The organism is Salibaculum griseiflavum (assembly GCF_003129565.1).
Classification (GTDB): Bacteria; Pseudomonadota; Alphaproteobacteria; order Rhodobacterales; family Rhodobacteraceae; genus Salibaculum; species Salibaculum griseiflavum.
Genome location: NZ_QETF01000002.1, coordinates 1 through 114,642 on the forward strand (window position 1 = coordinate 1; position 114,642 = coordinate 114,642).

The 114,642-nt window shown below is 64.3% G+C and carries 103 protein-coding genes and 1 tRNA gene (1 of these 104 only partly in view); 51 read left to right on the plus strand and 53 right to left on the minus strand.

The window, feature by feature from the left end:
* Positions 1-145 precede the first annotated feature (145 nt).
* The 3 genes from DFK10_RS01895 (at position 146) to DFK10_RS01905 (ending at position 3,122) form a co-directional block, all read left to right on the plus strand.
* The gene (locus tag DFK10_RS01895; RefSeq protein WP_217810034.1) at positions 146-376 is read left to right on the plus strand and encodes a hypothetical protein; all 231 of its coding nucleotides are present in this window, start codon (positions 146-148) and stop codon (positions 374-376) included.
* A 58-nt stretch (positions 377-434) separates the two neighbouring features.
* Positions 435-1,073, plus strand: a complete 639-nt coding sequence (locus DFK10_RS01900; RefSeq protein ID WP_217810035.1) for a prolyl hydroxylase family protein — start codon at positions 435-437, stop codon at positions 1,071-1,073.
* Between the two features lie 222 nt (positions 1,074-1,295).
* Positions 1,296-3,122, plus strand: a complete 1,827-nt coding sequence (locus DFK10_RS01905; RefSeq protein ID WP_235866739.1) for an extracellular solute-binding protein — start codon at positions 1,296-1,298, stop codon at positions 3,120-3,122.
* A gap of 72 nt (positions 3,123-3,194) precedes the next feature.
* On the opposite strand, the gene DFK10_RS01910 is transcribed toward DFK10_RS01905, so the two are convergent.
* Complete coding sequence (locus DFK10_RS01910; RefSeq protein ID WP_109386047.1) at positions 3,195-3,818, minus strand: helix-turn-helix domain-containing protein; 624 nt, start codon at positions 3,816-3,818, stop codon at positions 3,195-3,197.
* A 65-nt stretch (positions 3,819-3,883) separates the two neighbouring features.
* On the opposite strand from DFK10_RS01910, the gene DFK10_RS01915 reads away from it, so the two are divergent.
* From DFK10_RS01915 to DFK10_RS01930, 4 genes are read left to right on the plus strand one after another with little or no spacing between them, the layout of a single operon-like run.
* Positions 3,884-5,371: a class I adenylate-forming enzyme family protein gene (locus DFK10_RS01915; protein WP_109386049.1), complete on the plus strand. Its 1,488-nt coding sequence runs from the start codon at positions 3,884-3,886 to the stop codon at positions 5,369-5,371.
* Positions 5,358-6,002 (plus strand): DsbA family oxidoreductase, encoded by a 645-nt coding sequence (locus DFK10_RS01920; protein WP_109386051.1) that lies wholly within the window; start codon positions 5,358-5,360, stop codon positions 6,000-6,002. Before DFK10_RS01915 ends, DFK10_RS01920 begins: the two co-directional genes overlap by 14 nt.
* Complete coding sequence (locus DFK10_RS01925) at positions 6,002-6,361, plus strand: potassium channel family protein (RefSeq protein WP_109386053.1); 360 nt, start codon at positions 6,002-6,004, stop codon at positions 6,359-6,361. Before DFK10_RS01920 ends, DFK10_RS01925 begins: the two co-directional genes overlap by 1 nt.
* Positions 6,358-7,590 carry a multidrug effflux MFS transporter gene (locus tag DFK10_RS01930; RefSeq protein WP_109386055.1) on the plus strand — a complete coding sequence of 411 codons (1,233 nt, stop codon included), beginning with the start codon at positions 6,358-6,360 and terminating at the stop codon, positions 7,588-7,590. The genes DFK10_RS01925 and DFK10_RS01930 overlap by 4 nt, the downstream gene beginning before the upstream one ends.
* Positions 7,591-7,597: 7 nt before the next feature.
* Here the strand turns inward: DFK10_RS01930 and mfd are convergent, their stop codons facing one another.
* Positions 7,598-11,068 (minus strand): transcription-repair coupling factor, encoded by a 3,471-nt coding sequence (mfd, locus tag DFK10_RS01935; RefSeq protein ID WP_109386057.1) that lies wholly within the window; start codon positions 11,066-11,068, stop codon positions 7,598-7,600.
* A 38-nt stretch (positions 11,069-11,106) separates the two neighbouring features.
* Complete coding sequence (locus DFK10_RS01940; protein WP_109386059.1) at positions 11,107-11,631, minus strand: component of SufBCD complex; 525 nt, start codon at positions 11,629-11,631, stop codon at positions 11,107-11,109.
* Between the two features lie 115 nt (positions 11,632-11,746).
* Here DFK10_RS01940 and hemB point away from each other — a divergent pair, with 115 nt between their 5' ends.
* Positions 11,747-12,745: a porphobilinogen synthase gene (gene hemB / locus DFK10_RS01945; RefSeq protein ID WP_109386061.1), complete on the plus strand. Its 999-nt coding sequence runs from the start codon at positions 11,747-11,749 to the stop codon at positions 12,743-12,745.
* 102 nt (positions 12,746-12,847) lie between these two features.
* The gene (locus DFK10_RS01950) at positions 12,848-13,405 is read left to right on the plus strand and encodes a lipid-binding SYLF domain-containing protein (RefSeq protein ID WP_109386063.1); all 558 of its coding nucleotides are present in this window, start codon (positions 12,848-12,850) and stop codon (positions 13,403-13,405) included.
* A gap of 10 nt (positions 13,406-13,415) precedes the next feature.
* Here the strand turns inward: DFK10_RS01950 and DFK10_RS01955 are convergent, their stop codons facing one another.
* Both DFK10_RS01955 and DFK10_RS01960 read right to left on the minus strand, forming a co-directional pair.
* The gene (locus tag DFK10_RS01955; RefSeq protein WP_109386065.1) at positions 13,416-13,928 is read right to left on the minus strand and encodes a hypothetical protein; all 513 of its coding nucleotides are present in this window, start codon (positions 13,926-13,928) and stop codon (positions 13,416-13,418) included.
* A gap of 60 nt (positions 13,929-13,988) precedes the next feature.
* Positions 13,989-16,394 (minus strand): GcvT family protein, encoded by a 2,406-nt coding sequence (locus DFK10_RS01960; protein WP_109386067.1) that lies wholly within the window; start codon positions 16,392-16,394, stop codon positions 13,989-13,991.
* Between the two features lie 134 nt (positions 16,395-16,528).
* Here DFK10_RS01960 and DFK10_RS01965 point away from each other — a divergent pair, with 134 nt between their 5' ends.
* Together DFK10_RS01965 and DFK10_RS01970 are read left to right on the plus strand one after the other, a co-directional pair.
* Positions 16,529-18,937, plus strand: coding sequence for a GcvT family protein (locus tag DFK10_RS01965; RefSeq protein ID WP_109386069.1), 2,409 nt, complete (start codon positions 16,529-16,531; stop codon positions 18,935-18,937).
* Entirely contained in the window at positions 18,934-19,521 is a 588-nt protein-coding gene (locus DFK10_RS01970; RefSeq protein WP_235866740.1) for a nucleotidyltransferase family protein, read from the plus strand. Before DFK10_RS01965 ends, DFK10_RS01970 begins: the two co-directional genes overlap by 4 nt.
* 76 nt (positions 19,522-19,597) lie before the next feature.
* On the opposite strand, the gene DFK10_RS16595 is transcribed toward DFK10_RS01970, so the two are convergent.
* On the minus strand, positions 19,598-23,032 hold the full coding sequence (locus DFK10_RS16595) for a Hint domain-containing protein (protein ID WP_235866741.1): 3,435 nt from the start codon (positions 23,030-23,032) through the stop codon (positions 19,598-19,600).
* An 895-nt stretch (positions 23,033-23,927) separates the two neighbouring features.
* On the opposite strand from DFK10_RS16595, the gene DFK10_RS01990 reads away from it, so the two are divergent.
* The 11 genes from DFK10_RS01990 (at position 23,928) to DFK10_RS02035 (ending at position 31,726) form a co-directional block, all read left to right on the plus strand.
* Positions 23,928-25,184: a tyrosine-type recombinase/integrase gene (locus tag DFK10_RS01990; protein ID WP_109386071.1), complete on the plus strand. Its 1,257-nt coding sequence runs from the start codon at positions 23,928-23,930 to the stop codon at positions 25,182-25,184.
* A complete protein-coding gene (locus DFK10_RS01995) occupies positions 25,181-25,747 on the plus strand; it encodes a hypothetical protein (protein WP_109386073.1) in 567 nt (188 codons plus the stop codon). The genes DFK10_RS01990 and DFK10_RS01995 overlap by 4 nt, the downstream gene beginning before the upstream one ends.
* A gap of 74 nt (positions 25,748-25,821) precedes the next feature.
* Positions 25,822-26,052, plus strand: a complete 231-nt coding sequence (locus tag DFK10_RS02000) for a helix-turn-helix domain-containing protein (protein WP_109386075.1) — start codon at positions 25,822-25,824, stop codon at positions 26,050-26,052.
* 113 nt (positions 26,053-26,165) lie between these two features.
* Positions 26,166-27,047, plus strand: coding sequence for a DUF7146 domain-containing protein (locus tag DFK10_RS02005; protein ID WP_109386077.1), 882 nt, complete (start codon positions 26,166-26,168; stop codon positions 27,045-27,047).
* Positions 27,044-28,522: a YfjI family protein gene (locus DFK10_RS02010; RefSeq protein ID WP_109386079.1), complete on the plus strand. Its 1,479-nt coding sequence runs from the start codon at positions 27,044-27,046 to the stop codon at positions 28,520-28,522. Before DFK10_RS02005 ends, DFK10_RS02010 begins: the two co-directional genes overlap by 4 nt.
* Positions 28,519-28,848 (plus strand): hypothetical protein, encoded by a 330-nt coding sequence (locus DFK10_RS16190; RefSeq protein ID WP_146193215.1) that lies wholly within the window; start codon positions 28,519-28,521, stop codon positions 28,846-28,848. Before DFK10_RS02010 ends, DFK10_RS16190 begins: the two co-directional genes overlap by 4 nt.
* On the plus strand, positions 28,845-29,099 hold the full coding sequence (locus DFK10_RS02015; protein WP_109386081.1) for a hypothetical protein: 255 nt from the start codon (positions 28,845-28,847) through the stop codon (positions 29,097-29,099). The genes DFK10_RS16190 and DFK10_RS02015 overlap by 4 nt, the downstream gene beginning before the upstream one ends.
* Before the next feature lie 200 nt (positions 29,100-29,299).
* Entirely contained in the window at positions 29,300-30,658 is a 1,359-nt protein-coding gene (locus DFK10_RS02020; RefSeq protein WP_109386083.1) for a phage major capsid protein, read from the plus strand.
* 147 nt (positions 30,659-30,805) lie between these two features.
* A complete protein-coding gene (locus tag DFK10_RS02025) occupies positions 30,806-31,150 on the plus strand; it encodes a P27 family phage terminase small subunit (protein ID WP_109386085.1) in 345 nt (114 codons plus the stop codon).
* Complete coding sequence (locus tag DFK10_RS02030) at positions 31,140-31,343, plus strand: hypothetical protein (protein WP_109386087.1); 204 nt, start codon at positions 31,140-31,142, stop codon at positions 31,341-31,343. Before DFK10_RS02025 ends, DFK10_RS02030 begins: the two co-directional genes overlap by 11 nt.
* A 167-nt stretch (positions 31,344-31,510) precedes the next feature.
* Positions 31,511-31,726 carry a hypothetical protein gene (locus DFK10_RS02035; RefSeq protein WP_109386089.1) on the plus strand — a complete coding sequence of 72 codons (216 nt, stop codon included), beginning with the start codon at positions 31,511-31,513 and terminating at the stop codon, positions 31,724-31,726.
* A 209-nt stretch (positions 31,727-31,935) separates the two neighbouring features.
* Here DFK10_RS02035 and DFK10_RS02040 read toward each other — a convergent pair.
* Positions 31,936-32,021, minus strand: a tRNA-Leu gene (locus tag DFK10_RS02040).
* 124 nt (positions 32,022-32,145) lie between these two features.
* On the opposite strand from DFK10_RS02040, the gene DFK10_RS02045 reads away from it, so the two are divergent.
* Complete coding sequence (locus DFK10_RS02045) at positions 32,146-32,724, plus strand: YqaA family protein (RefSeq protein ID WP_109386091.1); 579 nt, start codon at positions 32,146-32,148, stop codon at positions 32,722-32,724.
* The gene (locus DFK10_RS02050) at positions 32,721-33,170 is read left to right on the plus strand and encodes a disulfide bond formation protein B (protein WP_109386093.1); all 450 of its coding nucleotides are present in this window, start codon (positions 32,721-32,723) and stop codon (positions 33,168-33,170) included. The genes DFK10_RS02045 and DFK10_RS02050 overlap by 4 nt, the downstream gene beginning before the upstream one ends.
* Here DFK10_RS02050 and DFK10_RS02055 read toward each other — a convergent pair.
* Complete coding sequence (locus DFK10_RS02055; RefSeq protein WP_109386095.1) at positions 33,167-33,589, minus strand: Lrp/AsnC family transcriptional regulator; 423 nt, start codon at positions 33,587-33,589, stop codon at positions 33,167-33,169. The two genes, DFK10_RS02050 and DFK10_RS02055, sit on opposite strands and share 4 nt — an antisense overlap.
* Positions 33,590-33,675: 86 nt before the next feature.
* On the opposite strand from DFK10_RS02055, the gene rocF reads away from it, so the two are divergent.
* Together rocF and DFK10_RS02065 are read left to right on the plus strand one after the other, a co-directional pair.
* Positions 33,676-34,599: an arginase gene (gene rocF, locus DFK10_RS02060; protein WP_109386097.1), complete on the plus strand. Its 924-nt coding sequence runs from the start codon at positions 33,676-33,678 to the stop codon at positions 34,597-34,599.
* Entirely contained in the window at positions 34,596-35,639 is a 1,044-nt protein-coding gene (locus tag DFK10_RS02065) for an ornithine cyclodeaminase (RefSeq protein WP_109386099.1), read from the plus strand. Before rocF ends, DFK10_RS02065 begins: the two co-directional genes overlap by 4 nt.
* Positions 35,640-35,642: 3 nt before the next feature.
* On the opposite strand, the gene DFK10_RS02070 is transcribed toward DFK10_RS02065, so the two are convergent.
* Positions 35,643-35,909: an usg protein gene (locus DFK10_RS02070; RefSeq protein WP_109386101.1), complete on the minus strand. Its 267-nt coding sequence runs from the start codon at positions 35,907-35,909 to the stop codon at positions 35,643-35,645.
* Positions 35,910-36,113: 204 nt separating this feature from the next.
* Here DFK10_RS02070 and gyrA point away from each other — a divergent pair, with 204 nt between their 5' ends.
* Genes gyrA through gluQRS form a run of 4 tightly spaced genes read left to right on the plus strand, consistent with a single transcriptional unit; the run spans position 36,114 to position 41,700 of the window.
* On the plus strand, positions 36,114-38,843 hold the full coding sequence (gyrA, locus tag DFK10_RS02075) for a DNA gyrase subunit A (protein WP_109386103.1): 2,730 nt from the start codon (positions 36,114-36,116) through the stop codon (positions 38,841-38,843).
* 49 nt (positions 38,844-38,892) lie between these two features.
* On the plus strand, positions 38,893-40,248 hold the full coding sequence (gene trmFO, locus DFK10_RS02080; protein ID WP_109386105.1) for a methylenetetrahydrofolate--tRNA-(uracil(54)-C(5))-methyltransferase (FADH(2)-oxidizing) TrmFO: 1,356 nt from the start codon (positions 38,893-38,895) through the stop codon (positions 40,246-40,248).
* Positions 40,249-40,270: 22 nt separating this feature from the next.
* On the plus strand, positions 40,271-40,879 hold the full coding sequence (locus DFK10_RS02085; RefSeq protein ID WP_109386107.1) for a class I SAM-dependent DNA methyltransferase: 609 nt from the start codon (positions 40,271-40,273) through the stop codon (positions 40,877-40,879).
* On the plus strand, positions 40,876-41,700 hold the full coding sequence (gluQRS, locus tag DFK10_RS02090) for a tRNA glutamyl-Q(34) synthetase GluQRS (protein WP_109386109.1): 825 nt from the start codon (positions 40,876-40,878) through the stop codon (positions 41,698-41,700). Before DFK10_RS02085 ends, gluQRS begins: the two co-directional genes overlap by 4 nt.
* On the opposite strand, the gene hisI is transcribed toward gluQRS, so the two are convergent.
* A complete protein-coding gene (hisI, locus tag DFK10_RS02095; protein WP_109386111.1) occupies positions 41,697-42,059 on the minus strand; it encodes a phosphoribosyl-AMP cyclohydrolase in 363 nt (120 codons plus the stop codon). The genes gluQRS and hisI overlap by 4 nt on opposite strands.
* 69 nt (positions 42,060-42,128) lie before the next feature.
* On the opposite strand from hisI, the gene DFK10_RS02100 reads away from it, so the two are divergent.
* Entirely contained in the window at positions 42,129-42,581 is a 453-nt protein-coding gene (locus tag DFK10_RS02100) for an iron-sulfur cluster assembly scaffold protein (protein ID WP_109386113.1), read from the plus strand.
* Positions 42,582-42,813: 232 nt separating this feature from the next.
* Here the strand turns inward: DFK10_RS02100 and DFK10_RS16670 are convergent, their stop codons facing one another.
* The 5 genes from DFK10_RS16670 to sciP form a co-directional block, all read right to left on the minus strand.
* Complete coding sequence (locus tag DFK10_RS16670; protein WP_268952194.1) at positions 42,814-42,936, minus strand: hypothetical protein; 123 nt, start codon at positions 42,934-42,936, stop codon at positions 42,814-42,816.
* A 111-nt stretch (positions 42,937-43,047) separates the two neighbouring features.
* A complete protein-coding gene (gene recG, locus DFK10_RS02105; RefSeq protein ID WP_109386115.1) occupies positions 43,048-45,138 on the minus strand; it encodes an ATP-dependent DNA helicase RecG in 2,091 nt (696 codons plus the stop codon).
* On the minus strand, positions 45,135-47,396 hold the full coding sequence (ligA, locus tag DFK10_RS02110) for an NAD-dependent DNA ligase LigA (RefSeq protein WP_408005558.1): 2,262 nt from the start codon (positions 47,394-47,396) through the stop codon (positions 45,135-45,137). Before ligA ends, recG begins: the two co-directional genes overlap by 4 nt.
* 167 nt (positions 47,397-47,563) lie before the next feature.
* A complete protein-coding gene (gene ctrA / locus DFK10_RS02115; protein WP_109386117.1) occupies positions 47,564-48,277 on the minus strand; it encodes a response regulator transcription factor CtrA in 714 nt (237 codons plus the stop codon).
* Positions 48,278-48,368: 91 nt separating this feature from the next.
* The gene (sciP, locus tag DFK10_RS02120) at positions 48,369-48,647 is read right to left on the minus strand and encodes a CtrA inhibitor SciP (protein WP_109386119.1); all 279 of its coding nucleotides are present in this window, start codon (positions 48,645-48,647) and stop codon (positions 48,369-48,371) included.
* Between the two features lie 130 nt (positions 48,648-48,777).
* Between sciP and mnmA the strand changes: the two genes are divergently transcribed.
* Positions 48,778-49,917 (plus strand): tRNA 2-thiouridine(34) synthase MnmA, encoded by a 1,140-nt coding sequence (gene mnmA, locus DFK10_RS02125; protein ID WP_109386120.1) that lies wholly within the window; start codon positions 48,778-48,780, stop codon positions 49,915-49,917.
* A 498-nt stretch (positions 49,918-50,415) separates the two neighbouring features.
* Here the strand turns inward: mnmA and DFK10_RS02130 are convergent, their stop codons facing one another.
* From DFK10_RS02130 to DFK10_RS02140, 3 genes are read right to left on the minus strand one after another with little or no spacing between them, the layout of a single operon-like run.
* Positions 50,416-51,501 (minus strand): dihydropteroate synthase, encoded by a 1,086-nt coding sequence (locus tag DFK10_RS02130; protein ID WP_109386122.1) that lies wholly within the window; start codon positions 51,499-51,501, stop codon positions 50,416-50,418.
* Positions 51,502-51,510: 9 nt separating this feature from the next.
* On the minus strand, positions 51,511-52,434 hold the full coding sequence (locus DFK10_RS02135) for a methylenetetrahydrofolate reductase (RefSeq protein ID WP_109386124.1): 924 nt from the start codon (positions 52,432-52,434) through the stop codon (positions 51,511-51,513).
* Positions 52,435-52,472: 38 nt separating this feature from the next.
* A complete protein-coding gene (locus DFK10_RS02140) occupies positions 52,473-52,769 on the minus strand; it encodes a virulence factor (protein ID WP_109386126.1) in 297 nt (98 codons plus the stop codon).
* A gap of 249 nt (positions 52,770-53,018) precedes the next feature.
* Between DFK10_RS02140 and DFK10_RS02150 the strand changes: the two genes are divergently transcribed.
* Positions 53,019-54,131 (plus strand): Ppx/GppA phosphatase family protein, encoded by a 1,113-nt coding sequence (locus DFK10_RS02150; protein ID WP_109386130.1) that lies wholly within the window; start codon positions 53,019-53,021, stop codon positions 54,129-54,131.
* On the opposite strand, the gene DFK10_RS02155 is transcribed toward DFK10_RS02150, so the two are convergent.
* From DFK10_RS02155 to pyrH, 14 genes are all read right to left on the minus strand, one after another.
* On the minus strand, positions 54,128-54,898 hold the full coding sequence (locus DFK10_RS02155; protein WP_109386132.1) for an HpcH/HpaI aldolase family protein: 771 nt from the start codon (positions 54,896-54,898) through the stop codon (positions 54,128-54,130). The two genes, DFK10_RS02150 and DFK10_RS02155, sit on opposite strands and share 4 nt — an antisense overlap.
* A 52-nt stretch (positions 54,899-54,950) precedes the next feature.
* Entirely contained in the window at positions 54,951-56,093 is a 1,143-nt protein-coding gene (lpxB, locus tag DFK10_RS02160; protein ID WP_109386134.1) for a lipid-A-disaccharide synthase, read from the minus strand.
* Positions 56,090-56,878 (minus strand): LpxI family protein, encoded by a 789-nt coding sequence (locus DFK10_RS02165; RefSeq protein WP_109386136.1) that lies wholly within the window; start codon positions 56,876-56,878, stop codon positions 56,090-56,092. Before DFK10_RS02165 ends, lpxB begins: the two co-directional genes overlap by 4 nt.
* Positions 56,878-57,660, minus strand: coding sequence for an acyl-ACP--UDP-N-acetylglucosamine O-acyltransferase (gene lpxA / locus DFK10_RS02170; RefSeq protein WP_109386609.1), 783 nt, complete (start codon positions 57,658-57,660; stop codon positions 56,878-56,880). Before lpxA ends, DFK10_RS02165 begins: the two co-directional genes overlap by 1 nt.
* Positions 57,661-57,668: 8 nt before the next feature.
* Positions 57,669-58,130: a 3-hydroxyacyl-ACP dehydratase FabZ gene (gene fabZ, locus DFK10_RS02175; RefSeq protein ID WP_109386138.1), complete on the minus strand. Its 462-nt coding sequence runs from the start codon at positions 58,128-58,130 to the stop codon at positions 57,669-57,671.
* Between the two features lie 60 nt (positions 58,131-58,190).
* On the minus strand, positions 58,191-58,790 hold the full coding sequence (locus tag DFK10_RS02180) for an OmpH family outer membrane protein (protein ID WP_235866742.1): 600 nt from the start codon (positions 58,788-58,790) through the stop codon (positions 58,191-58,193).
* Positions 58,790-61,099 carry an outer membrane protein assembly factor BamA gene (gene bamA, locus DFK10_RS02185; RefSeq protein WP_109386140.1) on the minus strand — a complete coding sequence of 770 codons (2,310 nt, stop codon included), beginning with the start codon at positions 61,097-61,099 and terminating at the stop codon, positions 58,790-58,792. The genes DFK10_RS02180 and bamA overlap by 1 nt, the downstream gene beginning before the upstream one ends.
* 137 nt (positions 61,100-61,236) lie before the next feature.
* A complete protein-coding gene (locus DFK10_RS16675) occupies positions 61,237-61,365 on the minus strand; it encodes a hypothetical protein (RefSeq protein WP_268952198.1) in 129 nt (42 codons plus the stop codon).
* A gap of 105 nt (positions 61,366-61,470) precedes the next feature.
* Positions 61,471-62,802, minus strand: coding sequence for an RIP metalloprotease RseP (rseP, locus tag DFK10_RS02190; protein ID WP_109386142.1), 1,332 nt, complete (start codon positions 62,800-62,802; stop codon positions 61,471-61,473).
* Positions 62,803-62,805: 3 nt separating this feature from the next.
* Complete coding sequence (gene dxr, locus DFK10_RS02195; RefSeq protein WP_109386144.1) at positions 62,806-63,978, minus strand: 1-deoxy-D-xylulose-5-phosphate reductoisomerase; 1,173 nt, start codon at positions 63,976-63,978, stop codon at positions 62,806-62,808.
* Positions 63,975-64,787, minus strand: a complete 813-nt coding sequence (locus DFK10_RS02200) for a phosphatidate cytidylyltransferase (protein WP_235866743.1) — start codon at positions 64,785-64,787, stop codon at positions 63,975-63,977. The genes dxr and DFK10_RS02200 overlap by 4 nt, the downstream gene beginning before the upstream one ends.
* A 4-nt stretch (positions 64,788-64,791) precedes the next feature.
* Entirely contained in the window at positions 64,792-65,514 is a 723-nt protein-coding gene (gene uppS, locus DFK10_RS02205) for a polyprenyl diphosphate synthase (protein ID WP_109386146.1), read from the minus strand.
* 56 nt (positions 65,515-65,570) lie between these two features.
* Positions 65,571-66,134 (minus strand): ribosome recycling factor, encoded by a 564-nt coding sequence (gene frr / locus DFK10_RS02210; protein ID WP_109386148.1) that lies wholly within the window; start codon positions 66,132-66,134, stop codon positions 65,571-65,573.
* A 105-nt stretch (positions 66,135-66,239) separates the two neighbouring features.
* Complete coding sequence (gene pyrH, locus DFK10_RS02215) at positions 66,240-66,965, minus strand: UMP kinase (protein WP_109386150.1); 726 nt, start codon at positions 66,963-66,965, stop codon at positions 66,240-66,242.
* A gap of 60 nt (positions 66,966-67,025) precedes the next feature.
* On the opposite strand from pyrH, the gene miaA reads away from it, so the two are divergent.
* From miaA to DFK10_RS02245, 6 genes are all read left to right on the plus strand, one after another.
* Positions 67,026-67,919, plus strand: a complete 894-nt coding sequence (gene miaA / locus DFK10_RS02220) for a tRNA (adenosine(37)-N6)-dimethylallyltransferase MiaA (RefSeq protein ID WP_109386152.1) — start codon at positions 67,026-67,028, stop codon at positions 67,917-67,919.
* 116 nt (positions 67,920-68,035) lie between these two features.
* Positions 68,036-68,854, plus strand: a complete 819-nt coding sequence (locus DFK10_RS02225; RefSeq protein ID WP_109386154.1) for a helix-turn-helix transcriptional regulator — start codon at positions 68,036-68,038, stop codon at positions 68,852-68,854.
* Positions 68,855-69,118: 264 nt separating this feature from the next.
* The gene (locus DFK10_RS02230; protein WP_109386156.1) at positions 69,119-70,786 is read left to right on the plus strand and encodes an ABC transporter substrate-binding protein; all 1,668 of its coding nucleotides are present in this window, start codon (positions 69,119-69,121) and stop codon (positions 70,784-70,786) included.
* Positions 70,787-70,883: 97 nt separating this feature from the next.
* Positions 70,884-71,930: an ABC transporter permease gene (locus tag DFK10_RS02235; protein ID WP_109386158.1), complete on the plus strand. Its 1,047-nt coding sequence runs from the start codon at positions 70,884-70,886 to the stop codon at positions 71,928-71,930.
* A gap of 12 nt (positions 71,931-71,942) precedes the next feature.
* Entirely contained in the window at positions 71,943-73,589 is a 1,647-nt protein-coding gene (locus DFK10_RS02240) for an ABC transporter permease (RefSeq protein WP_235866744.1), read from the plus strand.
* A 10-nt stretch (positions 73,590-73,599) separates the two neighbouring features.
* Entirely contained in the window at positions 73,600-75,684 is a 2,085-nt protein-coding gene (locus tag DFK10_RS02245) for a dipeptide ABC transporter ATP-binding protein (RefSeq protein ID WP_109386160.1), read from the plus strand.
* A 72-nt stretch (positions 75,685-75,756) separates the two neighbouring features.
* On the opposite strand, the gene uvrA is transcribed toward DFK10_RS02245, so the two are convergent.
* The gene (gene uvrA, locus DFK10_RS02250; RefSeq protein ID WP_109386162.1) at positions 75,757-78,618 is read right to left on the minus strand and encodes an excinuclease ABC subunit UvrA; all 2,862 of its coding nucleotides are present in this window, start codon (positions 78,616-78,618) and stop codon (positions 75,757-75,759) included.
* A 163-nt stretch (positions 78,619-78,781) separates the two neighbouring features.
* Between uvrA and DFK10_RS02255 the strand changes: the two genes are divergently transcribed.
* Together DFK10_RS02255 and DFK10_RS02260 are read left to right on the plus strand one after the other, a co-directional pair.
* Positions 78,782-79,141: a rhodanese-like domain-containing protein gene (locus DFK10_RS02255; protein WP_235866745.1), complete on the plus strand. Its 360-nt coding sequence runs from the start codon at positions 78,782-78,784 to the stop codon at positions 79,139-79,141.
* Between the two features lie 89 nt (positions 79,142-79,230).
* Complete coding sequence (locus DFK10_RS02260; RefSeq protein ID WP_109386164.1) at positions 79,231-81,669, plus strand: vWA domain-containing protein; 2,439 nt, start codon at positions 79,231-79,233, stop codon at positions 81,667-81,669.
* A gap of 128 nt (positions 81,670-81,797) precedes the next feature.
* Here the strand turns inward: DFK10_RS02260 and lpdA are convergent, their stop codons facing one another.
* From lpdA to DFK10_RS02290, 6 genes are all read right to left on the minus strand, one after another.
* Complete coding sequence (gene lpdA / locus DFK10_RS02265; protein ID WP_109386166.1) at positions 81,798-83,192, minus strand: dihydrolipoyl dehydrogenase; 1,395 nt, start codon at positions 83,190-83,192, stop codon at positions 81,798-81,800.
* 108 nt (positions 83,193-83,300) lie between these two features.
* Positions 83,301-84,833, minus strand: coding sequence for a diguanylate cyclase (locus DFK10_RS02270; RefSeq protein WP_109386168.1), 1,533 nt, complete (start codon positions 84,831-84,833; stop codon positions 83,301-83,303).
* 134 nt (positions 84,834-84,967) lie between these two features.
* Positions 84,968-85,561, minus strand: a complete 594-nt coding sequence (locus DFK10_RS02275; RefSeq protein ID WP_109386170.1) for a DUF924 family protein — start codon at positions 85,559-85,561, stop codon at positions 84,968-84,970.
* A gap of 78 nt (positions 85,562-85,639) precedes the next feature.
* The gene (locus tag DFK10_RS02280) at positions 85,640-86,914 is read right to left on the minus strand and encodes an MFS transporter (RefSeq protein WP_109386172.1); all 1,275 of its coding nucleotides are present in this window, start codon (positions 86,912-86,914) and stop codon (positions 85,640-85,642) included.
* A 123-nt stretch (positions 86,915-87,037) separates the two neighbouring features.
* On the minus strand, positions 87,038-88,081 hold the full coding sequence (gene queA, locus DFK10_RS02285; RefSeq protein ID WP_109386174.1) for a tRNA preQ1(34) S-adenosylmethionine ribosyltransferase-isomerase QueA: 1,044 nt from the start codon (positions 88,079-88,081) through the stop codon (positions 87,038-87,040).
* A gap of 7 nt (positions 88,082-88,088) precedes the next feature.
* Positions 88,089-91,409: a YhdP family protein gene (locus tag DFK10_RS02290; protein WP_109386176.1), complete on the minus strand. Its 3,321-nt coding sequence runs from the start codon at positions 91,407-91,409 to the stop codon at positions 88,089-88,091.
* A 66-nt stretch (positions 91,410-91,475) separates the two neighbouring features.
* Between DFK10_RS02290 and bcp the strand changes: the two genes are divergently transcribed.
* From bcp to DFK10_RS02310, 4 genes are all read left to right on the plus strand, one after another.
* Positions 91,476-91,943, plus strand: a complete 468-nt coding sequence (gene bcp / locus DFK10_RS02295) for a thioredoxin-dependent thiol peroxidase (protein ID WP_109386178.1) — start codon at positions 91,476-91,478, stop codon at positions 91,941-91,943.
* A gap of 66 nt (positions 91,944-92,009) precedes the next feature.
* On the plus strand, positions 92,010-92,831 hold the full coding sequence (locus tag DFK10_RS02300; protein ID WP_235866746.1) for a ferritin-like domain-containing protein: 822 nt from the start codon (positions 92,010-92,012) through the stop codon (positions 92,829-92,831).
* A gap of 153 nt (positions 92,832-92,984) precedes the next feature.
* Positions 92,985-94,301, plus strand: coding sequence for a M23 family metallopeptidase (locus tag DFK10_RS02305; protein WP_109386180.1), 1,317 nt, complete (start codon positions 92,985-92,987; stop codon positions 94,299-94,301).
* Positions 94,291-94,839 (plus strand): bactofilin family protein, encoded by a 549-nt coding sequence (locus tag DFK10_RS02310; RefSeq protein ID WP_109386182.1) that lies wholly within the window; start codon positions 94,291-94,293, stop codon positions 94,837-94,839. The genes DFK10_RS02305 and DFK10_RS02310 overlap by 11 nt, the downstream gene beginning before the upstream one ends.
* Positions 94,840-94,931: 92 nt before the next feature.
* Here the strand turns inward: DFK10_RS02310 and DFK10_RS02315 are convergent, their stop codons facing one another.
* The 6 genes from DFK10_RS02315 to DFK10_RS16395 all read right to left on the minus strand — a co-directional run bounded on the left by DFK10_RS02315 (position 94,932) and on the right by DFK10_RS16395 (position 98,259).
* Positions 94,932-95,705 carry a DUF2189 domain-containing protein gene (locus DFK10_RS02315; protein WP_109386621.1) on the minus strand — a complete coding sequence of 258 codons (774 nt, stop codon included), beginning with the start codon at positions 95,703-95,705 and terminating at the stop codon, positions 94,932-94,934.
* Positions 95,706-95,750: 45 nt separating this feature from the next.
* Positions 95,751-96,659, minus strand: coding sequence for a hypothetical protein (locus DFK10_RS02320; protein WP_109386184.1), 909 nt, complete (start codon positions 96,657-96,659; stop codon positions 95,751-95,753).
* Entirely contained in the window at positions 96,643-96,861 is a 219-nt protein-coding gene (locus tag DFK10_RS02325; protein ID WP_109386186.1) for a glycoside hydrolase family 25 domain-containing protein, read from the minus strand. The genes DFK10_RS02320 and DFK10_RS02325 overlap by 17 nt, the downstream gene beginning before the upstream one ends.
* Before the next feature lie 9 nt (positions 96,862-96,870).
* The gene (locus DFK10_RS02330; protein ID WP_217810036.1) at positions 96,871-97,425 is read right to left on the minus strand and encodes a glycoside hydrolase family 25 protein; all 555 of its coding nucleotides are present in this window, start codon (positions 97,423-97,425) and stop codon (positions 96,871-96,873) included.
* A gap of 82 nt (positions 97,426-97,507) precedes the next feature.
* Positions 97,508-98,113: a Crp/Fnr family transcriptional regulator gene (locus DFK10_RS02335; RefSeq protein ID WP_217810037.1), complete on the minus strand. Its 606-nt coding sequence runs from the start codon at positions 98,111-98,113 to the stop codon at positions 97,508-97,510.
* Positions 98,110-98,259 carry a hypothetical protein gene (locus tag DFK10_RS16395; RefSeq protein ID WP_217810038.1) on the minus strand — a complete coding sequence of 50 codons (150 nt, stop codon included), beginning with the start codon at positions 98,257-98,259 and terminating at the stop codon, positions 98,110-98,112. Before DFK10_RS16395 ends, DFK10_RS02335 begins: the two co-directional genes overlap by 4 nt.
* Between DFK10_RS16395 and DFK10_RS02340 the strand changes: the two genes are divergently transcribed.
* On the plus strand, positions 98,245-98,691 hold the full coding sequence (locus DFK10_RS02340; RefSeq protein ID WP_109386192.1) for a hypothetical protein: 447 nt from the start codon (positions 98,245-98,247) through the stop codon (positions 98,689-98,691). The two genes, DFK10_RS16395 and DFK10_RS02340, sit on opposite strands and share 15 nt — an antisense overlap.
* A 65-nt stretch (positions 98,692-98,756) precedes the next feature.
* Here the strand turns inward: DFK10_RS02340 and prfB are convergent, their stop codons facing one another.
* Both prfB and DFK10_RS02350 read right to left on the minus strand, forming a co-directional pair.
* On the minus strand, positions 98,757-99,881 hold the full coding sequence (gene prfB, locus DFK10_RS02345) for a peptide chain release factor 2 (RefSeq protein ID WP_109386194.1): 1,125 nt from the start codon (positions 99,879-99,881) through the stop codon (positions 98,757-98,759).
* Positions 99,882-99,961: 80 nt separating this feature from the next.
* Positions 99,962-102,496, minus strand: coding sequence for a penicillin-binding protein 1A (locus tag DFK10_RS02350; protein WP_109386623.1), 2,535 nt, complete (start codon positions 102,494-102,496; stop codon positions 99,962-99,964).
* A gap of 157 nt (positions 102,497-102,653) precedes the next feature.
* Between DFK10_RS02350 and DFK10_RS02355 the strand changes: the two genes are divergently transcribed.
* Positions 102,654-103,274 carry a class I SAM-dependent methyltransferase gene (locus DFK10_RS02355; protein ID WP_109386625.1) on the plus strand — a complete coding sequence of 207 codons (621 nt, stop codon included), beginning with the start codon at positions 102,654-102,656 and terminating at the stop codon, positions 103,272-103,274.
* A 12-nt stretch (positions 103,275-103,286) separates the two neighbouring features.
* On the opposite strand, the gene DFK10_RS02360 is transcribed toward DFK10_RS02355, so the two are convergent.
* On the minus strand, positions 103,287-104,537 hold the full coding sequence (locus tag DFK10_RS02360; RefSeq protein WP_109386196.1) for an N-acetylmuramoyl-L-alanine amidase: 1,251 nt from the start codon (positions 104,535-104,537) through the stop codon (positions 103,287-103,289).
* Positions 104,537-105,688 carry a pyridoxal phosphate-dependent aminotransferase gene (locus DFK10_RS02365; RefSeq protein ID WP_109386198.1) on the minus strand — a complete coding sequence of 384 codons (1,152 nt, stop codon included), beginning with the start codon at positions 105,686-105,688 and terminating at the stop codon, positions 104,537-104,539. The genes DFK10_RS02360 and DFK10_RS02365 overlap by 1 nt, the downstream gene beginning before the upstream one ends.
* Before the next feature lie 68 nt (positions 105,689-105,756).
* Between DFK10_RS02365 and DFK10_RS02370 the strand changes: the two genes are divergently transcribed.
* Genes DFK10_RS02370 through DFK10_RS02380 form a run of 3 tightly spaced genes read left to right on the plus strand, consistent with a single transcriptional unit; the run spans position 105,757 to position 108,347 of the window.
* Positions 105,757-107,097 (plus strand): M48 family metalloprotease, encoded by a 1,341-nt coding sequence (locus tag DFK10_RS02370; protein WP_109386200.1) that lies wholly within the window; start codon positions 105,757-105,759, stop codon positions 107,095-107,097.
* An 18-nt stretch (positions 107,098-107,115) separates the two neighbouring features.
* Positions 107,116-107,868, plus strand: a complete 753-nt coding sequence (locus tag DFK10_RS02375; protein ID WP_109386202.1) for a DsbA family protein — start codon at positions 107,116-107,118, stop codon at positions 107,866-107,868.
* The gene (locus DFK10_RS02380) at positions 107,865-108,347 is read left to right on the plus strand and encodes a hypothetical protein (RefSeq protein WP_217810039.1); all 483 of its coding nucleotides are present in this window, start codon (positions 107,865-107,867) and stop codon (positions 108,345-108,347) included. Before DFK10_RS02375 ends, DFK10_RS02380 begins: the two co-directional genes overlap by 4 nt.
* Before the next feature lie 153 nt (positions 108,348-108,500).
* Here the strand turns inward: DFK10_RS02380 and DFK10_RS02385 are convergent, their stop codons facing one another.
* From DFK10_RS02385 to hemA, 4 genes are all read right to left on the minus strand, one after another.
* Positions 108,501-109,223 carry a hypothetical protein gene (locus tag DFK10_RS02385; protein WP_109386206.1) on the minus strand — a complete coding sequence of 241 codons (723 nt, stop codon included), beginning with the start codon at positions 109,221-109,223 and terminating at the stop codon, positions 108,501-108,503.
* A gap of 123 nt (positions 109,224-109,346) precedes the next feature.
* Positions 109,347-110,474, minus strand: a complete 1,128-nt coding sequence (gene ispG / locus DFK10_RS02390) for a flavodoxin-dependent (E)-4-hydroxy-3-methylbut-2-enyl-diphosphate synthase (RefSeq protein WP_109386208.1) — start codon at positions 110,472-110,474, stop codon at positions 109,347-109,349.
* A gap of 64 nt (positions 110,475-110,538) precedes the next feature.
* Positions 110,539-111,768 carry a helix-turn-helix domain-containing protein gene (locus DFK10_RS02395; protein ID WP_109386210.1) on the minus strand — a complete coding sequence of 410 codons (1,230 nt, stop codon included), beginning with the start codon at positions 111,766-111,768 and terminating at the stop codon, positions 110,539-110,541.
* Between the two features lie 110 nt (positions 111,769-111,878).
* Positions 111,879-113,102 (minus strand): 5-aminolevulinate synthase, encoded by a 1,224-nt coding sequence (gene hemA, locus DFK10_RS02400; protein ID WP_109386212.1) that lies wholly within the window; start codon positions 113,100-113,102, stop codon positions 111,879-111,881.
* A gap of 198 nt (positions 113,103-113,300) precedes the next feature.
* On the opposite strand from hemA, the gene DFK10_RS02405 reads away from it, so the two are divergent.
* Positions 113,301-114,642, plus strand: partial view of a dipeptidase gene (locus DFK10_RS02405; protein WP_109386214.1) — the 5' portion only. The gene runs 44 nt beyond the window's last position; the window shows 1,342 of its 1,386 coding nt (coding positions 1-1,342); it begins with the start codon at positions 113,301-113,303; its stop codon lies beyond the right edge, outside the window.

Genomic DNA, 114,642 nt, shown 5'->3' on the forward strand with positions numbered 1-114,642 from the left:
GCACTGGAGGATGTGGTAGTCGTCTTCATGGTGTTGCTTCCTTTTTGGTTTGATCACCCCGAGCCTACGGCTCAGGGGAAGCAACGCCACCCTTTTTCAAAGTTTCAACATCCGTCGGGACATCCCCTAGATATTTGGGGATACCATGAAATACGCAAAACCCGCCGCGATTGCCGCTGTGACCGCCACGATGACCGCCACCTCCGCCGCCGCCGGTGGCCTGGCCCCGGCCATCGAGATGGAACCGGTCGAGATCGTCGAGGAAACCGGCGGCTCCAGCTCCAACCTGCTGATCCCGCTGATCCTGATCGCCCTGATCGCCGCAGCGGCCAGCAGCAGCACCAACGGCGGCGAGCAATTCGTCCCCGAGGCCTAATGTAACCGGTCCGTCCTCTGCGCTTAGCAGGGGACCACCATCGCAGGGTCGGATGAACATGGCACAGTTTCTCTGCGCCAATCCTTTGGTTTGCGTTTTTGACGATCTATTCGACGAGGCGACGGCAAGCGCATTGATCGAGGCCGGACGCGAGGGCCAAAGCCGTGCCGCGGTGATGACGGCCTTTGGTCGGACCGAGCACAAGAATCGTACAAACACTCAATCGATTATAGATCAGTGGTCACATCAAGAGGCTCGGGCATTGTGCGAGCGGATCGCCGATGTGGTTCGCCTTCCACCTGAGCACTGTGAACCGGCCAAGGTCCTGCGTTATGAGGGGGACCAGAAATTCGACCTGCATCCTGACGCCTATGACAACATCATGCCCGGTAGTATCGAGGCGTTGCAGGCTGGGGGGCAACGCCTCTTCACCACACTGTGCTACCTCAACGAACCCGACGGCGGCGGCGAGACCGTCTTTCCGAAGCTCCGAATCTCGGTGCGCCCGCGCCTTGGCCGGGTTCTGCTGTTTTCCAACACTATCCCTGGCACCAACACTCCTCACCCGCACAGTCTGCACGCCGGAACCAGCGTGACGGGTGGCGTGAAATGGGTGATGAGCCTGTGGTGGCGAGAGCGGCTCTATCACGTCCCGCGGGACTACCCCGAAGAATCGGGCGAGATGCGCCACGTCTGATCCGGCACCCCGCCTTACGACCATGTCAGAAAGAAAAAAACGCCGGCACGAAGCCGGCGTTAAGTTATTGAGGCAGGTTTCATACAGGCAAGAAACCTATCGAGCAGTGCCCTCTTTATAAGCAATCCACCGCCGCGATCCAAGCTAAAAGTTTGAAAAGGCAGGAACACCCCCTTACGCTGATCCGCAATACATAAAGGGAGCAAAGGGATTGTTCACGAAATGAAACCACAGTTTTTCGCAATTCTGGGCCGGAGCGCACTTGTCGCCGCTCTGACCGTGGGGGCATCCACGGCCCTCGCCGAACCCAAGCATGGCATAGCTATGTATGGCGACCCCGACCTCCCCCCAGATTTTGATCACCTGCCCTATGCCAACCCGGATGCGCCGCGGGGCGGACAGCTCGTCACGGCCAACACCGGCAGCTTCGACAGTCTCAATCCTTTCGTCCAGAAAGGCTCGGTGCCCTGGCAGGTCCGGTTCCTGACCGGCGAGACGCTGATGGCCCGGTCGCTGGATGAACCCTTCTCGCTTTACGGGCTTCTGGCCGAATCGGTCGAGACCGGCCCGAATCGCGAGTGGGTCGAATTCACCCTCCGCCCCGAGGCGGAATTCTCGGATGGCAGCCCCGTGACCGTCGAGGACGTGATGTGGTCCTACGAGACACTCGGCACCGAGGGCCACGGCCGATATGCCGGGTTCTGGTCCAAGGTCGATAGCATGGAACAGACCGGTCCTCGTTCGGTGCGTTTCACCTTCAACACCGAGGATCGCGAACTGGCCCTGCTGGCCGGCATGCGCCCGATCCTGCAAAAGGCGCAATACGAGGGCGTGGATTTCGCCGAGACCGACGGGTTCGAGCATATCCCGATCACCTCGTCGCCCTACATGATCACTGATTACGAACAGGCGCGCTTTGTCGAATTCACCCGCAACCCCGATTATTGGGGCGATGGGGTCGTGCCCTTCCGCAACGGCACGCACAACCTCGACACCGTGCGGATCGAGTATTTCGGCGACGCCACCGCCGCCTTTGAGGCCTTCAAGGTCGGCGAGGTCAATTTCAACCGCGAATTCAACGTCGCCAAATGGGACAGCCAATACGATTTCGCCGCCGTGCAATCGGGCGACGTGGTGCGCAACATCCTGCCCCATGCCCGCCCCTCGGGCATGACCGGTTTCGTGATGAACACGCGCAGCCCCCAATTCGAGGATATCCGCGTGCGCGACGCCATGCTGCACGCGTTCAACTTCGAATTCATCAACGATGCGCTGACCGGCGGGGTGCAACCGCGCATCACCTCCTACTTCTCCAATTCGCCCCTTGCGATGCAAGACGGACCGGCGACCGGCCGGGTGCGCGAGTTTCTCGAACCGTTCGCCGACCAGATTCCGGCAGCCGCGCTCGAGGGCTATGCCCTGCCCGTCTCGGACGGAACAGAACGCAACCGCGACGGCATCCGCGCCGCACTGGACCTGATGGAACAGGCCGGCTGGACCGTTCAGGACGGTATCATGGCAAATGCCGACGGGGATCCCTTCACCTTCGAGATCGTGCTGGAAAACAACAGCACCGAGAACCAGACCATCATCGACATGTTCGTCCAGTCGCTGGCCCGGCTGGGCATCACGCCCACCGTGACCCTTGTGGACAGTGCGCAATACCGCGAACGGACCGACGCCTATGAATTCGACATGACCTATTTCCGGCGCGGCCTGTCGCTGTCGCCCGGTAATGAGCAATACCTCTACTGGGGATCGGAAAATGCCGACACGCCGGGCGGGCGCAACCTGATGGGCGTGAAATCCGAGGCCGTGGACGCGATGATCGACCGGCTTCTGACATCCCAGAGCCAGGATGATTTCCGCGCCGCCACCCGTGCGCTGGACCGGCTGCTGACCTCGGGCCGCTACGCGATCCCGATCTACCAGTGGAACATCAGCCGGATCGCCCATGACAAGCGGCTGCATTACCCGGACACGATGCCGATTTTCGGCGACTGGCCCGGTTGGCAGCCCGATGTCTGGTGGTGGGAAGAGCAGGGCTAACCATCAAGGGGCGTCCGTGTTCTTCGGGCGCCCCGCGGTCTTTTGCGTTTTGCGACCCGGAACCGGATCGGTTCAGACCAGTGACGTGACCCAAAGGATCGTCGCGTCCTCCGGGCTGAGCGAAATGACGTTGTGGCCCATCGTGGCATCGTAATAGGCGCTGTCGCCGCGGCGCATGTCCACCGGTTCGTAGAACTCCGTGTAAAGCCGGATAACCCCGGTCAGAACATAGAGGAATTCTTCGCCGTCATGGCGCACCCAGCCGTCGAACTCTTCCATATCGCGGGCGCGGACCCGGGCGCGATAGGGCAGCATCTTCTTGCGGGTCAGCGCCTCGGCGAGCATGTCGTGTTCATAGGTCGCCGTCGGGTGGCTGGTGGCCTCGCCGGTGCGGGTCACCGCAAGACGGCCGGTGACGCGGTCATCCTCGGGCGGGGTGAAAAGCTGCGGCACGGAAATCTCAAGCCCCACGGCCAGCTTCTTGAGCGCATCATATGTCGGCGACATCTGTCCATTCTCGATCTTCGAGAGGGTGGACCGCGCCATGCCCGCCTGTCGCGCCGCGCGTTCCAGGGTCCAGCCCTGGGCCTTGCGCAGGTCCCGCACGCGCGCGCCGAGATCCACGGGCTTCGCGAACTCTGTCTCGCCGGTTTCACGGGCGATGCTGATGAGGCTTTTGGGATCCTGTCTGGCCATGGCCAGTCCTATAGGCAGGCCGCCGGCGGCTTGCAACCGGACCGCAGGGCGGATAGCGCAGCAGCATGACCGCCCCCGCCCCCTTCAACATGGCCGCCCATGTGCTGGCCGCAGCCCCGGGTCGCCCCGACAAGGTGGCCCTGGCGGTTCTGGGGCCTGCGCGGGCCAACCGCTGGTCCTATGCCAAGCTGGAGAGCGCGGTGCGCGGCGTGGCCACGGGCCTGTTGCGAAGCGGGCTGGAGCCGGGCGACCGGGTCTTGCTGCGGCTGGGCAACACGCCGGACTTTCCGGTCGCTTTCCTGGCCTGCCTTGCGGTGGACCTGGTCCCGGTGCCGACCTCGCCGCAGTTGACCGGCCCCGAGGTCACGGCGCTTTGCCCCACGCTGGCGCCGGCGGCGGTGATCGCGGGCGACGGCATCGCCCTGCCCGACCATCCCGCGCCTGTGATCCCCGCCACGCTACTGACCGCGTGGCATGACCTGCCCCCGGCTGAATTCGTCATGGGCGATCCGGAGCGGCCCGGCTACATCATCTATACATCCGGCACCGCAGGCCGCCCGCGCGGCGTCGTTCACGCCCACCGCGCCATCCTGGCCCGGCGGCATATGGTGGACGGCTGGTATGGGCTGACCGCCGAGGACCGGGTGCTGCATGCCGGCGCCTTCAACTGGACCTACACGCTGGGCACCGGGCTACTGGACCCTTGGACAATTGGCGCAACGGCCCTCGTTCCGGCCCCCGGCACAGATAGCTCCGCCCTGCCCCTTCTGCTCAAGCGGCACGACGCGACCATGTTCGCCGCCGCGCCGGGCGTCTACCGCCAGATCCTCCGCGCCCCGTTCGCGCCGATGCCGAAACTGCGCCACGGCCTGTCGGCGGGCGAAAAACTGCCCGAGGCGATCCGCGCCGCCTGGCAGGACGCCACCGGCACGCAAATTCACGAAGCATTCGGCCTGTCTGAATGCTCCACCTTCATCTCGGGGGCGCCCGGCAACCCGGCCCCACCCGGCACGCTCGGCTTTGCCCAGCCGGGCCGCCGTATCGCCCTGATCGACGCGGACGGGGCCGAGACCGATCACGGCACCATTGCGATCCACCGCGACGATCCCGGCCTGATGCTGGGCTATCTGGGCCACCCCGAAGACACCGTCGCGCGCTATTCGGGCGAATGGTTCCTGACCGGCGATATCGGCAGCCGCACGGCGCAGGGCGCGATCCGCTACGAAGGCCGCGACGATGACATGATGAATGCCGGGGGCTATCGGGTGTCCCCCATCGAGGTCGAGACCGCTCTTGCCAATCATCCCGGCATCGACGAAGCCGCCGCCGTAGAAGTGACTGTAAAGACAGACGCTACCGTCATCGCCGCCTTTTACACCGGCCCGGCTACCCTGCCCGAGGCCGACCTCGCCGCTTTTGCCTCGGAACGCCTGGCCCGCTACAAGACCCCTCGTATCTTCATTCACCGCGCGTCCCTGCCCCGGGGCGCCAACAACAAGCTCTTGCGCCGCGCCCTGCGGGAAGAGTGGGAGGCCACAGATGGTCAAGCTTGATATCTTTTCCGACCCGATCTGCCCCTGGTGCTATATCGGCAAGACCAACCTGGACCGCGCGCTCGAACAGGTCGGCGACCACCCGTTCACGATCGAATACCACCCGTTCCAGCTGAACCCGGATATGCCGCCCGAGGGAATGGACCGCCGCGCCTACATGGACGCCAAGTTCGGCGGGCGCGAGGGGGCGGTACAAGCCCATCTGCCCGTGCAGGAACATGCCGAACAGGCCGGGCTGGAGATCGATTTCGAAGCGATCACCCGCACCCCCAACACCCTGGACGCGCACCGCCTGATCCATTGGGCCGGGATCGAGCAGCGGCAGGTCTTTGTCGTGCAGCGGCTCTTCGAGGCCTATTTCAGGGATGGTCGCGACATCAGCGACCCTGATGTGCTGTGCGACATCGCTGACAGTGTCGAGATGGATGCGCCCATGGTTGCGCGGCTTCTGGCCTCGGATGCCGATGCCGAGGAGATCCGCACCCGCGATGCCGAGGCGCGCAAGATGGGGATCCAGTCGGTCCCGACCTTCATCGTCGCGGGGCAGCACGCGGTGCCCGGCGCCCAACCCACCGCGCTGTGGGTCGAGGTTATGGGCGAGATCATGGAAAAGCTGGAGAAGGAAAGCTGATGCGCAACGAAGCCGTTTTCATCCTGTTCGGCCTGCTGGCTGTCCTGATCGGCAGCGGCACGGTTTTCTATCATCTGGTCGAGGGCTGGTCCTGGATCGACAGTTTCTTCTTCACGGTCGTGACCCTCTCCACCGTGGGTTATGGCAGCCTCGTGCCGCAGACCGTGATCGGCAAGCTGGCGACCACGCTGTTCATCTTTGCCGGCCTCGGCGTCTTTGCAGCCGCGATCCAGCAATTCAGCCGCGTCACCGTCGAAAGCCGGCTGCGTGCGCGCGCCGAACTGCGCGAGGCCCGCCGCAAGGCCGCCGAAGCCGAGAAACGCCTCGAAGCGGTGGAGGAAAAAGGCCCCGACGCATGACAGACAGCACCGCCGGGTCCGTTGGCCCCAAGCGACTTGCAACGCCCGAATTCATCGCGCTGACGGCGATGCTCATGGCTTCGATCGCCTTTTCCATCGATGCGATGCTGCCCGCCCTTCCGCAGATCGGCGCGGACCTGTCGCCCGAGGCCCCGAACCTTGCGCAACTCGTGGTCACAAGCTTCGTTCTGGGCATGGGTCTGGGCACGCTTTTCACCGGGCCGCTGTCGGACCGGTTCGGACGCAAGCCGGTGGTGATCGGGGGATCGGTTCTCTATTGCCTTGCCGCCTTCGCCGCCTACCTCGCCCCGACGCTCGAGGCGCTGCTGACCGCACGGCTTGTGCAGGGGTTGGCTGCCGCCGCGCCGCGCGTTGTGGCGCTGGCGCTGGTGCGGGATCTTTACTCTGGCCGCCACATGGCCCGGATCGTCTCGTTCTCGATGATGATCTTCTCGGTCATACCGGCTCTGGCGCCGTCCCTTGGCAAGGTCATCATCGAGCTGTCCGGTTGGCGCAGCGTTTTCCTGGCGCTGATCGTCTTTTCGCTGATCTCGATCACCTGGCTGGGCCTCCGGCAGCCGGAAACCCTGGCGCCCGAGAACCGCCGCCCCCTGCAATTCGCGACCCTATGGGCGGCACTCAAGGAAATGGCCGCGCACCCTACCGTTCGCCTCTCCATCGCCGTGCAGACGCTGGCCTTCGGGATGCTCTTCGCCACGCTCAGCTCGACACAGCAGATCTTTGACCTGACCTATGGCCAGGGCGACAGTTTCCACCTCTGGTTCGGCGGCATCGCGGTGCTGGCGGCCTCGGCCTCGGTGATCAACGCGCATCTCGTGGTGCGCCTGGGCATGCGCGCGATCATCAAGGCCATGTTCACCGTGCAGATCGGCCTGTCGGCGCTGATGGTGCTGGCGGTCTGGTCCGGGGTATTCGGCGCGGGCGAGCTCTATGTCTACGCGCTCTGGAATGTCTCGGTCTTCTTCCAGGCCGGGCTGACGCTTGGTAACCTCAACGCGCTTGGCATGGAGCCGATGGGCCATATCGCGGGGATGGCCGCCTCGATCATGGCCTCGGTCGGAACGGTGGGTGCCGTGATCATCGCGGTGCCGGTCGGGCTGGCCTTTGACGGCACGCCCCTGCCGCTGGCAATCGCGATCTGCATCTGCGCGTCACTGGCGCTGTGGCTGACAACGATGATCCGGCGCGACACGGACGGAGCGGCGTGACGGCGATTCAGGTATTGCCGTCCGCCTCGCCGGCCTGTGCCGCTTTGACTTTCTTTGCCAGATCCTGCGCGATGGCGAAGGCGCCCTTGATCTTGTCGCTGTCCTTGGCCCAGTCGCGTCGCACGACGATCTTGTTGTCCTTGACCTTGGCCAGCCCCCGCTGATCCTTGATGAATTCCACCAGCCCTTGCGGTGAGGCGAACTTGTCATTGTGGAACCGGATCGTCGCGCCCTTGGGTCCGCCATCAAGATGGCTGATCCCGGCGCGTTTGCACATGGCCTTGATCCGAACCACCAGCATCAGCGTGTTGACCTCTTTCGGAAGCGGCCCGAAACGGTCGATCAGCTCGGCCGCGAAGCCCTCAAGCTCGACCTTGGTTTGCAGCCCCGACAGGCGGCGATAGAGGCCAAGGCGCACATCCAGATCGGGCACGTAATCCTCGGGGATCAGCACCGGCACGCCGAGGTTGATCTGCGGCGCCCATTGGCCATCCTCGACCAGCGTCGCCTCGCCCGCCTTGATCTTGGCGATCTGCTCTTCCAGCATCGACTGGTAAAGCTCGTAACCCACTTCCCGCATCTGGCCCGATTGTTCCTCGCCCAGAAGGTTGCCGGCGCCGCGAATGTCGAGGTCCTGGCTGGCCAGCGCGAACCCCGCGCCCAACGTGTCGATCGCGCCCAGAACGCGCAGACGCTTCTCGGCCTGGGGGGTCAGGCGCTGACGCGGGCGGTAGGTCAGATAGGCATAGGCGCGGGTCTTGGAGCGCCCGACCCGGCCACGGATCTGGTAGAGCTGGCTGAGGCCGAACATATCCGCGCGATGCACGATCATCGTGTTGGCGGTGGGAATATCCAGCCCCGACTCCACGATGGTTGTGGCCAGCAATACGTCATACTTGCCGTCATAGAACGCGTTCATCCGGTCATCCAGCTCGCCCGCCGCCATTTGGCCATGGGCGGTCACGAACGTCACCTCCGGCACCTCGTCGCGCAGGAAGGCCTCGATCTCGGTCAGGTCGGAAATGCGCGGCACCACGAAGAAGCTCTGCCCGCCGCGGTAATGTTCGCGCAAGAGCGCCTCGCGCAGCGTCACCGTGTCGAATTCGCTGACATAGGTGCGGATCGCCAGCCGGTCCACGGGCGGCGTGCCGATCACCGACAGCTCGCGCACCCCCGAAAGCGACAGTTGCAGGGTGCGCGGGATCGGCGTGGCCGTCAGGGTCAGAACATGCACGTCCGAGCGCATCTGCTTGAGCCGCTCCTTGTGCTGCACGCCGAAATGCTGTTCCTCGTCGATGATCAGCAGGCCGAGATTCTGGAACCGCACCCCCTTGGCCAGCAGCGCATGGGTGCCCACCACGATATCGGCCGTGCCCTTGGCCATGGCATCGCGGGTCGCGGCGGCCTCCTTGGCGCCGACGAAGCGGGACAAGGGCCGGACATTGACGGGAAAGCCTCGGAACCGTTCGGCGAAACTCTTGTAATGCTGGCGAGCCAGCAGGGTCGTTGGCGCGATCACCGCCACCTGTACACCGGACATCGCCGCGATGAAGGCGGCGCGGATCGCCACCTCGGTCTTGCCGAAACCGACATCGCCGCAAATCAGGCGGTCCATCGGGCGGCCGGCCTCCATGTCCTCCAGCACGTCCTCGATGGCCTGTAGCTGGTCCTCGGTCTCCTGGTAGGGGAAGCGCGACAGGAACTGGTCCCACAACCCGTCGGGCGGCGTCATGGCCGGGGCGGTGCGCAGCTCGCGCTCGGCCGCGACCCGGATCAGGCGTTCGGCCATCTCGCGGATGCGCTCCTTTAGGCGGGCCTTCTTGGCCTGCCACGCGCCGCCGCCAAGCTTGTCCAGCAAGCCCTCCTCGTGGCCGTATTTCGACAGCAGCTCGATATTCTCGACCGGCAGGTAGAGCTTGGCCTTTTCCGCATATTCCAACAGCAGGCATTCATGGGCCGCCCCCGCGGCCGTAACGACCTCCAGCCCGTGATAGCGGCCGATCCCGTGATCGACATGCACGACAAGATCGCCGGGGGTCAGCGCCTGCGTTTCGGTCAGGAAGTTCTCGGCCCGGCGCTTGCGCTTGGTCTGGCGGATCAGGCGGTCGCCCAGCACGTCCTGTTCGGAAATGACCGTCAGGCGGGCATCGTCCTGCGGCGCCTCGAACCCGTGTTCCAGCGCCCAGACGGCCAGGTGCAGCCCGCGCTTGCCGACGCGGGTGAAGTCGCTGACCGGGATCGCTTCGGCGAGGTTCTCGTCCTCGATCAGCCCCGTCAGGCGTTCCCTCGCACCATCGGAATACGAGGCGATGACGACGGGACCGTCCTCAAGCTTTGCACGAATATGATCCGCCAACGCACCGAAAAGACTTATGCTTTCCTGTTGCCGTTCAGGCGAGAAATTGCGCCCGACACGCCCGCCCGCGTCGATCACACCCGGTCCGGTCGCCTGTGGCAGGGCCGAGAACTGCAGAACGCGCATCGTCCCGGTTGCCGCCTCCCAGGCGACAGGGTCAAGGTAGAGCGTGTCCGGCGGGGCGGGCTTGTAGACACTGTCCACACGCCCCTTGGCCGCCATCGCTTCCCGCCGCGCATCGTATTGGTCCTCGATACTTTCCCAACGGGCCTGACGCTGGGCGGCATTGTGATCGTCCAGCGTGACGGTTGCATTTGGCAAATAGTCGAACAGCGTTTCCAGCCGCGCATGGAAGAACGCCAGCCAATGCTCCACGCCCTGATGCTTGCGGCCGGCGCTGACCGCTTCGTAAAGCGGGTCATCGCTGCCCGCCGCGCCGAATTCCAGCCGGTAGTTCTGGCGGAACCGGGTGATCGCGGCCTCATCGAGAATGACTTCCGAGACCGGTGCCAGTTCGACCATGTCGAGCTTTTCCGTGGTGCGCTGCGTGGCAGGATCGAACCGCCGCGCGCCATCGAGCACGTCGCCGAACAGGTCCAGCCGCACCGGGCCGCCATGGCCCGGCGGAAAGATGTCGATGATGCCGCCGCGAATGGCATAATCGCCCGGCTCGGTGACCGTGGGCGCCTGGGTAAAGCCCATCCGCACAAGGAAGGCGCGCAAGCCATCCTCGTCGATGCGGTCGCCCACGCGGGCCTTGAAGGCGGCCTCTTGCAGCACCTCGCGGGCCGGCACGCGCTGGGTCGCGGAATTGAGCGTGGTCAACAACACGAAGCGCTTTGGCGCCCCGTGGACCAGCGCCGCCAGTGTGGCCATGCGCGCGGCCGAGATATCGGCATTGGGCGATACGCGATCGTAAGGCAGGCAGTCCCATCCGGGGAAATGCAGCACCGGCATGGCCGGGTCGAAAAAGGCCAGCGCGGCGCGCATCGCCTCCAGCCGCTTGTCGTCGCGGGCCACGTGCACCACCGGCCCGTCACGCCGCGCCACCTCGGCCAGGATCAGCCGGGCGTCATGGCCCTCGGGCGCGCCACTGACGGTGATATGATCGGATGCGGTCATGGAGCGCGTCACCTAACCTGCCCGTGGGCGGTGTCAATTCAGAAACCGGGACTGACCAGAAGGTTCTGATACATGCCATACATGGCCGTCACGAAGATCGAGATCATGCCGATGAACTGGGTGATGACCCGGTGACGCATAAGGCGCTTGTGCAGGGCCTCGCCCCGAGGTTCCTCGGCTTCGATCCGGCGCGCTGTGGACAGGCTCAGCGCCCCCACGATGGAAAGCGGCAGCGCCAGGAAGAAGATCGCCTGGGCGAATTCAACATCATACCAAAAGGCCATGAGTCCCAGGGACGTGAGCAGGAATGTCATGAATCCCAGCAGCACAAGGCCCGAAACCCGCCCGATATAGAGCAGCCGGTTGACGTTGATGCGCACCAGGTCCTCAAGGTCCTGCTGCGCCTCGCCGCCCTTTTTGCGCGCGCGGGTGATCATGTCATAGGGCACGCCCAGCACCCAATGGCTGACCGAGGACCACACCACGGCCAACGCGATCCAGAACCAAAGGTTCGAGAAGGACCGCATGTCGATGACTTCGAAAAGGGTGGATGTCCAGTTCACGGGGGGCAGCCTGCTGTTTCTTCGCCCCTACCTAGCGCCGGGCCGCGACAATGCCCAGACTTGAGACTTGCAAAGATTAGTGCCACCACGAAGGTGTGACTGAAAGGCCAAGAAAATGACACCGACCGTGCCCCCCTTCCCCGCCGCCCGGCTGCGCCGCTTGCGTGCCACACCCGCCTTGCGTGCCATGGTGCGCGAAACCAGCCTCTCGCCCAGCGATTTCATCTGGCCGGTCTTCGTGATGGAGGGGCGCGACGCGGAAGAGCCCGTGCCCTCGATGCCTGGTGTCTTCCGCCGCACGGTGGACAGGGTGGCGCTGGCCGCGAAAGAGGCGGAGGCGCTGGGCATCCCGGCGATCTGCATCTTTCCCTATACCGCGCTGGAGGACCGGACCGAGGATTGCGCCGTCGCCTGGTCGCCCGACAATATCGCCAATCAGGCGATCCGCGCGATCAAGGACGCGGCGCCGGGTTTGGCGGTGATGACCGATATCGCGCTCGACCCCTACAACATCAACGGCCAGGACGGCTATGTCCGTGACGGCGACGTGGTGAACGACGAAACGGTCGAGGCGCTGGTCAAGATGGCATTGGTTCAGGCGGAAGCCGGGGCCGATATCCTGGGCCCCTCGGATATGATGGACGGGCGCATCGGTGCGATCCGCACCGCGCTGGAGGCCGAGGGCCGCCGCAACGTCACCATCCTGTCCTATACCGCGAAATATGCCAGCGGGTTCTACGGGCCCTTCCGTGACGCGGTCGGGGCCTCGGGCGCGCTCAAGGGCGACAAGAAGACCTACCAGATGGACCCCGCCAATTCAGACGAGGCGTTGCGCCTTGTCGCCCGTGACCTGTCCGAAGGGGCCGACATGGTCATGGTCAAGCCGGGCATGCCCTATCTGGACATCTGCCGCCGGGTGAAGGACCAGTTCGGCGTGCCGACTTTCGCCTACCAGGTCTCGGGGGAATACGCGATGCTGCAGGCCGCGGCCCAGAACGGATGGCTGGATGGCGAAGCGACCATGCTGGAAAGCCTGACCTGCTTCAAGCGCGCGGGCTGCGACGGCATCCTGACCTATTTCGCCCCGCAGGCGGCGCGGGCTCTCGGCGGCTGAAACCTGCCCAACGCCATCTTTGTGCTGACAGAGCGGCCCCGCCGGCCTATACTGCATTCGAAAACGAGGCGGATACCGCCCATCAGGCACGAGGCGAAAAACATGAGCATTCTTTCCCGACGCGGTTTCGCACTAGGCGCTTTGGCAACCACGACCGTCGCCGCTTGCGGCAATGGGATCGGGTCGCGCGGCGCGGACCGGATCGATTCCCGCGTGAACACCACGCTGAACTACATGTATAACCGCTATCCCGGCACACGGGATCTGGCGAACAAGGCCTCGGGCATGCTGGTCATGCCCTTGGTGACCGAGGCCGGGTTCGGCCTTGGTGGCTCGTACGGGCGTGGCGCCCTGCGGATCGGTGACAGCACGGTGGATTATTACGCGATCGCCGCGGGCAGCGCCGGCCTGCAATTGGGCGCGCAACAGTATTCCCACGTCCTGTTCTTCATGACCGACGATGCGTTGATGGATTTCCGCACGTCGCCCGGCTGGGCGCTTGGCGCGGATGCCGAATACGCCCTCAATGACAACGGTCAGAACCTGCGCGCAGAGACGACAACCTCGCTGGCCCCGGTCATAGCGGTGGTCTTTGCCCAGGCGGGGTTGCGCGTTGGCGCGACGCTGGAAGGCACCAAGTACACGCGCATCATTCCTTGAGGCGGCTCCCCTAGTCGAGGGCGGGCACAACCGCATCGAAGCTGATCGCCACCTCGTGGCTGTCGGCCATGTCCGGGCTGGACCCGATCCCTTCGGACCAGCCCAGGCTGCCCGTGACCATCCCTGCGACATGCAGGCCGTCCTCGACCTTGGTAAAAGTCGAAAGGTCCAGCGTAACGGGCGCATCCTCTGGCGCGGTATAGGCCTGCATGAAGCTGTCGCCGGCCATATAACGCAGCTCGACCCCTTGTGGCGCGGGGTTCGCCATGTCGAACACACTCCAGCTCAGCATCAGCCCGTCCTTGGTCGACATGATCGTATCCGGCGACGCATGGGCCAGGATCGAGACATCGACAATCGACCCCATCTCACTGAAATCCGATTGCGACTGGCCGTCCTGTGCGGTCAGAAACCAGGTGTGTTCTTCCCCGTCGATGGTGCCGGTGGCGGTACCGATCACCTCTTGAGCCTGCGCGACCACCGGCAGCGCAGCGATTGCTGTGGCGGCAAAGAGTCTTTTCATGGCTATGCCTTCCTCAAATCCTGAAGAGACCACCCTAACAGCCATGACATTTGCCGCAACCTAGGCCCTCAGGCGCGCGCCCTCTGCGTCGAAGGGCGGCTCGGCCAGAACGACACCGCGATGGGGGCGGCCCAGTATCATGACGTCCACCTCCTGCCCGGGGGCCACCCCCTTGAGGTAGCCAAGCGCCAGGGACATCCCGACCGAATAGCCGTAGGTGCCGCTGGTGACCCGCCCGACCGGGGTGCCGTCCGGCAGGAAGATCGGTTCGCCGCCCGTGGCATCCGCCGTATCGACCTCTTGCACATGGACCAGCATCAACTCTTCGCGTGGTACATTATCCTTGACCTGCAAATATGCGCTCTTGTTCAGGAAATCCTTTTCCGTCTTGACCAGACGATCAAGGCCCACCTCTTGCGGCCAGTATTCCGGGCTGTATTCGCGGCCCCAGCTGCCATAGCCCTTTTCCACCCGCAGCGACATGAGCGCCCGGCTGCCCACGGGCCCGCCGCCTTCGGCCTTTGCAGCGTCGAGAAGTGCCCGGTAGAGCCGGGGCTGATCCTCGGTGGCACAGTGCAATTCCCAGCCCAGATCGCCGGTGAAGGAGACCCGCAGGGCAAGGCATCGCACCCCGGCCACGTCCAGCCAGGCCGAACGCATGAACGGCATGTCCTCGGTCGAGAGAGAATTATTCGTCAGCGTTTGCAGAGCCTTGCGCGACGAAGGTCCAGCGATGTTGAAGCCGCAATAGGCCTCCGTCATTACCTCGAAGGTCGTGCCCTCCGGCAGGGGCACCATGGCCCAGAAGCGCTGATGGTAGCGCTCGGCCATGCCCGAGCCGATGACCCAGAATTCCTCGTCCCCCATGCGAGTGACCGTGAAATCCCCGGCAATGCCACCGCGCACCCCGATCAGCGGCGTCAGACAGGACCGACCCACCGCTTTGGGCATGTTATTGGCGAACACCGCGTTCAGCCACTCTGCCGCTCCGGGTCCCTTCACCCGATATTTCGCGAAGTTGGAAATATCAATAACGCCAGTGCTTTCGCGCAGCATCTTCGCCTCGCGCCCAACGCTGTCGAACCAGGGCTGCCGGGTGAATCCGGCGCTGTCGGGCGTGTCGGCATCGAAATAGGCGGGGTGCTCCCAGCCATAGTTCAGGCCAAAGACAGCGCCCATCTCTTTCTGCATCTCGTAGACCGGCCGCACCCGCACGGGACGGCCCGCCGCGCGTTCCTCACCGGGGAAATGGATGGCGAAACGGTGGGCATACTGGTCCTGCACGCGCGCCTTGGTAAAGGCCTTGTCCGCCCATTTCCCAAAGCGTGCCACGTCCCAGGCGAACATGTCGTAGCGGCTTTCGCCGGTGGTGATCCAGTCGGCCGCCATCAGGCCCATGCCGCCGGACTGGCTGAATCCGGGAATGATGCCGTTGCAGCAGAAATAGTTCTTCAGGTCCGGGTGCGGGCCAAACAGCACGTTGGAATCCGGCGACCAGATCATCGGGCCGTTGATGACCCGCTTGATCCCGGCCTCGCCCACGACCGGCACCCGGTCGATGGCCCGCATCATGTTGTCCTCGATCCGCTCCAGGTCATCGGGGAACAGGTCATGGGCGAAGTCCAGCGGCGTGCCCTCTTCGGCCCAGAACCGCATGTCGCGTTCATAGGCGCCGATCAGCAGGCCCTTGCCCTCTTGCCGCAGGTAGTATTCTCCGTCACGATCCGCCACCGACGGCAAGCGCCGGTCCATCGCGTCGATCTCGGCGATGGTCTCGGTGACGAAATACTGGTGCTCGGTCGGCTGGAGCGGCAGGTCGATCCCGGCCAGCGCGGCGACTTCGCGCCCCCAGAGACCGGCGGCATTCACCACCCAGTCGGTCTGGATATTGCCTTTGGGCGTTTCGACGATCCAAGTGCCATCGGGTTGCTGAACCGTGGCCGTGACCGGGGTGAAGCGGTGGATTTCCGCCCCGTTCTGACGTGCCCCGACCGCATAGGCATTGGTCACGCCGGAGGGATCCACATTGCCCCCATCGGGTTCGTACATGATGCAGCGGATGCCGTCGAAATTGACCAGCGGGTGCAGACGCTCGGCCTCGTCGCGGCTGACCTCGTGGAAATTCATGCCGTAATAGCTGGCCTTGGCGGCCTGCAAGCGCAGCTGATGTTCCCGCGCCTCGGTCTGGGCGAGGTAGAGCGAGCCGGGTTGGAACACGCCACAGCCCTGCCCGGTCTCGGCCTCCAGATCCTTGTAAAGCTGCATCGTGTAGTGCTGGATGCGGCTGATATTGGTGCTGTCATGCAGCCCGTGGATGTTGGCGGCGGCATGCCATGTTGATCCGGAGGTCAGCTCGTCGCGCTCCAACAGCACCACGTCGGTCCAGCCGGCCTTGGTCAGGTGATATAGGATGGAACATCCGATAACGCCGCCTCCGATGACGACGGCCTGGGCGTGGGTGCGCATGTGAAATCTCCTTCGCTGGCTACCCTGCGTGGCGGCCCGCACGATTCCTTTGCACTAAGCGACACATCCTGTCGCAACTGGGCTTCCCCGACCCGGCGGCTGGCCCTAGGGTCTGGCCAAATGACGGAGGCGATATGAAAACGACAACTCAGGTTCTGGTCATCGGTGGCGGCGTGGTCGGGGTTTCGGTGCTTTACCATCTGACCAAACTGGGCTGGTCCGACGTGATGCTCGTGGAGCGGTCCGAACTGACCAGCGGCTCGACCTGGCATGCGGCCGGCGGGTTTCACACCCTGAATGGCGACACGAACATGGCGGCCCTTCAGGGCTACACGATCAAGCTCTACCGCGAACTGGAAGAGCTGACCGGCCTCAGCTGCGGGCTGCACCATGTGGGCGGCGTCACGCTTGCCGACAACCAGGACCGTTTCGACATGCTGGTCGCCGAGCGGGCCAAGCACCGCTACATGGGGCTGGAGACCGAGATCATCGGCCCGGACGAGATCGCCAAGCTGGCGCCCGTCACCAATGTCGAGGGCATCATCGGCGGGCTATACGATCCGCTGGATGGCCACCTGGACCCGTCCGGCACCACCCACGCCTATGCCAAGGCCGCCCGCATGGGCGGCGCCGAGATCGTGCTGCACACGAAGGTCGAGGCCCTGACACAACGCGCCGATGGCAGCTGGGACGTGACCACAGACAAGGGCATCATCCACGCCGAACACGTGGTCAATGCCGCCGGGCTTTGGGCACGCGAGGTCGCGGCCATGGCGGGGGTTTATGCCCCCCTGCACCCGATGGAACACCAATACCTTGTGACCGAGGAAATCCCGCAGATTGCAGAGATCATCGACGCGGGCGGCGAGCATCCCCATGTCATGGACCCGGCCGGAGAAAGCTATCTGCGGCAGGAAGGCCGCGGCTTGTGCATCGGGTTCTACGAGCAGACCTGCCGTCCCTGGGCGGTGGATGGCACGCCGTGGGAGTTCGGGCACGAACTTCTGCCCGACGATTTCGACAAGATCGGCGACAGTATCGAGTTTGCCTATCGGCGCTTCCCGGTCCTGGAGACCGCCGGGGTCAAATCTGTGATCCATGGTCCCTTCACCTTTGCGCCCGATGGCAACCCGCTGGTGGGTCCGGTGCCGGGGATGCGCAATTTCTGGTCCGCCTGCGCGGTCATGGCCGGGTTCAGCCAGGGTGGCGGGGTCGGCCTGACGCTGGCGCAATGGATGGTGGAGGGAGAGCCCGACCGCGACGTGACCGCGATGGACGTGGCCCGGTTCGGCGATTGGATCACGCCCGGCTACACCCGGCCAAAGGTGATCGAGAATTACCAGCGGCGGTTTTCCGTCAGCTACCCGAATGAAGAGTTGCCCGCCTCCCGGCCCCATCGCACGACGCCGATGTATGATATTTTCACCGGGCTGGGCGCGGTCTGGGGGCATCAATTCGGGCTGGAAGTGCCCAACTACTTCGCCCAAGGCGGTGAACCGGGCTATGAAACCCCGTCCTTCCGCCGCTCCGACGCTTTCGCGGCCACCGGACGCGAGGTGCGCGCGGTGCGCGAAGGGGTGGGCATCAACGAGGTGCATAACTTCGGCAAGTTCCGCATCACGGGGCCCGAGGCCCGCGCCTGGCTGGATCGGATCATGGCCGGGCGAATCCCCAAGCCGGGTCGCATTTCCCTGACCCCGATGCTGTCGGATAAAGGCCGGTTGCTGGGGGATTTCACGGTCTCCTGCCTCGACGATCAGTGCTTTCACCTGACCGCCTCTTACGGGGCGCAGGCGCAGCATTGGCGGTGGTTCAAGAATCATGAGCAAAGCGGCGTAACCGTCGAAAATATCAGCGACAAGATGAACGGCTTTCAGATCGCCGGGCCCAAGGCTCGGGACCTTCTGGCGGCCTGCACGCGCGACGCCACCGACCTGCGGTTCCTCGATCTGAGGCGCATGACCATTGGTCAGGCCCACTGCCTCGTGCAACGGGTCAGCTATACCGGCGATCTGGGCTACGAAATCTATTGCGACCCGATGGACCAGCGGGCCTTGTGGGAAACCCTGTGGGCAAATGGCCAACCGATGGGCCTGACGCCATTCGGGATGCGGGCGATGATGTCCCTGCGGCTCGATCGGTTCTTCGGATCATGGATGCGGGAATTCTCGCCCGATTACACTGCGGCCGAAACCGGGATGGATCGGTTCATCAAATGGGACAAGGACTTCATCGGCAAACCTGCTGCCGAGGCCGAACGCGACAGCCCTCCGGCGCGCAGCCTTGCGGTCTTCGAGGTTCAGGCCGAAGATGCGGATGTCGTGGCCTATGAACCCATTTTCATCGACGGGAGTGTTCAGGGGTTTTGCACCTCGGGCGGCTATTCCCACTGGACAGGCAAGTCCATCGCCTTCGGTCTGATCCCGCGCGATCGGGCGGACCCCGGCCTTGAGGTCGAGATCGAAATCCTCGGCCAGATGCGAAAGGCTGTTCTGCTTGTCGACCCCATCTTCGACGCAACCGGCGAACGGATGCGCGGGTGAAACCCGCTATCCTGATACCGGCGGCGGGCGCATCCTCGCGCATGGGCAAGCGTGACAAGCTGCTGGAGCCGGTTGACGGGGTGCCCTTGCTGCGCCGGATCGTGGACCTGTGCCTGCCTCATGGCCCGGTCGTCGTGACCCTGCCAGCTCAGGATCACCCGCGGGCGGCCAGCCTGCCGGACGGCGCCCGGATCGTTGTGGTATCCGACTGGGAAACCGGCATGTCCGCGAGCCTGCGGGCCGGGGTCGCGGATATCGCCCCGAACCGTGACATCCTGATCCAACCCGCGGATATGCCCGAAATGACCAGCGATGACATCGCGCAGGTGATCGCGGCGCGGGAAACGGCGCCGGATGCGCTGATCTGGCAGGCCGCGGACGCGGACGAACATCCGGGGCATCCAGTTCTGTTCCACAACAGCCTGCGTGCCGGTTTCGCCAACCTGACCGGCGATGCCGGCGCCCGCGCAATCGTTGCCGAAAATCGGGCCCGGCGGCACCTGGTTCCCCTGCCCGGCCGGCATGCGCTGATCGACCTGGACACACCCGAAGACTGGGCCGCCTGGCGCAAGTCGCGCACATAAGGAAACCGGGGCACCTTTTCAGGGCCCCGGCTCTGTTCGCGGCCCGGGGTATCCCCGGTCGCAGCTGCATATTCTCTTACTTCACCAAGAGCCTGGCTTCGTGCTTTTTGAGGGCCCGGCGCGCGGCCTGGTAGCCTTCGAGACCCGGCTTTGTCGCCAGTTCGGGGAACAGTTCGAAGATCTCGTTCCGCTGGCTGTTGCCGATGCCCTTGAGGCTGTAATCGCCCGGCTGGAAGCTTTCGGTCCAGCAGCCATTGGACAGCACGACCTCGTGGCGATCGAACATGAAGTGGATATAGCTGGTCTGCATCACGTCCAGTTCATGCACGCCGTCACTGCCGACCAAGTGCTTGGCCGCGGCCAGCACTTCCCGCTCTTCGAAGTAAAGCTGGGTCAGGTCGCTGGCCACCAGCACGCGGTGATTGGGCGACACGACCATGTCGCGTTCCGGCAAACCATTCCCCAGCGCGCCGGCCTTGATCAGGATCGGCTTGAGATGCGGGTTCTTGACCAATTGGGTGCCGGTCATGTCCTTGCGGCCGACCCAGCGGATTTCCTGGATACCGTTGTCGCGGGTGATGATCCGGTCGCCTTCGCGCAGCTCTTCGACCAGGCGTTCGCCTTTCGGGGTCGCGATCGTGGTGCCCGGCGTAAAGCAGGGGATCACGTTCTCGATCTCCGAGAAGGTCATGGTCGAGCCGTCGAGGAAATACACGGTGCCCGCCTCGGGGTCGCCGGGGACATAGTCGATATAGTCGACGTTCGACCCGGTCAGGTCCAGCACGTCCCAGTCGTCGGACTGTCCGTCGCCATCGAGATCGGGGTCTTCGCCGCCAACCACGTTGTCGCCGCCATTGCCGCCAAGGAACAGGTCGTCGCCGAGACCACCGTAGAGGTCGTCATCGCCCTGGCCACCGATCAGGGTGTCCTCGCCCTCGTCACCGTACATCTCATCATCGTCGACGCCGCCGTCGAGGAAGTCGTTCCCGGTGCCGCCATAGAGGGTGTCGTCGTCATCGGCGCCATAGAGCGTGTCATCCCCGGCGCCGCCATAAACAGTGTCGTTGTTGTTGAAGGTGACGAGATCCTCGCCAAAGTCGTTGCTGTCGCCATCGCCATCCAGATCGTCAGGCAGGTTCAGCGCATCCGCCGGGCCGGGCGTGACCAGACCACCATAGATCGTGTCGTTGCCGTCCTGGCCGTAAAGCTCGTCATTGCCTTCGGAGCCGATGATCGTGTCATCGCCGCTGCCGCCTTCGACATAGTCGTCGTCGATGCCCGCGTCGATCGTGTCGTTGCCCGACCCGCCGTAGATCTCGTCATCATCGTCGCCGGTGGTGATGATGTCATCGCCCTGTTCGCCGAACACGAGATCCTTGTCGTTGTTCGGATCGGAATCCGCAGGGTATACGCCGGGATAACCGACGTCGGGCAGCGGTTCGTCATCCCCGGAGGTGTCAATCGTATCACCGCCGACGCCGCCGTAGACCACGTCGTTTCCATCCCCACCGATGATGCTGTCGGGGCCGCCATTGCCGGTCGGTGTCAGGGTCGGGTCGTAGGTTCCGTAGAAGTCGTCGTAGAGGAGAACCTCATCATTGCCCGGCCCGGTATTGATGGTGGGGCCGTCATCAGGCAGCGGTCCGTTGGTATCACCCTCGACCGCGTAGAAGTTCTCTTCGGTCCCGGCCTTCGTCGATACCCCGGCCACGACCGGCATGCCGACCAGTTCGGGAGACTGCTCGTAGATATAGTCGAGCATCTGGCCGTAATAGTCGTCGAGATCATTGCTGATGAAGCCCGACTCTCCGGAGTCCGGGAATTCGTCCACCTTAACGGAATAGTCGTATTCGCCGTCGCCATCACGATCGAAGTAGAAGACGACGTTCGAAATATCCTTGGACTGCTCAGGGAAGTAATCGGCGCCGTCGCCGTCCCCAACAAGGAAATCATCGCCGTCGCCGCCGTCGATGGTATCGCCTTCCGCACCGCCGTAGATGGTGTCGTCGCCGCCATTGCCTTCGATATAGTCGACACCGTCGCCACCGTAGAGCAGATCGTCGCCGGCGGGACCGTCGACTGGCTCGGTCGGGATGGTGGTGAAGGTCACGTCGGACACCCAGACGCCCTGCGTGGTCTCGCCGCCGTTGTCGTAGTCGATCTCGATCCGCGCCACGGGACCGGCGATGTTGACCAGGATCGACCCCTCCTGGCTGTTCGGGTTCACGCCGGCGTCATGTTCGATATCGCCGGTTGCCTGGTTTCCGTCGACCACCTGGTCACCGGTTTCCGAGGTGATGTCGACGTCGATCAGGTTGCCCTCGGCGTCGTAGGCCCGGATCGTGACCCGGTCGATATGGGTATCGCCGAAATCGGTCGACAGGTCCACGTCATTGATGCGGAACGCGACGTCCTGGACCTCGTCCTGGTAGTCGCCCGAGGTGGAGGAAAAGGTCAGCTCTGTCGTGGAGGTATCGTCCCAGCCCCCTTCGCCGCCCTGGCCCCAGAGTTCCAGGCTGGAGTTGGAGCCGAAGCCCTCGCCCCCTTCGGCATAAACCGTCGCATTCGAAATGGTGCCCGTGGCACCGTGATCCTGGCTGGTGAAGCCGATGGCAACATTGATGCCGCCCACATCGTGGTTGGTGACGCCACCGAGCTGGGTGCCATCAGCGGCAACCTCGTCCCAGATCAGGACCTTGCCATCCATGCCCCCGGCGGCCCCACCGTCGGTGCCGTCGCCGATGATCGTGTCGTTGCCGGCCTCGCCGTAAACGGTATCGCCGCCCGAACCACCTGTGATGTGATCGTCGCCCGAGCCGCCGTAGACTTCATCGTCACCTTTACCAGCCAGGACGGTGTCATTGCCGCCATACGCCTCGATCAGGTCGTCATCAGGGGCGGCACCGGGCAGGATTGCGTCACCGGCATCCACCATGTCGCCTTCGGGATCACCCGTGTAGGCCACGTCGATCACGTCATCGCCGGCAGTGCCCTCGACCGTTCCGTCAGGCGATACGGGGCTGTCGAAGTTCACATTGTCCAGCGCGCCCGAGCCGTAGAAGATGACATCCATCCGCACCACACCGTCGATCGCCCCGAAATCGACGACCTTCTGACCGTTGTTCGCGGTCTGGTAGGTGCAGTCATAGATGACATTGCCGTGTTCATCATAGAGCTTGATGCGGGCGCATTCCTCGACATCGAGGAGCGTCAGTTCATTCATCGTCGACGGTGCCTCGAAGTCGAAGCGCAGCACGCCGCCGCAGGCCTCGTCGTCGGGATCGTTGCTGTCGCCGTCTTCCGAGATGATCAGGACGTTGTCGAGATTCGACGTCGCGAGGTCATGATCACCGCCGGTCGGATTGTTCGTGTCGAAGACCATCGCCGGGCTGTCATGGCCGTTGACCACGCCCCCAACGATCGAGGAGATGGTCACGCCATCCGCCTGGTATTCGTTGTCCACGAACGTTCCAGCGTCCAGGTCGTCGAAAGTCAGGTTCACATTGGTCATCACACCGTCTCCCCTTGGCCGCGTCACGCTTGCGGCGCCTCGTATCAAAACTCATCGGTTCGGTGATTGCACCGACCGGGCCCGGACCCCGCAGGGACCGGCCAATTCAATTGTTTTGTCATGACGATGGGTTTCCCCATGTGCAGACAGTTCTTTGCCGAAATAAGCTTCAGCCCGACGCCCCCAGCGCGCCGGAGCCCTACAAAGGGCCTCATCTGAATACCCCCGCAGTTCACGCCGAAAAAGGAAAAAATGTCCGAAAGATGTCAGCAGCTGCCTGATTATGGACGCATTTGGTTCACGCCTGAGCGTAGAATGACCGTTTGAAACCCGGTATTGTTTCCAATTGAGCGACTAGTCCTGCACAAAAGGTTAGGCGGGAACCTCTAATGGCCCCCGAATTGCAACCTAGGGGAGATCTTGCAAATAAATTCGTTGCGGTGGCGGCAGGGGGCAAATCGGCCTATTTTTCCCCGCGAAGCGATGCGCAGACAGGCGGAAGTGGTTAACAAATCGTCGACTGGTAGAGATCAATCCTCCATTTGGGCGGCGTTTTCCCTTCGAATTGAAAACAATTCGATTCGACTCCGTCGGAATGCGGCAAAAACAAGGCGAATGCCGTGCCGACCGTGCAGGGCCCTGACCAAGCGGATTGGATTAGCCCCAAGACAAATGTCGTCAAGCTTTTGAGATGGTGCCGGTGGAGAGATTCGAACTCTCACGATGTTGCCATCGGGGGATTTTGAATCCCTTTTATGCGGTTTTGAACAAGCCCTAGTAATCACCAAATACCCCTTGTTTTTATGCTGCATAACTTCTAAGTATCCCCTGCAAGGGGCAGGTATTTTCTATTTATCCTGCTTACTATTTGCTTACTTTTTTCACAGGGGACTCGATGAAACTTACAAAGACCAGCGTTGGAAAGATCGAGCCGCAACCAGGGAAACAGCTGTTAATCTGGGATAGTGAACTGCGCGGTTTTGGCATTCGAGTGTCGCCAGGCGGCAGCAAGACCTACATCATGCAGCGCCGCATAGGCCGCACCACGCGTCGTCTCACTATAGGCCGGGCGGATGACATTAGCGCTGAAGCGGCCCGCAGACGGGCACTATCACTGGCCGCAAAGTTTGCTGAGGGCATCGACCCCGTGGCCGAAGAACGCAAGCTGCGCGCCCGCGCAAAGACGCTTAAAGAGGCCTTCGATGACTATAAGGCCGCACCTGCGAAGAAGGGTGGCAGTAAGGGCAACACAAAGAAGCCCCAGACTATCCGCGACATCGACAAGGCAATGCGGCGATTTTCGGATTGGCTCAACAAGCCTGTTTCGGAGATCACCGGGCGCATGGTCAAGGATCGGCACGCAAAGCTGGCCGCGACATCACCTGCACAAGCTAACCTCGCGATGCGGTATTTGCGCGCCGCGTTGAACCACGTGATCGCCGATTGCGATGATGACGACGAGCCTGTCTTGAAGTCTAATCCGGTGGACCGCCTCAGTCGCCTCAACCAATGGGCGGAAGTGAAGCGCGCTGAACGCTGCATACCGCAGGATCGTATCGGAGATTGGGTCAATGCAGTGCAAACCAGTCTCGGGGGCATCCGATGCGATAACGAAGCCCGCGACGCTCTGCTATTCATATTGCTGACGGGTGCGCGCGTTGGTGAAGTGCTGGGCAACGCCAAGGACGGATATCCACCCCTTCGCTGGGCCGACATTGATCTAAGAAACAATGTCGTCACCTTTCGCCAGACAAAGAACGGCACCGACCACGAACTGCCCTTGTCATCTCAGTTGGTGAACCTGCTAGTGGAGCGAAAAAAGATTGCGGACGAGGATTTTGTCTTCGCCAACCGTCAAGGCGAAATGCCGACGGATTTACGAGCGGCTCTAAACCGGATCGAAGTCGCAACCGGCTTGCACATCACCGCACATGACCTACGCCGAACTTTCGCGACTACTGCAAGTCGCATTGATATCAGCGCGTTCAAGTTGAAGCGCCTCACGAACCACGCGAACGGTGGCGACGTGACCGCAGGATATGTGCAGGTGACAACTGAGGATCTTCGCGATGCGATGCAGAGAATATCTGACTACCTGCTTTCATCGGCCCGCACAGGCGACGTGGTGCAGCTATCCGAGGCGCGGGCATGAGTGCGCTGAGTCAGCATTTTGGCCTGACAAGCCAAGAACACCACGATTTCCTATATGAATGGCTTGCAAATACGGCCTTTGGAAATGGATTAGAACATAGCATTTACTCGCCCGCCAAAGATCGAGAGGCACTTTTTCAGATCAGACAAGCCATACTTGAGTTGGACAGGGCTAAAAGCGCACTTAGTGGAGCCGCGTCCGACACTGTAATGTTTGACAACCCAGATCTGGCGCATTGGCTACTCAAGCTGTCGGAAGAACGCGACAGCTTCCTGTCTGCAATCCAAAAGGCCACCGACGAAATCGAGGGATCTAACGCGCCAAAAGGGCGAGAACGAATGAACCTCGACTCAATAAGCCTAGTGGATGCCGCGCGCCAGTTATGGGAAGTCAAAAAAGGTGCCCCTGCCCCAAGTGGTCCGGATCTTAACCCGGCAAGCCAATTCGCCGATTTTCTAACCGACCTCTTTGAGGAGTTTGACGTAGAAGGAAGCGCCCGTGCAGCTTTTAAAGCATGGGCAAGACTTCACCGATCTGACGAATTCACAGATAAACCGAAATAGACGGCTTATGTGTGTATGAATTGAGAGCTGCCCCCAGCCAATTTGCCCTCATAACTTCGACATGAGGGCTTGCTATGGACAACACCACAGAAATCACACCCGCTACGCAGACGGTGCCCGTGCTGGTGCCGCAGACCGAGGCGAGCCGCATTCTTTCCAAATCGGAAAAATGGCTTGAACGCGACCGCTGGGCTGGGCCGACTATTCCCTACGTCAAGATGGGTCGCCACGTCCGGTATCGCGTAGCGGATCTGCTTGCATACATCGACGCCAACACAAAACCAGCCGCAGACACCGCAGCATAAAGAAACCCGCACCGAGGCGACGGCGCGGGCTTCCAGGTATTCACAAAGCGGGACAGCTTTGGGGTATCATAGCACCGCCGCGCCTATCGGGCAAACCGAAAAGGCACGAGCACATGAACGCTAAAGAGTTAACACGAGAATTGACCGGACGCTGGTATCGCCACCAAGGTGCCGCACCTTGTCCGGTATGCCAGCCGGAACGCCGCCGCGATCAGAACGCGCTTTCCGTCTCGGATGGCGCAGGTGGCAGCCTGCTTTTGCATTGCCACAAGAGCGGCTGCACCTTCGCGGATATTCTCGCGGCGGCTGGCATCCGGGCCGGTGAGTATAGCCCGCCCGATCCGGAGATCATCGCGCAGCGCAAACGCGAGGAACGCGCGCAGGCCGAGAAACGGTCGAGGCAGGCCCGCGCAATATGGCAGGAGGCACTGCCTATCGGCGGCACACTTGCCGAGACGTATTTGCGTGGCCGTGCCATCAAATGCGACCTGCCCAACACGCTGCGCTTTCACCCCGAATGCTGGCATGGGAAGACTTCGAAGCGCCACCCGGCGCTGGTCGCAAGGATCGAGGGCGCAGACGGTTGCGCGGTGCATCGCACCTACTTGCGCCCGGATGGCTTGGGCAAGGCTGAGATTGAACCCGCAAAGGCAATGCTGGGCACTGTTGCCGGGGGCGCTGTCAGGCTCACAGACGCGCACGGACCGCTTGTGGTGGCAGAGGGCATAGAGACCGCCCTATCGCTTGCCTCGGGGCTGCTGGGTCGCCCTGCGAAGGTCTGGGCCGCACTTTCCACCTCGGGAATTCAAGGGCTGCGCCTGCCCTCGCAACCTGGACGGCTGACTATCGCCCCGGACGGTGACACTGCAGGCCGAAAGGCTGCGCACGCGCTTGCCGAACGCGCGCAAGGGCTTGGGTGGCAAGTGTCTCTATTGCCTGCTCCCGATGGCCACGACTGGAACGACATTCTGACCATGAAAGGCGAAGTCGCATGAATATCGCAGCACAACCCATTGAGTATAAACCCGAAGGACCAACGCCCCTGATCCGGGACATGCCCGATGCTGCGCCCTTTCCGGTCGCTGCGCTGGGTCCACTGCACGAACCGGCAGAGGCCATTGCCCGCGCGACTGAGGCACCCGTTGCAATGTGCGCGGCATCCGTCCTGGCATCGGCGGCACTGGCCGCGCAGGGGCACCGTGATGCAGAGACCCTGAACGGCACTGCACCCGCCAGCTTGTTCCTGCTGACGGTTGCTGAGAGCGGCGAGCGCAAGAGCACCGCCGACCGTCTCGCCATGCGGGGCGTGCGGGACTTCGAGGCCGACCTGCGCACCGAATATGATATCGCGCGCGATCATTGGCGCGATCAGCACGAGGTCTGGCAGGCAACCCGCGCAAAGATTGTTAAGGACCGGAAAGCCGACACCGCCGCAAAGCGGGCCGATCTGCAAGCCTTGGGTCAGGAGCCGCCCGCGCCACTTAAGCCGCATATCGTGGCCAGCGCGCCGACCATCGAGGGAATCACCAAACACTTGCCCGAACTGCGCGCCAGCCTCGGGATCATGACTGAGGAAGGCGGCGCGCTGATCGGCGGGCATTCCATGAAGGCCGAGAACAGATTGGCGACATGCGCCAGCTTCAGCGCCATGTGGGACGGATCACCACTCGACAGGTGGCGCGCGAGTGAAGGCACACAATGCTACACAGGGAGGCGCTTTTCGGCCCATCTGCTTGTGCAGCCTGTTGCAGCGGAGGCGTTGCTATCGGACCCACTGGCGAGCGGGCAAGGGCTTCTGGCCCGCTTCCTGACGTGCCGCCCGGCTTCGCGTATCGGCACCCGCCTGCGCATGGACAAGGACGCGCAGGCCGAGGCCCAAATTGCTAGCTTTGCTGCCCGTATCCGGTCGCTTCTGTCTCGCGATCTGCCCTTGGCGGATGGCAAGCGCAACGAACTAGCGCCGCCGGTCCTGCCATTGGCCCGAGACGCGCGGGACGTGCTGACAGCTTTTGCCCGCGAGGTGGAAAAAGCACAGGGGCCAGGCGGACCTTTCGAGGATGCGCGGGCCTTCGCCAGCAAGACCGCAGAGCACGCGGCACGCCTCGCGGCAGTGCTGACAATATACGCGGACCCGGACGCGGCAGAGGTGACAGGCGCGACCATGGCCGGGGCAATCGAGGTTGCGACCTTCTACGCGAACGAGGCCGCGCGCCTCGCGGATGCTGCAATTGTGCCACCGGATGTGGCCGATGCGGAGCGAATGCGCCTTTGGCTGCTGAGATCGTGGGGCGAGCCGCATATCTCGGCCCGCGCGGCGGCGCAGCGTGGCCCCTTCAAGGTGACGGACCGCACGCGCAAGGCGCTGCAAAAGCTGGAGGCCCATGGCTGGCTGATCGAGGCGGACGGCGCAAAGGTGGAAGGCAAGCCGCGCCGCGAGGCATGGCGGATCGTGCGAGAGGTGCAGCCATGACCGTCTTTGCCTTCGATGCAAGGGCGGCACTGCAACAAGCGCGCAAAAGCCGTGCCCTTCCTACACCTCCTACACTTCCTACAGATCGGGCTGCCGAGGGCGAAAAAGTAGGAACTGTAGGAAAAGTAGGAACGGTGCGCGCTTCTGATCCTGAAATTCCACCCGACGAACGCATCCTGGATCTGGACCATCACGCATCCCGCATCGCCGCCCTAGCCGATCCCGATGGCGTCGCGCGCACCCCAGAAGCAATTGCAGCCGTTTGGGACTGGGCCGAAGCCCTGGCCCGGCAAACACCCACAACGCGAAAGGACGACGACAAATGACCGACGAACTGCACGAACTTTTTGCCCTCATCACCGACGAAGAAAAGGCCGCTGCATCGGCCCACGTCCGAGGCCGCATCGAGGCCATGACTGGCCAGGATGACGGCCCGATCCGCAGCCGGATCTTCGCCGGATGCACGCTGGTCGCCGGTGCTGAACTTTTCGCGGAACTCGACAGCCCGGATGCGGCGGCCTCGCAACTGCGCCGCCTCGCCGACCGGATTGAGGCCGGGCAAGCGGTTCGTCATTGACCTCATCACGGCGGTTGTGGTAATTATGTCACACATATGGCAGAGCGCGATGCGCTGGCCTGACATATTTGTCTCGCGGACGCGATGCGCCGCCTGACACCCGACCTTGCCGCGATGCGGATGAGCGACGGATCGAACCCCGAAATCCCACGGGGCGCGTGACCGTTTTCGCTCGCCCCTCATCGACAAGGATTGTTCCTATGACCACCCATGCTAACGCCGTGCGCAAGCACGCCCAGAACTTTGTTGCCACCCTGCGCAAGGCCGGTGCCGATCTTGATGACTTCGAGCCTCACCGCCTTTCGTGGCAGGATCTTTGCAAGGTAGAACGCGATGCTCGGTCGACTGCGAAGGAAATCATCGCCAGCGTGACCGACGCCACCCCCGAGGCCCGCGCAGCCGAGATCGAGGCCGCCTTTGACGCCCTTACAGAGATTGCCGATGACTGCGGCGCTGACAAAGACGCCCGAACCGAGCGCGGCGACCGTGGCCCCTGGGCTGGCGTTGACTTGGACAGACGCCCCATGTTCGAGAGCGGTTCGTCTTCCGCTGTTGATGGCGGAGACCATGGGCAAGCCCCAGAGGCTTTCGCGCTGCGCAGCGGAGAGCCGATGCGGCAATGGGCGCAGGCCCGTAGCCATGATGCGGGCATCACGCCTGGGGCTTTCCTGCGCGCGATTGTGACGGGTGCCAAGTCGGAAACGGAACAGCGCGCCCTTGCAGGCGGCACAGACGCCGCTGGTGGCTACACCGTCCCGACCGTGACTAGCGCCCAGCTAATCGACCTCGCCCGCGCTAACATGGTTTTGGACGCCGCCGGTGCGCAGACCATGCCCCTCGACAGCGCCGAAAACGTGGTTGCCAAAGTCACGGCAGACCCGACCCCGGCATGGCGTGTTGAGAACGCGGCGGTGAACGAATCCGATCCGACTTTCGGTGGCGTCATTCTTAAGCCCAAGTCGATTGCGGTGATGGTCAAGGCAAGCGTTGAACTGATGGCCGACAGCCTCAACCTGGAAACGGAACTGCCAAACGTGCTAGCCAAGGCAATGGCGCAGGAGATTGACCGGGTTGGTCTGATCGGCAGCGGCACCGACCCTGAGCCGACCGGCATCGTCAACTACGGCGGCCTGACCTCTAACAGCTTCGCAGGTGGCGCGCTGACAGGCTATGGCCCGCTTATGGCCGCCCGTGGTGCACTGCACGGTGCCAACGAGCGCCTGGGGGCCTTCATCATGGCATCCCGCGACGAGAACGACCTAGCGTCCCTCACGGCCTCTGATGGTCAGCCGCTCAACATGCCTCGCGTCCTGAAGCAGGTGCCAATGCTGCACACCTCGGCAATTCCGACCGATGGCGGCGCTGGATCTGATGAGAGCCAGATCATTGCAGGCGACTTCAGCCAACTGATGATTGGCGTCCGGTCCTCGATCCGCGTGGAGATCCTGCGCGAACGGTTCATGGACAACCTCCAATTTGGCTTGATTGCCCATGCCCGGATCGACTTCGCAGCGGCACGGGAAAGCGCCTTCACCGTTCTGGATGGCGTGACTTCCTAACGGACCGGCAGGGCTGGCATCCCGCTGGCCCTGCTGCAACCTAGGGTGGAGGGGGATCCCTTTTTCTAAATGGACTTTTCGCAAACCAGAGCGCGGACCCTTCTTTTATCGCGCCCTTACCCTGTTCAACACAAAAAGGACCACGACATGCAGACAGCCGCACCCGACCACCTTTCCGATGACGCCGCCCGTTGGTGGCGATCCGTCAACCGAGAATTCCAACTCGAACCCCACCACCTGCGCCTACTGACCTTGGCCTGCGAAGCCTGGGACCGAGGCCAACAGGCCCGCGCAATCCTTGATCGGGATGGCCTGACATATATCGACCGCTTCGACGCCCCCAAGGCGCGCCCTGAGGTGGCCGTAGAGCGCGATTCCCGCATCGCCTTTGCCCGGCTGCTGCGAGAACTGGACCTCGACTTAGACGGCCCCACAGAGCCGCCCAGAGCGCCCGCTATCACTTCTAACCGAGGGCGAAGCCATGCCAGCTAAACGCCGCCGCGCCAAGGCCGCGCGCAAATCCGTTTCTGCCCGTGCCCGCGAGATTTATCAGGCCAACCCTGATTCGATCATGCCGCCTGTCATCGTGTCGGAAGAACTGGCCCTCGAACTCGACCGCCTGACCCTCATCGCCCAGCCGGATATTGAGGCATTGATCGAACAACTCGCCAAGCCGCGAATATAGAGACACTGGGGGATGGAGAGCGCCCTCAGTTAGCGCGCCTCGAAGCGGCGCGTTGACCAACGGCCCAGCGGGCGGTGGCCTCAAACACCCGCAGCGCGGCACCGGTTCCACCCCTGTCTTTAATTTCGCCGGGGGCCGCGCACCTTCACCTGAAAAAGGATGCTGCGATGGCGCACCGCGTTTTGTGGCTTCATGTGCTGAAAGTCGGTCTGGCCGATGCACGCCGATCGGAGGCCGACGCGGCCTGGATCTGGTCCGATGACTTTGAACTGGTCTGCGCCCTAGCCGGGCTGGATCCAGACATTCTTAGAGCCGACTTCTACAGGCGGCAGGGCGCGGTGGCCTTCCCTGAATTCAAGACCGGCCCTCATTACAGCCGCTAGATCAGCAAATGTGGGTGGCACAGCGCGCGTGCAAACGTTTCTGCGCGTTGGCCTCCTGAGCATAACAAGCACACGATCAATCAGTGAATCACGACGCCCGGCAATCTTCGCTCGGACTGCTTACTATGTGCTTACTATCCCAAAAACGAACCATCTTTTTGGCGATATTTTCAGCCGGGAAAGTGAGTTTTTTTGTTTTGTTTTCAATGTGGTGCCGGTGGAGAGATTCGAACTCTCACGATGTTGCCATCGGGGGATTTTGAATCCCCTGCGTCTACCATTCCGCCACACCGGCCAGCCGGACGTTCGATAGCCGTCCGCCCCGGCGAGGTCAACGGCCAAACGCCATGCCCGGCATTGACCCTCGCCCGTTTTTCATGCCTAAGGCCGCAACCGACCCGAGCAGCCCGGACCCGCACATGATCCGCCGACTTTACGACTGGACGATGTCCATGGCCGACCACCCGCGCGCCTTGTGGGTTCTGGCCGCCGTCGCCTTCATCGAAAGCTCGGTCTTTCCGATCCCGCCCGACGTGCTGATGATCCCGATGATCCTGGCCGCACCGCGCCGCGCCTGGCTGATCGCCACTGTCTGTCTGGTGTCTTCTGTCGCGGGCGGGATGCTGGGCTATGCGATCGGCGCCTTCGCCTACGAGTCCATCGGGCAGCCGATCCTCGAGGCGCTGGGCAAGGGCGACAGCATGGCCGCCTTCAATCAGCGATTCAACGACGTGGGGTTCTGGGCGGTGCTGATCGCCGGGCTCACGCCCTTCCCCTACAAGGTCATCACGATCATGTCCGGTTGGACGGCCATGCCCCTGGGCACGTTCGTGGTAACCTCGATCCTGGCGCGGGGCCTGCGATTCTTCATCGTCGCCGCGCTGCTCTGGAAATTCGGCGCGCCCATCCGTGACTTCATCGAGCGCCGGCTGGGGCTCATGTTCATCCTGTTCTGCCTTTTGCTGATCGGCGGATTCTACGTGGTGAGATACCTATGACCAGAACCAGACTGACCGTTCTTGCCGCGGGCGGCTCCTTTGCCCTGCTTGCCGGCGCCTTCCTGTTCCAGGCGTTGGGCTACCCGCCCTGCGCCCTGTGCCTCTGGCAACGCTGGCCCCATGCGGTGGCGATCGTGATCGGGGCCGTTGCCCTGATGATCTGGCGGCCGGCAACGCCGCTCTTGCTGCTAGGCGCCCTCGCCGCCGCCACAACCGGCGGCATCGGCATCTACCACACCGGCGTCGAACGTGACTGGTGGGAGGGCCCGTCCAGTTGCACCGGCACCGGTGGCGGCCTGGGCGGTGACCTGTTGTCCACCGACATCGCCCCGGTCGTGATGTGCGACGACGTGGTCTGGTCGTTGTTCGGCTTGTCCATGGCCAGCTACAACGCGCTGATTTCCTTTGGCTTGGCAGCGCTCTGGGTCATGGCCGCTCGCCGCTAGCCGCGCCGGGTCGACAGAAGCAGGTTGGTTTCCGACCGGGTGACCCCGTCCATTCGGCGAATCCGGAACAGGGTGTTGTCCAGTTCGACCAGCGTGGGCGTCCCGATCTCGGCAATCAAATCCCATGTGCCATTGGTCGAATGCACCGCCTGAACCTCGGGCATGGCGGCGAGCGCCCGCATCACCCGTTCCGTCCCGCGCCCCTCGATCCCCAGCATCATCAAGCCGCGCACGGGGTGCGGCGAGACATCGGCTCGGGTCAGCACGGTGAACCCCGCGATCTCGCCACTGTCGCGCAGTTTCTCAAGCCGCGCCCGCACCGTCGCGCGCGTGACCTTGAGGTCATGTGCCAGCTCCGACAAGCTGGCCCGCCCGTCGCGCTGCAAGGCGACAATCAGCGCTTTATCCAAATCGTCCATTTGGCATGTCCATTTTGGGCTATGATAACCCGGTTCGTGCAAAATGGCGAGTTCCAACTCGCACCAATGCGGGCGATCACGCGGGTATGGAACAGACGCACTGCATTCTCATCGGCGCGCCCGTGGACAGTGGCAAGCGCCGCGACGGCTGCCTCATGGGGCCGGACGCCTATCGCGTGGCCGGGCTGGGCGAACAGTTGACCGCCCTTGGCCATAGTGTCGAGGACCGGGGCAACCTCATCCCCGACACCCCCGCCCTGCCCGATGACCCGCATCTCCATGACTTGCCGACAACGGTGGGCTGGACACGCAGCCTGATCCGCGCCGCGAAAGAGGCCGCATCCGACGGCCTGCCGATCTTCCTGGGCGGCGACCATGCCCTTTCGCTTGGCTCGGTGGCGGGCATGGCCGAACATGCCGCAGCGCAGGGCCGCCCTCTGTTCGTGCTGTGGCTGGATGCCCATTCCGATTTCAACACCCCGCAAACGACCGAGTCCGGTCACCTGCACGGCACGCCTGTGGCCTATGTGACCGGCCAGCCGGGTTTCGACGCCTTTCCGCCACTCGCCGCGCCGGTTCCCACCGACCGGATCGCGATGATCGGGCTGCGCTCGGTCGATCCGGCGGAACGTGCGATGCTGGCCGAGACGGACATCGCCCTGACCGATATGCGCGCCATCGACGAACATGGCATTGCAGGGCCGCTGGCGGCCTTTCTCGACAAGGTGCAGGCCGCCAATGGCCTGCTGCATGTCTCTCTGGATGTGGATTTCCTCGACCCCGGCATCGCCCCGGCCGTCGGCACGACCGTCCCCGGCGGCGCCACCTACCGCGAGGCCCATCTGGTGATGGAAATGCTGCATGACAGCGGCTGCCTGGCCGGACTGGACCTGGTGGAACTCAACCCGTTCCTTGATGACCGGGGGCGCACGGCCAGCCTCATGGTCGACCTCACCGCGTCCTTGATGGGGCGCCGCATCTTTGACCGTCCGACCCGGAGCTTCGCATGACCCAACCCTCTGAAAAGGCCCTGGTGCCCTTCGTTTCCGTCGAGAACATGATGCGGCTTGTCCATCAGGTCGGCCTTGATGAAATGCTGCAACGTCTCGCCGCCGCGATCGAGGCGGATTTCCTGCGTTGGGAAAGTTTCGACAAGACGCCGCGCGTGGCCTCGCACAGTCCCGTGGGCGTGATCGAATTGATGCCGACCTCGGATGGCGAGCTTTATGGCTTCAAATACGTCAACGGGCACCCCAAGAACACGCGAGAGGGGCTTCAGACGGTGACCGCCTTTGGTCTCTTGGCCTCGGTCGAAACCGGCTACCCGGTGCTGCTGACGGAAATGACCCTGCTGACGGCCCTGCGCACGGCGGCCATGTCGGCGCTGGCGGCGAAGCACCTGGCGCCCAAGGGGGCGACCACCATGGCGATGATCGGCAACGGCGCGCAGTCGGAATTCCAGTGCCGCGCCTTCCAGGCGATTTGCGGCATCGACACCGTGCGGCTCTGGGACAAGGACAGTGCAGCGACAGGGAAATGCGTGCACAATCTTGCGGGCAGCGGCTTGACGGTTGTGCCCTGCACCAGCGCCGAAGAGGCCATTGAAGGCGCGCAGATCCTCACCACCTGCACCGCGGACAAACAATATGCGACGATCCTGTCCGACAACATGGTCGGACCCGGTGTGCATATCAACGCCATCGGCGGCGACTGCCCCGGCAAAACGGAACTGGCCGCCGGTATCCTGAACCGGTCCTCGATCTTCGTGGAATACCCGCCCCAGACCCGGATCGAGGGCGAGATCCAGCAGATGCCCGAGGATCACCCGGTGACCGAGCTGTGGCAGGTCTTTGCAGGCCAGACCCCAGGCCGCACCGATGCCGCGCAGATCACCCTCTTTGACTCCGTCGGCTTCGCAATCGAGGATTTCTCGGCGCTCAAGGTGGTCCGTGACGCGATCCGCGAAAGCGACCATTACCAACTGCTGGACCTGCTGGCCGACCCGGATGACCCCCGCGACCTTTACGGGATGCTGAACCGGGCGAAATGAGCCCTAGTGATAGGTCAGCTCACCCACAACGTTGCGCCATTCCCCCGGTGAAATCAGCTTGCGATGGGTGAAGCGGACCGAGTGCAACTCTCCCTCGATCTCGTCGCGCCAGAAGTCGATAAAGCCCATCAGCCGGTCATGGTCCGGGGCCTGGTCATAGTCCTGCCAGATGAAGGTATTGAGCACGCTGGGATAGTCCGGCATGCGATAGAAAAACTCCGCCGTGGTCAGCCCGTAGCCGCGCAAAAGCAATTCCGTTTCCTGTGTCATCTCCTGTTCCGTTCTCATCATGAGATAAATGTGACCGCAGAACCGTCCAACATGTCAATAAAAACAATCTGTTAGCAGACTGGCGAGATGGCTGACAGGCCAGCGGCCCCGGCCCCATTGCACCCCATCCCTCGGGGGTGATATAAGATTTCCAACAATATCTAGACGTGCCGAGTCCCACGTCGGCACCAGCAGGCGGACAGCATGAGCGACACCCCGGATACCCCTGAAAACGAAGAAGAAAACCGGCCTGAGCGCCCGGAATACGACGGCCCGTCGATTTCGATCTCGGACGAGATGAAGACCTCGTATCTCGATTACGCGATGAGCGTGATCGTTTCCCGCGCCATTCCCGATCTGCGCGACGGGCTGAAACCGGTTCACAGGCGCATCCTTTATGCCATGCACGAAGCCGGCAATACCCACGACAAGCCCTATCGCAAGTCGGCCCGCGCCGTGGGCGACGTGATGGGGACCTACCACCCCCATGGCGACAGCGCGATCTATGACGCGCTTGTGCGCATGGCGCAGCCGTTTTCGATGTCTCTGCCGCTGCTGGATGGTCAGGGCAATTTCGGCTCCATGGACGGGGACAACCCGGCCGCCATGCGCTACACCGAGGTGCGGATGGACAAGCCCGCCGCGGCGCTGCTGTCCGACATCGACAAGGAAACGGTCGATTTCCAGGACAACTACGATGGCCGCGACCGTGAGCCGACGGTGCTGCCCGCCCGCTTCCCCAACATGCTGGTCAATGGCGCCGGCGGTATCGCCGTGGGCATGGCGACCAATATCCCGCCGCACAATCTGGGCGAGGTCTGCGACGCCACGCTGGCCCTGATCGAAAATCCGGACCTGTCCAGCGAAGACCTGATCGAATACGTTCCCGGCCCGGATTTTCCCACCGGGGGCATCATGCTGGGCCGCTCGGGCGCACGGAAAGCCTATCTTGAAAGCCGCGGCTCGGTCGTGGTGCGCGCCAAGACCGAGGTCGAGGAGATCCGCAAGGACCGCTGGGCGATCGTGATCCGGGAAATCCCCTATCAGGTGAACAAGGCGACGATGATCGACCGCATCGCCGAAGCCGCCCGCGACAAGAAGATCGACGGCATCGCGCATGTGCAGGACGAAAGCGACCGTTCGGGCGTGCGCGTTGTGGTGGAACTGAAACGCGATGCCACCGCCGAGGTCGTCCTGAACCAACTCTATCGTTTCACCCCGATGCAGACCTCGTTCGGCTGCAACATGCTGGCATTGAACGGGGGTCGGCCCGAAACGCTGACACTGCGAAAATTCCTGAGCTATTTCATTGACTTCCGAGAGGATGTTGTCGCGCGGCGCACCGCCTACCTGCTGCGCAAGGCGCGCGAGCGCAGCCATGTCCTGTGTGGTCTGGCTGTTGCCGTCAGCAATGTTGACGAAGTGGTCGCCACGATCCGCTCGTCTGCCGATGCCGCCGAGGCCCGCGCGCGGCTGATGGAACGCCGCTGGCCCGCCGGGGACATCGTGGAATACCTGCGCCTGATCGACGATCCGTTGCACCCGGTGAACGAGGACGGCACCTATAACCTGTCCGAAACCCAGGCCCGCGCGATCCTCGATCTGCGCCTCCAGCGCCTGACCCAGATCGGCGTCAAGGAAGTTACGGACGAACTTGAAGAACTGGCCGGTAAGATCAAGGAATACCTCGAAATTCTTGGAAGCCGTGAACGGATCATGGGGATCATCGCCGAAGAGCTGCGCGAGGTGAAAGACCAGTTTGCCGTGCCGCGCCGCACCCAGATCGTCGACTGGTCCGGCGACATGGACGACGAGGACCTGATCGAGCGCGAAGACATGGTCGTGACGGTCACGCAAGGCGGTTATATCAAGCGCACCGCCCTGGCCGATTTCCGCGCCCAGAAGCGCGGCGGCAAGGGTCTGTCCGGTGGCGGCCTGAAAGAGGATGACGTGGTCACCACGCTCTTCGTGGCCAACACCCATACGCAGCTTTTGTTCTTCACCACCGATGGCATGGTCTACAAGCTCAAGACCTGGCGCCTGCCACAGGGCAGCCGCACCTCCAAGGGCAAGGCCATCGTCAACATCCTTCCGATCCCCTCCGGGGTCTCGATCGCCGCGATCATGCCGGTGGACCGTGACGAAAAGGATTGGGATGACCTGCAAATCGTCTTCGCGACCAGTGCGGGCGATGTGCGGCGCAACAAGCTGTCGGATTTCACCAATGTGAAGTCCAACGGCAAGATCGCCATGAAACTGCCTGAAGATGGCTCCGTAAGCCTCGTGAATGCAAGGATTTGTTCCGAGGATGACGACGTGATGCTGACCACGAATGCAGGCCGGGCGATCCGCTTCCCGACCACGGATGTCCGCGTATTCGCGGGCCGCAATTCGACCGGGGTGCGGGGCATCAAGCTCAACGGAGACGACAACGTCGTGTCCATGTCCGTGATCCGCCACTTCAAGGCCGAGGCAGATGAACGCGCCGCCTATCTGAAGATGCGCCGCGCGATGGCCGGCCTGACCGACGAGGCCGAAACCGACGAAGACGATGTGCCGGCAGGCGAGCTCAGCCCCGAGCGCTACGCCGAGATGTCCGCGGCGGAAAACCTGATCCTGACCATCACCGCCGGCGGCGCGGGCAAGCTCAGCTCGTCGCACGACTACCCTGTGCGCGGACGCGGCGGCATGGGTGTCGCAGCCATGGACAAGGCCATGCGGGGTGGCGATATCGTCGCCTCTTTCCCGGTTGAGCTGGACGACCAGATCATGCTGGCCACGTCCAAGGGGCAGTCGATCCGCGTGCCGGTCGACGGCATCTCGTTCCGGTCGCGTAGCGCGGGTGGCGTCAAGGTCTTCAATACCGGCAAGGGCGAGGAAGTCGTGAGCGTGGCCTGGATCGCCGATCAGGGTGACGAAGAGGCCGAGGAATAACCGCCGGCCGGGGTTTCCTCGGGGCACCAAGCGCATTATCTGGGCCGTCATGACACAGACACTTCACATCGTCGGCGGCGGCATGGCCGGGTCCGAAGCCGCGTGGCAGGCCGCGAATGCCGGCTGCCGCGTGGTGATTCACGAAATGCGCCCCAAGGTCGAGACCTTTGCCCACCGCACCGGGAACCTGGCCGAGATGGTCTGTTCCAATTCGTTCCGTTCGGACGATGACGAACAGAATGCCGTCGGCCTGCTGCATTGGGAAATGCGTCAGGCGGGCGGGATCATCATGGCGACGGCGGATGCCCACAAGCTGCCCGCAGGCGGCGCGCTGGCCGTGGACCGCGACCCCTTTGCCGAGGCCGTCACCGCCAAGCTGACGGCCCATCCCAATATCAGCGTCTCTTACGAAGAGGTCGACAGCCTGCCCGATGACGGCCACTGGATCATCGCCACCGGGCCGCTGACCTCGGGAAAGCTGGCCGAGGCGATCCGCGCCGAGACCGGTGCCGAGGCGCTGGCCTTTTTCGATGCCATCGCCCCCATCGTCTATGCCGAGACCATCGATATGGGGATCGCCTGGGAACAGTCCCGCTATGACAAGGGCGAGACCGAGGAAGAGCAGAAAGCCTATATCAACTGCCCGATGACCAAGGACCAGTACGAGGCGTTCATCGACGCGCTGCTGGCCGCCGACAAGACCGAGTTCAAGGAAGGCGAAACGGCGGGCTATTTCGACGGCTGCCTGCCGATCGAGGTCATGGCCGAGCGCGGCCGGGAAACCCTGCGCCACGGCCCGATGAAGCCGATCGGCCTGACAAACCCGCATAACCCGACCGAAAAGGCCTATGCGGTGGCGCAGCTCCGCCGGGATAACGCCCTGGGCACGCTCTATAATATCGTGGGTTTCCAGACCAAGATGAAATACGGCGCCCAGACCGAGGTATTCCGCATGATCCCCGGCTTGCAGGATGCGAAGTTCGCCCGGCTGGGCGGCATTCACCGCAACACGTTCCTGAATTCGCCGACCTTGCTTGACGGCCAGATGCGCCTGAAATCTCGCCCCAATATCCGGTTCGCGGGCCAGATCACCGGGGTCGAGGGCTATGTGGAAAGTGCCGCCATGGGGCTGCTGGCCGGACGGCTGGCCGTGGCCGAAATGACGGGAACCGCCCTGCCACCGGTGCCGCACACCACCGCCATGGGCGCGCTTGTCACCCACATCACCGGCGGGGCCGAGGCCAAGACCTTCCAGCCGATGAATGTCAATTTCGGGCTTTTCCCCCCGGTCGAGGGGCTGAAAGGCGGGCGTCGGGGCCGCAAGGACCGCTACAAGGCCTATACCGACCGCGCCAAGGCCGATTGGGCCGAGTGGCTGGCGGCCAGCGCACTGGACGCTGCCTGACCCGGTCGCTAGCCTACGGGTCATGAGCAGGAAGACACCGATCAAACCCCAACTCTGGACCCCGCGTCCGGTCGAAGAAACCATAGCCGTCTACCGGGACTGGGCCGACAGCTATGACGCCGACCTTGCAGATCGCGGCTATCATACGCCAAGGCGGTTGGTCGCGGCGTTGGCGGCGCATGTGGACACCGAAACCACGGTGCTGGATTTCGGTTGTGGCACCGGCATCTCGGGCGCCGCCCTGTTGGAGCGCGGCTTCACCCATCTGCACGGCACCGATATCACCCCCGCAATGGTCGAGATCGCACGCGCCAAGGTGATCTATGAAAGGCTGTGGGTCAGCGAGCCCGGCGCGCCACTGCCGCGCGCCTATGACGCCATCGTGGCGGTCGGGGTCGTCAGCCTCGGCGCCGCGCCCCCGGATACCCTTTCCGTGTTGATCGACGGACTGTCGCCGGGCGGTGTGCTGGCCTTGTCCTTCAACGATCCGACCCTGGCAGACGGCAGCTATGACGCCGTGCTGGACCGTCACGTCGCCAAGGGGGAGGTCTTTGTTACGGCGCGCGAACATGGCCCGCATCTCGATGATGTCGGGATGGGGTCGGATGTCATCGTTCTGCGCCGCGCATGATCACCCGCTTTGCCCCCTCGCCCACGGGGCTGCTGCATCTGGGCCATGCCTATTCGGCGTTGACCGTGTGGCAGGTTGCGCGAGATCTGGGCGGCATTGCCCTGTTGCGGATCGAGGATACCGACAGCACTCGCTGCCGCGCCGAGTTCGAGGCGGCCATCTACGAGGACCTGCGCTGGCTGGGGCTGGACTGGCCCGCGCCGGTCTGGCGCCAATCCGACCATCTGGCCGATTATGCCCGTGCGCTCGACCGGCTTGCAGATCGCGGATTGCTCTACCCGTGCGCCTGTTCGCGCTCGGCCATCAAGGCCGCGGGCGCGCGGCCCGGCTGGGACGGGCTGGTCTATCCCGGCACCTGCCGCAGCAGGCCCCTTGATGACGCCCGCCCCGGCGATGCGCTGCGGCTCGACCTGGCCAAGGCGCTGGCCCAGGCCGGGCCCCTGCCCGCCTTCACCGAGACCGGGCCGTTGCATATGGGCAGCCACCAGGCCGAGCCGGACGAGTTGATCGCGATGATCGGCGACCCGGTTCTGCGCCGCAAGGAAACCGGTGATCCGGCCTATCACCTTGCTTGCCCGTTGGACGATGCGGCCCAGGGAATGACCCATGTGGTGCGCGGGGCGGACCTGTGGCACGCCACGTTCCTCCATGTGGTGATGCAAACCCTGATGGGCTGGCCCGTGCCGATCTATCACCATCATGACCTGGTCCGGGATGACACGGGCAAACGGCTGGCCAAGATCGACGCCTCCAAGGCGCTGGCGAGCTACCGGGCCGAGGGCGCCACCCCTGCCGACATCCGAGCCATGGTCGGGTTCTAGTCCACCATAGGGCGCATCAGCTCCACCTCATCGCCATGGGTCACCGAGGTATAGAAACAGGACCGCCGGTTGGTGTGGCAGGCCGGGCCGGTCTGGCGCACCACCGCCAGCAGGCAATCGCGGTCGCAATCGACGCGAAGATCGACCAGCTCCTGCACATGGCCGCTGCTTTCGCCCTTGACCCAGAACGCCCGGCGCGACCGCGACCAATAGGTGACACGGCCGGTTTCCAGCGTCTTGGTCACCGCCTCGGCATTCATCCAGGCCATCATCAACACCGCGCCGTCCTCGACATCCTGCGCGATGCAGGGGATCAGCCCGTCAGAGGTATAGGTCAGCGTCGCGGGATCGAAGGCCATCGCATTTTTCCTTTGGCATCATGGGACAAGAGGCCTATCTATAGGCCAAGACAGCCGAAGGCGAAACCCATGAGCGACGAAACCGACCTGATCAAGCTCTACTCCACCCGGATTCTCGGGCTGGCGGCGGATATTCCCCGGTTGGGCCGGCTGGATCACCCCGACGGGTCCGGGAAGGTGCGCTCGCCGCTCTGCGGCTCGACCGTGACCGTTGATGTGAGCATCGAGGACGGACGCATCACCGATTACGCGCAGGACGTGAAGGCCTGCGCCCTCGGCCAGGCCTCGGCCGCCGTGGTGGGCGGCAATATCATCGGCTGCACCGAACCACAGGTGCAGACCGCCCGCGATCAGTTGCACGCGATGCTCAAGCAGGACGGCCCGGTGCCAGATGCCCCTTTCGACGGGCTGGAGGTGCTGCAACCCGCACGGGACTACAAGAACCGGCACGCGTCGATCCTGCTGGCGCTGGATGCCACGCTTGAAGCCTTCAAGGAAGCGCGCAAGGCAGATTGCGCCTGACACGCCACGCGGTTTCCGACCCAATCCCAAAAAGAAAAAGCCGCCGCTCTTCGGGACAGGTGAAGAGCGGCGGCAGATATGCGCCCCTTGGTCCGGCCGCGATCGGGAGAGGCAGGTCCCGGACGGTATAACGGCGGATGGCAGATCCGCCTTGGACAGGCAGTGTCTGGTCGTCAGTGCATCGAAGGTGGGACAGGCGATGCAGAACGTCCGGACCGGGGCGCGAGGCAGATCACAAGAAAGACGGCAGGTGCAGGGAACCGACAAGAATGACCATCAGCGCCGCCGCCCCAAGGGCATCGGCAACCAGCGTATCACGCGACCGGGTAATCGCTTGCTTGATTTCCTTGGCCATTGTCCTGCTCCTCCGTCTTGCTGTTCTCTTGTTGCCTCTTTGTTCTCATTAACCAGATCCTAATGCAAGAACTTTTTAAGAACATTCGTGAACAAAAAGAACAGACTTAGCCTAACCCACTGAAATCAAACGGATCGCTCGATCCTGTTCCATCAGCCAAAGCAGAACACGCGCGGCCTTGCCCCGCGCGCCGGTCAGGTCCGGGTCATCCGCCAGCAGCTTGCGGGCATCCTGCTGGGCCAACGCCATCAGGGCGGATTGGCGCTCGATATCGGCAATGCGAAAGCGCGGCAGCCCCGATTGCGCGGTGCCGATCACATCCCCCGCCCCGCGCATGGCGAGATCTTCCTCGGAGATGCGGAACCCGTCCTCGGTTTCGCGCAGGATCTCCAGCCGCCTGCGGCCGGTTTCCGACAAGGGCGGCTGATACATCAAGAGGCAGGTCGATTGCGCCGATCCACGCCCGACCCGGCCCCGCAGCTGGTGCAATTGGGCCAGCCCGAAACTCTCGGCCCGTTCGATCACCATGATCGAGGCGTTGGGCACGTTCACCCCCACCTCGATCACCGTGGTGGCAACCAGCACGCTGGTGTCGCCGGCGACGAAGCGCGCCATGGCCGCGTCTTTCTCTTTCGGCTCCATCCGGCCATGGACCAGTACCACCACGTCGTCCCCAAGTGCGGCGCGCAGGCGTTTGAATCGTTCCTCGGCGGCGGTCAGCTCGCTGACCTCGGATTCCTCGACCAGCGGGCAGACCCAATAGGCCTGCCGTCCCTCGGCCACCGCCTTGCGCAAATGGTCCACCACCTCGTCCATCCGGCCGGTGCTGACGACGCTGGTGATGACCGGCGTCCGGCCCGGCGGCTTTTCATCCAGCACCGAGACATCCATGTCGCCATATTGCGCCAGCGCCAGGCTGCGGGGGATCGGCGTGGCTGTCATGACCAGCACGTCCACAGCCCGACCCTTGGCACCCAGCTGCATACGCTGAGACACGCCGAACCGGTGCTGTTCATCGACGATGGCGAGGCGCAGGTCGTGGAATTCGACATCCTGCTGAAACACCGCATGGGTGCCGACCAATATGCCGATGTCGCCTCTGGCCAACGCGGCCAGTTTCGCCCGTCGCTCGGCCCCCTTGTCGCGGCCGGTCAGCAGCTCAAGCCGCACCCCTGCCGCTGCGGCCAGCGGGGCCAGCCCGTCCATGTGTTGGCGGGCGAGGATTTCCGTGGGCGCCATCATGACACCCTGCCCGCCGGCTTCGACCGCATTGAGCAGCGCCAGCAGGGCCACCAGCGTCTTGCCCGCCCCGACATCGCCCTGCAGAAGGCGGTTCATGCGCTTCGGCGCGGCCATGTCGGCGATGATCTCGTCCACTGCGCGGGTCTGGGCGCCGGTCGGCGCGTATGGCAGATCCTCCAGCACCTTCTCTCGCAACCGGCCATCGCCTTTTGTCACCTGCCCCTTGCCACGCCGCTGTTTCGCCCGCGCCAGCGCCAAGGTCAGCTGATGGGCCAGCAATTCGTCATAGGCCAGGCGCTGCCGCGCGGGCGAGGTCGCCGCCAGTTCCGCCGAGGACAGCGGCGCATGGGCGGTTTCGAGCGCCGCGTTCCAGTCGGGCCAGCCCTCGCGCGCGCGCAGCGCGGGGTCGATCCACTCGGGCAGGTCCGGGGCCAGGGCCAGGGCCGACCGGGTCGCCTTGAACATCACCTTCTGTGTCACCGAGCCGGTCAACGGATAGACCGGCTCGAATGGCGGGATCTGCTCGGCCTCCTCGGGGCGCAGGATATGATCGGGATGCACCATCTGGGCGATACCGTCGAAATGCTCGACCTTGCCGGAGACCACCCGCCGCTGGCCGCTGGGCAGGATCCGGCGCAGGTAGTCGCCGCGCGCATGGAAGAACACCAGCTGGAAACTGGTCTGCGCATCGCTGACCGTCACGCGGTAGGGCCGGCCGCGCTGACTGGGCGGGCGGTGCTCGCCCACCACCACCTCGACGGTGCAATGGGCCGGCGGAACAAGGTCGCGCACGCTGGCCCGGCGGGACCGGTCGACGCCGCTATAGGGCAGCGTGAACAGCATGTCGCGCGGCTTTTCGATGCCGCCCGCCTCCAGTTGCTGGGCGGATTTCGGGCCGACCCCGTCGAGCTTGGTCAGTTCCGCGAAAAGCGGAAACAGGATTTCCGGCCGCCCGCTCATGCGTCCCCGATCAGGGTCAACCAGCCATCTTCATCAATGGTCTCGATACCAAGGTCGGCGGCCTTCTTCGCCTTGGATCCGGCCCCGGGCCCTGCCACCAGAAGATCGGTCTTGGCGCTGACCGAGCCCGACACCTTGGCCCCGAGCGCCTCGGCGCGGGCCTTGGCCTCGGCCCGGGTCATCTTTTCGAGGCTCCCGGTGAACACCACCGTCTTGCCCGCCACGGGGCTGTCCGTTGCACGGGATTCGGGCGGCTGGATATCGGTCAATTCCGCCACAAGCCGGTCGATCGCCGCGCGTTCGTGATCATTGGCGAAGGCATCTGACAGAGACAGCGCCATGACCGGGCCGATCCCGTCGGCGTCGATCAGGTCGGCCCAGGCCTCTGCGGCCTCATCGGGAATATCGGCCTCGGCCAGCACCGCGTTGCGCGCCTCACTGATCCGGGCACGGCGGCCGGCCTCTTGTGCCGCCTGGCGCTCGACCTCGGCTGCATCGTCCGCAGCGCGGTGCGCGAGGGCCGCCGGGCGGGCCGTATCAAGCGCCTTGGTCATCGCCGCCCATCCCCCATAGTGGCGCGCCAGGTCCTGTGCCGCGACTTCTCCGACGTGCCGAATGCCCAGCCCGAACAACAGCCGCGCCATCGGGATTTCCCGCTTCTCCTCAATGGCTTCAAAGAGGTTTTTTGCGCTCGTCTCGCCCCACCCGTCGCGATTGGCCAGCTTGGTCAGGTTGTTCGCATCGCGGGTGCGGAGCGTGAAGATATCCGCCGGTTCGCTCACCGGCAGTTGGTCGTCATGGTAAAACGCCTCGACCTGCTTTGCGCCCAGCCCTTCGATGTCCATCGCCCCGCGCGAGACGAAATGTTTCAGCTTTTCAACGGCCTGCGCCGGGCAAATCAGCCCACCGGTGCAGCGCCGCACCGCGTCGCCCTCCTCGCGGATCGCGGGCGAGCCGCATTCGGGGCAGGTATCGGGGAACCGGTAAGGTTCGGCATCCTCGGGCCGCTTCGAAAGGTCCACATCCGCCACTTTCGGGATCACGTCCCCGGCACGATAGACCTGCACCCAGTCGCCCACGCGGATATCCTTGCCTTCCCGGATTTCCTCGCCCTTGGCGCCGCGCCCGGCGATGTAATCCTCGTTGTGCAGGGTGGCGTTCGACACCACGACCCCGCCCACCGTCACCGGCTGAAGACGCGCCACCGGCGACAGCGCGCCCGTGCGGCCCACCTGGATGTCGATTCCGTCCAACCGGGTCCAGGCCAGTTCGGCGGGGAACTTGTGGGCGATGGCCCAACGCGGGGTGGTGGAGCGAAACCCCAGTCGCTGTTGCAGCCCGAGGTCGTTCACCTTGTAGACCACCCCGTCGATGTCATAGCCCAGTGTCGCCCGTTGCGCCTCGATTTCGCGGTAATGGGCGATCAGGTCGTCCAGGCTTTCGCACAGCCGGGTCAGAGGATTTATGGAAAATCCCAGTGCGCCAAGCCGTTCGATGGCCTGCATCTGGGTGTCGGCCAGCGGCGCCGACAGCTCGCCCCAGGCATAGGCGAAAAAGCGCAGCGGCCGCGCCTTGGTTATGGCCGCATCCAGTTGCCGCAGGGATCCGGCGGCGGCGTTGCGCGGATTGGCGAAGGTCTTTTGCCCCTTTTCGGCTTGGCGGGCGTTGAGCGCCTCGAAATCCGCGTGCGACATGTAGACCTCGCCGCGCACCTCCAGAATCTCGGGCGCATCGTCCAGCCGTGTCGGGATCTCGTCGATGGTGCGGGCATTGGCCGTGACGTTCTCGCCGGTTTCGCCATCGCCACGGGTCGCGGCATGGACCAGTGCGCCGTTTTCATAGCGCAGCGACAGGCTGAGCCCGTCGATCTTGGGTTCGGCGGTGTAGGCGAGCGGATCGTCGGCCCCAAGGTTCAGGTAGCTGCGAATCGACCGATCGAAATCGACCACGTCGTCGGCCTCGAACGCGTTGGACAGCGACAGCATGCGCACCGCATGACGGATCTTGCCGAAGGCGTCGACCGGGGCCGCGCCCACCCGGTCCGACGGGCTGTCCGAGCGCTTGAGATGGGGAAAGCGGGCCTCGATCGCAGCGTTGCGGCGCTTGAGCGCATCGTATTCCGCGTCGCTGATCTCGGGGGCGTCCTCTCCGTGATAGGCGATGTTGGCCCGCGCCAGCAACGGCGCCAGCCGGGCGAGTTCGGCCCGCGCCGCCGCTTCGTCCATGACCTCGACCGAGGGTTCGTCCGTCACCTGCATTCCCCCAAAGCTTTGCCCTGCAAGTGTTAGGCCGCTGTCCGCGGGCCGTCCAGCCCATCGATGGCGGTAAAAGGCCCGGCCGCAAGGAAGCAAGCAGCCGGGCCAGGCAAGGGGCCGAGGCATGGGGAAGATGCGTGAGTGGCAGCCCCGATCCGGATCGCGCCGGTTCAGGCTCCGACGGCGATCCGTTCTGCATCCTGACTCTGTTCCGGGTCGCGCAGCACATAGCCACGGCCCCAGACCGTTTCGATATAGGTGTCGCCGCCCGTCGCCTCGGACAGCTTCTTGCGCAGCTTGCAGATGAACACGTCGATGATCTTGAGCTCGGGTTCATCCATGCCGCCATAGAGGTGATTGAGAAACATCTCCTTGGTGAGTGTCGTGCCCTTGCGCAGGGACAGAAGTTCGAGCATCTGGTATTCCTTGCCGGTCAGATGAACCGGTTGCCCGCCGACATCGACGGTCTTGGCATCGAGGTTCACCGAGACCTTGCCGGTGCGGATGATCGACTGCGCGTGGCCCTTGGACCGGCGTATGATCGCGTGAATCCGGGCGATAAGCTCCTCGCGGTGGAAAGGCTTGGTCAGGTAATCGTCGGCCCCGAAGCCAAACCCCTTGAGCTTTGCCTCGGTCCCGTCATCGCCCGACAGGATCAGGATCGGAGTCTCGACCCGCGCCAGGCGCAGTTGGCGCAGCACGTCATGGCCGGACATGTCCGGCAGCCCGATATCGAGAATGATCAGATCGTAATCATAGAGTTTCGCAAGATCGATCCCCTCTTCACCCAGGTCGGTCGTGTAGACATTGAGGTTCGCATGGCCCAGCATCAACTCGATACTCTTTGCGGTGGTTGGATCATCCTCGACAAGCAAAACACGCATAACCGTTCTCCGTTCGTTCGTACGTTAACCAATCCTAGGATGAAGAAGGTTAACCACACGTTACCGTCCGGTAGAGAGTTTACGAATCTACCTAAAGTTGTCTATACTTCTGAAGTGCGGTGGCTCTCAGTGCCGCTTCCCCATGTCTGAGCACGGCCGATTCCCACTCGGTCAATTCCTCTTCGGACAGGCCATAGGTCGATTTCGCAGTCTCCCGCGAGATCAGGCCGCCAGCCACCGCACGCACCACGGCGGCCTTGCGCGACGCCACCCAGCGTCGCGTGTTCGCATCGGGCAGGTCCGCGCGGGTCATCACCGTGCCATCGGGCAAGGTGATCGCGCGGGGTCCGTCGATCTTTCGCAAATACATGTTCTCACCCCTTCTCGTGACTGAACATGCCCCTGATTGTGGCGGTTTCGGCTAAGGACAGGTAAAGCGGCCCCTTGAGAGTATCTTGCATTTTCCTATATTGCGCCGGACCGCTGCAAAGGTTTGATCCATGTCCCTCGACACCGCGCTCAATTCGCTTGGCCTGCCCAAGGCCCCGGCAGACACCCGCGTTGTCGTCGCCATGTCCGGCGGCGTCGACTCTTCGGTTGTGGCTGCGATGCTGGCCGAAGAGGGCTATGACGTGGTCGGCGTCACCTTGCAGCTTTACGATCATGGGGCCGCCCTGGCCAAGAAGGGCGCCTGCTGTGCGGGCCGCGACATTCACGATGCCCGCCGTGTGGCCGAGGAAATGGGTTTTCCCCACTACGTGCTGGATTACGAGAACATTTTCCAGGAAGCGGTGATCGACGAATTCGCCGACAGCTACCTGGGCGGGGCGACCCCGGTGCCCTGCATCCGCTGCAATGAACGCGTCAAGTTCAAGGACCTTCTGGAAACCGCCAAGGACCTGGAGGCCGATTGCATGGCCACGGGCCACTACATCCAGCGCAAGATGGGATCGGACGGGGCCGAGCTGCATTGCGCCGCCGATGCGAACCGCGACCAGTCCTATTTCCTGTTCTCGACCACCCAGGAACAGCTCGATTTCCTGCGCTTCCCGCTCGGTCACCTGGCCAGCAAGGACGAGACCCGCAAGCTGGCCGCGAAATACGGGCTGAGCGTGGCTGACAAGCCCGACAGCCAGGATATCTGCTTCGTGCCGAACGGCGATTACGCCAGCGTCATCGAAAAGTTGCGCCCCGGCGCGGCGGAACCGGGCGAGATCGTCGACCATGAAGGCAACGTGCTGGGCACCCACAAGGGTGTGATCCATTACACGATCGGCCAGCGCCGGGGCCTAGGCATCGGCGGGCTGGCGGACCCGCTTTACGTGGTGAAACTGGATGTGGACAATCGCCGCGTGATCGTCGGCCCGAAAGAGATGCTGGCGACCCGCACCGTGCCGGTGCGCGAGATCAACTGGCTGGGCGATGGCGGCTTCACCGACCGGGCCGAACGTGAGATCGCGGTCAAGGTCCGCTCCACCCGCCCGCCTGCCCCGGCGATCCTGCGGCCCTTGTCCGACACCGAGGCCGAGGTCGAATTGCTGACCCCGGAACAGGGCGTCAGCCCGGGACAGGCCTGCGTGTTCTACGACACCGACAGCACCCGTATCCTGGGGGGTGGGTGGATCTGGAGAGGTGCCTAAGCGGACAGGGCCTGAGCGATTTGGCGTCGTGGGCCAAGGTTGGCTTTGCGGAGGTCGGGGGCGCCGTTTAGCCGCGTCGTGGTCCCGGCCGGAAACCCATACGAGATCTAACTGGCCGGTTGACAGCCGCGCAGCGGCCCGGCCATCGTCAGCCCCTCCCGGGGGCTGGCGATTTGGCAGATGCAGGTGCAAGGCTCGTTCTGAGGCAGTCATTGGCTGCCATAAAGCGCCCTGCCTTGATCGTAGGATCGCCACCCCAGGGGCCGACACTGGATTCCCCCAAGGGCATCTTCATCCCGCCTTGCCGTCATCAACCTCCTGGCGGCCAACAGCCACGTCCCGCGCTATGCAGGAAGACAGTGATGTTGCGTCTGCGCAGATCGTATCCGCCCAGCCGCCATCCCCACGCATAGATCGACGCCCAACACCTGATCCCCACCAAACCAAAAACGCCGCCCGGTCTCCCGCGCGGCGTTTCCTTGGTTTGTAGGCTGGTCCTCAGCTCGCGCGGCGGCGGCGTCCGCCGGCGCGCCCACCGCGGCCGCGAGCCTCTTCGCCGGGCTTCGGCGGGGCCTTGTTGAAGCGGATCCAGGCCGCCCCGCCCTCATCCTGGTTCATCAGGAAGTTGGCGGCGCGGATGGCTTCCATCTCCTTGCCCGCGCGCGGCTTGGTGGAGCCGAGGCCGAACAGCTGGCAGAACATCTCGTCGTCCATCTCGGGCGGCAGCACGATGCCGGCGGCGGCGATCTCGGCCTTCTTGGCCTCGATCTCGGAGGCTTTCACCGGCAGCGCCACCGGGTTCATGATGGCGCTGGTCATGCCGGTCGCCATGGCCATGGGCAGGAAGGCGTTGTTGATGCCGTGGCGGTTGGGCAGGCCGAAGGAAATGTTCGACGCGCCGCAGGTCGTGTTCACGCCCAGCTCATCGCGCAGGCGGCGGACAAGGGTAAAGACCTGCAGGCCGGCGGTGCCCATGGCGCCGATCGGCATCACCAGCGGGTCGACCACGATGTCATGGGCGGGAATGCCGTAATCTGCGGCCCGTTCGACGATCTTCTTGGCGACGGCAAAGCGCACCTCGGGATCTTCGGAAATGCCGGTGTCATCGTTGGAGATCGCCACCACCGGCACGTTGTATTTCTTGACCAGCGGCAGAACCATTTCCAGCCGCTCTTCCTCGCCCGTGACCGAGTTCAGAAGCGGGCGCCCCTCGGCCGCGGCGAGCCCGTTTTCCAGCGCGCCGGGCACCGAGCTGTCGATGCACAGCGGCACATCGACGACCTTCTGCACCACCTCGACCAGCTGGGTCATCAGCGTCGGCTCGACGAAGTTGTTGTCGGCGTAGCGCGGGTCTTCGGCCATCTTGTTGGTGAAGACCGCGCCCGAGTTGATGTCCAGCACCGTGGCCCCGGCCGCGACCTGGGCGATGGCATCGGCCTCGACCCGGCTGAAATCATCCTGTTCCAGTTCAGCGGCAAGGATCTTGCGCCCGGTCGGGTTGATGCGTTCGCCGATCACGCAGAACGGTTCGTCAAAGCCGATAACGGCGGTCTTGGTCTTCGATTCGACAACGGTGCGGGTCATGATCGGTCCTTAGGATTGAGAGGCAGGGACGGCAGAAGCGCCGCCATGGTCGATGGCCCATTGGGCATTGGTCTTGATACCGCCCAAGGGGAAGAAGTGAACGTTGGTCACGTTGAAATCGGGGTTGGCGGCCTTGTGGGCGGCCAGCTGGCTGACGACCTCGGTGGGCTCGAACGGCAAGAGAAGCTTGGACACGTCCTTGGCCCGCTTTTGCAGCACGCGGATGGACGGGCCGACACCACAGGCCATGGCGAACTTGATCATCGTTTGCAGCTTGGCCGGACCGGCGATGCCGATATGGATGGGCAGGTCGATCCCGGCGGCCTTCAGGCTGTCCGCCCATTCGATGATCGGCTGCGCCTCGAAGGCGAACTGGGTGGCCAGCGCCATCTTGGCATCCGTGGTTTCCGAGAACTTCTGCTTCCACTGAAGGGCCGCGTCGACATTGGCGGTGCCGCCCTTGGGGTCGATGTCCTTGTTGCCCTCGGGGTGGCCGGCCACGTGCAGGCGCTTGAAATCCCCGAAAAGCCCGGTTTCCAGCAATTGCATGGAACTGTCGAAATCCCCGTGGGGCTTGTCCACGCCACCGGCGAGCATCAACGCCTGTTCGACACCGGCCTCACCCTGGTAGCGGGCGATCCAGTCCGCCAGCATCGCCTTGTCCCTGATGATGCGGGCCGGGAAATGCGGCATCACCGGGTAGCCTTCATTGGCCAGCCGCTTGGCCGTGGCGACCATGTCCTCGATCGGGGTGCCCTCGATATGGGCGATGTAGACACGGGTGCCTTCGGGAAGCAGGTCGCGGAAATCCTCGACCTTCTCGGCGGTGCGGGGCATCACCTCGATCGAGTAATCCTTCAGGAACGCCTCGACGTCAGGGTTTACGGGCTGGCCGGTCTCGACCGGTTTCTTCTTGAACTGCAACAGCGCCATGAGAGCCTCCTTCAGGCGGGGAAAAGGGGACGGGGCGCTCACGCGCGGCCGTCATTGTCGATCAGCGACTTCAGGCGGGCCGTGTCGTATTCGGCCTCGATCCGGGCCATCTCGGCCTCGGCAACCTGTTGGTCGTCACCCTCCTGCGAATAGGGCGTGCCACGACGCCACTCGGCCAGGTAATCGTCCGTCTCGGCGGCGCCGGATTTCATCGCGGCCCGGTCGATGGCCTGCTCGAACCGCTCGCTGAGCTGCAGCTTCGCCGCCTTACGGCCCTTGCCGACGATGACCTGCGCCGGGATGTCCCGCCAGTAGACGATGGTGACCTCGGCCATGGTGCGATTCCCTTTCGCTTTGGGTTTCCTCTTCCTATCCGTCCACCGCGGGGGCACTGTGCTTGTTTTCGACATGAAACCCGCGACGAACGACGCGTTGATAACAATCCCGGCCGGTCCCCGGCCAGTGGTCGGCCCTCTCATTTCCTTCAACATGATCGTGAGGCCGGGCAAAGGCCGATCAGAAGGCTTGCGCAAGCCCCGCCCCGCGCCTACCTTGAAAGCAACTCGAAATCGGAGGGCGTAAAGATGACGCCCAAGCGTCCCAAAGGTGCGGGCGCGTTCCCGAAACCGGTCGAAAGCCCCGCGCCGACCCCGCCCGGTCCGCAAGAGCTCTATGCAGCTTTGGACCTGGGCACCAATAGTTGCCGCATGCTGATTGCCCAGCCGAAGGGCAGCCAGTTTCACGTGGTCGACAGTTTCTCGAAGTCCGTCCAGCTTGGGCAGGGCCTTGAAACGACTGGGAAACTTTCCCGGTCGTCCATGTGGCGCACGATCAATGCGATGCGCGTCTGTCGCCAGAAACTGCAACGCCACAACGTGAAGCGGATGCGGCTGGTAGCGACCGAGGCCTGCCGGCGGGCGACCAATTCCAAGCAATTCATCAACCAGGTGCGCCGCGAAACCGGGTTGCGGCTGGAAATCATCCAGCCCGAGGAAGAGGCCCGGCTGGCGGTGATTTCCTGTGCGCCGCTGGTGTCGACCAAGACGGAACAATTGCTGGTCGTGGATATCGGCGGCGGCTCGACCGAGCTGGTCTGGATCGACCTGACCAAGGTGCCCCACCGCGACCGCCCGCGTGCCATCATGCGCCTGCATTCCGGGTTCCGGCAGAATGACGGCCCCTTCCCGGCCGCGAATGTCGTGGATTGGATCTCTGTGCCGTTGGGTGTGGCGACGCTGCGAGACCAGTTTTCGGATGTCGAGGACGACTCGGCCCGGTTCGCATTGATGAGCTGGTTTTTCGAGGAATCCCTCGAAAAGTTCGCACCCTCCGCGTCGGAACAGTCGCGCGACGGTTTCCAGATCATCGGCACCAGCGGCACGGTCACCACGGTTGCCGCCACCCATCTGGGCCTGCGCCGCTATGACCGGACCAAGGTGGACGGGCTGCGCATGACCACCGACCAGATCGACGCGGTGATCCGGCGTTACCTGTCGCTTGGCCCCGAGGGTCGGCGCAGCGACCCTCGTATCGGCAAGGATCGCCAGGCGCTTATCATGTCGGGTTCGGCCATCCTGCAAGCGCTGATGCGGCTCTGGCCGACCGACCGGCTATCCGTCGCCGACAGGGGGCTGCGCGAGGGGCTTCTGTATCAGCAGATGAGCCATGACGGTGTGCTGGAAGACGCGCCCTACTAGGGCTTGGGGCGCTTGTCCCACAGGGCGACCAAGGCCTGGCGAAGCACATGCACATCGCCGCCCAGCCCCAGGAACCGCACGCCCTGCCCGGCCAGCGCGTCGTATTCGCCTGCATCGAAGGTGATCGTGCCCGCAAATCTACCCGTCTCGGCCGCCATGTCGTAGACATGCGCAATGGCCGCCTGCACCTCCGGGTGGCCCGGATCACCGACAAATCCCATATCCGCCGACAGGTCGGCCGGACCGACAAACAGCCCGTCGACCCCGTCAACCGCGGCGATCTCTGCGACATTGGCGACGGCCTCGGCGCTTTCGATCTGGACGAAGAGGCAGATCTCGTCATTGGCCGAAGTCACGTAATCGACGATCTCGCCATAACCCGAGGCACGGCTGAGGACCGCGCCCATGCCCCGCACACCCTGGCCTGGATAGCGGACGGCGGCGGCGACCTGACGGGCCTGCTCGGCGGTATTCACCATCGGCACGACAAGTGACTGCACCCCGAGGTCCAGCACCTGTTTGAGAATCCAGTCCTCGCCATAGGGCACCCGGACGACCGGATGGGCATCCGTTCCCGCCAGCGCCTGCAACTGCGCCATGATCGTGCTGAGCGTGTTGGGCCCGTGTTCGGCGTCGATCAGGCACCAGTCGAACCCGGCCTTCCCCGCCAGTTCGGCGGCGATGGGGCTGGCCATGGCCATCCAGAGGCCCGACTGCATGCGGCCCTCTGACAGGGCGGCTTTCAACGGGTTGCGGGGTGCGGGCATGGCAGTCTCCTTCACATGGCAGAGTGCGGCATCGGGCCGGCGGCGGCAAGCGCTATAGTCGGTTCAGGACCGCGCGCGCCGCCCGCAGGCCCGGCGCCTCTTGCCCGCGGCCCAGCCGATCCATGGTCAGGTCCAGCGCCTCAAGCTGCGCTTGCGGGTCCGAACGGACCTGCCGAAGCGCGTCAGCGATAAGCTCGGGGCGGCAGGCCTTGCCGATGAATTCCGGCACGACGCGGGTTTCGGACACCAGGTTCACCAGCGTGACCGTGTCCGTGCGCAGCATCCGCGCGATGATCTGGCGGCTGAGCCAGGCCATGTCATAGGCGATGACCATCGGCGTGCGCGCCGCCGCCAGTTCCAAAGACACCGTGCCAGAGGCCGCCAGAGCAAGGTCGGCCGCGGCCATGGCCACGAAGCGTTCGCGGGCCGCCTGCGCCGCCGACAGGCCCTCACCGTGAAACACCGTCGCCGACAACGCCGCGAAGTGCCGGTCCACCGTTTCCCGCAGATGCGGCAGGGTCGGCAGGATCACCTGCATATCCTCCAGCCCGGCCCGGGCCTGCGCCCCGATGAAGGTTGGTGCCAGCCGCTCGACCTCGGACCGGCGCGACCCCGGCAGGATCATCAGCGTATCGCGCTCTGCCGACAGCCCGTGACGGGCGCGGAAGGCCGCGATTTCATCCGCTGTCACGGGCGGTTCGGTCGCGATGGGGTGGCCCACGAAATCGCAGGCCATGCCCGCCTCGTGCATATAGGGCGGCTCGAACGGGAACAGCGCCAGAACGTGGTCGATCACCTGCGCCATCTTGGCCGCGCGCCCCGGGCGCCACGCCCAGACCGTCGGGGCCACGTAGTGCACCGTGCGAATATCCGAGCCCGCCTTGACCAGCCGCGCGACGCGCAGGCAGAAATCCGGACTGTCGATGCCAATGACCACGTCCGGCTGGGCGGTAATCGCGGCCTCGGCGGTTTCGCGGATGCGCCGCTTCAGGTGGCGGTATTTCGGCAGGATCTCGGCCAGCCCCATGACCGACAGCTCTTCCATGGGAAACAGGCTGTCCAGCCCCTCGGCCTGCATGAGCGGGCCGCCGACACCGTCGAAGGCGACGCCCGGCTCCAGCTCTGACAGCCCCGCCATCAGCGCCCCGCCAAGCCGGTCGCCCGAGGGTTCCCCCGCGATCACGAAGACCTTCATGGATGCACCCACAGGAACAGCCCGGCCGCATCCAGCGCGGAAATCGTGGCCTCGCGGTCCAGCACCATGACGCCCCCCGCCTGGATCACGATTCCGGACAGGCCGGCCTGAACCGCCTGGCGCGCCGTCTCCAAACCGATCAGGGGCATGTCCGCGCGCAGCTCCTGTCCCGGTTTCGGCGCCTTGTAGAGTAGCCCCCCACTAGCCCCGCCGAGCCCCGCAACAAGCGCGGCCGTGCCGCTATCATCCTCCTGTGCCACCACCCGGCCGCCCCGCACGATGACCGCCTGCCCCAGATCCGCCGCACCCATCCGGGCCAGCGCCTCCCGCGCAGCAGCAATATCGGCCTCGGCCTCCTCGGGAACGGTCCCGCACAGCACCCCCACGGGCGGGACAAGGGTCGGGTCGATCTGGTGGGCACCGATGACCGACAGGCCATGCTCTTCAAACAGGGAAATGAACTCTCTCAACGTGCCATCATCACCAAGGGCCATGGCCGCCACGAGGCGCGGCACCAGCGGCGCGGTCAACGGATCGATCAGGGCGGGGTCGATCTCGGGGCGGCGCATGGCGCCAGCCATGCAGACCTGCGTGACCCCCATATCAACCATCGTGGCCAGGGCCTGTCCCAGTGTTTCCAGCCGGAACGTCAAACGCGGGAAATCACCCGCGATGGCAGAGGGGAATTGCTCGATCTCGCAAACCAGCGGCACCTCGCCCCGTTCGGCCAGAACCCGGGCCAGATGCGGCGGCAATCCGCCCTGCCCTGCGATCAAAGCCAGCATCAGGGCGTCAGGAAGTTGCGGTCGGTGTCGCCCAGGATGAAGGCGACCATCTCGGCCACGTAGGGGCTGTCGGTCTCGTCCGAAAGCCGCCGTGCGCGGTCCATGAAGGACCCCTCGCCATCCTTGAGCGCCTGGAACGCGGCCCGCAGCGCGGTGATGTCGCCACGGGCGACCCCCTTACGCTTGAGCCCGACGAGGTTGAGGCCGTCAAGTTCGCCGCGCGGGCCCTGGACAAGGCCATGTGGGATCACGTCATTCGTCACCATGGACAGGGCCCCGATGATGGCCCCTTTGCCGATCCGCACGAATTGGTGCACCCCGCACAGCCCGCCGACGATCACGTCGTCCTCGATGATGACATGGCCGGCAATGGCCGTCTGGTTCACGATGATGACGTTGTTGCCGATCTGGGCGTCATGGGCGATGTGGCAGCCCGCCATGAACAAGCCGTCATCGCCAACGCGGGTTTCGCCGCCACCCCCGGCGGTGCCGGTATTCATGGTGACATGTTCACGGATGCGGTTTCGCGCGCCGATGCGCAGCCGCGTCTGTTCGCCGCCGAATTTCAGGTCCTGCGGGATCTCGCCGATGACCGAGAATGGGAAAACTGTGGTCTGGGCGCCGATATGGGTATCGCCCGTCACGACCACGTGGGATTTCAATTCGACCCCGTCGCCCAGCACGACCTGCGGCCCCACGGTGCAGAACGGCCCGATCCGGCACCCGGGCCCGATCTGCGCGCCCGGTTCGATGATGGCGCTTGGATGGATCTCGGTGGACACGTCCGCCTTCACCCCTGCATGTCGACCATGGCGGTGAATTCGGCCTCGGCGGCCATTTCACCCTCGACCGTGGCCACGCCCTTGAATTTCCAGACCTTGCCACCGGGCTTTCCACGCGTGGTCTCGACCTGCATTTCCAGAACGTCCCCGGGGATGACCTTGCGGCGGAACTTGCCGCCGTCGATGCCCATGAAGTAGATCAGCAGTTCCTTGTCGGCCAGATCCATCGTGACACCGATCATCACGGCCGCGGTCTGTGCCATGGCCTCGATGATGGTAACGCCCGGCATGATCGGCGTACCCGGGAAATGGCCCTGGAAATGCGGCTCGTTCATGGTGACGTTCTTGATGCCGCGCGCCGAGCTCGTGCCGTCGATATCGACCACCTTGTCCACCAGAAGGAACGGGTAGCGATGCGGCAGGATACGTTGGATCAGCTGAATATCGGCGGTCTTGAGGGCGTCGGACATGGGAACTCCTTGAAGCGCTTCGAAAGGGGGTAGCAACTGCGTCCGCCGGGGGCAAGCGCGCTATTGCTGACGCAGCCCGGCACCGTCACCGATCTCTTCATCGACGCGGGCAATCGCTTCGTCGGTGACATCTATCCGATCCAGCGACAACAGCACCGATTGCTGGTGCAGGATGACCGACGCGCCACGGTCGACCAGAATCTCCCCAAGGACCGGCTGAACCACCTGCACGAACTCCTCCTGGGCACGGGCCAGATCGTCCTCGATGGCTGCTTCCTTTGAATCCTGCGCGCGGCGAATCCCCTGGGCCTTTTCGTCGAAGGCCTGGGCCTCTTCCCGGAAAACCGCGGGGTCCATATCGGGCCGGCGCTCGGCCAAGTCCAGTTCCTCGGTCCGCAACGCCTCGGCTATCTCGCGGTTTTCGGCGGCCAGCGCCCGGCGTTCGGCATTGTAATCCTCGACCACCGCCTGTCCGAAAACCGTCTGCTGGAACAGCCGTTCGAGATCAACGGTCAGGATCGGCGTATCCGCCGCCGCGACCGGGAAATCCCCGCCTGTCAGCGGCAGACCGTTGGTCTCGTCCTGGGCGCTCAGCATGGTGCCCGGCAACAACAACGCTAGGACCAGGAAATGCCACAGACGCAGCCCGGGCCCGGCCATCAGAATTCCGTCGAGATCGTCAGGTCGAAGCTCTTGGTGCGGTCATTGGGCTGCACGTCCAGCGGCTCGGTGAAGTTGAACCGCAACGGGCCGATGGGTGTAGTCCAGAAGATCGAGACACCGGCGATCGTGCGCGGGGTGTAGTCGTTGTATTCAACGGACCCACCGGTTGCGCGCCCGATATCCCAGAGCGACCCGTGATCGAGGAAGACCCCACCGGTGATCCCGTATTCCTCGGGCAGGCCAAGGGGGAACTCCGCTTCGAGGCGGGCCACGGCGTAATAGTTGCCGCCCAAGGCCTCTTCGGTGCCCGTATCGCGCGGGCCGATGCCACCGGGCTGGAAGCCGCGCATGATGTTGCTCCCGAGGAAGTAGCGGTCGGTGATCCGGCTCTGGCCGTCGCTGTATTGCAGGGCGCCCCCTTCCAGCGTCGCGCGCAGCGTGACCTCTTCGTTCAGCGCCAAGGTCTGCGCGGTGATTTCGGCAGAGGTCTTGATGAAGTTGCTATCCCCGAACCCGAATTGCTGGCCAAAGCGGAACAGCACACCCGCATTGGGGTTCAGCCCCGACCGGCGGGTGTCAAAGCTGTAGCCATAGCCCAGGCTGTTGGTTCCGACAGCACCCTCGTCAGCCTGGATAAGCGCCGAGGAGCTTGGGTCGATGTTATAAAGATCGGCGTAATCGAACTCGTAGTAGACCTGCAGGCGGCCGTTCTCGCTGACCGGGAAGCTCAGCGAGGGCCGGAAGCCGGCCGTGCGCGTGTCGTAGAGCGTTTCGCCCTGATTGTCGGTCTGACGATAGTCGATTCCAAGCCCGAAACGCAGGTCCCGCCCCAGCAGGCGGGGTTCGAGAAAGTCGAAGCCGACATTCTGCGCATCGGCGTTCCACTGAAGGTCGAAGGCAAGCGCCTGACCCCGGCCCAGCAGGTTGCGCTGGTTGTAGGAAGCCAGAAGCGAAAAGCCGGTATCGGTCGAATAGTTGCCGCCGAAGGACAGGGACCCGGTCGGCGCCTCGTCCACGTCCACGTCGATAACCACCTGGTCGGGCGACGATCCTTCTCGGGCGTTCACGTCAACATTGCCGAAGAACCCGAGGGCGCGGATGCGCTCGGCACTCTGGCGGATCTGGCGGGGGTTGAAGGGGTCACCCTCGACCACGTCGAATTGCGAGCGAACGACACGGTCCAGAGTGGTCGTGTTGCCCTCGATGTCGATCCGTTCGACGAAGATGCGGTCGCCACGCACGAGCGCGAAATCGACATCCAGTGTCAGGTCGCGATCATTGCGGGAAATCCGGGGGTCGACCCGGACGAAATTGAGTCCCTTCTGAATGGCCAGACGTTCCAGCCGGGCGATGTCGCGCTCGATAAGGGTCGGCGAATAGACGACGCCAGAGCGCAGCCGCAAGGCGGACTCGAAATCCAGCGGGTCGGCCTCGGTCAGATCGGACGTGACCTGAACGTCGCCGACGCGGAATTGCTGACCTTCTTGGACGTTGAAGGTGATCAGGTAGGCGTCGCGGCCACGGGTCAGCGACACGTCGACATTCAGAACCTCGAAATCGACGTAACCGCGCGAACGATAGAAATCCGTCAGCACCTGCTGGTCAAAACCGATCCGGTCGGCAATGAACGTATCGCGCTGGACAAGGGCGCGCAAAAGGCCGGCCTGCTTGGTTTCCAGCACCCGGCGCAAGCGCCGGTCGGAATAATTGCGATTGCCCACGAAGCTGATGCGCTCAACCTCGGTCAGGCCACCCTCGAAGACCTCGAACACAAGGTCGACGCGATTGTCGCTGCGGGCGATGATGCGCGGCGTGACCGTTGCGTTGATCCGGCCCTGATCGGCATAGGCCTGAACGATGGCGGCGGTATCGGCCTCGGCCTGGGCCGGGGAATAGACGCGGCGCGGCTGGCTCCGCACGATCGGGGCGAGGTCTTCGTCGCTCAGCCGCGAATTGCCTTCGAAATTGATCCGGCTGATCGTGGGATACTCATCAACGGTGATCACCAGCGTGTTGCCGCGCGGCGTGGCGCTGACGGTTTCGAAAAGCCCGGTCTCTCTGATGCGCTGAATGGCGGCGTTCAACTCGCCCGCGCTGATGGTCTCGCCCCGGCCAAACCCGAGATAGGTGAGAATCGTGCCGGTCTCGATCCGCTGATTGCCTTCGACCTGAACCGAGGAAAACGCGTAGCTTTGCGCCTGCGCCGGGGCCGGAGGCAGACCGGCAATGGCCACTACAGCGAAGAAAAGAAGGGCGCGGACCGGCCCGAGGGAACGCTTTAGGGCGTTCGAGACAAGACTGCTCATTTTTATGCTCGTTCAGACATCCCAGATGGGTTCGGTCTATCCCCCGACACCCGCCTTGTCAAAGCTGGGATGCAAAAACGAACGGGCGCGCCCGATCTGGGCGCGCCCGGTTCCACTCCCGTCCCCGTGGGGATGGGTCAGAGTGATCCGCCGATCCAGGCCCCCACCAGGAGCGCCGCAAAGATCGTGCCAAGATAGATCAGCCGATCCCAGTTGAGATCGATCAGTAGCGAAAGCCCGCGATATCCGGCCGTGATTGACTGCATGGTCTGGTCCTTTCGGAACGGTTCCGATGCAAGATCACGCCGAAATGTGACCAAACCATGGCGCGGCCATGAAATGTCAGGGGCGATTTGCGCCGGTCTCTGCCCCTATGGGCAAAGGAACAGGTCGTTCGCGATGGCGAAGATCATGAGCGTGCCGATCAGCGACAGGCCGATGGCCATCAGGATCCGCAGCGCGCCATCGCTGGGCGGCTTGCCCGTCACCGCCTCCCAGGCGTGGAACACCAGGTGCCCGCCATCGAGGATCGGGATCGGAAAGAGGTTCAGCAGCCCGATGGCCGTGGACATCACCGCGATGAAAGTGATGAAGGATTCCAATCCCTGGCTGGCCATCGACCCGGCGGTTTCCGCGATGCCGACCGGCCCGGACAGGTTGCAGGTGGAAATCGCCCCGGTGATGATGTGCCAAAGCCCGTTGAGCGATTGCACGATGATGAACCACACCTGCTGAGCCCCGAGCGTCAGCGCCTCCCAGAGGCCGACGGACATTGTCTTGGGCTCGAAGAACAGACCGCCATTGCCGATGCCCAGCTTCGGTTCTTCGATCATCGACCCATTGGGCTGCGGAATCGCGGCCATGCGCGGCGTGATGACCTCCTGACGCATGGCGCCGTCACGCCAGATCTCCAACGAGATGGGCTGCGGCCCGGTCGCGTTCACCACTTCTACCATATCGGCAAAGCTGTAAACCGGCGTCCCGTTCATCGACAGCACGAGGTCTCCGATCCGAAGCCCGGCATCGTCAGCGGCCGAGCGCGGCGTGATCGACTGCACCAGCGACGGCGTGGGGTGCGGGCCGGGGACCGTCATGCGGGTGCCGTCACGCTCGATCTCGTAATCGAGCTCCGCCACCGATGGCAGCTGACCGAGCGCGTCCCGGAAGCCTTCGGGGAAATCCAGCGCCACACCCTCGACCCGCAGGATCGTGTCGCCGGCCTGCAATTCGAGGGCGCGGTTTTCGGGCCAGTCGGGCAGCTCGGAGACCGTCAGCGGTTTGAGTGGCTGACCCAGGGTCACCAGCAGCGCGGCAAAAACCAGCATGGACAGGATGAAATTGAAGATCGGGCCTGCGGCCACGGTCGCCGCCCGCGCCCAGAGCGGCGCGCCCAGCATCGTATTTCGCGCCTTCTCTGTCTCGCCATCACCGCCGACGCTGGCAGCGTTGCCATCGCCCAGGAACTTGACGAAACCGCCCAGCGGAAAGGCCGCGACCTGCCAGCGTGTGCCGCGTCGATCCATCCGAGACCACAGCACCGGGCCGAACCCGATGGAAAACACCTCGGCGTCGATGCCGGACCAGCGGCCAACGATGTAGTGACCGTATTCATGGATCGCCACGATGATCGAGAGGGCCAGGACAAAGGCCCCGATGGTTAGGATTGGACTGCCGAAATTCGGGATGAAATTGATGAAATCCAAGGTTCAGGCTCTTTTCTGCTCGATCCACGTGCGCGCGCTGCGTCGGGCCAGCGCATCGGTGTGCTGGACGCTATCTAGGGTAATCGTGTCATTTTGCAGCCCCTGGCGGGACAAAGTGTCGTCAAGCACCGCCTCGACGACGCGCGCCATGTCGAGAAACCCGATCTCGCCCGCGATGAACCCATCAAGGGCCGCTTCTTTCGCGGCCGTGAAGGCCGCCCCGGCCAGACCGCCCTGCTCCATGACCCGCCGGGCCAGCGCCAGCGCCGGGTACCGGTCGGGACAGGCCGCGCGGAAATTCAGCTGCCCGATCCGGGCCAGGTCCAGCCGCTCGACCGGAACCGACCCGCGATGGGGCCAATGCAGCGCATAGCCGATCGCATGGCGCATGTCCGGCGGGCCGACATGGGCCATGAGCGCCCCATCGGTGAAACCGACCAGGGCGTGCACAAGGCTCTCGGGGTGGATGATGGCCTCGATCCGGTCCGGCGCGATGCCAAAGAATTCATGGGTTTCAATCAGTTCCATGGCCTTGTTGAACATCGACGCGCTGTCGATTGTAATCCGCTGGCCCATGTCCCAATTGGGATGGGACGAGGCCTCGGCCACGGTGACATGGGCCAGATCGTCCAGCGGGCGGTCGCGGAAGGCGCCGCCGCTCGCGGTGATGATGACCCGTTCGACCGTATCGGCCTCCTCGCCCACGAGGGCCTGGAAAATCGCGGAATGCTCGCTGTCCACCGGCAAGACCGTGGCACCGTATTTCGCCGCCTGCCCCAGCAGGAGCGGCCCGGCAGTGACCAGAGATTCCTTGTTGGCCAGCGCCAGTGTGTTGCCCTGCTTCAGGGCCTCCAGCCCCGGTGGCAAGCCAGCGGCACCGACGATCGCCGACATTGTCCAGTCGGCCGGGCGCGCCGCGGCGGCGATGATCGCCTCTGGCCCGGCGGCAGCCTCGACCCCGGACCCGGCGAGCGCCGCGCGCAGATCATCCAGCCGGGCCGGATCCGCTGTCACCGCGATCTCCGCCCCGACCGCGATGGCGTCACCGGCCAGTTGCGCGATATTCTGCCCGCCGGTCAGCGCCACGACGCGATAGGCGTCGGGCGTGCGACGGATCAGATCAAGGGTCGATTGCCCGATCGACCCTGTCGCCCCCAGAATGCTGACGGTTCTCAAAAATCCACCCCGGGCACGTTCAACACCTCGGCGACCAGCAAGAGCGCCAGCGCCGCGCCCAGAAGCGCGTCGAACCGGTCGAACAACCCGCCATGGCCGGGGATCAGGGCAGAGCTGTCCTTGACCCCCTGGCGGCGCTTGAAGGCGCTTTCCGCGATATCGCCCATTTGCCCGGCAAAGCTGAGCAGGACCGACATCGCGACCACGACCCAGCCGGCATTTGTAAAGGCCGCGAAAATCGCACCGACCAACGCCGCGGCGATCCAGCCCGCGGCGGTGCCCGACCAGGTCTTCTTGGGGCTGACCGCAGGCCAGAACTTCGGCCCGCCCAGGGCCTTGCCCGCGAAATACCCGGCGATATCGGTGACAACCACGAGGCTCACCAGCCAGATCAACCAGGTGAATCCGTAGTCCAACCGGAAATGGACCAGACCCCAGCCCGCCACCTGGATGGCAAGCGCGAAGATGGCAAAGGTCAGACGTTCGCGCTTGAGCACAAGAAGCCCCACAACGGGTGCAATCAAGAAGAGCAGAAGAAATTCTCGGGTCGCCGGCCCATCAAAAACCTGTGCCGACAGGACAGACGCCACACCGGCGGCGATCAGCATGCCAGAGACCGGAGAGGTTCCGCGGATCATGATCCAGCATTCCCAGACCATGACGGCGGTCACGAAGACCACCAGCATCTGGAACCAGACGCCGCCCAGCACGATCGCCCCGATGCCGACAACAGCCATCGCCACGCCGGACCAGACGCGGGCCGACAGGTCGCCCCATTTGCCGGACATGTCGGGCGGTGTCACTTGCATGGTGTCAGGCCTTGACCGCCCCGAAGCGGCGGTCGCGGGTCTTGAATCCGGCCAGAACCCTTGCGAATTCGTCGCGGGTGAAATCGGGCCAGAGCGTGTCGATGAATTCGTATTCCGAATAGGCCGATTGCCAGAGCAGGAAATTCGAGATTCGCGCCTCGCCGCTGGTGCGGATCACGAGGTCGGGATCGGGCAGGAAACAGGTATCGAGATAGCGCGGCAGGGTCTCGTCGCCGACATCCTTGGGCGAGAGCCGCCCCGAAGCCACGTCATGAGCCAGACGTCGAGTCGCCCGCGCGACCTCGTCACGGCCGCCGTAGTTGATCGCCACGGTCAGGTGCACGCGGTCATTGTCGGCGGTCATCAGCTCCAACTCGTCCATCAACGCCACAAGCTTGTCATCCAGCCGGACGCGATCCCCGATGAACCGGACGCGGACACCGTTCTTCAGCAGGTCCTGAGCCTCGCGCTCGATATAGCGGCGAAACAGTTTCATCAGACCGGCCACCTCGGCCTGGGTGCGTTTCCAGTTCTCGGTCGAGAAGGCGAAGATAGTCAGGTATTTCACCCCGTTGTCGGGGCACGCCTCGACGATCTCGCGGACGCGGCGGGCGCCGGCCTGGTGGCCGAACAGGCGCGGGCGGCCCCGCATCTGGGCCCAGCGACCATTGCCATCCATGATGACGGCCACATGGCGTGGCCCGTCCGTCTGCGTGTCACTGGCCATGTTCGGCCTCCGTTTCCTGAAAAACCCGGTCTTACGCACACCACCCGGCCGGGTGGTCACACTTGCATGATTTCCGCCTGCTTGGTTTCCAGCGCCTCATCGACCTGCTTGATGTAGCTGTCGGTCATCTCCTGGACTTCCTGTTCCCAGAACTTCTGGTCGTCCTCGGACAGGCCGTCGCCCTTGGCCTTCTTGACCTGGTCCATCCCGTCACGGCGCACGTTGCGGATCGAGACCCGGGCATGTTCGGCATAGGTGCCCGCGACCTTGCTCAGCTCGCGGCGGCGTTCCTCGTTCAGCTCGGGAATGGGCAGCATGATGATCGTGCCGTTGAGCTGCGGGTTGATGCCCAGCCCGCTTTCGCGGATGGCCTTTTCCACCTTGCCGACCAGCGACTTGTCCCAGACATTGATGGTGACCATGCGCGGCTCGGGCACGTTGACGGTGCCGACCTGGTTGATCGGCGTCATCTGGCCGTAGGCCTCGACCTGGACCGGTTCCAGCATCGAGGAGGAGGCCCGCCCGGTGCGCAAGGAGGCGAACTCGGTGCGCAGGTTGGCAATGGCCCCGTCCATGCGGCGGGCAAGGTCGTCGGTATCGAGAATGAAATCGTCTGACATCTGGCTGCTCTCGGTCTTGAGTTTCGTCCCGCTATACAGGCAATCGCGGGCATTTGTATAGGGAAAGGCTTGGCAACATCATGCCGTCATTCGGGCGCCGCCGGGTCAGCCGCCAACCCTGGTATAGGTGCCCTCGCCGGCCAGGATGCCCCGGAACCCGCCCGGTTCGTCCAGCGAGAAGACGATGATCGGCAGGTTGTTGTCGCGTGCCAGGGCGATGGCACTGGCATCCATCACACCGAGGTGTTTTTGCAGCACCTCGTCATAGGAAACCTCGTCATAACGCTTGGCATCGGGGTATTTCACCGGGTCCTTGTCATAGACCCCGTCCACCTTGGTGCCCTTGAAGATCGCCTCGCAAGCCATTTCGTTGGCCCGCAGCGTCGCCGCCGTGTCGGTGGTGAAATAGGGGTTCCCGGTGCCGGCCGCGAAAATGCAGACGCGTTTCTTCTCAAGGTGGCGCACGGCGCGGCGGCGGATATAGGGCTCGGCCACCTCGTCCATGCGGATGGCGCTGATCACGCGGGTGAAGACGCCCAGCCCCTCCAGCGCGGACTGCATGGCCAGCGCGTTCATCACCGTGGCCAGCATACCCATGTAGTCGGCCGTGGTGCGTTCCATCCCCTGGGCGCTGCCTTGCAACCCCCTGAAAACATTGCCGCCACCGATGACCATGCAGATCTCGACGCCCATGTCATGGACGGATTTCACTTCTCGGGCGATACGCTCGACCGTTGGCGGATGCAGGCCATAGGACTGATCGCCCATCAATGCCTCACCCGATATCTTCAGAAGAACCCTCTTGAACGCCGTTTTTTCGGTGCCTGACATCGGGTTCCCCTCTTTTGCTTTTCGTCAGCGTCAAAATGTCGGAAAAGGCGAACCTGTGCAATGGCAAGCCGGGCAAAAACCGTGATCGACCCGTCAGAAATTCCGCCCGACCGCCCGGTCCTGATCTACGGGCCGACGGCGAGCGGGAAATCGGCCCTGGCCTTGCGTATTGCCGAGGCGCAGGGCGGTGTGATCGTGAATGCCGATGCCCTGCAGGTCTACCGGGGCTGGCCGATCCTCTCGGCGCAGCCGGATGCCGCCGAACAGGCCCGTGCGCCGCATGCGCTCTACGGGCACCTGCCCTTCGACGCGCCCTATTCCACCGGCGACTGGCTGCGGGATGTGAAACCCTTTCTGTCGGGCACGGAGCGACCGATCATCGTGGGCGGAACAGGGCTGAATTTCACGGCCCTGACAGAGGGGCTGGCCGATATACCGAAAACGCCGCAAGCGATCCGGACCGAAGCTGACGCGATGACGCTGGGCGAGATGATCGTGGCGCTGGATTCCGAGACCCGCGCGGGGCTCGACCTGATGAACCGCGCCCGGGTCCAGCGCGCCTGGGAGGTGCAGCGCGCCACCGGGCGGTCGATCCGCGCCTGGCAGGCCGATACGCCGCCGCCGCTCCTGCCGCTTTCCGAGGCGACGCCACTGGTTCTGGTTCCGGATGTGGACTGGCTCAATACCCGTATCACGCTGCGCTTCGACCAGATGATCGCCTCCGGCGCACTGGACGAGGCACGCGCCATGCGCCCGGACTGGGACCCGGCCCTGCAATCTTCGCGCACCATCGGCGCGGCAGAGTTGATTGCTCACCTCGACGGCGACCTTACGCTGGATGCCGCGCGTGAGGCGGCGGTGATCGCCAGCCGGCAATATGCCAAGCGTCAGCGCACCTGGGCGCGATCGCGCATGGGGGACTGGCGGCGCATCGCCCTTCCGGACGATAAATAGGCCACAGGATGCCCACAGGCTTATCCACAGCACTTTTTCTTTTTCGATAAATTGTTGTTGTTTTGGGCGGCAACCCGGCTCATGATTGTCCTAATCGAACACGTCCGGGGAGTTCCATGCTCAGCGACCGCGCCGACCGACTGGCTCTTTACGCCTTTGGACAGAACAGCCCCGAGAGCAGATGGCGCACCGAAGCCATGCGCAGCCATGCCAGCGCCCGCCTGGTGTTCGTGGCCAAGGGCCAGGGCCGGATCACCGTCGCCGGTCTGACCAGCGGTTATGGCCCCAACAACCTGATCTTCATCCCCGGCCGCACCATGTATGGCTTCGAGGCGGGCACGACGGTCTTTGGTCAGATCCTCACGATCCCGCCCGCCATGACGCCCGAATGGCCCGAGGACAGTTACCACCTGCGCCTGCGCGACGTGGCCGCCCAGAAAGACCTGGCGACTCATTTCGACCATCTGGAGCGCGAATTGCAATCGCCCCTGCCCGGCGCCGAACGCGCGGCGCTGCATCACCTGGGGCTTTTGTCGGTGTTCTTCGAACGTCAGTTGGCGCTGCGCGAGGATGAAAGCACCGACAAGCGTCAGGAGTCCGCATCGGCCCGGCTGGTGGCGGCCTATACGGACCTCATCGAGCGGGACTTCCAAGACCACAAGGGGGTGGCGGACTACGCCGCCGCATTGGGCGTCACCCCGACCCACCTCACACGTTGCTGCAAACAGACCTGCTCGAAATCGGCGCTGGACCTGCTCAATGATCGCATCCTCTACGAAGCACGGGTCCTGCTGCGAGACAGCGACATCCCGGTGCGCGATATTGCGCGCGACCTCGGCTTCGGCTCGGCCGCCTATTTCACCCGTGCCTTCCAGAACCGCACCGGAATGACCCCCTCTGCGTTCCGCAAGATGGGCCCGCTGCACGCCGCCTGAAACGGGGCCGCGAAGAGACATGACGATACGGAATCACTTCTTCGCCATGGCGTCGTTTCTCACTTGATGTCGTTTTCCGATCATGTGAACGTCGCAAATGGACATCGAAATGACGATTGCGGCGATTGACCCCCCGTCAAAAACCGTGCCGAATGCATGGCGAGAGGGGAGATTTCCGTCTTCATCACTCGGTGGAAAGGGCGGGGGCCGGGTTCGGTCGCGGCCCCGAGCCACTCAAACGAACGTGTCACAGGGAGAACACGCATGACAAAAATGACACTCACCGGCGCTCCGCTGCATCCCGCGGTCGAGACCTATGTGAAGGACGCCAAAGCCGGCAAGCTGTCGCGCCGCGAGTTCATGGCCCGCACCACCGCGCTGGGCGTCACATCGGCGGCCGCATACGGTATGCTTGGCCTTGAGCAACCCGCACACGCCGCGGGACACGCCCAGCAGGGCGGCACCCTGCGCATGCAAATGGAAGTGCGCGCGCTCAAGGACCCGCGGACCTTCGACTGGTCGCAGATCGCCTTCGTGACGTCCGGCTGGCTGGAATACCTGGTCGAATACAACAATGACGGTTCCTTCGCGCCCATGTTGCTGGAAAGCTGGGAAGTCAACGATGACGCCACCGTCTACACGCTGAACGTCCGCCAGGGCGTGAAGTGGAACAACGGCGACGATTTCACCGCCGAGGACGTCGCGCGCAACATCGTTGGCTGGTGCGACCAAAACGTCGAGGGCAACTCGATGGCCGGCCGCTTCGCGTCGCTCATCGACCCGGAAACCGGAACCGCGCTGGACGGCGCCGTCGAAGTTGTCGACAGTCACACGGTTCGCCTGAACTCGCCCGTGTCGGACATCACCCTGATCGCCGGCATGTCGGACTACCCGGCGGCCATCGTTCACAGCTCGCACAACCCCGATGACCTGCTGTCGAACCCGGTCGGCACCGGCTACATGCTGCCTGAAAGCCATGATGTCGGCGTCAAGAGCGTGCTTGTGCGCAACGAGGATCACGAATGGTGGGGATACGCGGCCGGCCGCGGTGGCTATCTCGATCGGATCGAGTTTGTCGATTACGGCACCGATCCGTCGGCCTGGGTGGCCGCGGCAGCCGCCGACGAGGTGGACATGTTCTATGAAACCGTGGGCGATTTCGTCGACGTCATGGACGGTCTCGGCTGGACCCGCTCCGAGGTGGCCTCGGGCGCGACCATCGTGATCCGCCCCAACCAGCTGGCCGAGGTGAACGGCATGCAGCCCTATGCCGACAAGCGCGTGCGTCAGGCCATCGTCAAGGCCGTCGACAACGCCGTCTGCCTGGAGCTGGGCTATGCCAACCGCGGCCTCGAAGCGCGCAACCAGCATGTCGGTCCGATGCACCCGGAATTTGCCGACGTGCCGCGCCTGGAATACGACCCCGAGGCTGCCAAGGCCCTGCTGGACGAGGCCGAGATGGCCGATTTCGAGATGGAAATCGTGTCAATCGACGATGACTGGCGCCGCAACACAACCGATGCCGTCGCAGCCCAGCTGCGCGACGCCGGCTTCAATGTGAAGCGGACGATCATCCCCGGGTCGACCTTCTGGAACGACTGGACGAAGTATCCGTTCAGCTCGACCAACTGGAACCACCGCCCGCTGGGCACCCAGATCCTTGGCCTGGCATATCGCTCGGGCGAGGCTTGGAACGAGTTCGGCTGGTCCAACGAGGAGTTCGACGCGCTTCTGACCGAGGCCAACTCGATCGCCGATGCAGACGCCCGCCGCGAGGTCATGGCCAAGCTGCAGGCAATCATCACCGAGGAAGCGGTGACGATCCAGCCCTACTGGCGGTCGCTCTACCGCCACCACAAGCCCGAGGTGGTCGGCGCGGAAATGCACATCGCCTACCTGCCGCATATCTACAAGTGGGGCTTTGCGGCCTAAGACGACAGGAAGGGCCGCCCGGCATCGGGCGGCCCTTTTTGACATGAATACAAACAAGCGCGGCAACGCGCGGGACACATAGCCGACAGGGGCGAACATGGGACTATTCATCCTTCGCCGGTTAGGAGTGATGCTTCTAACGGCGCTCTGCCTGACCTTCATCGTTTTCTGGCTGACCAACCTTCAGCCCAACCTGGAAAAACTCGCCAAGACACAGGGCAATGCCCGGATGTCCGACGAGGCCGTGGAAACATGGCTGGGCAATCGCGGCTATACCCGCAATGTCTTCGTCAAATACGGTGAATGGCTGGGCGTCCTGCCGGGTTACGTGATCGAGGGCACCGACGGCGAAACCCGCGGCCGCTGCGCCAACAATTCTACCATCACCGAGGATACGGCGACCTTCTGCGGCGTCTTGCAGGGCGACTGGGGCTATTCGACGGTGTTCCGCGACGAGGTCAGCTCGATCCTGGGCGAACGCGGCTGGCAAACCGCCAAGCTGATGTTCTTCGTGATGCTGGTCATGGTGCCCGGCGCGCTGATCATCGGCGTTCTGGCCGGGATGAAAGAAGGCTCGCGCACCGACCGGTCGCTCTCGACCGTCTCGATCCTGTCCACGGCGACACCCGAATATGTCTCGGGCGTCGTCTTCATCGCGGTCTTCGCCACCGCGACCTTCAACATGCAATGGTTCAAGGGCACGGCGACCTCGGCGATGGACAACATCACCTTCGAGAATTTCACCCTGCCGGTACTGACGGTCGCGCTTTACGGGATGGGCTATATCGCGCGCATGACCCGCGCCTCGATGACCGAGGTCATGACCGCGCAATACATCCGCACCGCGCGGCTCAAGGGGGTCAGCTTCCGCAACATCGTGCTGCGCCACGCGCTGCGCAACGCCCTGATCGCACCCTTCACCGTGATCATGCTGCAATTCCCGTGGCTGCTGAACGGCGTTGTCATCGTCGAGACCCTGTTCAACTACAAGGGCTTCGGCTGGACGCTGGTGCAAGCCGCCGGCAACAACGACATCGAGATGCTCCTGGGCGTTTCGGTGGTCTCGGTCTTCGTGGTTCTCGCGACACAGCTGATTTCCGACATCGGCTATGTCTTCCTGAACCCGCGTATCCGCATTTCGTAAGGGAGAGAGATCATGGAAGCCCTAACCTGGACCGGTTCTCTCGGAAGCACCCTCGGCCCCGTCATGATCATCGCGGTCGCGGTGTTCGTGCTGGCTGTCGTAGGCAATTTCGTCGCCGCCTTCGCAACCTCCACGCAACAGGTCACGGCCGCCGGCGGTGCCGTCGTCGTGCCCTGGCGCTGGAGCGACAAGACCTCGTTCTTCGAACTGGCCATCCCGGCGATCGCGGTGGGTCTTGTGCTCTATGCCCTCGAAGCCTTCACCGCCGATCCGACCCTGTCGGCCTGGTTGGCCGAGCTGGGCCTGCCCGGCTGGCTGAACACAACGATCACCGCGCTGGTCTTCCTGCTGATGGGCGGCTTTTTCGCCTACCTGCTGCAGCGGGCCCCCGCGGCGCTGTTCGAATGGCTGATCCGCTGGTCATTCATCGTGATCGTCGGCGTCATCGTGGCCTTCATCTTCTTCAGCCAGTTCGCCGGCTACGGCAACGCAGGCATCGTCGGCGAAATGGCCAAACAGTTCCTGCCCGTCTGGCTCGCGCTGATCCTCACCTTCACCCTGTCGATCATCTTCAAGCGCCGCCTGGGCCTCTACGGCAAGCTTTTTGACAGCGTGATCGGGATGATCGGTTTCGGCCTGGTCATGTTCTGGGTCTTCACGGCCGTCTTCGTGGGCATCTTCGACCTGGTCGGCACCCATGATCCGCTCGCGCAGATCTCGGGCCTGAAGAACCAACCGCCGGGCGTGCCCATGCCCGAGGGCGAGGCGGGCTTCGCCCATTACCTTCTGGGCGGCGACAACCTGGCGCGCGACATTTTCAGCCGCATGGTCGAAGGGTCCGTCATCGTGATGATGATCGCCCCGCTGGCCACGCTCTTTGCCTTCATGGTGGGGATCACTCTGGGCCTGCCGGCGGGCTATTACGGAGGTCGGTTGGACACGTTCCTGTCCTTCCTCGCCAACCTGATCCTGGCGTTCCCGGTGATCCTGTTGTTCTATCTTCTGGTGACGCCCGAGATCATCGCCACCGGCCTGCCCAACTACATGGCCATGGTGCTGTTCATCTTCCCGCTGGTCTTCTTCGGGGTGCTGATCCATTCGCGCTACCGCAATCAGCCCAGCAAGGATTACCTGATCCTGGCCATCGTGCTGGTGCCACTGCTGATGCTCTACCTGTCGGTGATCAACCAGCAAGGCAGCCCGATCGACTTCTGGCCGCTCGATTTCTTCGATATTCCCGGCGGAATCCTGGTGGTCTTCGTCTCGGTGGTCTTCGTCAACAGCCCGACCGTGTTCCGGATCGTTCGAGGCCTGGCGCTGGACATCAAGACGCGCGACTACGTCGCCGCGGCCCAGACCCGGGGCGAGCGCCCCTGGTACATCATGCTGTGGGAAATCCTGCCCAATGCGCGTGGACCGCTGATCGTCGATTTCTGCCTGCGCATCGGCTACACCACCATCCTTCTCGGGACGCTAGGCTTCTTCGGCCTCGGCCTGCCGCCGGAGAGTCCGGACTGGGGGTCCACGATCAATGAAGGGCGCAAGCTTCTGTTGATCTACGCCCACCCGGCCCTGCCGCCGGCGATCGCCCTGCTGAGCCTCGTGCTTGGCCTGAACCTGCTGGCCGACGGCCTGCGTGAAGAATCCCTGAAGGACTGAGGAGAGCGCCATGAAAAAGTGGGATTACGACGGTCCGATCCTGGAGATCGACAAGCTTTCCATCAGCTTCTTCACGCGGCTGAGGGAAATTCCGGCGGTTATGGATTTCTCCGCCAAGGTGATGCCCGGCGAGGCGCTGGGTCTGGTGGGGGAATCCGGTTGCGGCAAGTCGACCGTGGCGCTCGGGGTCATGCAGGACCTCGGCGTCAACGGCCGTATCGTCGGCGGGTCCATCAAGTTCAAGGGCCGTGACCTCGGCGAGATGACCCCGGACGAGCTGCGCGACATTCGCGGCAGCCAGATCGCCATGATCTACCAGGAACCCATGGCCAGCCTGAACCCGGCCATGCGCATCGGCCAGCAGCTGATGGAAGTGCCGATGATCCACGAGGGCATTTCCGAAACCGAGGCCTATGAGCGGGCGCTCGAAGTGGTCGCGGACGTGAAACTGCCAGACCCCGAACGAATGCTGCGATCCTATCCGCACCAGTTGTCGGGCGGGCAGCAACAGCGGATCGTCATCGCCATGGCGCTGATGTCCAAACCGTCGCTGCTGATCCTGGATGAGCCGACCACGGCGCTTGACGTGACCGTCGAGGCGGCGGTGGTCGACCTGGTCAAGGACCTTGGCAAGAAATACGGCACCTCCATGCTCTTCATCTCGCACAACCTTGGGCTGGTGCTTGAGACCTGTGACCGTATCTGCGTCATGTATTCCGGCGAGGCGGTGGAACGCGGCAGCATCGAGGACGTGTTCGACAAGATGCGCCACCCCTACACGCAGGCGCTGTTCCGCTCGATCCCCCTGCCCGGTGCCGACAAGAACGCGCGCCCGCTGGTGGCCATTCCGGGCAACTTCCCCCTGCCCCATGAACGCCCGCCGGGCTGCAACTTCGGCCCGCGCTGCGATTATTTCGAGGCCGGGCGCTGCGATGCGCAGGATATCCTGATGGAGCCCGTGCCGGGCGACGACCGGCACGAAAGCCGCTGTCTGAAGTTCAAGGAAATCGACTGGGATGCGCCACTGGTGGCCTCGCAGACCACCGAGAAAAACGAGCCGGGACAGGTCGTCCTCAAGATGGACAACCTCAAGAAATACTACGAGGTCGCGGCCAACGCCCTGTTCGGCGGCGGCGAGAAACGCGTGGTCAAGGCCAACGAGACCCTGTCCTTCGAGGCCCGCGAAAGCGAGACGCTGGCGATCGTGGGCGAATCCGGCTGCGGCAAGTCGACCTTTGCCAAGGTGCTGATGGGGCTGGAGACAGCGACAGAGGGCGAGATCCTGTTGGACAACAAATCCATCGGTTCCACCCCGATCGAGAACCGCGACACCCAGACCGTGGCCGACGTGCAGATGGTATTCCAGAACCCGTTCGACACCCTGAACCCGTCGATGACCGTGGGACGGCAGATCATCCGGGCCCTGGAAATCTTCAAGTTCGGCAAGAACGATGAGGAACGCCGCGAAAAGATGCTATCGCTGCTCGATCTCGTGAAACTGCCGCGCGCCTTTGCCGACCGCATGCCGCGCCAGCTGTCGGGCGGCCAGAAACAGCGTGTGGGCATCGCCCGCGCCTTTGCCGGAGGCGCCCGGATCGTGGTGGCGGACGAACCCGTTTCGGCGCTTGACGTGTCGGTGCAGGCCGCCGTGACCGATCTGCTGATGGAGATCCAGCGCGAGGAAAAGACCACGCTTCTGTTCATCAGCCACGACCTGTCGATCGTGCGCTATCTGTCGGATCGGGTCATGGTCATGTATCTGGGCCACGTGGTGGAGCTGGGCACGACCGAACAGGTCTTCTCGCCCCCCTATCACCCCTATACCGAGGCGCTTCTGTCCGCGGTGCCCATCGCCGACACCCATATCGAAAAGCAGCATATCGTGCTGGAAGGCGATATACCCTCGGCCATGAACCCGCCCTCGGGCTGCCCGTTCCAGACGCGCTGCCGCTGGAAGGACAAGGCCGGTGCGTCGCTCTGCGAAAGCGAGGTGCCCCCGGTGCGGACCCTGGCCGATGGCCACCAGGTCAAATGCCACCTGAGCGATGCCGACCTGGCCTCGATGGAGCCGGTGATCAAGATCGCCGCGGAGTGATCCGCGAGGGGGCTGTCTGCCCCCTCACACTCCCCCGAGAGTATTTCCGGCGAGATGAGAGCAGGGTCGGCGCTATTCGGCGGCGACCTTTTTCTTGCTGGTCAGCATCGGTTTCAGATAGCGGCCGGTATGGCTTTCGGCGACCTCGGCCACCTGTTCGGGGGTGCCGGTGGCGACCACGGTGCCGCCGCCATCGCCGCCTTCGGGGCCGATATCGATCAAGTGGTCGGCCGTCTTGATGACATCGAGATTGTGCTCAATCACCACGACGGTGTTGCCCTGCTCGACCAGTTCATGCAGCACTTCCAGCAGTTTCTTCACATCCTCGAAATGCAGCCCGGTGGTGGGTTCGTCGAGGATATAGAGCGTGCGGCCGGTGGAGCGTTTGCTGAGCTCCTTGGAGAGTTTCACGCGCTGCGCCTCACCCCCGGACAGGGTCGTGGCCTGTTGGCCGACCTTGATATAACCCAGCCCGACGCGCATCAGCGCATCCATCTTCTCGCGGATGCTGGGGACGGCCTTGAAGAACGCCTGCGCCTCTTCGACCGTCATATCGAGAACGTCGGCGATGCTCTTGCCCTTGAAGCGGATTTCCAGCGTTTCGCGGTTGTAGCGCGCACCCTTGCAGGTCTCGCATTCCACGTAGACATCCGGCAGGAAGTGCATCTCGATCTTGATGACGCCGTCGCCCTGGCAGGCCTCGCACCGCCCGCCCTTGACGTTGAAGCTGAAGCGCCCGGGCTTGTAGCCGCGCGCCTTGGCTTCGGGCAGGCCGGCGAACCAGTCGCGGATCGGGGTGAAGGCGCCGGTGTAGGTGGCGGGGTTCGAGCGCGGCGTGCGCCCGATGGGGCGCTGGTCGATGTCGATCACCTTGTCCAGATGCTCCAGCCCCTTGATCGTCTCGCAGGGCGCGGGCGTCTGGCGGGCGCCGTTGAGCCGCATGGAGGCGGTCTTGAACAGGGTTTCGATGGTCAGGGTCGACTTGCCACCGCCGGACACGCCCGTCACGCAGACGAATTTGCCCAGTGGGAAATCCACGTCGATGGCTTGCAGGTTGTTGCCGGTGGCCTTCTTGACCGTGACGGTCTTCTTGTTGCCCTTGCGGCGTTCGGCCGGGATCGCGATCTCGCGCCGTCCGGCCAGGTAATCGCCGGTCACGCTGTCGGGCGTGTCCATGATCTGCTGCGGCGTGCCGCGCGCGATGATCTCGCCGCCATGCACACCCGCGCCGGGGCCGATATCGAGCACGTAATCGGCCTCTCGGATCGCTTCTTCGTCATGTTCGACAACGATCACCGTGTTGCCCTGGTCGCGCAGGTTCTTGAGCGTGGTCAGCAGCCGGTCATTGTCGCGCTGGTGCAGCCCGATGGAGGGTTCGTCGAGCACGTAGAGCACACCCGTGAGGCCCGAGCCGATCTGGCTGGCGAGGCGGATGCGCTGGCTTTCCCCACCCGAGAGCGTCCCCGCGTTGCGTGACAAGGTCAGGTAGTCGAGGCCCACATTGTTGAGGAAGCCGAGGCGCTCTCGGATCTCCTTGAGGATGGCGCGGGCGATCTCGTTCTTCTGCTGGGTCAGGCTCTCGGGCACGCTGTCGATCCAGGCCAGCGCCTCCTTGATCGACATCTCGACCACCTGCCCCACGTGCAGCCCGGCAATCTTGACCGCCAGCGCCTCTTCGCGCAGGCGGTAGCCGCCGCAGGTGCCACAGGGGCGGTTGTTCTGGTAGCGTTCGAATTCTTCCCGGATCCAGGCGCTGTCGGTTTCGCGGTAGCGGCGCTGCATGTTGGGGATGACCCCCTCGAAACTGCGCGTGACCTCGTAGACGCGGCCGCCCTCGTCATAGCGGAACTTGATCTCTTCCTCGCCCGAGCCGAACAGGAACACGTCCTGCACCTTTCTCGGCAGGTCTTTCCAGCGCGCGCCGCGGTCGAAATCGTAGTGTCGGGCGATGGCCTCGATGGTTTGCAGGAAATAGGGCGACTTGCCCTTGCGCCAGGGCGCGATGGCGCCGTTGCCGAGGGTCAGCGTAGCATCCGGCACCATCAGGGCGGGGTCGAAGAACAGCTCGACCCCAAGCCCGTCACAAGACGGGCAGGCCCCGAAGGGCGCGTTGAAGGAAAACAGGCGCGGCTCGATCTCGGGGATGGTGAAGCCGCTGACCGGACAGGCGAAGTTTTCGCTGAAGGTGACGCGTTCGGGGTCGCCTTCGCGCGGGGCAGTCTCGAGAATGGCGATCCCGTCGGCCAGGTCCAGCGCGGTGCGGAAGCTGTCCGCCAGCCGGGTTTCCAGACCCTCGCGCACCACGATCCGGTCGACCACCACGTCGATGTCGTGGCGGAACTTCTTGTCCAGCGTCGGCGGCTCGTCCAGCTCGTAGAACTGGCCGTCCACCTTGACCCGCTGGAAGCCCTGCTTGCGCAGTTCGAGGAATTCCTTGCGGTATTCGCCCTTCCGGTCGCGGATGATCGGCGCCAGGAGGTAGCCGCGCGTCCCCTCCTCCATCGCCATCACGCGGTCGACCATGTCCTGCACCTGCTGCGCCTCGATGGGCAGGCCGGTGGCCGGGGAATAGGGTGTGCCGACCCGCGCGAACAGCAGGCGCATGTAGTCGTAGATTTCCGTGACCGTGCCGACCGTCGAGCGCGGGTTCTTGCTGGTCGTCTTCTGCTCGATGGAAATGGCGGGGCTGAGGCCGTTGATATGGTCCACGTCCGGCTTTTCCATCATGTCGAGGAATTGCCGCGCATAGGCGCTGAGGCTTTCGACATAGCGCCTCTGCCCCTCGGCATAGATCGTGTCGAAGGCCAGCGACGACTTGCCAGACCCCGACAGGCCGGTGATCACCACAAGTTCATCCCGCGGAATGTCGACATCGACATTCTTCAGGTTGTGTTCGCGCGCGCCGCGCACCTCGATATACTTGAGTTCGGCCATGACGCCCCCGGTGAACAGTGGGTTAACAGATAGGGGATGGCGCGGGAGTCTCCAACCAAAAAATGAGAACGTTAAGCGAACATGTGCGATTGTCTGCATGCCCCCTTTACATTTCATTTTCCTAATGTATATACCGTGGACAACAGCGATCAGGAGTATCCCCATGCTGAACATGTTCCAATCCGGGCCCAAGGTGGCCCGCATCGCCCCGCAGGACGCCATCGCAAAGGTGGCCGATGAAACCCTGACCCTCGTCGATATCCGTGACCCGGCCGAACGTGCCATGTCCGGCATGGCCAAGGGGGCCGTGGCGATCCCGCTTTCGACCTTCCAGATGAAGGCCGATCCACGCAGCCCCGAACACCATGAGGCGTTGAAAACCGACAAACCGATCGCGCTCTACTGTGCATCGGGCGCCCGCAGCCAGATGGCGGCGCAGGCCATGCTTCAGATGGGCTATACCGAGGTCTACAACCTTGGCGGCTTGCAGGACTGGGCCCGGGCCGGCGGCGAGGTCAGCTGAGGTCGGGAAACCCTGACCAACGCCGCGTTTGGCCGACTCGGTCGGTTCATGCTTAACTCCGGATCATTGACCTGATCCGGAGTATTTTCATGCAACGCCTCGCTGCCCTGATCCTTTCACTCATCTTGCCCCTCGCAGCCCACGCACAGGACCGGCCCAATACGATCCTCGTTCTTGATGGGTCCGGGTCCATGTGGGGCCAGATCGACGGGATCAACAAGATCGTCATCGCGCGCGAGGTCGTGGGCACGATCCTTGATGACTTCCCCGGCGACGAGAATCTCGGCCTGACCGTCTACGGCCACCGAACCCGCGGGGATTGCACCGATATCGAAACCATGGTCGCCCCCGGCACCGGCAATCGCGAGGCGATCCGCGAGGCGGTCAATGGCATCAATCCGCGCGGCAAGACCCCGATGACCGATGCGGTCATCGCCGCCGCCGAGGCGCTGCGCTACACCGAGGAAGAGGCGACCGTGATCCTGGTCTCGGACGGGATCGAGACCTGCAACCCCGACCCCTGTGCCGCCGCCCGCGCGCTGGAGCAGGCCGGCATCGGTTTCACGGCCCATGTGGTGGGCTTCGACGTGACCGACCCCGACGCGCTGGCCCAGATGCAGTGCCTGGCCGAGGAAACCGGCGGCAGCTTCACCACCGCCGCCAATGCAGAGGAACTGACCGACGCGCTGGAGACCGTGGCGGTCGCCCCTCAACCGGAGCCCGAGCCGCTGCTGGTGCCCGTGACCTTCACAGCGCTGCTGGACGACGACAGCCTGATCGACACGCCCGTCCTTTGGGACGTGTCCGGCGAAGACGGCGCCGTGACCGAAGGTGAGGCGGGCAATCCTCTGAACCTGGAACTTGCCGAAGGGTCCTACACTGCGACCGCCTATTGGACCGCGCAGGAAGTCGAGCAAAGCGCGCAATTCGTCGCCCTTGGCGATGGCCGCGAGGTGACGCTGGTCTTTGAGACCCCTGCCCCCTCGGCCCGGGTCATAGGCCCGGCCAGCGCCACGCTGGGCGACACGGTCGAGGTTGGCTGGGACGGCCCGAACGAGGACGGCGACTACATCACCGTCTCTGTGCCCGGCGAAAGCGGCTACGTCAATTACACCTATACCCGCGAGGGCAACCCGGTGGCCCTTCAAATGCCGCCCGAGACGGGCGATTACGAGCTGCGCTATATCCGCGATGACGGACGCGAGGTGCTGGCCACCGCGTCGATCGAGATCACCCCGGTCGAGGTCACGCTTGATGGGCCCGAAGAGGCGCAGATCGGAGCCGACATTCCAGTCGACTGGACCGGCCCCGACTATGACGGCGATTACCTGGCCGTCTCGGTTCCCGGCGAGAGCGGCTACGTCAATTATACCTACACCCGCGAGGGCACGCCTCTGAGCCTGCAGATGCCGCCCGAACCGGGCGACTACGAATTGCGCTACATTCTGAGCCAGGATCGCACGGTCATGGCCACTCGGCCGATCACCGTGACCGAGGTGGCGGTGACACTCGACGCGCCCGCCGAGGCCGAGCGCGGCGCCGACATCAGCGTCGATTGGCAGGGACCGGATCGCGATGGCGACTACCTCGCCGTCTCGGTCCCCGGCGAGAGCGGCTACGTCAATTACACCTATACCCGCGAGGGCAACCCGCTGAGCCTGCAGATGCCGGCGGAACCGGGTGACTACGAACTGCGCTACATCCTGAACCAGGATCGGCAGGTTTTGGCCACGCGACCGATCACCGTGACGGATATCGCCCTGTCCGTCTCGGCCCCCGCCGAAGCGGTGGCCGGCGACAGCATCCCCGTCGACTGGGTCGGTCCCGACTACCAGAACGACTACATCGCGGTCTCGGTCCCCGGCGAGAACGGCTACGTGAACTACGCTTATACCCGCACCGGCAATCCCGCGATGCTGCAAATGCCGGCCGAACCGGGCACCTATGAAATCCGCTACGTGCTGAACCAGGACCGCGAGGTGGCCGCCACGACGACGATCACGGTCACACCGCTGAAAGTCACGCTCGATGCCGCCGCCAGCGCCCCTATGGGCGCGACGATCCCGGTCGACTGGGCCGGGCCGGACTACCAGAACGACTACCTCGCGGTATCGCGCCCCGATGACGGCGGCTACGAGAACTACGTCTACACCCGCGAAGGCAACCCCGGCCAGTTGACCATGCCGGTCGCGCCGGGAGAGTACGAGATCCGCTATGTCCTGAACCAGGACCGGCAAGTCGCCGCACGCCGCGCCATCACGGTCGAGCCAATCACTGTTCAGCTGACCCATGATGCCACCGCCGCGGCCGGCGGCACGCTGATGGTCGGATGGGACGGGCCGGACTACCCCAGCGATTATATCGGCATCGGACGGGTCGGCGAGGATCGCTACGAGACCTACCGCTACACCCGCACTGGCAACCCGGTGCAGATCGACCTGCCCGAGGAGCCGGGCGAGTACGAGGTGCGGTATTTCCTGAACCAGGATCGGACCATCGTGGCGCGGTCCCCCCTGACCGTCGAGTGATCGGACGGGGATGAAATCGAAAGGGCGGCCTTCCGAGGGCCGCCCTTTCGCATTTCTTACCGGCGCGCGGACGCCATTGGCGCGGCCAATCGCTTCCCTGCGCTGGCCGAGCTCTTTAGGGAGTCAGCCTACATGTGAATCACGCGATCGAAGGCGTCGAGGACGCTTTCGTGCATCATCTCGGACAGGGTCGGATGCGGGAAGACCGTGTTCATCAGGTCTTCCTCGGTGGTTTCCAGCTGACGGCCCACCACGTAGCCCTGGATCAGTTCCGTCACCTCGGCGCCGACCATGTGCGCGCCCAGAAGTTCGCCCGTCTTTTCATCGAACACCGTCTTGATCAGCCCCTCGGGTTCGCCCAGGGCGATGGCCTTGCCGTTGCCGATGAAAGGGAAGCGGCCGACCTTGATCTTGTAGCCCTGCTCCTTGGCCTGCGCCTCGGTCAGGCCGACACTGGCGACCTGCGGATGGCAATAGGTGCAGCCGGCGATGCTCTCGGGTTTGACCGGGTGCGCGTGTTTGCCGCCGATCAGGTCGGCGACCATGACGCCCTCGTGGCTGGCCTTGTGTGCCAGCCAGGGCGCGCCCGCGATATCGCCGATGGCATAAAGACCCTCGACCCCGGTGCGGCAGTATTCATCCGTCACGACATGGGTGCGGTCGACCTTAACGCCTAGCTCTTCCAGGCCCAGACCCTCGACATTGCCGACGATGCCGACAGCGGAAATCACCGTGTCGAACTCATGTTTCTCGACCTTGCCGCCGGTTTCGATATGAGCGGTGACCTTGCCCTTTCCGCGATCCAACTGCTTGACCATGGCCTTCTGCATGATGGTCATGCCCTGCTTTTCAAACTGCTTCTTGGCGAATTTCGAGATTTCCTCGTCCTCCACCGGCAACACGCGGTCCATGACCTCGACCACGGTCGTGTCAGCACCCAGCGTGTTGTAGAAACTGGCGAACTCGATGCCGATCGCGCCCGAGCCGATGACCAGCAGTTTCTTTGGCATCCGCTTGGGCTGCAACGCGTGCTTGTAGGTCCAGACCAGGTCGCCATCGGCCTCCAGCCCCGGCAGTTCACGGGCCCGCGCGCCGGTGGCCAGAACGATGTTCTTGGCGGTCAGCTCTTCGGTCCCCTTGTCGGTTTTGACGCTCACTTTGCCCTTTGCGGGAATCGTCGCCTCACCCATCACGACGGTGACCTTGTTCTTTTTCATCAGATGGCCGATGCCGCTGGTCAGCTGGCCGGCAACGTCGCGCGACCGTTTGACCACCGCGTCCAGATCATAGCCGATCTTGTCGGCACTCAGACCGAAATCCTTGGCCCGCTCCATCAGGTGAAAAACCTCGGCCGAGCGCAGCATCGCCTTGGTGGGGATACAGCCCCAGTTCAGGCAGATCCCGCCCAGGTGTTCGCGTTCCACGATTGCCACGGACAGCCCCAGCTGGGCCCCGCGGATCGCGGCCACATAGCCTCCCGGACCGGCCCCGATCACGATCATGTCGAAGTTGCGAGCTGCCATTGATGCGCCTCCTCATCCAGATTTAGTTTACCCTTAAACTAAATTGTCTGCCGCATCCAGAGGTCGCAATTCATGGCGGCTATGCAGTTGCCGCGGGGGCTGCTTGGCCTAGCCCTGTGCGGCGGGCCCGCCCCATTCGGCACGGCAGACCCTGTTACGTCCCCCGTCCTTGGCGCGATAGAGCGCGTCGTCGGCGCATTTGAGAAGGCTGTTAGGCGAGGCCCCGCCCCCGCCGCCATAGGCCGTCACACCGGCCGAAACCGTCACCTTCGGCAGCACCGTATAGGCCGTGCGGATCTGAAGCGCGGCGATGTCCTGGCGCATGGCCTCGGCGGCGGCCTCGACCTGGTCGAGATCCTTGCCCGGAAGGCAAACAGCGAATTCCTCGCCCCCCATGCGGCAACAAATGTCCGCTGGATCGAAGGTGGTGAACAGCTGCTCCGAGATCGCACGCAAAACCATATCGCCCGCGTCATGACCGTGATTGTCGTTGAAGGATTTGAACTTGTCCGCATCGAAGGAAATCAGCCCGAATCCCGGGCCACCGCCATCGGCGACACCGATTTCGCGGCGCAGGGCATCCATGAAGTAGCGCCGGTTATAAAGGCCGGTCAGGGGGTCGCGGATCGATTGGTCGTGCAATTCGTCACGCAGCTTCACATTGGCGATGGCCATGGCGATGTGTTCCGCGCAGCGCAGGGCCAGATCGCCGTGATGCTGCAGGTCAGCACTGCCGCCCGGTTTGCCGCCGAAGCGGATATGCAGCAATCCGACCGTGTCGCCATGGGCCACGATGGGCACGCACAGGTATTCCTTGACCGCGACCTTGTGGTCGTGATCGGCCACGTGATCGCATAGGAAACACAGCCCCTCGGCGCTGTATTCGTAGGACCGGCCCCGCCGCAGCGACCAACAGCTGTCGGCGGTGACATGGTGGTGCAGATCGGTCGTGTTCCAGTTGCAGGTGCCGACCAACCCGTCCCGGGAATTGGAATAGAGATACAGCTCGCCCTGCGAGCCCGGCAACAAGCGCTCCATGAAGCGGGTGACGATCATGTAAAGCTCATCGAGGGACTTGCATGATTGCAACCATTCATCGAGTTCCGAAAGCTGGCGCGCCGCGACCTGGCGTGCGCGCTCCTGTTCCAGCACCTCTTGCGACTTCTTCTGCGCCGCCTCGGCCTCGCGCTTGGCGCGGGTCAGTTCTCGTGCCGCCGCGCGTTCGCGGGTGACGTCGGTGAAGGTCACGACATAGCCGCCGCCCCGCGCCGGGCGCGCATTTGTCAGAACGACCCGCCCCGAGGGCAGGTGCCGGTCGAAGGAATAAGGCTGGTGAGCCTTGATGCGCGCGGCCGACCCTTCGCGATCCTCTGCTGACATTTCGCCGCGAGCCACGGCGCGATCGCGGAATTCCTCGCGAGTCGTGCCGATGGCCAGGTCGTCCCCGTTCAGTTCCAGCACGTCGAATATGCGGGTATTGTGCAGCTCGCAGATACCGTCCGCGGTCCAGACGAGGATACCCTGTTCCATGATGTTCATGATCTGCTCGGCCAGGGCAAGCTCGTCACGGACGCCTTCGCCGTCGGGCTCCACGAGCCAGTGGTCCAGCCCTTCGGACGGTTTGACCTTTCCATCTTTCACAGTGCCATGGCCCCCGGGACGATCTCCAATGAAAGGGGACACTAGGCAAACACGGTTTCACCGAGCTTAATCGCCCGGCATCAAATCCAGTGCATTTTCGTCAAAACGCGGTCGGTCCGTCGACGATGGCAGAATTACGCAGGCGTCGGCTCTGCCGCGGCATCAACGGCTTGCAGCGCCGTCATGTAGCCGCCCTGCTTCATCCACTCCGCCTCGGCATCGCTGGTTTCGCGGCCGAGGGCCGCATTGCGATAGGGAAAACGGCCGAAGTCGCGGATCACCAGGCGATGCGCCTTGGCATGGCGCAGGTTTTCCGCCCCGGTTTCGGGCATCCGTGCCGCCATCAGGCGCACCGCGCGTTCCTGGTCGCACAGGTTCTCGGAATGGACCAGCGGCAGGTAGAAGAACTGCCTCGCCGGTTCCGCGATGCGCTTGTCCCAGCCCCGGTCGATCGCCACCTTGCTGGCCGCCCGCGCCGACCGATCCGTCTCGAACGCCCGCGGATCGTCGCGGAACATGTTGCGGGGGAACTGGTCGGTCAGGATGATATAGCCCAAAGTGCCGAGCGCGTTGGTCAGCCACAGGCCGCAGGCGCCTTCACGCGCCTCCTGCCAGATCGCCTCGAACCGCTTGCGGATCTCTGCATCGACCGTGTCATCGACCGCATACCAGCCCTTCGGGCCGACCTCGTCCAGCCAGAAGGATACGATCTGCTCGGGGGTGACCATGGCTTGTCCTTTCATGCCGCCTGTCCCTGCCTGTCATGAAACCGTTGCAGAAAGGCAAAGACCTGGCAACGGAGCGGATTACCCTTGGTCATCTGACTGTTGCTCTTCCAACTCAGTTTCAATGTAGAGTTCCTGCGCGACCTCGACCGCAACGGGCGAGCCGGCCGGCGAGACCGGCGCATAGGAGGTCATGTCCTCGACGCTGAAATCGTCCTGCGTGGGTCGTTGAATCATGCGCAGCAGGCCATAGCCGGCCAGGCCAAGCATCAGGAACGCGACCAGCAACCAGAATGCATAGATCCCCAGCTGCCCCATGGCATAGCCCATGACGATCGGCCCCAGGATCGCGCCGATCCCGTTGATGAAGATGAACCCGGCCGAGGCCGCAGGCATGTCGTCATGTTCGAGGAAGTCATTGGCATAGGCGATCAGCAGCGCATAGAGCGGGTTGGACATGCCCCCGACCATCGCCGCCCCGACCAGCAGCAGGATGAAGCTGTTGCCCAGAAAGGCCGCGATCAGGCCGCCGATGCCGCCGATGGTCGCAGCCCAGACGATCAGGATACGCCGGTCCATGCGGTCCGACAGCCAGCCGATGGGGAATTGCGCGACCAGCGAGGCCGTGAAGATCACCGAGACCAGCAGGGAAATCTGGCCGACGCTCAGCCCCGCCTCCGAGCCGTAGACCGCCACCATACCGAATTGCGCCGCGAAAACGCCGCCCAACAGGAACATCCCCACGGCTGCGAGCGGTGATGCTTCGACCAGGTTGCGCAGGCGCATGGGCTTGGTGGTCTCTGTCGCCGGGGTCGGCGAGACCGACAACAGGATCGGCGCGAAGGACAGTGACACAAGCACCGACGGGATAATGAACAGAACGTAGCCCGCCGCATCCCCCAGTGTCAGCACGTATTGCGCCAGGATGATCCCACCCATCTGCACGATCATGTAGACGGACAGCGCCTGACCACGGGTTTCATTGGTCGCCGAGTGGTTCAGCCAGCTCTCGGCGGTGATGTAGACGCCGGAAATGCACAACCCGATCAACACGCGCCCGATGGACCAGGCCCAGACATCGACCAGCACGGGATAAAGGATCAGCACCGCCGACACGGTCGAGCCGAGCGCGGCGAAGACCCGCACATGGCCCACGCGCCGGATCAGTTCGGGGGTGATCCGCGACCCCAGCAGGAACCCGGCGAAATAGCCCGACATGACGATGGACATCTGGAGGGTCGAGAAATTCTCCAACCCGCCGCGCACACCAAGAAGGGTCGATTGCAGGCCGTTGCCCATCATCAACATGAACATGCCCAGAAACAGGGGCCAGGAATTGCGCAGCACGGGAATCATGAGGTCATCCTATGGGGGACTCGGGGGTGAGTCGGTGTCGTTCGCGTCCCGGCATAACACGCCAGCGACACAGGAATTCAACGGGGAATCGTGCGTCCGGCGCGACAGCCGGACCGGCCGCGCCTAATCGCCCTGCGGAAACAGGATCGAACTGTCCCCGTAGCTGAAGAAGCGATAGCGCTCCGCGACCGCGTGATCGTAGATCGCCCGGATCCGCTCCACCCCCATCATGGCGCTGACCAGCATCATGAGCGTGGATTTCGGCAGGTGGAAGTTCGTCATCAACCCGTCGGCAATGCGGAACCTGAAGCCGGGGGTAATGAAGATGTCGGTCTTGCCTTCCCAGGGGACCATGCCGCCCTCATCCGCCGCGCTTTCGATCAGCCGAAGGGCCGTGGTGCCCACCGGGATGATCCGGCCCCCGGTGGCGCGGGTCGCGTTGATCTCGTCCGCCGCCTGCCGGGTCACACGGCCCCATTCGGCATGCATCTTGTGCTCGGAAATGTCATCGACCTTGACCGGAAGGAAGGTGCCCGCCCCCACATGCAGGGTCACATGGGTAAAGGTCACGCCCATGGCGGCCAGATCGGCCAGCAGCCAGTCCTCGAAGTGCAAAGAGGCGGTCGGGGCGGCCACCGCCCCGGTCTCTTTCGCCCAGATCGTCTGGTAATCGGTCTTGTCGGCGGCGTCGGCGGGTCGCTTGGCGGCGATATAGGGCGGCAGGGGCATCTGGCCCGCCGCCTCCAGCGCGGCGTCGAAATCCTCTCCGGTCAGGTTGAACCGCAACCGAGCTTGCCCGTCCTCGCGCCCCTCCATCGTGGCGGAGAGGTCGGGCGAGAACACGACCTCTTCACCCTCCTTGAGCTTGCGCAGCGGCTTGACCAGCGCCGCCCAGGTGCCATCGGCGCGCGGCTCCAGCAGCGTGACCTCGATATGGGCCTGCGCCGCGCCACGGGTGCGGGTGCCGAAAAGCCGCGCCGGGATCACCTTCGTGTCGTTCAGCACCAGCCGGTCGCCCGGGCGCAGCACGTCGCACAGGTCGCGCACGTGACGATCGGTGATGCGGTCGCCCTCGGCCACCAGCAGACGGGCGGAACTGCGGGGGCGTGCGGGCCGGGTGGCGATCAGCTCATCCGGCAGGTCGAAATCGAAATCCGAGAGTTTCATGGGGCGACTATTGCGTTGGTTGTGGCGGCGGGCGGCGGAAAATCTCCCGGAACATGCCGGGGGTCAGTGCCGACAGCGGATTGACCAGAACGCGCGGGCTGTCAACCGATCCCTGAAGGGTGAAGTTGAAGCCGATCAGCCCCTCGCCCGGCCGCGTCAGGATCGCCCCGATCCCGTTGAGCGCATAAAAGGGCGAGATCACGCCCTGGAAATCCATGCGACGGCTCGCCAACCCGTAGACGCCATCGAGGGACAGGCCCAGTCCCGGCCCCACCGCGCTCGCGTTCTGCACCGTGATCCGGTCGGGCGTGAGGGTGAAATCGGCCTCCACATCGTTGAAGAGTAGCCCCTGCCCGCCCATCTGCGCCAGCAACCCCACCACCGAGATCGCATCGAGCAAGGAGGCCAGCGCCGGGGCGTCGCGCACCCGCAGATCACGGGCCTGAAGGCGGCCCAGATAGGTGCCCTCGGCCCCGGCAGGCCGGAGGGTCAGGTCCATGTCGCCGCCAAAACCGTTCCCCAGCAGCCCTGCATAGCGGAACACCCCGCCCGCATCGGCGCTGCGCAGACGCACGGCCGAGCGGCCTTCGATCGGCACCAGCGTGCCCTGCACCGCCGTGCCCCCGTTGACCGCGCCCGTGAAGGTGCCCGACAGGCCGCCGGCGCCGGTGAAGTCTCCGCGAAACCCGGTCAGGGCGATTCCCTCGCTGACCTGCAACCGGTCGAGCGCAATGGTCATCGGCCCGGCCTCGCCTGCGCCGGCACCGAAGCGGGCGCGGCGCAGGTCCAGCGTGCCGCCATTCAGACGGATCTCGGCGGGTTGGCCGTCGCCACGCCCCACAAGCGTCACGGGCGCGTCGAACCAGTCCCCGATCCGCAGCTGGCTGAACAGGGCGCTCTCCAGCCCGCCATCGGGAGAAAGCGTGATCGCGCCCACTGCCGACAGCCCCGCTGCCTCCAGCGCGATGCGGTCGATACGCGGGGTGTCGCCCAACTGGCCGGCCAGCTCGAACCGGCCAGTTTCCCCTGCGGCTTTGGCCCATCCGATGGACGACAGCGACAACCCCACCCCCGCGAGGTCGGAGGTCAGGGTGAAACCCGGCCCCTCGGGCTGCGACAGGTCCAGTTCCAGCTGTCCGGTGCCTGCGCCCGTCACCGCGCCCGGCGGCAGGGTGATGTCGAAGACCTCCAGGAACTGCGGCCCAAGCGGAACGTCTGCCGTGATGCGCCCGGTTCCGCCCGATCCCGGACCCAGCGCCCGCGCATAGACGGCCTGGGCTGGCAGCCCGTCCACCTCGATCCCGCCGCTGATGGTCAGACTGTCGGTCTCGGCCTGCACGCTCAGGGCCGCGGCCGACAGCGACCGGCCCGGGATCAGCACCTCGGACCGGACGCCCCGCAACGCCGCCTCGGCGCGCCAGCTGCGATCTTCGCGCGGCACATCCCTTTTCAGGATCGTGTCCAGCGTCACCTTGATCGTGCCCCGGCCATCGGCCAGGGCCACGGGTAAGTCCGATCCGGCCAGCGCATTGAAGGGCGGGCCGGACAGCACCGACATGGCGGCGGTGATCGTGCCGTCGATCGACAGATCGAATTGCGCGGGTGGATTCGGACCGGTGCGCGGAATGGTCATGACCGACCCGCCCAGATCGAGGCGGCCGCCCTGGGCGGCCACGATGTGGCCCCGATCCAAGGACATGACGAGGCGGCGGTCGATCTCGGACAAGGTCCCGGCAGCGGCCTCGATGGGTGGCAGATCGCGCAGGGCGCGGAGCGAGGCGTCCGAGAAATCGAGGTTGAGCGCGGTGCGCGGATCCTGCCCTGGCGAGGACCGATGCACATAGGTCAGGTTCGACAGCGTGCCGCCCAGCAGATTGTCGGCGAACCAGCCCCGCGTGCGCGGTTTGAAGGCCTCGGGCCACAGGGCAAGCGCGCTCTGGGTGTCCAGCGTTTCGGCGGCGGCGTCCACCGCGACGGCCCAGCCTTCAGAGGCGGCGCGAACCCGGCCCGACAGGCGCAGCGGGGTGCCGCCATTTTCCAGCACCGCCTCTCCGAGATCGAGCGTGAAGGGATCCAGCCGCAACCGGAAATCCGCGCTGGCCGCCCCGATGTCACGTGGCTCGGGATAGAGATCGGCAGGATTGATCCGCAATTCCCCGATCCGAACCTGGCCCAGGATCGCCCCCGGCCATCCCGCGTCGAATTCCCGCAGATAGGCATGACCCGCCCCGCTGAGCGCGCCCCAGTCACTATCCACCTCGATCAGATCGAAGCCAAGCCGCGCGTCGGCCGGATCGTAGGTCAGGTAGGTCCGCGCGCCCTCGAACGGGATCGGCCGGGTTTGAGCCGTGGGTTGCAGACGGCCTTGCCCGATCTGCAACGTGGCACTGGCCGTGGTCAGCGCCCCGTCCTCGTTCACCACACCGCGCAACGCGCCCGAGATCGGTGCCTCGAGAACGCCCAGCCAGCTCAGCAGGGGCGATTGGCTCGCGATGTCGGCAGCGGCCATCTCGGTGATCGTCACTCCGAAATCGGCCTCGGCGCTGCCGCGCGGGCTGCGATAGGTGAATTCGGCCGTGCTGACGTAGTCGCGCCCGGACAGCAGCGCGATGTTGGCGGACAGCACCGTCTCGGCATCCCGCAGGTCAAGCGTGATGCGGCCATTGTCCACCGTCCAGTTGCGCCCGGCCCGCGCGTCGGAGAAGTTGATGATGAGCCCCGTCGCCTGAACCTGTTCCAGGGCCTCCAGTGCGCCATGGGCGAACATGGCATCCAACTGGTCGATGAGCCCAAGAAATGTATCCGCCCGCCCGGCCTCGCCGGCGCCACTGTCGAAGGCCACCGCCACGGTGCCATCGGCGGCGCGGCGCACCTGAAGCTGCGCGCCCGACAGCACGACCTCCTGCGCCAGCAACCGGCCCTTGAGCACCCCACGCGGCGACACCAGCCCCTCGATCCGTGGCACCCGCGCCAGCGGGATACCGTCCCGATCGCGCAGGACCGAATTGCGCAGGACGATACGCGGATGCAGGTCGTGACCCACCGTCAAGGTCATCTCGCCGAAATTCAGACTTCCGCCGGCCAGGGCCTGTTCGGCACGCGCCTCGACCCGTTCGGTCAACCAGCTCGGCGCGGCCACCTCCTTGTCGATCATGAGCAGCGCAACGACGAGGATCGCGGCGACCGGCGCCACCACGATCAGGAACACGGCGCGACGAAGAAGACGCCGGCGCCAATAGTGCCGCCGCCCTGCGTCCTTCTGACCCGCGCCCCTGTCGGCGCTCCCGTCGGGGGCGCTTTGGGCCTTCTCTGCCTGCTCGTCCTGCATGGGGCTTTATTCTCCGCCAAGCCGAGCTAGAACGCAAAGGGAATGACAGTCGCGAAAGGACACCAAATGGCCGCACTCGATCCTGGCACCATTGCCCCCGATTTCACCCTGCCTCGCGATGGCGGCGGCGATGTGACCCTGTCCGACCTCAAGGGCGGGCCAGTGGTGCTGTTCTTCTACCCCAAGGACAACACGCCGGGTTGCACCAAGGAGGCCATCGCCTTCACCGGGTTGCTCGAGGATTTCGCGGCGTCCGGTGCAACCGTGCTGGGCATTTCCAAGGACAGCGTGAAAAAACACGACAACTTCGTTGCGAAGCATGACCTCAAGGTGGCGCTGCTGTCGGATGCCGAAGGCGATGTCTGCGAAACCTATGGCGTCTGGGGCGAGAAGAAGATGTACGGCAAGACCTTCGAAGGGATCACCCGCACCACGGTGCTGATCGACGCAGAGGGGCGCGTTGCCCGGGTCTGGCCCAAGGTCAAGGTCGACGGCCACGCCGAAGAGGTGCTGGAAGCCGTTCGCGCCCTCTGATCGGCACCCGATGGCCGGGGATCGCGGCGGCTTGACCTCGGGCGGTCGCCGCGCGACACGGGCCCCATGAAACCGCTTGCCCAGATGGCCGAAGAGGTGCTGCGCACCGCCGATGGCCGCGAAAAGACCGCCCTGTCCCGTCGCTATGCCGCCCAATGGCAGGCGGCCCGTGCCGATGGCAACCTGCCCGAGATCGGCTCCGCCAATCCGCCGGACCGCCCCGCCCGGCCCGCAGAGCCTGCCTTGCTGGACCCGCGCGACGTGCCGCGCCGCCGCCCCGGCACCGAGGCCGGGCGCAAGGCCATCCTGCACGCGGTCGCCCATATCGAGCTGAACGCGGTGGACCTGCACTGGGACATCATCGCCCGGTTTACTCATGTCCCGATGCCACCGGGATTCTACGATGACTGGGTCAAGTCCGCAGACGAGGAATCCAAGCATTTCAACCTGATCTGCGACTGTCTTGAGGCGATGGGCAGCCATTACGGAGACCTGCCCGCCCATGCCGGGATGTGGCGTGCCGCCGAGGACACGGCGCACGACCTGATGGGCCGGCTCGCCGTGGTCCCCATGGTGCTGGAAGCGCGCGGGCTGGACGTTACGCCGGGCATGATCGACCTCTTCGAAAAGGCCGGGGTCTCGGACGCGGTGGCGGCCATGCAGGTGATCTATGCCGAGGAGGTCCACCATGTCGCCTATGGCTCCAAGTGGTTTCATTTCCTGTGCGGGCGCGAGAACACCGACCCCAAGGACGCGTTCCACGATCTTGTCCGGCGCTATTTCCACGGCCCGCTGAAACCACCCTTCAACGAGGAAAAACGCGCCGAAGCGGGCCTTCCGCCCGATTTCTACTGGCCACTGTCCGAAGACCGCCCACTCGGCGAATAATCGCCCAAATGTCGGGGAATGCCGGGAATTGTCGCAATGACGCTTAAAATCCTTGCGACGGAGTCTGCGGCCCTGTATCCCGTTTTTCGAATGTTTCGGGCCTGATGGCCACGCATTCCAAGATCGGGACGGGGACAGGAAAATAACGACGTGATGACAGGGCTCAGGCACAGACTGCACGTGATGATGGAACGCCGCTTTCCCGAGAAGCGGCTTTTCCTTCGCTCCGACGACCAGACCCGTTTCATCCGCCTGCGCCCCGCGACCCAGCTCATGGCATGGTCGGGAAGTGCCGTTCTGATCGGCTGGACCATCGTGGCGACCGCCATTCTCATCATGGACAGCATCGGGGCGGGCAATTTCCGCGCCCAGGCCCTGCGTGACCAGATGACCTATGAAGAACGGCTCAACGTGCTGTCGAGCGAACGCGATCAGCGCGCAGCCGAGGCCATCGCCGCCCAGCAGCGCTTCAATTCGGCGCTGGAGCAGATTTCGCTGATGCAGTCCGAATTGCTGCGGTCCGAGGAACGCCGCCGGGAACTGGAGACCGGGATCGAGGTGATCCAGGCCACGCTGCGCCGCACCATGGCCGAACGAGCCGACGCACAGGAACGCGTGGACCTGTTGCAGGCCGCGCTGGATGGCAACGGCGACGTCCTGCCCGGAACCGGCGGCAGCGCCGATGCGGCGGGCACCGTCGACCTTCTTGCCGCCGCGCTGGCCGAAACCGCCGAGGAACGCGACCAGATCGCCTCGGATGCGGAATTTGCCCTTGAACACGCCGCCGAGATGGAACTGGAACTGCGTCTTCTGCAGGAAAAGAACGATGCGATCTTCAGCCAGCTGGAAGAGGCCTTCACCGTCTCAGTGGAACCCCTGGACAACATGTTTCGGGCCGCCGGCATGGACCCCGACCAGGTGCTAAGCACCGTGCGCAGCGGCTATTCCGGCACCGGCGGCCCGTTGACGCCGCTGCAATTCTCGACCCGCGGCGGCCCCAACGACCCCGACGCCGAGCGCGCCAATTCCATCCTGCGCCAGATGGACCGGCTGAACATGTATCGCATCGCCGCCGAACGCATCCCCTTCGACATGCCGGTAAAGGCCGGGTTCCGCTTCACCAGCGGCTACGGCATGCGCTGGGGCCGGATGCACAACGGCACAGACTTCGCGGCCCCGGTCGGCACCCCGATATACGCCCCGGCTGACGGGGTTGTCACCTTCGCGGGCTGGTCCTCGGGCTATGGCCGCCTGGTCAAGATCCGCCACGCCTTCGGGATCGAGACCCGCTATGCCCATCAGAGCCGGATTCGCGTCGAGGTCGGACAAAGGGTCTCGCGCGGGGATCATATCGGTGATATTGGCAATTCCGGAAGATCGACGGGCCCGCACCTGCACTACGAAATCCGCGTAGGCGGATCGGCCGTCAACCCCATGACCTACATAAGAGCTGGACAAGATGTTTTCTAAAAGCAAGATCAACGAACCCGGCCCCGCGCCCGATGACAAGACCTCGGCCGCCACGTCCTCGACCGACACGAGCGCCGGCAAGCCCGCCACCTCTGCGCCAAGCAGCGACTTCCGGTCGGCCAGCAAGGCCAAGCCACCGGCGTCGTCGCTGTCCTCGGACCTGCATATCACCGGCAATCTCAAGACCAGTGGTGACATCAATATCGAGGGCACCGTGGATGGCGATATCCGCGCCCACCTTCTGACCATCGGCGAAGGCGCGACGGTCAACGGCGAATGCATGGCCGATGACGTCGTCGTGCACGGCCGCGTCGTGGGCACCGTCCGCGGGCTCAAGGTGCGCCTGACCTCGACCGCCCGGGTCGAGGGCGACATCATCCACAAGACCATCGCCATCGAATCCGGCGCCCATTTCGAGGGCTCCGTGCAGCGCCAGGACGACCCGCTGAATGCGGGCGGCACCCGCGCGCCGATGCCTCAGGCCCCTGCGCCAAAGGCCGAAACGAAGGCCGAGGCCAAGACGGACACCAAGGGCTGATAGCCTCAAGGCAAATGAATTGAAAACAGACGCCCCCGCATCGCACTGCGGGGGCGTTTTGCATGTTGACGGGGTATCGAGGTCGCCCGCGGTCAGGGGTGGATCAACGCCTTCCGATACATGTGCCAAGTGGCGTGGCCCAGCAACGGCAACGCCACGACCAGCCCAAGGAAGGCGGGAAGCAGCCCCAGAAGGCTGATCGTGGCGATGATCGCCGCCCAGACCAGCATGACGAAGAAATTACGACGGACCGTCTCGAAGCTGAGAAGCATGGCGGTCATGAAATCCACCTCCTTCTCCAGCACCAGCGGCAGGCTCACCACCGTCAGGGAGAAGAGCAGAAAGGCCGCCGCCGCCCCGACGGCCAGTTCCACCGCAATCAGGGTCAAACCCTCGGGCGTCAGGAAGGCCTCGAGCGAGGCACTGCGCATCTTCGACACGCCCATGAAGAGCGCGAAGAGCATATGCGCAAAGAAGGTCCAGAACAGAAAGAAGATGACGATGATCGCGCCCATCCAGGGGATCTGCCGCTTGCGCTCGTCCCAGACCACGCCAAGCACCTTGTACCAGTCCAGCGCCCGCCCCTGTTCGAGACGCCGGCTGACCTCGTACAGGCCCACGGCGGCGAAGGGCGCGGCCAGCGGAAAGCCCAGAGAGGTGGCCAGAACCCAGGTCACGTGCCCGGCCGACAGGAACACCATCAGGAACCCGCCCAGAACATAGACCGCGGAAAAGAACAGGCCGAATTGCGGGGCGCGCCGAAAATCCCGCCAGCCCTGCGCGAGCGCGTCGCGGATATCGGAAAGTCCAAGCGTCGCGATCTCGGGTCGCGGCGAGGCCTCCGGGGCGTCGATCGTGTGGGTCATCATGGTCCTCCGCTTGTCCCATGATCCCCGGCGACACGGCAGGCGTCAAGATTTCTGCGCGTCCGTCCGTGGCGCGAGAAGCCGGTCGATCGCTGACATCACCGGCCCCAGGATTCGCCACGCCACCACCAGAAGCACGAGCGCCACCGCCGCTGGAAACAGCACCCCCACGATGAGAAGATGCGCGAGGCGCTCGACCCCGTAGAGCGACATTGCGCTGACCTTGTCGGCCAGGTCGCTGGTCAAGGTCTCATAACTGACCCGGACATTGCCGCTCTTGCTCCAGAAGCTCAAATCCGTCGAAAGGCCATGTCCCCCCAGGATGTCGGCATGCAACCGTTCGGGTGTGGCAGCCGTGTCCGAGGCCAGCGCACCCGCCGCAGAATCGGATAATGCTCTGCCCAGGTTGATACTGTAGGGCAGCAGCAGGTAGCCGAGCAGAAAGACCAGCACCAGCACCTCGGACAGACGGCGAAAGAGACTGCGCAACAGCGCCCCCGCCCCGAGGATGCGCAGCAGCATCCAGACAGCCAAGGCCATGGCCCCGAACCTCAGCGCCCAAAGCGCGACAAGGTCTCCGATCCGGTTCAGCCAGATCAGCGCCTCGGTCAGGACCGTGGCCGTGAGCGCGGCACCCATGGCCCGCTCGACCGCCGCGGTCAGAGCAGACAGGGCCTGTCCTGCCTGCACATCCACCGAAACGATGAGTTCAAGTCCCAGATCGGTGCTGCGCAGCACCTCCAGCAGCGCAAGCACCTCGCCCAGAAGCAGGCTGTCCTGCAGGGCGGCGCGGCGCGCCTCGTCCAAATACGCCTCGTTCGCCGCGAGGATCGCCTCGCCCCCGGCAAGCGTCCCCAGATCAGGAAACAGCCCCGCCACCCAGACCGTCAGCGCGCCCAGCGTAACCGCGAGGATCGCCACGGCCTCGGCATGGGTCTCAAGATGCCGTTTCATCACGCGCCTCCGAATTGCAGTCAAAATCACCCAGTGCCGCTGCATCGCCGGCGAACCAGTCCAGGTCCACCGCCCCGTCAATGCCCGTCACTTGGCCGTTCTGCGTATGCTGCCAGAACAGCCATTCCATCCCCGACGGGGGGTGCGCGGTGGCGGCATATTCGACCAGCCAGAGCGGTCGCGTTGCGAACTCGTTGCCCAAGCCACTGGATCAGAAAGACGGGCTGGCATAGAGGATCGGCGCGCAACCGGTGCCCTGTTCGACAAGGGCCAGGAAGTCCTCAACGTCGCGGCGATAGCTGTCCTCCTGACCGGCGACGGGGCTGCGCTCAAGATCCACGACCGGTGGCAAGCGCGTGGGTTGGCCGGCCAGCACCGACAGGAAATGCGCGGCCTGCTTGGCCGGGTCGTCCTTGGGTTGGTAGAAGTGATAGCCCCCCAAGGGCACACCGGCCGACGCCGCCCCGTTGGCGTTTCTCACCCATTTCGGATCGGTACAGGTGATGCCGTCGCTGGCCTTGGCAAAGGCAAAGGTGACCCCTGCCCCGGCGATCACCGTCCAATCGACGTCGCCCTGGTAGTGTGACAGGTCCAGCCCCGGCAGCCGCGCTGTGTCGTCTGGGACTGGGGGCGTGGCCGTCGACATTGGCTGTGGTGCAGCCGCCGTCCGTGCCTGCCCCGGCGCAAAGCCGGGGCGCGCCAGGATCAACCCGAACAGCACCAGTCCCATTATGCTTGCGAAAAGGGTATCGACGATACGGGCCATGCGACCTCCTGCCATGGAACTCCTTCCCATCAGGATGGCGGGGTTGGTTTCCCCGGTCTGTGACCGGGATCACCAAGGCCGGTCAGAGATCCTCGGCCAGAAGATCGGGATCCAGGATTTCGACCCGCTGTCGGCCCGAACGGATCGCGCCCTGTCGAACCAGCTTCGAGATCGTGCGGCTGACCACTTCGCGGTTCGCCCCGATCATGTCGGCGATCTCGGCATGGGTCGGCGCCTTTTCGATCTTGCCACCGGGGCAGAGCTTGTTGGACTCGATCGCGAGACGGACAAGGAAAAGGCGCACCCGCTTGTCGATCGACAGGGTCGTAAGCTCCAGGGTCTTGTCGGTCAGGCGCAGATAGGACGCCTGTTCGAGACGCAACAGCCGCGCATCGGTCTTGGCAAAGATGGCAAGCGAGCGGGCCTTATCGTCGATCGCCGACAATTCCCCAAGGCTGGAGCCGATCGGAAAGCGGGTGAACACCACTTCCCGGCCCTCGGCGGTCCAGTAGACGGCGATCAGACGCCCCGAAAGCAGGAACATCACATCGCGGCTGTCATCGTCCTGGGAAAAGATCGTGTTGCCCGCGGGAATCTCGGCCACGGACCAGCGCAGGCCCAGCCCGTCGATCTGAGCGCGCGGCACATCATCGAAAAGCGGGATCGGGTCGAAAGGTGATCGGCTCACGACGATCGGCTTTCCGCCGCGCCCGAAGACCCGTTCGCACCGCCGGCAATGAGCGCATCGAGCTCTGCCACCTGTTCGGCGGTCGGGTCTGGCAAATCCTTGAGCAGCCGAAGCCGCCATAGCCCGGCCCCTTGCTGCCGCGCCACTTCCAGCCCTTCGGCGAAGGCCGCAGCAGCCTCCTCGGTGCGGCCGGCCTGCAGGCAGATACGGCCATGCAGGCGCAGGATCTCGGCAAACCAGCAATGCAGACGCGAGGCCCGGCAGGCCTCGACGGCGGTGGCGGCTCAATCAGTGCCCAGACCACCAGTCTGACCGAGGCCGCGGCGGGGGTCGATTTCCTGCTGCCACTGGATTTGGCCAACGGCACGCTGGACCTCACCGGCGGCATCAGCGCGATCTATGGCCAGACCGAGACCGGCGGCACCCGCAGCACCAACCAGCGCGGCCGGGTCGAACTGGGCATGCTGCATCGGGCCGAAAACGGACTGCGCACCCGCGCCAGCGCCTATCTCGACGGGCTTGGCGCACCGGGCTTCCAGAGCATCGGCGCCGAACTGATGTTTGAACTGGAGTTCTGATCGCCCGGCGTGTCGGAGCATGTGGCGGCCGGGGAACGCCCACCCCCGGTCGCCGCTTTTCCCGATCATTCCTCGGCGGCGGCCTCCGCCCGGCTCTTGCCGCTGACATCCATGGCCAGCGTGGCGGCCATGAACTGATCCAGGTCCCCATCGAGCACCCCGGACGTATCCGAGGTCTCGACATTGGTGCGCAGGTCCTTGACCATCTGGTAGGGCTGCAAGACGTAGGACCGGATCTGGTTGCCCCACCCGGCGCTGCCCTTGCTTTCATGGGCCTCGTTGATATCGGCGTTGCGGCGATCCAGCTCTAGCTGATAGAGCCGCGATTTCAGCGCCTTCATGGCGATATCGCGGTTCTGGTGCTGCGATTTTTCCGAACTCGTGACGACGATCCCGGTCGGGTGGTGGGTAATCCGCACCGCCGAGTCGGTCGTGTTCACGTGCTGGCCGCCCGCCCCCGAAGACCGGAAGGTATCAATGCGGATGTCGGCGGGGTTCACCTCGATCTCGATATTGTCATCGACGACCGGATAGACCCAGACCGAGGCGAACGAGGTCTCTCGCGTGCCCTTGCCGAAGGGCGAAATGCGCACCAGCCGATGCACGCCGCTTTCCGATTTCAGCCAGCCATAGGCGTTGTGGCCGGAAATCTTGTAGGCGACGGACTTGATCCCGGCCTCGCTGCCCGGTTCCTCGGACTGCAATTCCACCTTGTAGCCCTTCTTCTCGGCCCAGCGGACATACATCCGCTGCAGCATCTGCGCCCAGTCGCAGGCCTCCGTGCCGCCTGCCCCGGCATTGATTTCGAGGAAGGTATCGTTCGAGTCGGCCTCACCGTTCAGCAGCGCCTCCAGCTCTTTCTTGGCCGCCATGTCGCGCAGGGATTTGAGCGCCTGCTCGGCCTCGGTCACGACCTCCTGATCGTCTTCCATCTCACCCAGCTCGATCAGTTCCTGCTGGTCGCTCAGGTCCTGCTTGATGCCCTCATAGGTCTCGATCTGGTCCAGCAGGGTCTGCCGTTCCCGCATGAGTTTCTGCGCCGCGTCCGGATCGTCCCAAAGGTTGGGATCCTCGACACGGGCATTGAATTCCTCCATGCGGTGCTGCGCCGTGTCCCAGTCCATCCGCTGGGCCAGCAATTCGAGGCTCTTTTCGATCTCGGCAACGATGTTCTGCGTCTCGGCGCGCATGAGCTTTCCGTTCTGATTGGTGGTTTGGGCGGTGATAGCCCAGCGGGCAAAGCCCTACAAGCGGCCCATCACGGGATTGGTCAGTAGAGCCCACCCGAGCTGAGCGACCCGAAGCTGGCATTGTCGTTCACCGTGGCCGTGCCCCCGGTGTTGGTTTCGACCTGCACACCGCGCGATTGCGCCACTTCGTCGAAAAGCGGCAGATCACCGGCCATGGCAAAGCCGCCGTCGAACATGATGCCGAAGACCGGCTCCTCGCCGGCGCGGAAACATTCGCGCACCACGTTGGGGCCGCTGGCCCCATCGGGCAGGCGTGCGCCGCTGAACCGGTCGATGCTGATGAACTGGCAGTTCTCGGGCACATCGAAGGGCCCGCCGCCGTAGCGCTCCACCGCCTGTTCCATGAAACGCTGGAAGACCGGGCCACAGAGCCCGCCCCCCGAGGCGCCCCGGCCCAGGCTGCGCGGCGTGTCGAAACCGATATAGCAGCCGGCGACGATATTGCTGGAAAAGCCCACGAACCAGACATCCTTGGCATCGTTGGTCGTCCCGGTCTTGCCGGCGATCGGCACGGGCAGGTTGATGGCGCCGCTGGCGGTGCCGCGATCGACAACGCCGCGCATCATCGACGTCAACTGGTAGGCGGTGACGGCGTTCATCACGCGGTCGCGCTGGTTGACGACCCTTGGCGCGCGGCCTTCGGGCAGGGTCACGTCATCACAATCCACGCAGACCCGCTGGTTGCCCTCGGCCTGATCGTGGGAATAGACCGTCTCGCCAAACCGGTTCTGAACCCGGTCGATCAGCGTGGGCTGAACCCGTTCACCGCCATTGGCGAACATCGCGTAGGCCGAGACCATCTTGAACAGCGTCGTTTCCTCCGAGCCGAGGGCCGCGGCGAGAAACTGGTTCATCTGGTCGTAGACGCCGAATTCCTCGGCATAGGAGGCGATGACATCCATGCCGATTTCCTGCGCCAAACGCACGGTCATGACGTTGCGCGACTGTTCGATCCCGGTGCGCAGCGGTGTCGGACCGTAAAAGCGGTCGCTGGCATTCATCGGACGCCAAATCTCGCCACCCGCGCGGATCTCGATCGGGGCATCGACGACGATGGTTGCCGGGGTCCAACCCGAATCCAGTGCGGCCGCAAAGACGAAGGGCTTGAAGGACGAGCCCGGCTGGCGATTGGCCTGGGTGGTGCGGTTCAACTCCGAATGCTCGAAGGCGAAACCGCCCTGCATGGCGATCACCCGGCCGGTATTGACGTCCATGGCCATGAAGCCGCCCTGCACTTCGGGCACCTGGCGCAGCGACCAGCGGTCGAAGCTGTCACCTTCATAGACGGCGGCCACATGGATCACGTCGCCCCGGTCGAAATTGTCGAAGAGATTGCCGCTGAACCAGGCCGTGTCGCTGCGCGGCACGGTATTGCCGCGCGGGTCATCCGTGGCCACACCCTCGATGCCGACGATCAGCTGCTGGTCCTCGATATCCAGCACCACGGCGGGCAACCATTCGCCCCGATACTCGATCCCGCGCGCGACGCGGGTCTCGGCCAGCGCGTCACGCCAGGCCGCCTCGTCCTCCAGAGCCTCGACCGGAATGTCCAGCTCCGTGCCACGCCAGCGGCCCCGGGCGCGATCATAGTCCCAGAGCGCCTGGCGCAGCGCATCCCGCGCGGCGGCCTGCATGTCGGGCTCGATCGTGGCGCGAACGGACAGGCCGGCTGAACTGAAATCCTGGCCGTCGAAATTGCGGTCCAGCTGGCGGCGAATCTCGTCGGTGAAATAGTCCCGCTTCGGCGCGGCCTCGGCATAGGAGGGGTAGTCGCCGTTCTGCACGCTCAAGAGTGGTGCGGCGCTTTCGGATTCATAGGTCTCACGGTCGATATAGCCATTCTCGAACATCTCGCGCAGGGTGTTGTTGCGCCGGAAGACGGCAATATCCCGGTCGCGCACCGGGTGCATGTCCGAAGGTCGCCGGGTGACCGAGGCCATATAGGCGGCCTCGCCGGGCGTCAGTTCCGACAGTGGCTTGTTGAAATAGGTCCGGGCCGCCGCCGTCACGCCAAAGGAATTCTGGCCGAGAAAGATCTCGTTGAGATAGATTTCCAGCACCCCGTCCTTGCCCAGAGTTTCCTCGAGCCGGGGGGCCAGGATGATTTCCTGCACCTTGCGTTCGATGGTGCGCGATCCGTCCAGAAGCAGGTTCTTGGCGACCTGCTGGGTGATGGTCGAGCCGCCGCGCACGGTTTCCCCGCGCGAGGTGATCATGTCCCGCACCGCCGACAGGATCGCCGTCACGCTATAACCGTCATGGGTGTAGAAATTCTTGTCCTCTGCACTCACGAAAGCGTGTTTGACCACGTCGGGAATTTCCGCGATCGGCGTATAGAGCCGCTTTTCGGTGGCGAATTCGTCGATGATGCGCCCTTCGGCGGAATAGATCCGGCTGGCGGTCTTGGGCTGGTAACTCGACAAGGTCTCATGCGTCGGCAAGTCCTTGCCATACATGTAGAAAATCGCGCCAAGCGTCAGGGCGGCCATACCGGCGCCCAGGGTCAGCATCGAGAAGATGCTGCCGAAAAAGGACAGGATGAATCGTAGAACCATGCGGCGCGCGGCCCCCATTTGCTGGCCTAGGCTTATATGGGGCCTTCGGCGCGGGGTCAAAAGCCCAATGCGCCCATTCGGCCAATGCCTGCCGGTTTTTGCGGCCCCCGGACCACGTCGCTTGCAGGAACGCGGCGGCCCGGTCAAACCCGGTCGCATGGACACAGCCACGCGCACCGACTCGACGATCGAAACCTATGACCGGGTTGCAGACGACTTCCTGCGTCGCCGAGCCCGCACGCTGGACGAAAAACGCTGGCTCGACCGGATGGTCGGCGTGGCGCCATCCCATGCCGGGCGGCGGCGTCTGCTGGACCTTGGCTGCGGCACGGGTCTGCCGATTGCCGCCTACTTGTCCGAACGCGGGCTGCGCATCACCGGGGTGGATGCCGCGCCACGCATGATCGCCCTGTTCCAGGCCAACCTTCCGCACGCCACGGCCCACCATGCCGATATGCGGAGCCTCGCCCTTGGGGAACCGTTCGACGCGATCCTGGCCTGGGACAGCTATTTTCACCTGACACCCGATGAACAGCGCAAGATGTTCCCGATCTTCCGGCGGCACGCGGCCCCGGGCGCGGCGCTGATGTTCACCACCGGCCCGGAGGCGGGCGAAGTCTGGGGCGACGCGGCGGGCGAAGCCGTCTACCACGCGTCACTCGACCCCGGCGAGTACCGCGACCTGCTGGCGCGAAACCAGTTCAAGCTGCTCGATTTCACCGCCGAGGACCCGGCCTGTGGCGGTCATTCGGTCTGGCTGGCCCGCTTCACCGGGTGATCGTTGTGGGCCCTACTGTCGCCTGAGGGGGGCGAGGGCCGCCTCCTCGATCGCCCAGCGGTCGATAGCCAGCACAACGCCCTCGACGATCGGCCGGCGCCCTTCGCGGCTGGACAGCCGGGCGCGATCCCCATCGTGGGACAGGAACCCGACTTCCAGCAGGACAGCAGGGAAATCCGCACTGGTCAGCACCGCCAATAGTTCCGAGCGCCTGGGTCGGCTGGTCAGGGGCGCGCCACTCTCGTCCAGCGCCACGACCAGCGCCTCGGCGAACCGGTCCCCGGCCGGGCCTGTTTCCAGCCGGGCAAGGTCCATCAGGATTTTCGCCACCTCGTCATCCTGACCCGAAAGGTCCAGCCCGGCGACGATATCCCCCCTGTCGTGGCGTTCTGCGATCCGCTGCGTGGCCTCGTCGATGGCCTCTTCGGCGAGGGTGTAGACGCTGGCCCCGGTGGCCTGCAGCCCCTCCAACGCATCGGCATGCAGCGAGATGAACAGATCCGCCCCGACCGCCCGGGCCAGGGTCAGGCGCTCCTGCAAGGGCACGAAGATATCCGCCTCCCGTGTCAGGTAGGGCGTGACGCCGGGCATCCGCTCCACCGCATTGGCCAGCTCATAGCCCAGGGCCAGCATCAGGTCGGCCTCTGTCACCCCGCCATGCTGGGCACCGGGGTCGATGCCGCCATGGCCGGGGTCGATCACCACGACAAGATCGTCCTCGGGGGCCGGGGCCGCCCCCTGCCCCGGATCGGCCGCCATCAGGAAATCCCAGTCGGGATCATGCGGTGCCCCCGCTGCAGCGGCATAGCTTTCGGCATCCGTGCGCGTGAGGCGCACCAACAGGCGCGCGGTGCCGTCGGTTTCGCTGACCCGCATCCCCGCCTCGTCCACGCGCATCGGCTCGGCCAGGTCGAGGATCATCCGCGACCATCCCGGCCGCAGCGCACCGGTGCGCAGACCCGTGGCGCGCGTTCCGGCGATCATCTCCGGATCGGCCCCGCGCCAATCCACCTCTCGGAAATCCAGCACAAGGCGGCGCGGATCATCCAGCAGAAAGACCCGCCACGGCACCACCTGGCTTAGGTAGAGCTCGACTTCCAGACCGGCACGGATGTCGCGCACTTCGCTTGCCGCAGCGTCGAGCCGCGCAAGGCCGGAAAACTGCTGCGCCACAGCCGGTTGCGCAGCCAGGCCTGCGACCAAAATGGCCAATGCCTGACAGGCGATCCTGACGGCCGAAAGCGCGCGCAGTCTGCCAGCCATCAGGTCGCGCCCCGCTCGGACATGAACCGGGCCAGCCGGGCAAGCCCCTCGCGGATGTCGTCAGTGCTGCGGGCATAGGAAAAGCGCAACCAATGCCGCCCCTCGACCGGATCGAAATCAAGCCCCGGCGTCACAGCCACTCCCGCCTTGTCGAGGATCTCGGCGGCGAAGGCCAGCGCGTCATCGGTCATCTCGCTGACATCGGCATAGACGTAAAAGGCCCCGTCCGGCGGCGCGATCCGGGTGAACCCGGCCTTGGGCAGCCCGTCGAGCATCAGGCGCCGGTTTTCGCGGTAGACGGCGAGGTTGGCGTTCAACTCCTCGGGGCAGTCCATGGCATGCAGCGCCAGCCGCTGGCTGGCATGGGTGGGGCAGATGAACATGTTCTGCGCCAGCCGTTCGATGCGGCGGACATGATCCTCGGGCACCACCATCCAGCCCACGCGCCACCCGGTCATCGAGAAATACTTGGAAAAGGAATTGATCACGTAGGTCTCATCCGTGACTTCCAGCGCCGTGACCGGCCGCATCTCGTAGTCGATGCCGTGATAGATCTCGTCGCTGATCAGCGCCGCGTCGCGCTCGGCACAGGCGTCGGCCAGCACGGCCAGTTCAGGCTTGCCCAGCATCGTGCCCGTCGGATTGGCAGGAGAGGCCACCAGAAGCCCCTGCAGGTCATCGGCATCCACGTCAGCGGCCACCGGCTGCATCCGGTTGTCCAAGGTCGTCGGCATGTCCACCGGCACCAGGTCCAGCGCCCGCAGAATCTGGCGATAGCTGGGATAGCACGGCGCCCCCAACCCGACCCGGTCGCCGGTATCGAACAGCGCCGAGAAGGCCAGAAGGAACGCCCCAGACGCGCCCGCCGTGATCACCACGCGAGCGGGGTCGAGGTCCACGTCATACCACTCGCCGTAATGCCGCGCGATCCGGGCGCGCAATTCCGGCAGGCCAAGCGCCACGGTATATCCCAACGGCCCGGCGGCCATGTCGTCTGTCAGCCGGTCCAAAGCGGCCCGCGGCGCCCCGGTGCCCGGTTGGCCGACCTCCATGTGGATCACATGGCGTCCGGCCGCTTCGGCCTGGCGGGCACGCTCCATCACGTCCATCACGATGAAGGGATCGACCTCGCCCCGTCTTGAGTTCCGCATCGGCCCGCCTCTATTGTCTCCGGTGTCATCCTCGCCAACTGTCTGCCCCGACCAAGCGGAGCCCGTCAATGCACCTTGCCTCGTCCCGCCGCCCTCGTGTGCTGATCCTGGCCCTTCTTGTGGCGGCGTTGGTGCTGGTCGCCGCGTTGCCGGCCCGGGCGGTCAACCTGATCCGGGACCCCGATATCGAACACGCACTGACCCGTCTGGCCAGCCCTGTCCTGCGCGCTGCGGGGCTCGATCCGGGCCGGGTGCGCATTCTGATGGTCGATGACGACTCGCTTAATGCCTTCGTGCTGGGGGGCGACGCGATCTTCCTGCATACCGGCCTGATCCTGAAGATGGAGCGCGCGGCCCAGCTGCAATCCGTGATCGCCCACGAAGCGGCCCATATCGCCAATGGCCACCTGGCCCGGCGGCAATCCAACCTTGGCGCCGCGCGCAACGCCGCCGGGTTCGGCATGGCGCTGGCCGCCGCCGTGGCCATCTCGACCGGCGAGGCGGATGCCGCGGCCGGAATTGCCGCAGGGGCCACCGGCTCTGCCATGCGCCGGTTCTTCGCCCATACCCGCGCCGAGGAAAGCGCCGCCGACCAAAGCGCCATCCGTTACATGCTGCGCGCCGGGGTCGATCCGGCGGGCGCGGTCGAAGTGCTGGAGATCTTCCGCGGCCAAGAGGCCCTGTCCATCGGCCGCCAGGATCCCTATGCGCGCACCCATCCGCTGACCTCGGCCCGGCTGCGCGCCATGCGCGGGCTGGTCGCGGCCAATCCCGGTGACGGTGGCGTCGACCAACAAGCCGATTACTGGTTCGCCCGCGCCCATGGCAAGCTCTCGGCCTTCACCCGCAATCCCGGCTGGACGCTGCGCCGGGTGCGGGGCGACGACAGCCAGACAGGACGGATGCGCCGGGCAATCGCCCTGCACCGTCAGGCCGACGCGAACGCCGCGATCCGGGAAATGCAGGCCTTGGTCGCGGCCCATCCCGAGGATCCCTACCTCTACGAACTCTTTGGCCAGATCCTGCTGGAAAGCCGCCAGTTTTCCGCCGCGGCGCAAGCTTACCGCAACGCCAGCACCCTGGCCCCGGACAATGCCCTGATCCTGGGCGGGCTGGGACGGTCGCTGCTGACCCTCGACAGTGCGGATGCCGCCACCCGCGCCGTGCAGGTGCTGGAACGCGCCCGCGCCCGCGACTTTCGCGATGGCCGCATCCTGCGCGACCTCGGCCAGGCCTATGCCCGCAGCGGCCGGCCGGGGCTTGCCTCTCTGGCGACCGCCGAACGCTATGCGCTTGCGGGCCGGATGCAGGATGCTAGGGTGCACGCAACACGGGCGGTCGACAGGTTACCGCGCGGTTCCGCCGCCTGGCGCCGGGCACAGGATGTGCTGGACGCCGCCCGAAACTGACCTGACCGGAGACCCCATATGCGCCCGATTCTGCGACCGACCCTCGCCGCCCTCGCGCTGGCCGCCACCCCTGCCCTTGCGCTCGACCTCGACAACATGACCGAGACCGAGCGCAGCGCCTTCCGCGCCGAGGTTCGGTCCTACCTTCTGGAAAACCCCGAGGTGCTGATGGAAGCCATCGGCGTGCTGGAACAACGCCAGGCCCAGGCCGAGGCCCAGGCCGATGTGGAACTGGTCGCCCAGAACCGCGAGGCGCTTTTCGAAGATGGTCATTCCTGGGTCGGCGGCAATCCAGAGGGCGACATCACCATCGTCGAATTCCTCGACTATCGCTGTGGCTTCTGCAAACGCGCCCATCCGGAAGTCGCCGAACTGATCGAAAGTGACGGCAATATCCGCTACATCATCAAGGAATTCCCGATCCTGGGCGAACAATCCCTTCTGGCGTCGCGCTTTGCCGTCGCGGTCCTGAATGTCGCCGGGGACGACGCCTACAAGCTGGTCTCGGACGCGCTGATGACCCAGCGCGCCGACGTGACCGAGGCCAGCCTGACCGAATTGTCGAACACCCTGGGCCTCGACACCGACGCGGTCATGGCCGAGATGTCCTCGGACGAGGTGCGCGCGGCCCTTCAGGACACCCAGCTGCTTGCCCAACGCATGCAGATCACCGGCACCCCGACCTTCGTCTTCGAGTCCGAGATGGTGCGCGGCTATGCCCCGCTCGATGTCATGCGCGAAATCGTGGACGAGGTCCGCTCGGAAGGGTGATGCGCCCGCTTGCCACGGCCATCGGACTGGCCGCCCTGTCTGCACCGGCCAGCGCGGACGGGCTGGACCTCACCCCGGCGCAGCGGGCGGCTTTCGGCGCGGAAATCCGCGGATTGCTGCTGGAGGAACCCGAGATCGTCGCCCGCGCCCTGCGCGGCCCCGATCCCTATGCCGAGGAAATCCGCAGCGATCTCGACCTGATCGCAGCCCATGCGGACCGGCTGTTCACCTCCGACATCCTGCTGGGCCGGACCGGACCGGTCGCCTTCGCGGTCTTCGTCCCGCCGGACAGTCGCCTGCGCGACAAGCTGGAGGACTACGCCACAGCCCGCGAGCTGCGCATCGCCCTGCATGATCCTGCCGCCGATGCCGCGCTCATGCAGGCCCTCGCGCTGGACACGATCCCCTCCTACGTCTTTCCGACCCTCATGGTGCGCGGCGATGTGCCCCCCATCGTGCTCGACCGCTATCAGGAGTGATTGGGCTTGTTGCAACCGTCGATCTACGGGCGGTCACAAGCCAGCGCCCCCAGCATCCGTTCGACGCTTGGACACGCACACCGGGAATAAACAATAAAGAGGGGCGGCAGGCTACCAGCCTCCGCCCCTTTCTGTCTTTGACCGGTCAAGCGATCAGTAGGTGACGAGAACGTCGTTCCACCCCCGGTTCGAGTAGGTCACCCCGTTCCCGAACTCGTAGCCGACCTTGAACTCCAGAATATTGTTATCGAATTCGCCCCGCATGGAGTGGTAGGACGCCTGGGCATACATGCCGGTCCCTGTCTCATACCGCGCCCCTGCCCCGATGATGACGAAGTCCTCGTAGTATTCGGAATTGCTGGTCAGGGTCAGGTGTCCGAGCGCCGACCAGTTCTGGTTGAACGCATAGGCGCCATCGACGGTCAGGAACTGGTAGTAGATATCGGAGCTGTTGTTGTCGAGATACGTGCCAAGTGCCGCCTCGACCTCGAATGCGCCGGTCGCATACATGCCTTCGAGACCATAATACTGGTAGGGGTCGCTAGTACCACCACCCCATGTTTCCTGGCCGTAGAACGCCCCGACTTCGGTGTTTGGCGACACCATGTAACCGACATGCAGCGTCCACGTGCTCGGATCGCCGAACTCGCCGTCATAGCCGCCGGTGCCAAGGTCGAACTGGGTCGTCAAGTTGCCGAAATTGATACCGACACCCGACATGAATTGGTTGTAGCCGTAGTCTTCGCTTGTCTTGGTGAAGCGATAGCTGAGTTCAGCCCCTTCAAATGTGCCAAGGGCACTTTGTGCAACTGCAGGTGCCGACGTTCCTGCCAGCAAGGCAACGGATACAGGAACCACAACTGACGAAATCTTCATAATTAACTCCTTCTCCCCACGGATAAGCATATCTTATCACCAAAGAGGACTCTCGGCCAAGCGGGCAAAGCGAACAGCATGCTACTTTTAGGTCAGTTGTTGATCGGATGACGCAGGTCAGCACTAAGCCTTTGTTTGCGTGGCCTCTTCCGCCTCGATCTCGGCGGCGCGTTTCTCGACCTCTTCGACGATGTGGTCGATCATCTTGTCATTGGACATCTTGTGGCTGGCCTTCCCCGCCAGGTAAACCATGCCTGACCCGGCCCCGCCGCCGGTAAAGCCCACATCCGTCATCAACGCCTCGCCCGGCCCGTTCACCACGCAGCCGATGATCGACAGCGACATCGGCGTCTTGATGTGCTCCAGCCGGCGTTCCAGCGTCTCCACGGTCTTGATCACGTCGAACCCCTGCCGCGCGCAGGAGGGGCAGGAAATGATGTTCACGCCCCGATGACGCAGGCCCAGGGATTTAAGGATCTCGTAGCCGACCTTGATCTCCTCGACCGGGTCGGCCGAAAGGCTGACGCGGATCGTGTCGCCGATCCCCATCCAGAGCAGTTGACCCAGCCCGATGGCCGACTTGATCGTGCCCGACATCAACCCGCCCGCCTCGGTGATGCCAAGGTGGATCGGGGCGTCGGTCTGCTCGGCCAGCTGCATGTAGGCCGCCGAGGCCATGAAGACATCGGAGGCCTTGCAGCTGATCTTGAACTCGTGAAAGTCATTATCCTGCAGGACCTTGATATGATCCAGTCCGCTTTCGACCATGGCGTCTGGGCAGGGTTCGCCGTATTTCTCCAGCAGGTGTTTTTCCAGCGATCCCGCATTGACGCCGATGCGCATGGAACAACCATGGTCGCGGGCGGCCTTGATCACTTCGCGCACGCGGGCTTCGTCGCCGATATTGCCGGGATTGATCCGCAGGCAGGCCGCGCCCGCCTCGGCGGCCTCGATGCCCCGTCGATAGTGGAAATGGATATCCGCGACGATGGGCACGGGGCTTTCGCGCACGATCTCCTTGAGGGCTTTCGAACTGGCCTCGTCGGGCACGCTGACACGGACGATATCCGCCCCTGCCTCGGCCGCGGCCTGGACCTGCGCGATTGTGCCGGGAATATCCGTGGTCTCGGTATTGGTCATGGTCTGGACCGTAATCGGCGCGCCGCCCCCCACGGGCACGTTGCCCACCATGATCTGGCGACTGTCACGACGATGGATGTTGCGCCACGGGCGCACCGGGTTGAGAGACATTTGGCCTGTCCTGGACTGCTGCACGCCCCTTACCTAGGGCGTCTTCGCGGGCGGGGCAACGGGTCTAGCGGTTGCCGTCCTCGACCGGCTCGGCGGCCTGCAATTCCGCCACGTTGACCACGGCGGCAAGGTCGCTGTCGGCGGACAGGTCCGCCAGCTCGTAGCCTTCAAGCACCGCTTCGGTGGACAGGGCCACGTCCGAACTGACCGAGCCGCGCGGACCAACCGGACCGTAATGATCGCCGTTCACGGCGAAATAGACCGCGCCGGATTCGCCGATCCGCAGCGTCGGCGGCTCTTCGGTGCGGGGCACGTCGAAGGTATCGCCGGCATTGAGGATCCCCTCGAACAGGACCGACCCATCGGCCCCGCGCACGCGCACCCAGGCCGGGCGCACGGCAACCAGTTGCACACCGGGCAACGGGTCCTCGGTGACCTGCACGGCCGAGCCGTCCACGGGACTCTCGATCCCTGTGACCGGTGCTGCTACGGCCTCGGCAGAGGCAAACGCGCGGTCGGGTTGCGTCGGGGGCACAAGCGCACCGACCGAACGCGGATCCAGCGTCGAGATCGGGCCATCCCGCGCGACCATGACAGGCACGTCCAGCGCCTGCGGCCGGTAAAGCCGATCCAGCGCCTCGGGCTGCGGACCGGCGCCGCCGGCCATGACGCGCTCGCCGCTTTCGGGACGCCCGGCGCCGGACAGCGGGTCCATGTCGGCCATGACCGTCGGGGTATTCTCGACCGGGGCCAACTGCACCTTCTGGACTTCCTGCAGAACCGTCCAGCCGCCATAGCCCAGCCCGCCGATCAACGCGACCAGCACAAGCACCGACCCGATGGCGCGCGGTTCGATCTGGCTGAGCATCGCCTCGCGGGCGGGGATGAAGGGGGTCGCGGGCGCCGCGAACATATCCGCCTCGGTCCGGATCACCGGGCGATCCTTGGCCTTCACGCCCGAGGCTTCCTCGGCCATGCCGTGGGTCGTGGCAAAGCCGCTTTCGCGGCAGAAGGTCTCGAAGGCCCAGTCGGGGTCGAGGTTCAGGTAGCGTGCGTAGGACCGCACATAGCCAGCGATGAATCCGGGAGTGTCGAAGGCGGTGGGGTCCGCATTCTCGATCGCGGCGATATAGGCCGCCTTGATGCGCAGCTCGCGCTGCACGTCCAGCAGGGACTTGCCCATCGTCGCGCGTTCCCCGCGCATCAGATCCCCCAGGCGCAGGTCAAAAGCGTCGAAGCCTTGTGCTTCCTGATCCGGCTCTGCCGGTTCGTTCCTGAACGATCTGCGGATCATCCCGTGGATCCTGTCCTGCCCCATTAGATCGGGCCAGCGCGATTCGTCGCGCGCCCCTTATCTTGAGAGGCTTTTAACACGTCCGGATTGATTTTGCACAGGCAGAAAGATCAGCCCGTCAGGTCGGCACGATTCAGCGCACAATGCGACCAGAGCGCGTCCAGCGCGGTGACGAGCGCATCCATTTCCCTTGGCCCGTGCACCGGTGAAGGGGTGAACCGCAGGCGTTCCGTGCCGCGCGGCACGGTGGGGAAGTTGATCGGCTGCACATAGATGCCGTGATCGGCCAGCAGCATGTCGGACAAAGCCTTCGTATGCACCGGATCGCCCACGATCACCGGCACGATGTGGCTGCCATGATCGATCAGCGGCAGGCCCAGCCCCCGCAAACGGGTCTTGAGGATCTTGGCCTGGGTCTGGTGCGCATCGCGCAATTCCTGGTCGGTCTTGAGATGCGCAACCGAGGCCGCCGCCCCCGCCGCCACCACGGGCGGCAACGAGGTCGTGAAGATGAAGCCCGGCGCATAAGACCTTATAGCGTCACACATTTTCTCGCTTGCGGCAATGTATCCGCCATGCACGCCAAAGGCCTTGCCCAGCGTGCCGTTGACGATGTCGATCCGGTCCAGCAGCCTGTCGCGTTCGGCCACGCCGCCGCCGCGGGGGCCATACATGCCCACGGCATGCACTTCGTCGAGATAGGTCAGCGCACCGAATTCCTCGGCCAAATCGCAGATTGCCTCGATCGGCCCGAAATCGCCATCCATCGAATAGACGGATTCGAAGGCGATCAGCTTGGGCGCGGCGGGATCGTCCGCTTCAAGTTTGGCCCGCAAGTCCTCGAGATCATTGTGCTTGAAGATCCGCTTGGCCCCGCCGTTGCGGCGAATGCCTTCGATCATCGAGGCATGATTGAGCGCATCGGAATAGATGATCAGCCCCGGAAACAGCTTGGGCAAGGTGGAAAGGGTCGCGTCATTGGCGATGTAGGCGCTGGTGAAGAGTAGCGCCGCCTCTTTCTGGTGCAGGTCGGCCAGTTCGGCCTCCAGCCTCTTGTGATAGACCGTGGTGCCCGAGATATTGCGCGTGCCACCCGACCCTGCGCCGGTGGCCTCAAGCGCCTCGTGCATCGCCGACAGAACCACCGGATGCTGGCCCATTCCAAGGTAGTCGTTGCCACACCAAACGGTGATCTGCTGTTCGCTGCCATTCGGGCGCGTCCAGACCGCGTGGGGAAACTGGCCCCGGCGGCGTTCGATATCGATGAAGGTGCGGTAGCGGCCTTCCTCGTGCAGGCGGGTCAGGGCCTCGTCCAGATGAGCGGAATAGTCCATGAATCTTCCTTGCAGCAGCTTTCGGGCGCGACCCGCGCGCGAACATATCGTCAGACAGGCATATAATCTGCGACCCCGGCAGGCAACAGGCTACAATTTGACGCCCCCTGCGTATTCCTGCACGGGTTGGCAATGCCCATGGACATCGCCTGCGCGCCCGCTAGGGTGACGGCGACTTGAAAACACCAAAGGATCCCCATGCTCGACCCCGTTCTCGCCCGCATCGATTCCGACCTGCCCCAGGCGTTGGACCGGCTGACCGAATTTCTGCGGATCCAGTCGATTTCGACCGATCCTGCCTACAAGGACGAGGTGGAAAAAGCCGCCGACTGGCTGGTCGCGGACCTCGCCTCGATCGGCTTCGCGGCTGAAAAGCACGACACGCCAGGCCATCCGATGGTCGTCGCCCACGGACAGGCGCCAGATGAGGCCAGCGGCCCGCATCTTTTGTTCTATGGCCATTACGACGTGCAGCCGGTGGACCCGCTGGAGCTTTGGGATCACGACCCGTTCGACCCGCGCATCGAAGAGCGCGACGGCAAGAAGATCATCCGTGGCCGCGGCGCCAGCGACGACAAGGGCCAGCTGATGACCTTCGTCGAAGCCTGCCGCGCCTGGAAGGCGGTGCATGGCAGCCTGCCGCTGCAACTGTCCTTCCTCTTCGAGGGCGAAGAGGAAAGCGGGTCGCCCTCACTGGTGCCCTACATGGAAGAGAACGCCAACGCGCTGAAAGCGGACCTGGCGCTGATCTGCGACACCTCGATGGTGGCGCCGGGCGTGCCCTCGATCGCCAGCCAGCTGCGCGGCATGCTCAAGGACGAATTCACCCTCAAAGGCCCGGCCATGGACCTGCATTCGGGTCATTACGGCGGCCCGGCCATCAACCCCTTGCGTGAAATCTCGCGCATCATCAGCTCGTTCCATGACGTGACCGGGCGCGTGGCGGTCGAAGGGTTCTACGATGACGTCGAGGAGGTCCCGGCCGAGATCCTGCGCCAATGGGAGGCAAGCGGCTTCGACGAGGCCGATTACCTGGCCAATGCGGGCCTGACGCGCCCCCATGGCGAAGAGGGCTATTCCACGCTGATCCAGCAATGGGCACGCCCGACGCTGGAAATCAACGGGCTGTGGGGTGGCTACCAGGGTGCAGGCACGAAAACCGTGATTCCCGCCGAGGCACATTGCAAGCTGACCTGCCGGCTGGTGGGTGCCATGGACCCCGCCGACATCCGCTCCAAGCTGCGCGCCCATGTCGAGGCCCAGTTGAAGCCTGATCTGGAGATCGAATGGGACATGGATCTCGACGGATCGGCGGCCTCGGTCATGAACACCGACCGGCCCGAGTTCGAAAAGGCGCGTCTGGCGCTGAGCGATGAATGGAATCGCGAGGCGGTGTTTTCCGGCATGGGCGGCTCGATTCCCATCGCGGGGCATTTCAAGACCGTGCTGGACATGGACGCGATGTTGATCGGGTTCGCCAACGAGGACGACCGCATCCACAGCCCGAACGAGAAATACGACCTCGACAGCTACCACAAGG

Excerpts from the sequence above, each read along its gene's own strand:
- DFK10_RS02310 (WP_109386182.1), top strand. The coding sequence starts at position 94,291 with ATGTTTTCTAAAAGCAAGATCAACGAACCCGGCCCCGCGCCCGATGAC.
- DFK10_RS16675 (WP_268952198.1), bottom strand. The coding sequence starts at position 61,365 with ATGCAGTCAATCACGGCCGGATATCGCGGGCTTTCGCTACTGATCGAT.
- DFK10_RS01915 (WP_109386049.1), top strand. The coding sequence starts at position 3,884 with ATGACCGCCCCCGCCCCCTTCAACATGGCCGCCCATGTGCTGGCCGCA.
- DFK10_RS02255 (WP_235866745.1), top strand. The coding sequence starts at position 78,782 with ATGCTGAACATGTTCCAATCCGGGCCCAAGGTGGCCCGCATCGCCCCG.
- DFK10_RS02350 (WP_109386623.1), bottom strand. The coding sequence starts at position 102,496 with ATGGTTCTACGATTCATCCTGTCCTTTTTCGGCAGCATCTTCTCGATG.
- bcp (WP_109386178.1), top strand. The coding sequence starts at position 91,476 with ATGGCCGCACTCGATCCTGGCACCATTGCCCCCGATTTCACCCTGCCT.
- DFK10_RS01905 (WP_235866739.1), top strand. The coding sequence starts at position 1,296 with ATGAAACCACAGTTTTTCGCAATTCTGGGCCGGAGCGCACTTGTCGCC.
- prfB (WP_109386194.1), bottom strand. The coding sequence starts at position 99,881 with ATGCGCGCCGAGACGCAGAACATCGTTGCCGAGATCGAAAAGAGCCTC.
- DFK10_RS02135 (WP_109386124.1), bottom strand. The coding sequence starts at position 52,434 with ATGGCGCTGTTGCAGTTCAAGAAGAAACCGGTCGAGACCGGCCAGCCC.
- DFK10_RS16670 (WP_268952194.1), bottom strand. The coding sequence starts at position 42,936 with ATGGCCAAGGAAATCAAGCAAGCGATTACCCGGTCGCGTGATACGCTG.
- DFK10_RS02015 (WP_109386081.1), top strand. The coding sequence starts at position 28,845 with ATGACCGACGAACTGCACGAACTTTTTGCCCTCATCACCGACGAAGAA.
- DFK10_RS02100 (WP_109386113.1), top strand. The coding sequence starts at position 42,129 with ATGAGCGACGAAACCGACCTGATCAAGCTCTACTCCACCCGGATTCTC.
- DFK10_RS02375 (WP_109386202.1), top strand. The coding sequence starts at position 107,116 with ATGCGCCCGATTCTGCGACCGACCCTCGCCGCCCTCGCGCTGGCCGCC.
- DFK10_RS02385 (WP_109386206.1), bottom strand. The coding sequence starts at position 109,223 with ATGAAGATTTCGTCAGTTGTGGTTCCTGTATCCGTTGCCTTGCTGGCA.
- DFK10_RS02280 (WP_109386172.1), bottom strand. The coding sequence starts at position 86,914 with ATGATTCCCGTGCTGCGCAATTCCTGGCCCCTGTTTCTGGGCATGTTC.
- pyrH (WP_109386150.1), bottom strand. The coding sequence starts at position 66,965 with ATGTCAGGCACCGAAAAAACGGCGTTCAAGAGGGTTCTTCTGAAGATA.
- DFK10_RS02050 (WP_109386093.1), top strand. The coding sequence starts at position 32,721 with ATGACCAGAACCAGACTGACCGTTCTTGCCGCGGGCGGCTCCTTTGCC.
- mnmA (WP_109386120.1), top strand. The coding sequence starts at position 48,778 with ATGTCCCTCGACACCGCGCTCAATTCGCTTGGCCTGCCCAAGGCCCCG.
- DFK10_RS02130 (WP_109386122.1), bottom strand. The coding sequence starts at position 51,501 with ATGACCCGCACCGTTGTCGAATCGAAGACCAAGACCGCCGTTATCGGC.
- uvrA (WP_109386162.1), bottom strand. The coding sequence starts at position 78,618 with ATGGCCGAACTCAAGTATATCGAGGTGCGCGGCGCGCGCGAACACAAC.
- lpxB (WP_109386134.1), bottom strand. The coding sequence starts at position 56,093 with ATGAAGGTCTTCGTGATCGCGGGGGAACCCTCGGGCGACCGGCTTGGC.
- DFK10_RS01900 (WP_217810035.1), top strand. The coding sequence starts at position 435 with ATGGCACAGTTTCTCTGCGCCAATCCTTTGGTTTGCGTTTTTGACGAT.
- DFK10_RS02235 (WP_109386158.1), top strand. The coding sequence starts at position 70,884 with ATGGGACTATTCATCCTTCGCCGGTTAGGAGTGATGCTTCTAACGGCG.
- DFK10_RS02315 (WP_109386621.1), bottom strand. The coding sequence starts at position 95,705 with ATGACCCACACGATCGACGCCCCGGAGGCCTCGCCGCGACCCGAGATC.
- ctrA (WP_109386117.1), bottom strand. The coding sequence starts at position 48,277 with ATGCGTGTTTTGCTTGTCGAGGATGATCCAACCACCGCAAAGAGTATC.
- bamA (WP_109386140.1), bottom strand. The coding sequence starts at position 61,099 with ATGAGCAGTCTTGTCTCGAACGCCCTAAAGCGTTCCCTCGGGCCGGTC.
- miaA (WP_109386152.1), top strand. The coding sequence starts at position 67,026 with ATGGCAAGCCGGGCAAAAACCGTGATCGACCCGTCAGAAATTCCGCCC.
- DFK10_RS02260 (WP_109386164.1), top strand. The coding sequence starts at position 79,231 with ATGCAACGCCTCGCTGCCCTGATCCTTTCACTCATCTTGCCCCTCGCA.
- rocF (WP_109386097.1), top strand. The coding sequence starts at position 33,676 with ATGGAACAGACGCACTGCATTCTCATCGGCGCGCCCGTGGACAGTGGC.
- lpdA (WP_109386166.1), bottom strand. The coding sequence starts at position 83,192 with ATGGCAGCTCGCAACTTCGACATGATCGTGATCGGGGCCGGTCCGGGA.
- DFK10_RS16190 (WP_146193215.1), top strand. The coding sequence starts at position 28,519 with ATGACCGTCTTTGCCTTCGATGCAAGGGCGGCACTGCAACAAGCGCGC.
- ispG (WP_109386208.1), bottom strand. The coding sequence starts at position 110,474 with ATGTCTCTCAACCCGGTGCGCCCGTGGCGCAACATCCATCGTCGTGAC.
- DFK10_RS02035 (WP_109386089.1), top strand. The coding sequence starts at position 31,511 with ATGGCGCACCGCGTTTTGTGGCTTCATGTGCTGAAAGTCGGTCTGGCC.
- DFK10_RS02085 (WP_109386107.1), top strand. The coding sequence starts at position 40,271 with ATGAGCAGGAAGACACCGATCAAACCCCAACTCTGGACCCCGCGTCCG.
- DFK10_RS02070 (WP_109386101.1), bottom strand. The coding sequence starts at position 35,909 with ATGACACAGGAAACGGAATTGCTTTTGCGCGGCTACGGGCTGACCACG.
- DFK10_RS02290 (WP_109386176.1), bottom strand. The coding sequence starts at position 91,409 with ATGCAGGACGAGCAGGCAGAGAAGGCCCAAAGCGCCCCCGACGGGAGC.
- DFK10_RS02300 (WP_235866746.1), top strand. The coding sequence starts at position 92,010 with ATGAAACCGCTTGCCCAGATGGCCGAAGAGGTGCTGCGCACCGCCGAT.
- DFK10_RS01960 (WP_109386067.1), bottom strand. The coding sequence starts at position 16,394 with ATGCGCACCCACGCCCAGGCCGTCGTCATCGGAGGCGGCGTTATCGGA.
- DFK10_RS02045 (WP_109386091.1), top strand. The coding sequence starts at position 32,146 with ATGATCCGCCGACTTTACGACTGGACGATGTCCATGGCCGACCACCCG.
- DFK10_RS01955 (WP_109386065.1), bottom strand. The coding sequence starts at position 13,928 with ATGAAAAGACTCTTTGCCGCCACAGCAATCGCTGCGCTGCCGGTGGTC.
- DFK10_RS01950 (WP_109386063.1), top strand. The coding sequence starts at position 12,848 with ATGAGCATTCTTTCCCGACGCGGTTTCGCACTAGGCGCTTTGGCAACC.
- DFK10_RS02225 (WP_109386154.1), top strand. The coding sequence starts at position 68,036 with ATGCTCAGCGACCGCGCCGACCGACTGGCTCTTTACGCCTTTGGACAG.
- DFK10_RS01990 (WP_109386071.1), top strand. The coding sequence starts at position 23,928 with ATGAAACTTACAAAGACCAGCGTTGGAAAGATCGAGCCGCAACCAGGG.
- hemA (WP_109386212.1), bottom strand. The coding sequence starts at position 113,102 with ATGGACTATTCCGCTCATCTGGACGAGGCCCTGACCCGCCTGCACGAG.
- DFK10_RS02140 (WP_109386126.1), bottom strand. The coding sequence starts at position 52,769 with ATGGCCGAGGTCACCATCGTCTACTGGCGGGACATCCCGGCGCAGGTC.
- DFK10_RS01965 (WP_109386069.1), top strand. The coding sequence starts at position 16,529 with ATGAAAACGACAACTCAGGTTCTGGTCATCGGTGGCGGCGTGGTCGGG.
- DFK10_RS02240 (WP_235866744.1), top strand. The coding sequence starts at position 71,943 with ATGGAAGCCCTAACCTGGACCGGTTCTCTCGGAAGCACCCTCGGCCCC.
- hisI (WP_109386111.1), bottom strand. The coding sequence starts at position 42,059 with ATGGCCTTCGATCCCGCGACGCTGACCTATACCTCTGACGGGCTGATC.
- trmFO (WP_109386105.1), top strand. The coding sequence starts at position 38,893 with ATGACACAGACACTTCACATCGTCGGCGGCGGCATGGCCGGGTCCGAA.
- DFK10_RS02320 (WP_109386184.1), bottom strand. The coding sequence starts at position 96,659 with ATGAAACGGCATCTTGAGACCCATGCCGAGGCCGTGGCGATCCTCGCG.
- DFK10_RS02355 (WP_109386625.1), top strand. The coding sequence starts at position 102,654 with ATGGACACAGCCACGCGCACCGACTCGACGATCGAAACCTATGACCGG.
- DFK10_RS02005 (WP_109386077.1), top strand. The coding sequence starts at position 26,166 with ATGAACGCTAAAGAGTTAACACGAGAATTGACCGGACGCTGGTATCGC.
- DFK10_RS01995 (WP_109386073.1), top strand. The coding sequence starts at position 25,181 with ATGAGTGCGCTGAGTCAGCATTTTGGCCTGACAAGCCAAGAACACCAC.
- DFK10_RS02230 (WP_109386156.1), top strand. The coding sequence starts at position 69,119 with ATGACAAAAATGACACTCACCGGCGCTCCGCTGCATCCCGCGGTCGAG.
- DFK10_RS01910 (WP_109386047.1), bottom strand. The coding sequence starts at position 3,818 with ATGGCCAGACAGGATCCCAAAAGCCTCATCAGCATCGCCCGTGAAACC.
- DFK10_RS02065 (WP_109386099.1), top strand. The coding sequence starts at position 34,596 with ATGACCCAACCCTCTGAAAAGGCCCTGGTGCCCTTCGTTTCCGTCGAG.
- DFK10_RS01930 (WP_109386055.1), top strand. The coding sequence starts at position 6,358 with ATGACAGACAGCACCGCCGGGTCCGTTGGCCCCAAGCGACTTGCAACG.
- DFK10_RS01895 (WP_217810034.1), top strand. The coding sequence starts at position 146 with ATGAAATACGCAAAACCCGCCGCGATTGCCGCTGTGACCGCCACGATG.
- recG (WP_109386115.1), bottom strand. The coding sequence starts at position 45,138 with ATGAGCGGGCGGCCGGAAATCCTGTTTCCGCTTTTCGCGGAACTGACC.
- DFK10_RS02020 (WP_109386083.1), top strand. The coding sequence starts at position 29,300 with ATGACCACCCATGCTAACGCCGTGCGCAAGCACGCCCAGAACTTTGTT.
- gluQRS (WP_109386109.1), top strand. The coding sequence starts at position 40,876 with ATGATCACCCGCTTTGCCCCCTCGCCCACGGGGCTGCTGCATCTGGGC.
- sciP (WP_109386119.1), bottom strand. The coding sequence starts at position 48,647 with ATGTATTTGCGAAAGATCGACGGACCCCGCGCGATCACCTTGCCCGAT.
- frr (WP_109386148.1), bottom strand. The coding sequence starts at position 66,134 with ATGTCAGACGATTTCATTCTCGATACCGACGACCTTGCCCGCCGCATG.
- DFK10_RS02370 (WP_109386200.1), top strand. The coding sequence starts at position 105,757 with ATGCACCTTGCCTCGTCCCGCCGCCCTCGTGTGCTGATCCTGGCCCTT.
- DFK10_RS01920 (WP_109386051.1), top strand. The coding sequence starts at position 5,358 with ATGGTCAAGCTTGATATCTTTTCCGACCCGATCTGCCCCTGGTGCTAT.
- DFK10_RS02305 (WP_109386180.1), top strand. The coding sequence starts at position 92,985 with ATGACAGGGCTCAGGCACAGACTGCACGTGATGATGGAACGCCGCTTT.
- DFK10_RS02200 (WP_235866743.1), bottom strand. The coding sequence starts at position 64,787 with ATGCAAGTGACACCGCCCGACATGTCCGGCAAATGGGGCGACCTGTCG.
- DFK10_RS02025 (WP_109386085.1), top strand. The coding sequence starts at position 30,806 with ATGCAGACAGCCGCACCCGACCACCTTTCCGATGACGCCGCCCGTTGG.
- DFK10_RS16595 (WP_235866741.1), bottom strand. The coding sequence starts at position 23,032 with ATGACCAATGTGAACCTGACTTTCGACGACCTGGACGCTGGAACGTTC.
- DFK10_RS02030 (WP_109386087.1), top strand. The coding sequence starts at position 31,140 with ATGCCAGCTAAACGCCGCCGCGCCAAGGCCGCGCGCAAATCCGTTTCT.
- fabZ (WP_109386138.1), bottom strand. The coding sequence starts at position 58,130 with ATGTCCGACGCCCTCAAGACCGCCGATATTCAGCTGATCCAACGTATC.
- DFK10_RS02360 (WP_109386196.1), bottom strand. The coding sequence starts at position 104,537 with ATGGCTGGCAGACTGCGCGCGCTTTCGGCCGTCAGGATCGCCTGTCAG.
- uppS (WP_109386146.1), bottom strand. The coding sequence starts at position 65,514 with ATGGCCAGTGACACGCAGACGGACGGGCCACGCCATGTGGCCGTCATC.
- DFK10_RS01925 (WP_109386053.1), top strand. The coding sequence starts at position 6,002 with ATGCGCAACGAAGCCGTTTTCATCCTGTTCGGCCTGCTGGCTGTCCTG.
- ligA (WP_408005558.1), bottom strand. The coding sequence starts at position 47,396 with ATGCAGGTGACGGACGAACCCTCGGTCGAGGTCATGGACGAAGCGGCG.
- DFK10_RS02180 (WP_235866742.1), bottom strand. The coding sequence starts at position 58,790 with ATGGCCGGGCCCGGGCTGCGTCTGTGGCATTTCCTGGTCCTAGCGTTG.
- DFK10_RS02150 (WP_109386130.1), top strand. The coding sequence starts at position 53,019 with ATGACGCCCAAGCGTCCCAAAGGTGCGGGCGCGTTCCCGAAACCGGTC.
- DFK10_RS02330 (WP_217810036.1), bottom strand. The coding sequence starts at position 97,425 with ATGGCCCGTATCGTCGATACCCTTTTCGCAAGCATAATGGGACTGGTG.
- DFK10_RS02245 (WP_109386160.1), top strand. The coding sequence starts at position 73,600 with ATGAAAAAGTGGGATTACGACGGTCCGATCCTGGAGATCGACAAGCTT.
- DFK10_RS02395 (WP_109386210.1), bottom strand. The coding sequence starts at position 111,768 with ATGATCCGCAGATCGTTCAGGAACGAACCGGCAGAGCCGGATCAGGAA.
- gyrA (WP_109386103.1), top strand. The coding sequence starts at position 36,114 with ATGAGCGACACCCCGGATACCCCTGAAAACGAAGAAGAAAACCGGCCT.
- DFK10_RS02165 (WP_109386136.1), bottom strand. The coding sequence starts at position 56,878 with ATGCTGGCTTTGATCGCAGGGCAGGGCGGATTGCCGCCGCATCTGGCC.
- DFK10_RS02275 (WP_109386170.1), bottom strand. The coding sequence starts at position 85,561 with ATGGTCACCCCCGAGCAGATCGTATCCTTCTGGCTGGACGAGGTCGGC.
- DFK10_RS02055 (WP_109386095.1), bottom strand. The coding sequence starts at position 33,589 with ATGGACGATTTGGATAAAGCGCTGATTGTCGCCTTGCAGCGCGACGGG.
- DFK10_RS02365 (WP_109386198.1), bottom strand. The coding sequence starts at position 105,688 with ATGCGGAACTCAAGACGGGGCGAGGTCGATCCCTTCATCGTGATGGAC.
- DFK10_RS02010 (WP_109386079.1), top strand. The coding sequence starts at position 27,044 with ATGAATATCGCAGCACAACCCATTGAGTATAAACCCGAAGGACCAACG.
- mfd (WP_109386057.1), bottom strand. The coding sequence starts at position 11,068 with ATGACCGCATCCGATCATATCACCGTCAGTGGCGCGCCCGAGGGCCAT.
- hemB (WP_109386061.1), top strand. The coding sequence starts at position 11,747 with ATGACACCGACCGTGCCCCCCTTCCCCGCCGCCCGGCTGCGCCGCTTG.
- queA (WP_109386174.1), bottom strand. The coding sequence starts at position 88,081 with ATGAAACTCTCGGATTTCGATTTCGACCTGCCGGATGAGCTGATCGCC.
- DFK10_RS02155 (WP_109386132.1), bottom strand. The coding sequence starts at position 54,898 with ATGCCCGCACCCCGCAACCCGTTGAAAGCCGCCCTGTCAGAGGGCCGC.
- DFK10_RS02000 (WP_109386075.1), top strand. The coding sequence starts at position 25,822 with ATGGACAACACCACAGAAATCACACCCGCTACGCAGACGGTGCCCGTG.